Raw genomic sequence first — 115343 nt, 5'->3', positions numbered from 1 at the left:
GGATCGTGGATATGACGTTATCCTCCTGACAGAGTCGGGGGAAGACGCTGTCGAGGCGATCCGTAGGGTGGTTGATACTGATCTGGTTGATGGCATCATCATGATGGATGTCTGCCTCCATGACCAACGAGTTGAAGTTATTCGCTCCCTTGATGTTCCCGCTGTCATTATCGGCCTTCCCGAGGACTGCGAAGGAGTGGCTTGTGTTGACATGGATTTTGAGGCTGCGGCAAGGCTATGCGTCGAACGCCTTGCGCAGCTGGGGCATCGCTCAATTGGTCTGATCGGACATTCCGCAGCCTTGTATGAAAGGCGAATGGGGTTCGCCTGGCGATTTAGGCGTGAGTTTGCTGATTATGCTGACAGCCTGGGCATTAAAGCGATATTTGTTCCTACTGGCGGGGAAGATGCTCTTGCTCGTGCCTTCGCGGAATCTTCAGATCTGAGTGCGATCGTTCTTGATTGCAATGAATTTGAAGTAAATGCGGTGCTTGCAAGTGCTCGTGAGCTGGGTGTTGTTGAGACGATCGGGCAGTCCGGGGGGCTGTCGGTGCTCATGGCGTGCGCCTGCTTCGATACGAATAGATTTGTGGTTCCTCTTGATGAGGTTCCTTTGGATGCCACCCAGTCAGGGGTCAAAGCGGTTGAAATGATCCTTGCGTTGATGGAGGGGCAGGTTCCAAAGGTGGAACTCTACTCTCCAGAATATCGAGAGAGGGGGTCGGTTCAGTCCGCGTCTTCTGATGCGGTGTAATTCGAGGCTTTGATGGGTCAACTGTCAAGCCTGCTTGTTACGGTGCGGACGTCGTTGTTCGTACGCAGGATATGAGTTGACATCTTGAATCCGTTTTCTGTCCATGTGGAGAATCGTCGCGTAATCGAAGCGCTTCGATAATAGGTGTTTACTCATCTCCCCAACGCCCGGGATCCCGGGTACCACAACACATTGATTGGAGACAATCTCATGAAGAAATTCACGAGTGCTGTGGCCGTTACGGCTGCACTCGCCATGACCATGGGCATGGCTGCCTGCTCCGGCGGCTCTGATTCCGAGGCGAATTCTGCCGAAGGTAAGTCGCTCACCATCTGGGACTACGAGACCGATGACTCCGCAATGGGCAAAGCCTGGGCGAAAGCCATTGAGATCTTCAAAGAAGAACACCCCGGCGTTGAGGTCAAAACCGAAGAGCAGACCTTCGAACAGATCCAGAAGAATGCCAAAATCGTCCTGACTGGCGATTCAGTGCCCGACATCATGGAATACAACAAGGGCAACGCAACTGCTGGCCAACTCGCCTCCCAAGGGCTCATCACCGACCTCACCGACACGGCGAAAGAACGCGGCTGGGACAAATCCCTTCCCGCTTCGATTTCAGCAACCGCCCAATACACCGAAGATGGCCTGATGGGTTCAGGCTCGTGGTACGGCGTTCCCAACTACGGTGAATTTGTGTTCGTTTACTACAACCGACAGATGTTCGCCGATGCGGGACTGGAAATTCCCAAGACCCTCGACGAATTCATTGCCGTCATGGATGCCTTCAAAGCAAAGGGCATCACCCCGCTTGCTGAAGCGGGAGCCGAGTACCCGATGGGACAGCTTTGGTATAACCTGGTCCTGACCGGGGCTGATGACGAGTTCGTCCGTAACTACCAATTCTTCGACGCCGATGTTGACTGGACCGCCGATCCCATCGCTTCGGGTGCCAAGCTCTTCAAGAATTGGGTTGATGCAGGCTATATCTCCGCAGATTCCTCAGGCCTGGCAGCCGAAGATATGGGTACGAGCTTCATCGCAGGCAAATACCCGATGATGGTCTCGGGCTCTTGGTGGTTCGGGCGACTCAAGACTGAAATGGGTGACGGCTTCGGCCAGTTCCTCTTCCCCTCCAACTACGCACTCGGTTCCTCGGGCAACCTGTGGGTTGTTCCGGAAAATGCGAAGAATAAAGAGCTGGCTTACGACTTCATCGATATCACTCTGCGTCCCGAGGTTCAAAACATCCTTGGTGAGGAAGGCGGCCTGCCTGTAGTTGGCGGCACCGACTCGATCAGCGACCCCGAAACAAAGACTCTTACCGAGAACTTCCAGAGCCTTGCTGAGAAGGACGCCCTCGCGTACTACCCCGATTGGCCGGTTCCGGGCTTCTATGACCAGATTGTTTCCAATCTCCAGTCCATCATGAGCGGTTCGAAGTCCCCCGAAGACGCCATGACGACCCTCGGAAAGCTCTATTCGGAAGGCAAATCCGAACTGACGGGTGAGTAAACCCCAGGGCGGCGGCCCCTTGGGCCGCCGCCCACCACAACTCGACACGATCAGGAAAGGTGAGACATGGTCTATGCAACGACGCTAACGGAACGCAAAGCTGATCCACGGAGCAAGAGTGGAGAACGCCATAAAAAGAAGCGCAGTTCTATCGGCTATCTGCCATACCTCATCCCGGGAATGATTGGCTTCATCGTCGTCATTCTCATCCCCTTCGTCCTCAATCTCTACTACTCGTTGACGAAGTGGAAAGGAGGCATGTCGAAGATGAAGTTCGTCGGTCTGGAAAATTACCAGAACCTTCTTCACGACTCGGCATTCTGGCTTTCCTTCAAAAACTCTCTTTTCATGATCGTTGCTATGGTGATCGTTCCGACGCTCATCGGACTTCTCCTGGCCTCGGTACTTTTCGATTACATCGGTAAGCATTTCACCTCCGGAGTGGCCAGTTTCCTGCGCGCCACCTACTATCTGCCGCAGATCCTTCCAATCTCTGTTGCTGGAATCGTCTGGAACTGGATCCTTAACGCTGAAACAGGCGCGCTCAACTCACTCCTACGGTCGGCGGGCTTGACCGCCCCGCCGAACTGGCTTGGATCGACTTCTACGGCACTGCCCTCGGTCATGTTGGTCCTGATCTGGATCCAGATCGGCTATCCCACGGTTATCTTCATGTCGGCGCTTGAACGTGTTGACCCGGAACTGTACGAGGCTGCTGAACTCGATGGTGCTGGATGGTGGCAGCGCTTCAAAGCGATCACCATTCCGCAGATCAAACCCGAAACATTTGTCATCGTGTTGACCTGTACGGTTGCCGCACTCAAAGTATTTGCCCCTGTCTATGTCTTAACAAGGGGAGGACCGGAATCCTCGACCCTGGTTCCGTCGTACTACTCGTATCTCAACTTCTTCGATAAATCGAAAGTGGGCTACGGAGCGGCGATTGCTACGGTCCTTACACTGGTCATCGTCCTCATTGCCACCGTTATTCAGGTCCTTCAAAACCGTTCGGCTAAACGTGAGGAAAGGGGGTACTGACATGGCGCCTCAACAGAATGATCGATTCCACCGTGGATGGCAGCGATGGGTGATCCTCGCGCTATGCTCGGTCGTGGCCATCGCCATGATTTCGCCCATCCTCCTTATGCTGCTCAATGCATTTAAGTCTTCCACCGATTATTCGAGTGGTGGTCCCCTCGCCCTCCCGAACCATTTTCATACCGAGGGACTCCAGTACTTCTGGGAAAGGACTAACTTCCCGTTGAAAGTCTGGAACTCGGTGTGGACCTCCGGCCTCGTCGCACTCTTTGGTGTTGCCATTTCGCTGTTCAGCGCGTTTGCGATCGGTATCGGTAAGGTCAAAGGCAGTTCTTTCCTCATTGGAGTGTTTCTTCTGGCGAACATGCTCCCCCAGGAAGTTCTTGTATACCCGCTGTTTACGATGGCGCGAATCGTTGGCCTCAACGACAATCCCTGGTCGATCGTCATTATTTTTGCTGTCATCCAATCTGCTTTTGGAACGTACCTTTTAGCTTCTGTCCTAGGAACTTTCCCAAGGGCACTTCTTGAGGCTGCCCAAATCGATGGAGCCTCGCGATGGAGGATTCTGCGCTCCGTCGTCTTCCCTAATGTTCGTCCGACACTGGGCGTCCTTATGGTCTTCTTCTTCATCTGGACATGGAACGAGTTCTTTATTCCGATGGTCATGCTGACATCGAATACGAATCAGACAGTTCCGATTGCGCTCGCTTCGTTGCAGGGGGATCGCATGCTGGATGTCCCCACTTTGAACGCAGGGGCCCTTCTATCACTCATTCCGACTTTCCTCTTCTTCCTTTTCTTCCAAAGGACCTTGTCACGTGGAATCACTGCTGGCGCAGTGAAATAACGTGGCCGTACATCAAGGAGTGCATTTATGAAATTTTCTGATGGTTTTTGGCTTGATCGTCGCGGCTGGACCGTGGAACGGGCTCGACAGATGCGCGGCTTCGAGGTTGACTGCCACGTCCCTAAGATCTCTTTCCTCGCACCGATAAAAAATGTTGAAACGCGAGGAGACACGCTCAATACCGGGACTTTCGAAGTCGATGTCACGCCGGTTGCTGAGGGCGTCATTAAAGTGACCGTCGAACGATGGAAGGGGCGACGCACCCGTCGGCCTGCCATCAATCTCAATCTGCCGGCAGAATTCCCGTGCGGAGTTGAATCGCGGGAAGAGCATTTGCGTTTGAATGCCGGAAATCTGGCCATTGAGATGCCAGGTGAAGCCGGATGGGGATTCGAGGTTTCTTCGGGGGACAGAGCGGTGACCTCCTGCCCAACTAGGGGCATCGGCCATGCGATTTCTCCCGAGGGGAAACGCTATACGTACGTTCAGCTCCAAATGCATCCGGGTGAGCGGATCTACGGAATGGGTGAACGCTTTGGCGCTTTCGTTAAAAATGGTCAGAGCGTCGATATCTGGAACGAGGACGGCGGTACCTCATCCGAACAGGCATACAAGAACGTTCCCTTCTATATTTCTACAGCCGGATATGGCCTCCTTGTCCTCGATCAGGGCGATGTTTCGTTTGAAGTTGGATCGGAAGCAGTATCTCGAGTCCAGTTCTCTGTCTGTAGCGATCGGCTCGAGTACCTCCTGATCGATGGTCCCTCGCCTAAGGAAATTCTGCGTAGATACACAGCTCTGTCTGGTCGTCCGCCGAAGGTGCCAGCATGGTCCTACGGAACCTGGCTGACAACTTCTTTCACGACCAGCTACGACGAACGCACTGTCATGTCTTTCGTTGACGGCATGGCAGAGCGGGGACTGCCCCTGTCGTGTTTCCACTTCGATACTTTCTGGATGCGTGAATTCCACTGGTGTGACTTCGTGTGGGATCCGGTTGCTTTCCCTGATCCCGCGGGCTTCTTGTCACGGCTTAAAGAACGCGGATTACGGGTATGCGTATGGCTCAATCCGTACATTGCGCAGAAGTCTCACCTGTGGGATGAGGGAGCCGAGAAGGGGTACCTGCTGCGCACCCAGGATGGAGGAATCTGGCAGACAGACCTATGGCAAGCGGGGATGTCGCTCGTTGATTTCACAAATCCAGAAGCCGTCGAATGGTTCAAGGATCAGCTCCGCGCTCTCATTGATCTAGGTGTGGATTCCTTCAAAACTGATTTTGGTGAGCGGATCCCCGTTACCGGGATTGAATGGTTTGACGGTTCGGATCCAATCGCTATGCACAATGCCTACACCGGCCTCTATAACCGTGCGGCGTTCGAGGTTCTTGAAGAGAGGCTTGGCTACGGCGAGGCTACACTCTTTGCTCGATCAGCAACGATCGGTGGTCAGGCGATGCCGGTCCACTGGGGCGGCGACTGCGAATCGACCTTCCCTTCAATGGGGGAGACCTTGCGCGGTGGACTCTCTCTGGCGATGTCTGGCTTTGGATACTGGAGCCACGACATCGGCGGGTTCGAGGGAACTCCCGACCCAGCAGTGTTTAAGCGGTGGATTGCTTTCGGCTTCCTCGGCTCTCACTCGCGCTTCCACGGATCGAATTCCGTTCGCGTCCCTTGGGCCTTCGACGAGGAGGCCACCGACGTCACACGTGAATTCTCGAATTTGAAGATGCGATTGTTGCCCTACATCGGGGCTACTGCTCGAGAAGCAGTTGCCGAAGGAATCCCTGTAATGCGGCCGATGGTCCTCGAATTCCCTGAGGACCGGGCGGTATTCGACATTGATACGCAGTACATGCTTGGCTCCTCGTTACTCGTCGCCCCGGTATTCACCAGTAGCGGCGACGTCGATGTCTATCTTCCAGCCGGACGCTGGACTTCACTCCTGACTGGACAAACCGTAGAAGGTGGCAAGTGGATTCATGAGCTTCATGATTTCCACTCCCTCCCCCTTTACGTCCGCCAAAACTCTGTCCTGGCTGTGGGTGCCGTCAATGATCGTCCCGAATATGACTGGGCTGATGGAGTAGTTCTTAAAATGTTTGCTCTTCAGGATGGACATGATTCAACTGTTCTTGTACCAGCAGGTGATGCTGGGGTAGGTGCCGCTGACGCGCGTTTCCATGTTGTGCGCAGTGGTGGACAGATTCGTGTAACCACCGATTCGGATCGGCCGTGGTTGGTGGACATCGATGGGCATGTTTATCAGCCCAACACAGGTGAACGATTGCTGGAAATCCGTATCGATGAAGGAGCTAACGCATGACTGAGCAATCGATGACAGTGTTCCCCCAAGACTTTCTGTGGGGAACTGCTACCGCTGCTTATCAGATTGAGGGTGCAGCCAACGAGGCAGGACGAGGGGTATCGATCTGGGACGTCTTCTCACACACTCCTGGTCGGACTCTGGGAGGAGATACAGGTGACGTTGCCTGCGATCACTATCACCGCTGGAGGGAGGACATTGATGAACTCGAAAGGCTCGGTATCGGCGCCTACCGCTTCTCGGTCTCATGGCCTCGAATTCTGCCGGAGGGCAGAGGTGAAATAAACGAAGATGGCCTGGTTTTCTATGAGGGCATCATCGATGAGCTCATCTCGCGAGGAATTGAGCCAATTCTTACTCTTTATCACTGGGATCTTCCGCAGGCACTTGAGGATGAGGGGGGGTGGGCCTCACGTTCAACAGCTCTTGCCTTTGTCGATTACGCTCGGGTCCTTGCCCGCCGCTTCGGCTCGAAGGTATCGGTCTGGACAACGCTGAACGAACCTTGGTGCTCGGCATATCTTGGCTACGCTTCGGGTGTTCATGCTCCTGGTCGGCAGGAACCGGCGGCGGCTCTTGCTGCTGTCCACCATCTCAATCTTGCGCATGGACTTGCTGCCCGTGCTATCCGTGATGAGGTTGGCGACGCTGCGAAGATCTCAGTGACGCTTAACTTGCACGTAGTACGCGGCGATGATCCACAGTCTGCTCAGGATCTGCTGGCAGTTGAGCAAATTGAATCTCTTGCGAATGGGGCTTTCCTCGGTCCAATTCTTGAGGGTGAGTACCCGCGCATGCTTCTGGACATTACTGCTCCCCACTGCGACTGGTCCTTCGTTCTTGATGGAGATCTGGAGATTACTAGGACGAGGCTGGATGTCCTCGGGGTGAACTATTACAGCCCCGTTCTCGTGCGTGCGTGCGAACCGGGTATGGGAGCATCGGGTGCCGATGGGCATGGTAATTCGGCTGCCACACCATGGATCGGAGCGGATGGAGTGGAATTTGTGGCGCAGCCTGGCCCGTACACGGAGATGGGGTGGCCGGTGGATGCCACTGGACTGACTGAACTACTGGTGAGCCTGTCAAGGAAGTATGTCGATCTGCCGCTCATGGTGACCGAGAATGGAGCCGCCTACCCGGATCCTGATCGTGTCGATCCAAATGAGCAGCGAGTTCACGATCCTCAGAGAGTGCGTTATCTGCACGATCACATTAAGGCGGTCCGTATGGCAATAGAAGCGGGGGCTGATGTGCGCGGGTATTTTGCATGGTCGCTAATGGACAACTTTGAATGGGCCTACGGATATTCAAAGAGATTTGGGATCCTTCACGTCGACTATGACACCTTTGAGAGGACCTGGAAAGATTCCGCACACTGGTACTCAAAGCTGGCTAAAACTGGGGCTATCGCGAAGACCAATAACATCGACTGACGCATGTTCCGGCGGGTTGGTGTGTAGATCCGCCGGAACATACAGCCGAATAAATAATGTGGGTGCGACAAACAAATCAGTACCGGATTTTCTCATGCGTTCCATTCCGATCTTTCTGTGAAGCAGGTGGAGTATGTTCGTCTCAGAAGAGCCATTCAAAGGTCAAGTGCTAGGCCTGAACCATGACGACTGGTGGAAAGGCGCAGTGGTTTACCAGATCTACCCGCGTTCATTCCAAGACTCCAATGGTGATGGGTACGGCGACCTTGAAGGCATACGATCACGGCTGGACTATCTGCAGGAACTTGGTGTAGATGTCTTGTGGCTGTCGCCGATCTACCGTTCCCCGCAGGCAGACAATGGCTACGATATTTGTGACTATCAGGATATTGACCCTATTTTTGGAACCCTTGAGGACTTCGACAATTTAATACGCGACGTTCATGCCCGTGGGATGAAACTGATCATGGATTTGGTTGTCAATCACTCGTCGGATGAACACCCGTGGTTTATTGAATCGAGATCGTCAATAGACAACCCCAAACGAGACTGGTACTACTGGAGGCAGGCACGCCCTGATCTTCATGCCGGTACACCCGGTGCTGAACCGAATAATTGGGAATCTTTCTTCTCTGGCAGTGCCTGGGAATACGACGAAATAACGGGGGAATATTACCTCCACCTATTCCACAAAAAACAACCTGATCTCAACTGGGAAAATCCGGATGTCCGCCGGGCTATCTACACGATGATGAACTGGTGGCTGGATCGTGGGGTCGATGGGTTCCGTATGGACGTTATCAATTTCATCTCGAAGGATCCAGCGCTTCCCGATGGTCAGGTGTTACCCAAGCATCATTACGGAGATGGATTCCCCTTCTATAGTGAGGGCCCGCGGCTCCATGAGTTCCTCGCTGAAATGCACCGGGAGGTTTTCGATGGGCGTGGTGGAATAGAAAATGGGCGCGATGTTCCCATGACAGTAGGGGAAACTCCAGGTGTTCGCACAGACAACATCGTGTTATTCACGGATGCTGATCGACGTGAACTCGACATGGTGTTCCAATTTGCGCATGTTGACCTCGGTCTCGAAGAAGGGAAGTTCCGTGCGCGTCCTCTGAGACCCGGTGAGCTCGCGGATAGTCTCGATGAGTGGCAGCAAGCGCAGGCTGAACGCGGATGGAATTCTCTCTATCTCAATAATCATGACCAACCCCGCGCGGTCTCACGTTTCGGCGACGAATCTTTACGCTACGAATCAGCTACTGCGCTTGCGACTGTCCTCCACTTCCTGCGTGGTACCCCGTACATCTACCAGGGTGAAGAATTGGGGATGACAAATAGTGCTTTTTCCTCAATGGATGATTTCCGTGACGTTGAATCGCTGCGCTACTACAGAGAAGCGATCAAACGAGGCGAAGATGAAGACTCTGTTCTTCTTGGGCTGAGGGCGATGGGGCGAGATAATGCGCGGACCCCCGTGCAGTGGGAGGCAGATCTGCCCACAGCAGGATTTACTACAGGAATGCCTTGGATCAGCGTCAATCCGAACTGTGCTCAGATCAATGCAGCCGATCAGATTAACGACCCGTCATCGGTTTATTCGTACTACCGTCAGCTCATCAGGTTCCGTCATCATCTGCCTACCGTTGCCTTGGGCACATATGAACGTCTCGAATCCGATTCAGCGGAGGTCTACGCCTACAGACGTGCCTTCGCTGATTCACAGGTGGTAGTTGTAGCTAATCTTTCAAGTGTCTGCGTCAAACCGTCAATTTACCTTGAAGATACTGCCGGCCTATTGCAGATCCTTGGAAATATTGGTGTGGCTCATCAGTTTGATCAGATTCTGGAACCGTGGGAGGCCCGTGTATATGTTGGTCGGGGAGATCCGTCTACTGTTTAACAGCCGGCGTGACCCTGGCCGCATCGCGGTGATGGACTGAGGTGTTCGCCGTGGGCGCCCGGTAGGCTGGTACCTATTGCAGCAGGCCCCGACCTCGACCCTCCACGCGAAAAGCACCGGAAACATTGACGAGGGCGGGCCTCACCTGAACGTAAGGGGAATACCATGGCCGGAAACTCTGGACGCCGGGGCGCTGTGCGCAAGCCCGGTTCGAAGAAGGGTGCCCAGGTTGGGACCGGTGGGCATTCGCGTCGTCGCCTCGAAGGTAAGGGGCCGACCCCGAAAGCTGAGGATCGCACCTACCATCCGGCTCACAAGCGCAAGCTCGAACGTGAGCGTCGTGAAGCTCAGGAAGCTGCAATTGCGCGAGCACGAGCCAAGTCATCCATCAAGATCCCGGCTGGCCACGAGCTGATTGCTGGACGTAATCCGGTGGCTGAAGCTGTGCGCGCCGGCGTCCCTGTCGAGCGGGTTTTCGTGCTCGACAATGTCAAGGATGATCGTGTCGAAGAGGTGATCCGACGGGCTGCTGGAATGGGTGCTCCCGTGCTGGAGGTGACTCGCCGCGACTTGGATGTTGCTACGGACGGTGCTGTTCACCAGGGTGTGGCCGTCGAGGTGCGCGGCTACGAATACTACGAAGTCGAGGACCTGATCGCTGACTCCATGCAGCAGATTGGTGATCCTCTGCTGGTGGCTTTAGACCAGGTGACGGATCCGCACAATCTGGGTGCTGTGCTGCGGTCGACTGGGGCTTTTGGTGGCGACGGCATCATCATTCCTGAACGTCGGTCGGCTGGTGTGAATACGACGGCATGGAAGGTGTCGGCCGGTGCTGCGGCCCGTGTGCCCGTTGCTCGTGCGACAAACCTGGTTCGGGCTCTGCAAGAATGCAAGAAGGCAGGCTTCTTTGTTGTTGGCTTGGATGGTGGCGGGGATGCGCAACTGCGTGATCTGGAGCTGGCAAACGGTCCGCTCGTTGTGGTCACGGGCGCCGAGGGCGCTGGTTTGTCGCGACTGGTTCGTGAAACCTGCGATCAGATTGTGTCGATTCCAATTTCTAGCGGCGTCGAGTCGTTGAACGCGGCTGTTGCCACAGGGATTGCCCTATATGAGGTGGATTCGGTGCGTCGCGCGCGCCAGGAAGGGTGAGGTTTCTGAGTCTGACCCGCAGAATTAGACACAGTCGTTGGGCTGACCTGGCGTTGGATTTTGTGTATTGTCCCTCTGACCTGCGCAAATAGGATGTTGCTACTAGCAGGCATCAACCAGAGCCTGCGCGACTGTGTCTATTTTTGCGGGTTGTCTGATGCCAGGACTGAAGAATGCAGTTGCTTTCAGGCCAGAAACATCCTGCGCGACACAAAAACCGCGCAGAAATGAGCTTGGGGTTCGAAGCTTGGCGTAACCTCGACACGCATCGCCTTGTCGACGTTACGCCGCGTGACGACCGGGAATTTCAAAGAAAACACTGAAAACACTTGATTGTTACGCGACGTAATGTTCTTGAGTAGGCGGTGAAGGAGGTGAAGCCCGTGAACAGCTATCCCATTGAAGAATCCGAATTCTTCACCACAGGTGAGATTGCCAAAGCTTGTGGAGTGTCGGTGCGCACGGTCCAGTACTACGACGAGAAAAATTTGCTTCCGCCTGCGCAACGCTCGGCGGGCGGCCGACGCATGTATGCGCAGGCTGACGTTGAAAAGCTTCATACGATCTGTTTACTCAAGGATCTCGGTCTGAGCTTGCAAGTAATTGGCGATGTCGTCGAAAAACCTGAAGACACCCGCGTTTTACTATGCCTCTTGGAGGAACAAGAAAAAGTGCTTCTGCTTGAGGCAGAGGAGAATCGTCAAACTCTCGACCAGATTCACCGAATGATTATCCGCCTCAAGGATGGTGGGAAGGATGACGCGTTCACCGGCTCAGACATGAAAGAACACAGCAGTGTCAATGAGAACAGTGTCAACGAAGAGGCAACTATCAATTCCCCACCAGCCATTACCGGGATTTCTCCGACCTCGACGATACTTGCGAAACGATCGGTACTGAAGTCGATCAAACGCAAGATGCTGTTCGAGGGAGCCATCATCAGCCAGGTTTGGATCGTGACGATTTTGATCGGTTGGCAGACAGGAAATTGGCTTCCCCTGTTGTGCGCAATCCCGTTGGCGTTAGTGATTAGTGGTGAATTGGTGTGGGCCTACCATCGGGCCGCACGGTACGTGTGTGCCCATTGCCGCCAAGAGTTCCAGCCGAGATTCTGGGAGTTTAACCTGGCAAGTCACTCGCCCAAGGCTCGCAAACTCACCTGTCCTTCCTGCAAGACCAAGGACTGGTGTGTGGAGCGCAGCGTGGAGGTTGTTACTGCTTTTTCTTCTGCTTCCGCATCTGTTTCTTGAGAGGAATCAAGGTTTGTGGATGCAAGGGGTGACCTTTAGGAAGCCTGAGAGTGCGAACACCTTCAGGATTCGCGGTTAGTGCATTGCGTGAAGCAAAAGCTGCGGTGACCGTGTCAAATGCGGAGGCGGCGAATTCATCGGCGAAGGCTAGAGATGACGCGCCCTCCTTATCGACGAGGGCGCACAATACTTCGCAGCCCCCTGCAAGATCCGGTCGAGCGACGACCGCGACCCGGAGGAGGCCGTGCTGTCTGCGCATTGATGGGAACGCGGCTAACAGGGCTACTCCCAGGATGGGGGCCGCTTCGACCGCTAGATTAGCGGCAAAGGTCTTCGACGAACTGCCTTCCTGAAGGATGATGCCCTGCCAGCCGTCGACCCCAGCCCAGGCCTCGTCGAAATTCCAGTCCGATGGGATGAATCCTGTTTGTGCCAGGGCCGTTCCAGCTAGTGCAACAGCGTCGTTGCCGGTTAGTGATGATCGGAGGCGCAGGGCGGGGGAGATATTGGGCATTGCGTCTCCTTGGACGAGGTCGAGGCGTGGTCGTGAGAAAGTTCGTGGGCTGTAGTGGGGCTCAGGAGTAGGACTGTGACTGCGGTGGCGGGCTTGTTTTGATTCGGTGGTGGTGTTGTGGGTTGGGGGGGAGACAACACCGGGACTATTGCGTATGTTCCCGATTCTCTCATGCACAGGTGGGGTGAGATCGGGTCGGTAGCTCTTTCCTTTAGCAGCTTGGGCGTCCCTCGGCAGACTCTTGTGCGTCCCTCGGCGAAGTTTTGGGCGTCCTTCGCGGGAAAGATGGGCGTCCCTCGGGGGAGGTGGAAGGTCCTGCCCGACGAAGGATCTTCCCGCTAAACTTAGCCGATGTGCGGCCACCGTCGCGCGATTGTCAAACTCCGGGAGATACCAATGCCAGCCGTGATCGTGCTCGGCGCCCAGTGGGGCGACGAGGGCAAGGGCAAGGCCACCGACCAAATCGGCCAGCAAACCGACGTCGTCGTCAAGTTCAACGGCGGTAACAACGCCGGCCATACCGTCGTCATCGACGGAGAAAAGTACGCCCTCCACCTGCTCCCCGCAGGCATCCTGTCCAAGGGCGTCACCCCTATCATCGGTAACGGCGTCGTGATTGACATCGACGTTCTGTTCCAAGAGCTCGATGAGATGTCTTCGCGTGGCGTTGACGTTTCCAAGCTCAAGATTTCGTCCGAAGCCCACATCATCCCCAGCTACAACAAGCTGATGGACCAGGCCAACGAGAAGGCCCGCGGCAACAACCTCATCGGCACCACAGGCCGCGGCATTGGCCCGACTTACGCCGACAAGATGAACCGCATTGGCATTCGCGTCCAAGACCTTTTCGACCCGGAAACTCTGGGAGCCAAGGTTGCGGCGGCTCTCGCCCCTAAGAACGAGGTCTTCGCTTCGGTGGGCATGGCCGTCCTCGACCCGGACGTCATCACCGAAGAACTCCTGGCTCACGCCGACAAGATCCGCCCGATGGTCTGCGACGCGTCGCTGGAGGTTAACAATGCCCTTGATGAGGGCAAGACCGTCCTCTTCGAGGGCGGGCAGGCCACCATGCTCGACATTGACCACGGCACCTACCCCTTCGTGACCTCGTCGAATCCGACGGCTGGCGGCGCTCTGACAGGTTCCGGCGTGGGCCCGACTCGCATTGACCGGGTTGTGGGCGTATCCAAGGCGTACACGACTCGCGTGGGTGAAGGCCCGTTCCCCACCGAGTTGGACGACGAAGTTGGCGAGGCGCTGCGCCAAAAGGGCGGCGAATTTGGTGTGACAACTGGTCGAGCCCGCCGCACCGGCTGGTTCGACTCGGTGGTCATGCGCTACGCGACGCGCATTAACGGACTGACCGATATTTGCTTGACGAAGCTTGACGTGTTGTCGGGTTATCCGACGATTCCGGTGTGCGTTGCCTACGAGGTCGACGGCGTGCGCACTGACGAGATGCCTTTGGATCAAAAGGGTTTTGCCAACGCCGTGCCCGTCTATGAGGAGCTGCCCGGCTGGGAAGAAGACATCACGGGTTGCCGCACTTTTGAGGAACTGCCGGCGAACGCGCAGGCGTACATTCTGCGTCTTGAAGAATTGGCCAAGTGCCGTATCCAGTCCATTGGTGTGGGCGCGGGCCGCGAAGCCACGATCGTGCGTTACCCGCTGCTCGACCAGGCGTGAGCATAAAATGACAGGTGCCCAGATTCTTCCTCTTATCGACGAGGGCGAATTTGGGCACCCTGTTCTTTAAGTTGACGAGGACGGGCAGGACTGCTCCGATGAAGAAACGAAGTAGGAGCTTGGGCCAGTGACCCCACAGGGCTTTGGCAGAGTCAAGGATGATGCGCCCAACTGTTAGCGCGGACTCAGCGATGATGCCCATGTTGATCCTGCGCGAAGAGGGAAGTGAGGCACCGAGCCGAAAGCGCCTGTCGGCGCGAAGGCCGCTCGTAGCGGCAGAGTTTGGAGCCCGGGGCTTAGCGACTCGATGCTCAACCAGCATACGGGCCCTGAGCTGGAGTGCGCACCTCGAAGCGGATGCGAAAGCTCACGAAGTGCCGTTGTTTCTTTTCATTTTGGGTATTCGGGGGCCAGACCTTACCTAGCAAACGCTTTCTTGTGGGACGATGTGCCAGTGACAAGCCAAGAGCAGCCCCAACCCAACGAGCCACCCAGGCGACGCGCCGATATGCTAGCCCAATCGAAAAACTCCACTCGAGGGCGCAGCAGAACAACCGCTCGCAGTCGAGCTGGCGCACATGCGAGCGGCACCGCTCAGAGTGGGCGCCCGGCCTCGGACCCTATGGCTTTAGCGGAGCTCATTATCGACAAACTCACCACCCCAACCTCGGTGAGAGTTTCAGCGATTACGGTCCTGTTTTTGGCGATTTTTGCGACTGCGACGTGGTATTTGCCGGGCTCACAGTGGACTTTTGGGCCAGTGGTCGGCCTGGCTGCAATCTTGCTGGCCTTCGGTTGGCCCGCATTGACAGGAGTTCGGATCCGTCCCGCGACCCAAATCTGCATCGCAGTGTCGGGTATGGTGATCCCCTTTTCGGTCTCACGAGCTCATGATCTGTGGATTGCAACGGCGGCGCTAGGGCTAGCGATGGTTGCTGTCATCGTTTCAACGATTATGACCGCGTCGGCGCCCGAGTCTCACAACATTTATCCCGGACCAGACGGACAAGAGGGGCCAACTGTTGATTATCAGCCGGATAACAGGCTGTGGGCTTCGACCTCGTTGACGTCCTCCTTGGCCAGTTCGGTGACGGCGCTACTCATTGTTGCTGGCGGAGCGACCTGGTTGGCTCTTGATGCTATGGAACGCTGGTCGGTCACCGTGCCAATGGCATGCTTTGTTGTGGCAGTGGTGGTGTGGGGAGATCAGATTGGTCGAACTTTCCGAGCTCAGTCGGTGTCGGCTCTCATCAGTGCTGTTGTGGCGGGGCTCGTGGCAGCGGTCGTTGCTTGGAAGATTGGCTCGTCGGCAATGCTTCTGCCGGTCGTCTTGCCAGGGTTGGCGAGGTCGGTCGGGGAGCTGGCAGCAATTATTGTGTTGGGAATTTGCACGGGTGTTGCCGTTGCGTTGGCGATCATTGTTGTTGATGGGCTGTTGGGGGATCATGAGAATCGGCAGTCTCCTATTGGGGCGTTGAGTCGAGGCGCCGCAAAGTTCCTGGTTGCCGCTGTGCCCGTATATGCCATGATCCGCATCGGCGGCATCTGAACCCATAACTCTCGCGAGGGACGCCCAAAACTTCCGCGAGGGACGCCCAAGTTGTATCCGGAGGATGTGTCCGTATAGTCTCAACTAAGCGGAAGATGCATCCGTTTATGTTTGTAGTCAAGGAGCAGCCACATGAAAATCGGCATTATTGGAACCGGAAATATCGGTGGGACTCTCATCTCAGCGCTCTCCGCCCTCGGACATGACGTTACCGCAGCAAACTCACGCGGCCCCCAAGCCGTACCGGCGGAACTCCTCACGCACGGTGCTCACGCTGGCACCCCCGACGAAGCCTTCGCGGGCGCTGACCTCGTTATCCTGTCCATCCCCATGAACGTCCTGCCAAAGTACCGCCAGCTCGCCCAAAATATGAACGAGGACGCCACCCTCATCGACACCTCGAACTACTACCCGGGCCGCGACGGGCAAGACTTCATCCCCGACGGCACCGTAGAAAGCGAATGGGTACAAAACCAACTCGGCCGTCCCATCGTCAAAGTTTTCAACACCATCGGCCCGGTATCCCTTGCCAGTGGCGGCCGCGTCAACTGGACGGACGGAGTCATTGCTCTACCCGTGTCCGCCGACCGTCCCGAAGACATCCAGACAACATGCAACCTCGTCAAAGAACTCGGCTTCGATGCTCACCCCGCCGGTCCTATTTCGCAGTCATGGCGCCAGCAGCCAGGCAACCCGGCCTACGGCACAGACCTAACACTCAGCCAACTAGTGGACGCCCTCGCACAAGCAGACCCCGAAAGGGCGCCGCGGCTGCGTGACCTCTTTGTCGCGATTGCGGCTGAACGTATGAGCGGGAACAAAGGTGTCAATCCTCCAGCAAAGTGGGGGACAGAGCTTTCCAGACTGCTCTACATGGAATGAGCCAGATAAGCCGACGATCAGGCAGTAGATTCCCTGAATCAGTTTTCCTGCGGATCCGCTTTCCATCCGAGAGCAAAAAGCTCAAGGAAATGGTCCGACTCTCCTCCATGCTGAGCTGCCCAGGCTAAGCCAAGAGCAGCCAAATAAAGGTCGCGTCCCGTCACCTTGGGCTGGATGAGTCCGTCAGCGCGGGCAAGATCAATCAATTCATCCAAGCGTGCGATGACCTCATGGCATTGCATTGATAAGGGTGATTGGGGTGAATCAACCGCTCGCTGCAATGACCCCGTCAGCCCCTCATATGTGGTGAACCACCGCGCCAGGACAGCCAACCATTGATCCAACGCAGTGACTGCGTCGAGTCCGCTTCCAATCGAGCGGGGATCAATGTTTGGTGCGCTCATCCCCTGATCTTCGAGGACTGCGGCCACCAGGTCGTCGCGGGTGGAGAAGTTGCGGTACAAGGTTCCTGCGCCCACGCCCGCCTTGCGCGCAACAGCTTCCATAGAGAATCCGACCCCGTGTTCTTCGAGGGCGGCCGCGGCAGCGTCGAGCACCTTACGTCGATTTCGCGCGGCATCGGCTCGAAGCTTGCGGACCGGCCCGGGCGCATCCATGTTTGTCGATGAGGGGCTCATGAGGATGACCCTAGCGCGAACGAGGGTGTCGCTGGTGCGCGTGCACTCACGACTGATGAACTAACACGTCGTCGAGCTTGACGGCACCAGTGCGCAAAGCGATGAGGACCAAATGCACGCGATCTCGGGCTCCAGTTTTAGCCAGAAGATGCGAAACATGAGTCTTGATCGTCGTCATCGACACCCACAAACGATCGCATAACTCTTGGTTGGTCAATCCCAGTGCGATGAGCTGGAGGATTTCGACCTCGCGATCCGTGAGATCAGCCAAAAGCTGCTGGTCGCTTCGCGTCTTAAACGCCGGTGCAGACCTGGGCTCTAATGGGGCGCGTCCGTCCCAGACAACCGACTGCGACGGCTGACGTAGAGCGGTGAAAAGCCTCTTGGTTGGACTGGGGGAAATTACGGAATCGCCTCCCGCAACGGTACGAATCGCATCAACCAACGCAGCGGGTTCACTATTCTTCAATAAGAAACCGCTGGCGCCCGCCTCGATCGCTCCGATCACGTATCCATCCGTGTCAAAAGTCGTCAAAATGACGATGCGTGCGCTGACTCCAAGCTCAACGAGCCGTTGCGTCGTTTCGATTCCATCTAGCACAGGCATTTGAACGTCCAACAAGATCACGTCGACGGGCCGCTGGTGGACCTTATCAAGGGCCTCCTGGCCGTTGTCAGCCTGCCACACCACATCCATATCAGGTTGCGCGCCCAACAACATTGCCAGTCCCGCGGTCACCAAAGGTTCGTCGTCGACGAGGGCGACCCTAATCTTTTCCTTCGCCAGTGGAGTGGCTTCGTTGTTTGCACCGCTCACTTGCGGCCTCCACTCTCACGCTGCGCCGACTCGCCTGGGATCGTGGCCTCAACTCGCCAACTGCCATCTAAAACGCCCACATCAAAAATGCCACCAAGGGATTCCACGCGGCGTCTCATTGACTCAACCCCCATTCCTCTTCGAACTTGCAAGGAATCATCCACATCCGCATGGTCCGGCAACATTGAATTAGTGACGAGGACGTACGCTTGCCCGTCGATGCGAACCTGGACGTCAATGGGATGGTGTGGAGCATGAATGACAGCGTTGGTTAAAGACTCTTGAACCACTCGATAGATGCATTTTCCAACCTCGCTGCTGACAGAGTGGGTAATAGTCGCGCAAAAGGACACGGCTGCGCCGGCTGAACGCACTGATGATACGAGGGCGGGCAGATCGTCAACGACACCATGTGGGGAAGAATCGCCAGGAAACGCGTGTGCGTCAAGCACTGCTTCAGAGACTTCACTGTCCTCATTGCCCGTGTTGTTCTGGATCGCTTCGTCGTCCTCGTCAGAACGCAGAACATCGACGAGACTACGGACCTGTGCGATGGCATCTCTACTGGTCTTCCCAATGACTCCCAGTGCATCCTCGGCTGCTGAAGGATTCGACGCCAATACTGCTCTGGCTCCCTCCGCCTGCATCCCAATCACCGCTAAAGAATGGCCAAGAAGATCGTGAACTTCGCGAGCAATCCGTGTGCGCTCACCAGCTACCGCCAAACGGCGCAGTGTTTCTTGCTGGGCTGCGAGCATCTCCAGACGCTCAATGGTCTTTGCCCGCTGTTGACGGGATCTTCGCCTTAGCAAACCCGCCAAGGCAGATGCCAAAAGAAAAACCAAACTAATGGACACCAACACCGCAGCTCGGGCTGGTTCCATTGCCATGCCCGCGCCCACATAACCCACATAAACCACGCCGAAAGCTGTGCCAACAGCCAGGCATCCCAGCGCCACCCATGCAAGAGGGCGAGGCATGCGACTAGCAGCAGTTTCAGCTCCGACCAAAGCGCAGGCCACGATCAGTAAAGACAGCGAATCGTAGAAGAGAACGTGGACTAACCCACACACCCCAATGACGGCCACCGACACAGAAGGAACCACGCGCCGAAACATCACAGCCGCCACCGACACAACCACCAAAACCAGGAAAATGCCAGAAGCGCCCGCCGGACTACCACTGCCCAAGAATGCAGCTACCCCATCCTCAGAGGAATCAGGAGAGTTCCACAACGACGTGTATCCAATGAGGCCAGCAGCAAGAAAATCCTGCCAAGCAGGACGTGGCAGCTTCCGCACCCACGCGCTCATGCGCGAAAACACAGATGCGTATGGCTGCTGGTCAGCCGCAGTCTCGACCCTGGATCCGTTCATACCCCGAGCCTAATAACCCCCATAGGCATCTTCGTCCTACCACGGTATGAACCCAGCAAACATGCATCGCCTCAAAGTCACCCCACAGTCTGATGACTGGCTAGGCGCAAAAGGCAACGCTAGAAGTCATGACAACACAGACACATGAAAGCTGGGCCGTGCGAACCCAGGGCCTCACCAAAACCTTCAAAGGACGCACCGGTGCGCGCACCGTAGTTACCAACCTCGACCTCGCAATTCCAGCAGGCTGCGTCTACGGATTCCTCGGTCCCAATGGGTCAGGCAAATCCACCACCATGAAAATGCTGCTCGGACTCCTCGCACCCACGCGAGGCACCGTCGAACTGCTAGGGCTCCCACTCAACGCACGCAACCGTGCAACACTCATGGCCCGCACAGGATCACTCATCGAACAGCCGCCTGGATACGGCCACCTCACCGGAGCCGAAAATATGCGCCTCGTTGCCACGATGCTTGGGCTCGACAAAAGTGCCACCGACCGTGCTCTCGCCCTCGTACGAATGACCGAACACCAAAATCGCCTAGTTAAGACCTACTCGATGGGTATGAAACAGCGTCTTGGCATTGCGATGGCTTTGGCGCGCAGTCCACAGCTGCTCGTCCTCGACGAGCCTACCAATGGCCTCGATCCTGCAGGAATTGAAGAGATTCGCAGTCTGCTCATCGATCTAGCGGAGCAAGGAGTGACAGTCATGGTTTCAAGCCACTTGCTTGACGAGATCGACAAAATGGCATCGGTGCTTGGCATCTTGTCCGCAGGCCACATGGTCTTCCAAGGCAGCCGCAAGCAGCTCATGGAGCGATCCATACCTGACACCAAAATCGTGACACCACATCCCCAGGACGTACCAACACACATATTCGAAGGACTTGGGTTGGGTGCGGAACCTCAAACGACGCAGGTTCCCGCTCTCTCATCCCACCAAAAACAGCCTCAGTCGGCGGTGAGCGAGGAAGGCTCGCCCTCGTCAATCGTCTACACCCCCGACGGGCTGGTACTGTCCGGACTGACCCCTGACGATGTCGCTGAGATGATGCGCAGGCTTGTGCATGCTGGCATCGCCGTCCACGAGGTCAAACGCCAACCCCAAAGCCTTGAAGACGTATTCATCAACCTGACAGGCCAGGAAGGGGAGCTATGATGACCTCCTTCGCAACAGCCGTCTGCCTCGAAATAAAGAAAATGCGGCGCCTGTGGGTGTGGCCCATCGCCTTAGCTTTGGTGGGTGCTGGACTGGCTCTGTCGGCACCCTCGTCTCAGTCGACAGTCGCAAAAGCCGAAGATCCTTGGCCAAGCTTGCTCCTGGTGATCACACTGACAACAGCAATAATCTCGCCGATCCTCGTAGCCGTTCTTGCCTCGCGCCTCACCGAGGTCGAGCACGTAAGTGGAGGATGGACCATGTCTGCTGCGGCAGGCCTGGCACCGGGGCGTCTGTGTCGGGCCAAACTTGTGGCCCTCAGCTCCATCCTGATCCCCGTTGTGATACTGACGGTAGGAGTACCGATGCTGACACTTCACGCCCTTGGCCCCGCCGCTGAGCCGAATTTCAATGCATGGGGCGGTTATGCGCTGGCGCTTCTATGCATCGACCTCGTCGCCTGTGGGCTACACATCTTGGTTTCGGCGATAGTGGAGAACCAAATTGTTGGAATTGGTGTCGGATTCCTGGGCTCGTTTATCGCAGTGTTCTCGCTGCTATTACCGCCCTGGCTGGCACGACTCATTCCCTGGGGATACTGGGCGCTCATCACACCCGTCATGCAAGTAGGAGATCTGGACGCGGGGACCCAGGCCGTTGTTTACACAGATGTCGCATGGTGGTGGATCGCAGGGTTCTGCCTTCTAGGGATGGCGATCTTTGGGCTCGTCACTGCTCGTCTTAATCGTATTGAGAGGTGAAACACCATGTCTGTTCCAAACTCTGCTCCACTTGACGCATCTGCCTCAGCCTCTTCATCCCCTATTCATGCATCGATGCCTGGCGGCGCAGCGTCATCTCGTCAGAGCATCCAGAGTCATCACTGCCAAGGACTATCCCGTTCGCACGTTGCCACTCGACGTTCGAGCACGCCATTCTGGGCGCTCATGCGCGCCGAAACTCTGAAGTTGCGTCGCTCGTTGGTGTGGATCTTTGCTTTCCTGTTGCCGTTGCTGGCGGTCATCACAGGCAGCGTCAACTATCGGGGTAATCGTGAGGTCTTGACCGAAGGTTGGGACTCATATGCCAGCCAGGTGGGGATCTTCTACTCCCTCTTCTTCTTTTCTGTAGGCGTTGCTCTGATTTGTGCGGCCTCGTGGAGGCCTGAAAATCGGGGAACATCATGGAATGCAATGGCGACGCTACCCGCCAGCCCATCTTCGGTGGTGCTGGCAAAGACACTGGTATGTGTGCTGCCAGTAGCCGTCATGGAAATAGCCTTAGTTGTGCTGACATGGGCGAGCGGCTTTGTCGTATTGAGGCTTGACGGGGCTCCTCCTATGGAAATGGTTGTTTCTGGAGCTGTTGGTGTTGTTGCATCGTTGCCGTTGGTCGCCTTTCAATCCTTGCTGTCGATGAAGCTGCGATCCTTTGGTGGGCCGGTTGGTTTGGGCCTTGTGGCGACTTTCGTGGGCCTGGGAATATCGGCGAAGCTACCGGCGCTCGCGGGATTGTGGCCGCACTCCTTGGTAACGCGGGCGTTGGTTCTCGGATCTACAGCCGTGTCAGATGCTGGTGGATTGGATTGGCAGGGGATCGCACCGATCTTGGGTTGGACTGGTGCTTCAGCACTGTTGTGGTGGTCTTTGGCTGCTCTACTGGCGCGGCGTGGTTGAGGGTGTTCTACTAACGCCTGCGGCCGGCTGTAGCGGACCGTGAATCGCGAGGTTTATCGGTAGGCGCTGGGTCTGCTCGCTTCGGGCCCTCCTTTCAGGACTCATCCATACCCACCGTTACGCCGCCACGCCCACCGTTTTGCACCCGTGCCCACCGTTATGCGGCGACGCCGGTTCGTAGACGAGCAGGCGTCGGCGCGTAACGGTGGATCTCGGTGGGAGCCAGCGCCACGCCCGACGCAGCGAGGTCCGTGGAATGGTGAGCGGGAAGAACTTGTGCGTCCCTCGCGGAAGTTTTGTGCGTCCCTCGGCGAACTTATGGGCGTCCTTCGGCGAACTTTTGTGCGTCCCTCGCGGGGGTCGCTTAGGGTGGGGGCATGATGGTCATACCCGCAGATCTGCCCCCCGCCCTCGCTCCCGTCGCATGGATGCTCGGAACCTGGAAAGGATGGGGCATGCTCGCCGGCCAAGGCGAAGAAGCCGATACCGCAGTGGTCGAAGAAATCCGAAGCGAAATCTGCGGCGACCAGATGCGCCTAACCACCACCGTCTACACGGGAATCCCCGCTCCGGGCGCTGAAATCGATCCGACGTGGGACTCCGCCGAAGGCCTGAGCCAGATTGGGCGCGGCGAGCTCATCAGCGAAGAAACCCTGTACGTCTCAGTGCTGCCAGGTTCTGGCCACCTGCCGCCCCCCGGTGAATACGAGCCCCGAGAATTTACGGCCACTGGCGCCACCACCGACGGTTTAGGTGTGCTGTGGGCAGGCGTCGGCGTGGGCCCGCGCGTGCAAATGGTGTCCGACGCTGTGGCCCGTTCGGCCTCGGCGCGAAACATCACCCATCTGGGCCGCATGTTCGGCCTGGTCGCCGGTGAACTCATGTGGACTCAAGAAAAAACCCTTGAAGGCCAAGAAGCAGAAGTCGAGATTTCGGGTCGCCTCATGCGTACGCAGCAGGCCACCACTGAGTCGGGAGAAACCATCGAAGGCATTGACGCCGAAGCAGAGCAGGGCGGTTTCCTTGTCTGAGGATCGCTTACACGCAACCACCAATTCACACGATTTCACCGCGACGGAAGCCGATTTCGCCGACGCAACGCCTCAGCACTACGGCGATCCGATTGGCGAACAGTGGGCGCTAGAAGCCGGCCGCGGCCTCGTTGATCGCTCCGATATGGGGGTCGTGACCGTCAGCGGCCCCGACCGCCAGACGTGGCTGACCAACATCACCAGCCAGGTCATCACCGGAATGGTCCCGGGGGACTCTCGCGAATTACTCGTCCTGTCGCCTGAGGGGCGCATCGAGCATGCTGCCGGCGTCGTCGACGATGGGGACACCACCTGGCTCATTACCGAGGGCGACCACGCCCCTGGGTTGCGAGATTTCCTTGATTCCATGCGCTTCGCTTTGCGCGTAGAGGTCGAATTGCGCAAGGACATGACCGTGTTCGGTTCCGTTTCGCGGCGCACCTCGTCGACTTCCGAGGGCGACCAGCCCGCCGATTCGGCTGTCCAAGCAGGGGCTGCCTCGGATTTGGAGGAAAAACGGGCAGACCTTCCCGGATTGCGCCTGACTTGGAATGACCCGTGGCCAGGGGTAACCGAGGGCGGCACCCAATACTTCCAGGGACGCCACCCAGGCGAACGCTTCCAAATGAAGCTCCACATTGTTGATGCCAATGCCGCCAAAGAGTTTGCTGACGCATGGCTGGCAGCGGGGCAGGGCGGGAAGCGGCGCATGATGGCGGGAATGCTCGCCTGGGAGGCCGTCCGTATTGCCGCATGGCGGCCTCGCGTCGGAGTAGACACCGACGACCGTTCGATCCCAGCCGAATTGGATTGGCTGCGCACCGCTGTCCATATCGATAAGGGCTGCTACCGCGGTCAAGAATCCATTGCCCGCGTCCTGAACTTGGGGCGTCCCCCGCGCCGCCTCGTCTACTTACAGTTGGATGGTTTGCGCGCAGATTTGCCAGAACCTGGCCACAAGATCGAAGTTGCGGGAAGGGTGATGGGCGTTGTGACGTCGGTGGCTCGCCACGGTGATGAAGGGCCGATCGCCCTCGCCCTCGTTGCGCGCAATCTGCCCGCCGACCAGGTCCTCGATCTGGGCGGAGTAGCTGGCGCCCAAGAACTCATCATTCCCGTCGACGGCAAGTCCGCAGTGTCGCCCACCCAGCGTCCCGGGGCTGACCTCAACCGGGAATTGCGACGCAATGACGTCAAAGCTGCCGGTGGTCTTGGCGGCTTGGGGGCCCGCTGATGAGAGCCGTCATCCAGCGAGTCACTCGCGCCCAAGTGAGTGTCGAGGGCGAAGTTGTTGGCGCTATTGACCGCCCAGGGCTCATGGTGTTGCTTGGTGTCAAGCGCGGCGACGGAACCGAGCAGGTTGCAACTGTCGCCCGAAAAATCGCCGAACTACGACTATTTGAGGGCGAGGCCAGCGTGGAAGATGTGGGTGCGCCCGTCCTCGTCGTCTCTCAATTCACGCTATATGGCGACACTCGCAAGGGCAGGCGGCCGTCGTGGTTGCACGCAGCTCCCGGGGCCGAGGCCGAACCCCTCGTTGACGCGGTGGTGGCTGATTTACGAGGCCGCGGCATCGAGGTTGCAACTGGACGCTTCGGCGCCATGATGCAGGTGGAGCTTGTCAACGACGGGCCGTTCACGGTGATTGTCGAGGCTTAATGCCAGCGTAACTTGTGTGCCGGTACGGTGTCGCTTAGTTGGTATAGCCGATACGCTAAAGCTGAATTTCAAGGGGTAGGTCCGAAAGCCAAAGGATATTTTCCGCATGAGCAGCACGGTCAATGAACGGATCGATATCGATTTAGACGAGTTGACTCAACAGGCGCAGATGCTCAGTCAGGCGGCAGCAGACTTTTCTTCGACTGTGGCGCCAGCAGATGAGGGACCGAGCACAGATGCTTCGCACCATTGCAGAGCTTGTGGAGAGTTCGTCAAACATGTACACCGCGTTAGATCGTCAGTGCGGGGAAAGCCTGGGAGGTTAGTAACGGCTGATCCCTCACGCCCTGGGCGAACTAACGCGCGCAGGCGGCAGACCTGCCCCTAGGGTTAATCCCAGTGAGATGGCTCGAACCGGTCAACTGTCCGGGGGAGAGGCCATCAGTGATGGGAGAGCATTCATGTTCGAACGGTTTACCGACCGGGCACGCCGAGTCGTCGTCCTCGCACAGGACGAAGCGCGCGGCCTCAAGCACAACTACATCGGCACAGAGCACCTGCTTCTCGGTCTGATTACCGAGGGCGAGGGCGTGGCCGCCAAAGCCCTGGAAACCATGAATATTAAGGGCGACGAGGTGCGCGCAAGCGTCACCGAAATCATTGGTGCTGGCGAGAAGCCGGTGGAAGGGCACATCCCCTTTACGCCGCGCGCCAAGCGCGTGTTCGAACTGTCGCTGCGTGAAGCCCTTCAGCTTGGACATAACTACATTGGCACCGAGCACCTGCTGCTTGGCCTACTCAAAGAGGGCGAGGGTGTGGCAGCCCAGGTCCTGACCAAGCAGGGTGCAGATCTGGCGCAAGTGCGTCAGACCGTCATCCAGATGCTGTCGGGTTACCAGCGCGGCGATGAAGAGGGACGCGAGTCTGTGGGCGCCGGTGTTGGAGGCCCGGGAGGTCCGGAGCGTTCCAACTCTGCGATTCTTGAGCAATTTGGCCGCAACCTCACCCAGGCTGCGCGCGAAAATAAGCTCGACCCGGTGATTGGGCGTCGCACCGAAATGGAGCGCGTCATGCAGGTTCTGTCGCGTCGCACCAAGAACAATCCGGTGCTCATTGGCGAACCTGGTGTGGGTAAGACCGCCGTCGTGGAGGGCCTCGCTCAGGCCATCGTCCACGGTGACGTCCCCGAGACCATTAAGGATCGTCAGATTTACAGCCTCGACATGGGGTCGCTGGTGGCTGGTTCGCGCTACCGCGGCGACTTCGAAGAGCGCCTGAAGAAGGTCCTCAAAGAGATCCGCACTCGCGGCGACATCATCTTGTTCATTGATGAGATCCACACGCTGGTCGGAGCGGGAGCCGCTGAGGGTTCGATTGATGCCGCTCAGATGCTCAAGCCCATGCTGGCTCGCGGCGAACTCCAAACCATTGGTGCGACCACGAATGACGAGTACCGCAAGTACATCGAAAAGGATGCGGCGCTCGAACGCCGTTTCCAGCCTGTGAAGGTTGATGAGCCCAGCGTCGATGAGGCCATTGAGATCCTCAAGGGTCTGCGTGACCGCTACGAGGCCCACCACCGCGTCATCATCACTGACGAGGCCATTAAAGCGTCGGCAGAGTTGGCGGACCGCTACATTTCGGATCGTTTCTTGCCAGACAAGGCCATCGACCTGATGGACGAGGCCGGCGCCCGCTTGCGTATTCGCCGCATGACTGCCCCGCCTGAGCTGCGCGAGTTGGATGAAAAGATCGCCGAGGTGCGCCGCAATAAAGAGTCGGCCATTGACGACCAGGACTTTGAGAAGGCTGCGGCTTTGCGCGATGAAGAGTCGAAGCTGGGCGAGGAACGCAAGGCTAAGGAAGCTGCCTGGAAGGGCGGCGAAAGCGACGAGATTGCTGAGGTGACGGACGAGGAAATCGCCGAGGTTCTGGCAATGTCCACCGGCATCCCCGTTTTCAAGCTCACGCAGACGGAAACAACGAAGCTTCTGGCCATGGAAGACGAGTTGCATAAGCGTGTCATCGGCCAAGATGAGGCCGTCAAGGCCCTGTCGCAGTCGATTCGACGCACACGTTCAGGCTTGAAGGACCCGAACCGTCCCGGTGGCTCCTTCATCTTCGCTGGCCCCACCGGTGTGGGTAAGACGGAGTTGGCGAAGGCGTTGGCCGAGTTCCTCTTCGGCGACGAGGATGCCCTCATTCAACTCGATATGTCTGAGTTCTCTGAGAAGCACACGGCCTCGCGCCTCTTCGGTGCCCCTCCCGGCTACGTGGGTTACGACGAGGGCGGCCAGCTCACCGAGAAGGTTCGCCGCAAGCCCTTCTCAGTTGTTCTCTTCGACGAGGTTGAGAAGGCTCACCCGGATATCTTCAATTCGCTGCTGCAGATCCTGGAAGAAGGTCGCTTGACCGATTCGCAGGGCCGCAAGGTGGACTTTAAGAACACCGTGATCATCATGACGACGAACCTGGGTACGCGTGACATTAACAAGGGTGTGCTCACGGGCTTCCAGTCGGCTGAGAACATGACGCACGACTACTCGCGTATGAAAGCCAAGGTCGCTGAAGAACTCAAGCAGCACTTCCGCCCTGAGTTCCTCAACCGTGTGGATGACACGATTGTGTTCCCGCCGCTCGATAAGCAGCAGATTAAGCAGATTGTTGATCTCATGGTTGCCAAGCTGGCTAAGCGCATGGAGGCTCAGGAGATGCACCTGCAGCTCACCGACGAGGCGCGTGACCTGCTGGCTGATCTTGGTTTCGACCCCGTTTTGGGTGCCCGCCCGTTGCGTCGCGCAATCCAGCGCGAGATCGAGGATGCTTTGTCCGAGCGAATCCTCTTCGGAGAGATTGTCGCCGGCCAGGTTGTGACTGTGGGTGTCGAGGGCGAGGGCCCGGACCGTAAGTTCACCTTCAACGGCCAGTAACCTTTTCCGCCGAGAGCAGACTTTATGGTCCAAAAACCGGATTTTTCGACCATAAAGTCTGCTCTCGGCGCGAGGGGGAGGGAGTGTGAGCGTGCGGTTCATCCCAAGACATGAAGACCCCTCCCTTTTATAGGGGCAGGCGTGTCAGAATATTGTCCGATAATCATCTGTCGGGACAAGCAATGGGGTGCCTATGGCTTCTCGCGCCGCATCACGCCGTCGCCGAAACCTGCTTAAACGCAGTCCGGCGATTGTCGTTCTCGTATTTGCGATGGTTGTTTCGCTTTTAGCCATCATTCACCGCGGCGTCGAAACCACCGAAGTCAATGTTGATGACGGCGGTATTTGGGTCACCAACGAAGCTAAACTCATGGTCGGGCACATGAACTACGACGCCCGAGTCCTCGACGGCGCATTCATCACCGAGTCCACCAATTTTGACATTGGGCAGGCAGGCGACACCGTCACCTTCTCCGACTTCACTTCCCGTTCCCTGGCTCCCGTTGACGTCGCCAATGTTGCTTTAGGTGCTGCCACTTCGTTGCCCGAGGGTGCCTCTGCCATGCAAGGCGGTACTTCCCTCGGAGTCATCGATCCGACCCAGGGAAACTTGTGGATGGCTGATGCGACAGCCCCGTCCTCGACCTCGTACACGGAAGAAACATCACTGGCCACCGGACTGGATGCCGGAGCAGTGGCCACATCCACCACGGGTAATGTCTACGCTCTGTCAGCTGTTGCCGGCGAATTACTCAGCGTTCAACGTTCCGGTCAAGTCATTGACACGGCAACAACGACGGTGTCTGGTTTGTCGCCAGCTGCCGACTTAACATTGACCGTTGTGGGCGATCAGCCCGTTGGTCTCGATTCCAAATCGAATACATTGGTTTTGCCCGACGGCAAACTCTACGACCTCATGGAGCAGGGCATCGGTTCGGGAGCCGTCCTTCAGTTGCCAGGCCCAAACTGGGATCGGGTCCTCTTGTCCACGACCACCGCTTTGTTTGCTGTTCCTTTAGATGGAGGTCCGGCCCAGGTACTAGGCGCAGTACGCGATGATGTCGTTGGAAATGCGGCTGCTCCCGTACGTCACAACGGATGTAGTTATGGGGCGTGGGCTGTATCAGGCGCATACTTGCGGGTCTGTGACGACTCGACCCTCGATCAGTCGCAGATCGTTGGAAGCCTGCAGGGCGCAGGTGAGATCACGTTTAGAACCAACCGGACTCGTATTGTTCTCAACGACACTGGCAACGGATCGGTGTGGTTGCCCGACGAAAACATGGTCCTCATGGACAACTGGGACGAGGTCGAAAAGGACCTTGTCAAGAACAAGGTTGAAGAAGAAACCCCGGAAATCAACGAGGAAATCGCCGACCCAGAGCGGCACGAAAAGAACAGCCCGCCAGAAGCCGTTGACGACGACTTTGGTATTCGCCCCGGCCGTTCCACAACCCTTCCCGTCCTGCAAAACGACTCAGATCCCGATGGTGATGTGCTGACCGCACGCGTCCTTGAGACACCTGAGTTTGGCAGAGTTGTCCGTACCCGCGGGGGACGAGCCCTACAGATCACTGATGTTTCCGACGAACAGACGGGAACAACGACCTTCACCTACGAAGTCACTGACGGTGAAGCAGCCGACACAGCCACGGTGACACTGACTGTTCATCCTTGGTCGGTTAATGAAGGCCCCCAGCAGCTGCGTAATCCCGTGATCAAACTTGGTGCTGAAGCGCAGATTGAATACAACATTCTGACAGACTGGATCGACCCTGACGGTGACCAGATTTATCTGGCCAACGCGGTTGCTCCAGATGGTTTGTCCATTCAGTATTCCGAAGACGGAACGGTCTCGGTCAAGGACTTGGGATTGGGTGCGGGCACCAAAACCATTGAAGTACTGGTCTCTGACGGCCAGGAAACAACCAGCGGAGTTTTGACCGTCAATGTTCAAGAACCAGGGAGCATTCCCCCTGTAGCTAACGCCGACTTTTATGTGGCGCGAGTAGGGGAGCCCTTGGTGTTGGATCCGCTGACCAATGACACGGATGCCAATGGTGACGCCTTGTCGCTGGTTGCGGTGTCCGTTGCGCCAGTCACCACCACCCTGACGCCCGACCTGAATCTGGGCACCATCACTTTCGTTGGAACAGCTCCAGGGTCCTACCAATTCACCTACACGGTCACAGATGGTCCGTCGACCGCGTTGGGTGTCATTCGCGTCGACGTTGTTGCTGCTCAAGAGAAAGCAACTCCTATTGCCGAGGACGATCTGGCAGTTTTGCCCGCAGGCGGATCGACTCTGGTCGCCCCCTTGGCAAATGATTCTGATCCCGCTGGTGGAGTGCTTGTTGTCCAAAGCGTCGAGGTGCCGGACTCCTTGGGTTTGCAGGTGACGCTCATTGATCGCCACCTGCTGAGGATTACTGCTCCGGCTGGCTTAGAACACTCGGTGGCTTTCACTTATACCGTGTCAAATGGGCAAGACACTGCAAAGGCCCAGGTGACCGTTGTTCCCACGAAGTCCCAGGACATTAATCAGGTTCCCGAGGTCAATCCTGACGCAGTAAAGGTCAGGGTCGGGGATATTGGTTCAGTGGCTGTATTGGCCAATGATCGATCCCCTGCAGGCTTACCTCTATCAGTCCTCCCTACTGTCGAGGACAATACGAATCGACCTGAGTTGGGCAAAGCCTTCGTTACCGGCAACCTTGTGCGCCTCGAAGCTGGAGATGCCCCCGGCATCAAAGTGGTCACCTATACGGTGCGTGATTCAGCGGGAAATAAGGCTTCTTCGACGGTGACATTTGAGGTGATTGCCGATTCTGAAACGAACTCTGCTCCGCAACCTAAAGCTTTGACCGCTTGGGCTGTCACCTCAGAAATGACCAGAATTCCAGTTCCGCTCAATGGGATTGACCCAGACGGTGATTCGGTCACCCTGATCGGTATCGAACAGTCACCCACCAAAGGCACTGTTGAATTGGGTACTGACTGGCTCGAATACACACCGGCCAAGGAGTCGGCAGGCACAGATGTTTTTACCTACATTGTTGAGGATCGAAAAGGTAAACAAGCAACTGCCCGTGTGCGCGTTGGTATCGCGCCTCCTGCCACAGGTAACCAGGATCCTATTGCGGTTGACGACCTGATTACGATTCGCTCCAATAGGGAAGTGTCGGTGGGCATCCTCGTCAACGATATTGACGCCGACGGTGACGTCATTTCTTTGGTGGAAGATTCGTTAGTGCCCAGCGTCGAGGGGCTGGGGGAGCGCATCACCGGCCAGACGATCACTTTTAAGTCACCCAAGCAAGAAGGCGACTACTCGATTGCTTATGACATCACCGATGGGCACGGCGGTTTTGCCACGGGCACCCTGGTTATCCACGTCAAAGAGGACGCGCCGCTGCAACCACCTATCGCGCGCGATGACGTTGTTGCTGTTTCCGAATTGCCTGAAGGCACAGGCAAAGTGCGAGTTCCTGTTACAGCTAATGATGACGACCCCGACGGCGTCGTTGCCGATCTGCAAGTCTCGACGGATTCTCCGCTTGCCTCCGTTGACGGCCAGGATCTACTGATCACTCCATCGGCTGGGCGCGCCCATGTCGTTTACACGATCACCGATAAGGACGGTTTGAGTGCCTCTGCTGTCGTCTTCGTCCCCGGCATTGACCGGACGCGACCGATGATTGATGAGACTCGCGTTCCCCTTGAGGTCAGAGCAGGTGAAGACGTCACGGTTGACATTAAGGACTTTGTCTTGGTGCGTGCGGGTCGAACAGCGCACATCGTCGATGAGTCCACCCTGAAAGGCTCAGTTGGCATTGACCAGGGAATGACACTCGAGGGCGATCACACGATCAAGTTCCATGTGTCGAAAGACTATGTTGGCAAGAGCTCTATATCGTTCGAGGCCCGCGATGGACTGGCTGATGACGATTCGGCCTTATCAGCCGTCTTGACCATTCCTCTCAAGGTTAAGTCGGTGACCAATCACCCGCCGACGCTCACGCCAACGGCGATTAAGGTTGCTGCCGGAGACGATCCGGTTCTTTACGACTTGTCACTGATGGTTCATGACCCCGATGATGGTGACCCAACGACCTTTGCATACGAACTCATTAAGAGTCCCACGGGTGCGACAGTGTCCCTTAAAGATCACACGCTGTCGGTTCAAGCGGCTATTGGTCAACCGCAGGGGGATTTGGATCCAATCACCGTTTCCGTTGACGATGGGTCGGGCCCAGTTCAGGCCCAGATTCCTGTCAAGGTAGTCTCTTCGACGGCTCCATTGCCGCGGGCAACCGATATTGAAATCACGACGGCGAATGCTGGGAAACCTGTGGTTGTTGATCTCACGCCCGCTCTGTTCAATCCCTTCAAGGAGACCAGACTTCGTATTCACTCGGTTCAATTCCAAGTGGGTGCCGGGACTTTGGATCCGGATTCAAATAGCTATCGCTTGACGATTACGCCCCAAGCCGGAACCACTGGCTCGATGGTGGTGACCTACAAGGTTGCTGATGCCACTGAAGATCCGGCGCGTAATGTTCAGGGCAGGGTTGTCCTCGTAGTGCGTGATCGTCCTGAGCCTCCTTCTGCTGTTAAAGCGTCCGTGATGGGTGCCGGAAGAGCCATGGTGACCTTTACTCCCGGTGCTAACAACGGGGCGGAAATTGATTTCTACGAGGTCACGAATGTGGTGACGGGTCAGATCACCAGATGTGAGATCACTGCCTGCCAGATTTCGGGTCTGACGAATGGTGTGGAGCACGCTTTCAGTGTTCGCGCACACAATGATGTTGATTTTTCTGACTCCTCTCAAGTTTCGAATAGAGAACTCGTCGATGCTGTGCCGGGGAAGATGCCGACCCCCACGATTGAGGCTGCAGATCGTCAGCTCCAGATTTCTTGGATTCCTCCCGAAAATGAAGGGTCTGCGATCCAGCGTTACACAGTGTCCATTGCTGGAGCGGGTGGCGTCAGGACGATTGACGTTACAGGTACGAGCACTGTGGTTTCTGATTTGACCAATGGACAGTCCTACACGGTGAGCATTGTTGCTCACAATGGTGCCAAGCAGCCGTCGCAAAGCTCTGATGGAGCAGTGGGCACGCCCTATGGAACCCCGGATACGCCATGGATCACTAGCACTGTTGTCACCGAATCTAGTTCCGACGGGGAAACGGCAACGCTTGAAGTGTCATGGGATCGTGGTACTCCCCAGGATGCCGAATGGGGATCAACAACAATCACTATTGGTTCAGTGACGCAGACAGTTGGCCCGAATGACACGAAAGCCGTTCTTAAGGGCATTTCCCCGGAACTTGAACACACTGTGTCGGTTCAGACATCAAATGCGCGTGGCGTCAAGTCCCAGGTGGGCACATCAACCGTTCGAGTTTCAACGATTCCTTTTGCACCCAAAGCTAATGGACTGGCCTTGCGGCCCACGGGTAAGAAAGGCGAACTGAAGGTGGTGGGCCTTGAGAAGTCGCCTGGACGCGGTTACTCGCAAGGTGAACTGACATTGCGCTATTCGGTGGCCGGCGAAGGATGTAGTGCGTCAAGCCCTGAGTTCCCCGCATCATCTGGCGTCATTAATTCCGGAGACAATGCGCCAATCTCATATGACTTCTGCCAGACCGGCATGTCTTCGTTAGGCCAACCATCGGCATCTGAAGTTGTTACGGCGCCAGCTGTGGCTGCCGAGTCCGTACCCAATGCGCCAGGGTTGTCTGCCACGCCAACATCAACCACACAGGTCAAGGTTGAGTGGACCGTAGAAGAGGCAAGCCCGGCTGTCTCACAGGCCGTTTTGACAGCGAATGGTACTGCCATCAAAGTCGACTACAAGGCCGGTTCTCACCTTGTCACTGACCTTGATCCAGGTAAGGACCATTCCTTCGTCCTCGAGATTGAAAATAAGTGGGGGAAGGTCAAATCTAACCAAGCAACGGCCAGCACCACCATGGACATCCAGGTCGTTTGGAGCAATTCTTGCGGTGCAGATGTCCTCCCGCGGGTGCAATCGCCTGCTGACGAGGACGACGCGCAGTCGGGCGTGGTCCAAGAACCCGAACCATGCTTCACTTTCTCTCTCAGACCCGTTGGCTGGACGAATAATGCAAAACCAATGTCGTGCGTCGTCACTTCCGATGTTGATAATTCGACTCGAAAGACGGTGTATATCAGAGGTAAGGATGATGTTCTCACGGGGATTAGAACCCTGATGGGAAGCCAGGCAGAACTTGAAGGACTGTGGGCGCGTCGCCCCGGACTCGTGCAATGCTCGAATTGACCAGTAAGGATTCAGGACTGAAATGACCATCAGCATTGAAGACACAACCCGATTCGCTCAGACTTTCGCTGGTCTGGTCGACGGCATTGCCGTGGCAGTCCTCGACAAGGAAACAACGATTCGGCTCGCACTGACGACGATGTTTGCCGGTGGTCACCTGCTTCTCGAGGACGCGCCAGGCACCGGAAAAACAGCGCTAGCCCGCGCCATGTCCAAGGTCATTGACTCCAAGACTGCGCGTATCCAGTTCACCCCAGATCTGCTGCCGTCGGATATCACCGGCGTCAATATGTATGACCAAAAGACCGCAGACTGGTCGTTCCACGGGGGCCCAATCTTTGCTGAGATCGTGTTGGCTGATGAGATTAACCGTGCCTCGCCGAAAACCCAGTCGGCCCTGCTGGAAGTAATGGAAGAAGCACAGGTGACCGTAGACGGTGTACGTCACCCGGCGCCCCAGCCTTTCATGGTGATTGCAACCCAGAACCCGATTGAACAGGCCGGCACCTATCCGTTGCCCGAAGCTCAGCTCGACCGTTTCTTAATGAAGACCTCAATCGGATACCCCTCTCGCGCTGCGATGATTGACGTGTTGGCAGGAGCTGCCGCGCCCGACCGTTCCAAGCTGGTTCGGCCCCTGCTCAAAGCCGACCAGGTGGTGCGCTTGGCTGAATTGGCGGCCCAGAACCACACGGATCGCGCTGTTCTTGACTACATTGCCGCACTCGCCGAGGCAACCCGCCAGGATGAGTCTTCCACCTTGGGCGTCTCCACCCGAGGAGCTATCGGAATGGCCCGCTGCGCCAGAGTTTGGGCGGCTGCCCAGGGGCGAAACTTCGTTCTGCCCGACGACGTCAAAGCCCTTGCTGTCCCCGTGTGGGCCCACAGAATCGTCGTCGATCCGGATGCTGCTTTCTCCGGCGCAACCGCTGAAGGTGTCATTAATCGTGCGCTGACCACCGTTCCGGCCCCGGCGGTGGGTGCCTGAATCCTGTGCCTGTACGTAACCTGATCCGAAGAGCCCGCGATAAGGTCGCAGGCTTTGCCCGTATCCCTATTGTTGGCTTCTGCCTGGGGTGGCTGCGAACCGTGACGCGCACGGGATGGGCGGTGTTTGTTTGTGCCCTGATCGCAATGTGGTTGGCGTCAACGTGGGGGTGGGTCGAGGCCTTCGTCATTGCCATTATTTGTGGGGTCATCCTGATATTTGCTCTCATTTTGGTCATTTGGCCGACCCCTCACCGCATTGAGATTCGCCTCCCGCAAGAGCGCATTGTTGCAGGGCAAACAGCCATCGGCGGTATTACGGTGACGAATATGCGCAACCGGCCTGCGGGTACGGGAGTCATCGAGCTTCCCATTGGTCAGGGAGCAGGGCAATTCATTGTGCCGCCCTTGGCGCCCCAGGCCCAATGGGAAGAGGTCTTTTCGGTGGTGACACGGCGACGTGGCCTTATCGCGGTGGGACCGGCACGCTCGGTGCGTGCCGATGGGCTGGGTTTGCTGCGGCGCGTGCGCGTGTGGGACAAGCCCGACATTTTGCGTGTCCATCCGCGTACCGTTCGCATTCCTTTTGATGCCACTGGATTTCAGGTCGATGTCGAGGGCGTGACGACAGCGAAACTGTCGTCGTCGGACGTATCTTTTCATGCGTTGCGTGACTATGAGCCGGGTGACGACAGACGTAATGTGCACTGGACATCTACCGCTCGGCTTGGAAGGTTAATTGTTCGCCAATTTGAGGAGACTCGCCGTTCCCACCATCTGATCGTCGTCGATACCGGCGTCCAGAAGTGGCCGCGCGAAGCCTTCGAAACGGCAATCTCTGTAGGGGCGTCTCTAGCGTTGGCGGGCTTGGGCTCATCGCGCACAGTGTCGATGAGTACCTCATCAGCTTGGGTGTCGACAAGTTCTCCGATACGTATGCTCGACGACCTAACCGAGGTCGAATCCCAAGACAATGCTGACGTTGAAGCACGAGTTCGACACTGTTTGCAAGAACGTGGAGGAGTGTCGGCCCTGACGGTGATTGTCAGCCCTGAAACCACGGATGAAACGGCAGCTCGAATTACGACATCCTCAAGCGCTGACATCTCTACGATCGTCATTCGAGTCCGGCCAGGAGCCTCAAGGCGTCGTCGCCGCCTCACTTCGGGGGTTCTGCTGGATTGCCCCAGCCTCGATGATCTTCCGCGCCTTATAGCTGGAGGCGCATTGTCATGACGATTCCCTCCCCACCTAACAGAAGGCGTAGCGCACACGATTCGACTCCCATGAGTGCAACAATGCGTGGGCGCCGACGAGGCCGACTCCCGCAGTGGTCGCTGCTCGTCGTTGCGCTGCTCTTCGTTGGGCCAATTTTGACCCACGAACCCATTTTTGGAGACCTCTCAGGCGCATTTGCTGCGGCGGCAGGGGTGCTGGTGGGCTTACTCATCGCGGCCGCCTCAACGCGGTGGCGTTGGGATGTGCTGTCCACCTTAGCTGCGGTTTTGGGAGCCCACTTGTTCCTGGGAGGGGCCATCGCTCTTCCGACCACCACCATATTCCGGGTGGTCCCCAGCGCAGATACTCTTCAGACGCTGGTCCTGGGGTCGGTCCAGGCGTGGAAAGATCTGCTCACTATTACGCCGCCTGCCTCCTCGTATGTGGGTCCCGCCTTGGTTCCATGGATCAGTGGCTTGGTGGCTGCCACTTTAGCGGGCTTGGCGACCGCCCGTTGGGGCCGAGCCATTGTCGGCACGATCCCAATTATTGTCATGGGCATCATTGGCGTAGCCTTTGGTGAATCTGGAACACGCCCCAGCGTCTGGCCTGTGGTTTTGTGGTGGGTCATGGTCCTACTGTGGTGGGCCGGTGCAGCTCAACGACGCAGGATCGATGCCGGAGAAGACATTATTGTCGGTAGGGGAGCTACCGTCACTGCGACAGATGCTGCAGCCTCGTCGACGACGGGACGTTCACGCAGTGCCGTTAACGTTGGGCGCCGAGCTGTGTCCGCCCTCGTCATGGCCGCCCTCGGAGCCGGAATAGCACTGCCCGCAACGATCCAATGGGGCCCGTGGAATTCGCGTATCGTAGCCCGCGACCTGGTTGAACCTCCCCTTGAAGTCCGCGACTATCCTTCGCCCCTTGCGGCGTACCGTCACTACACGACGGATTTGGAGAAGAAAAAACTCCTGTCCATTAAAGGCTTGCCTGAGAGTAGTCGAGTCCGAGTGGCAGTAATGGACTCCTACGACGGCACCACTTTTGGCATGAGTGAAGCCGAAACTTATCCCGATTCCGGCTACCGTCCCGTGGGCTCACGATTGCCAGAGCAAGTCGTTTCCGATGGGGCTAAACCCGCGGAGATGACGATTGAGACTTCCGGGATCATTGGCCCGTGGGTGCCTCTGATAGGTACCGCGCACAGTGTTGTTTTCACCGGTGAGAATGCTGATGCCCAGCAGGACGGCCTACACGCTGATCTGTGGTCGGATACTGCCTTGACGACGGGGCCGACCTCGGCCATGTCATACACGGTCAACTCCTACGTGGAGCCGAATCTTTCCGATGGCCAGCTCAACGACGTCAAGATTGTGGATTTCCATGGTCGAGACTCCAACGTGCCTGACACTATTGCCGAAGCCGCCACAGCAATCTCAGCGAAAGAACAGTCGCCGCTGGCTAAAGCTCGTGCCATCGAACGTCACTTAGCGGATCACGGCTTCTATTCGAATGAGGACACAGCCCAGTCCAGGCCCGGACACCGCGCTGATCGTCTGGCTCGCATGCTCGAAGCTGAACAACTCATTGGCGACGATGAACAATATTCGGCGCTTATGGCCCTCATGCTCCACTCATTGGGGATGAACGCGCGAGTTGTCATGGGATTCCGCTCACCAGACACCGGCGCCGGCAGCGAGGCAATCTTTTATGGCAGCGACATGCAAGTGTGGGTCGAAGTGGAGTTTGAGGGGATCGGATGGGGAGTTTTTGACCCCACGCCGCCTCGTGACCAGAAACCGCAGACGGATATCCCCGAACCCCGATCAGTACCAAGACCTCAGGTGCTTCAACCGCCTGAACCACCAGAAGAACCAGTGGAACTGCCGCCGACCACATCCGACAAAGACTCCAAGTCGGAGGATGATCAGCGCTCGCAAATTCCTTGGGGGATCATCGCCGGGGTTTCGGTCAGCATCCTGGTTGTTATTTCTCCCATACTGGCGATCCTTGCGCTGAAGGCCCTTCGCCGACGTGGTCGGCGCAAAGCCGATGATTCGCGCCTCGCCCTCGTTGGCTCTTGGGATGAGGTCGTAGACCTAGCCACCGATGCCGGAATCGATATTGACGCCCACAAGACCCGCCAAGAAACGGCGTGGGAGTTAGCGTCCGTGTGGGGCTCGCCGTCCTCGTCGCCAGCCAACGAAGCTGACGCAGCTCAGCAACCCCAAGGTCACACTGCAATCCCGGGTTGGACCCTTTTTGCTGAAGAAGTTCCAACCGCGGTGGCAATCGCGAGGAGAGCTGATGTCGCTAACTTCGCTGATGGGCAAGCATCACGTGAAGAATCTGAACTCGCGTGGAAAGACGTTGACGCTTTGCGGGCTGAACTTCGGTTAGGGGCTCGTCCTCTCACGAGGATCCGGCGAGCCCTTTCACTCAAGTCGCTCCTTCGTCGTCGCCGCTTGCGTAGTCAGCGCCAATGCCTCGCCCGAGAAGCAAAAACAAACCCAGTGAATAAAGATGCTGCAGTGGCATCTTCACGTTTGCGCCGCTGCGATAGGAGGAAAAGACAATGACACCGACTCCTACAGCGGCGATTTTAAGGGGCCCGGATCTTCCTGGCTTTGAATGGGTGCGCCCACTGGGTGCTGGAGGTTTTGCCGATGTCCACCTGTACCACCAACTACTGCCCTCGCGTGACGTGGCAATTAAAGTTGTCCGGTCAGGAAATGATGAACGGGGCCTAGCCGAGCTCAAACGCGAGGCCGACGCAATGACAGCGATTGCCGGTCACCCTGCGATCGTTCAGCTCTACGGTGCGGGTGCCACCGAGGATGGTCGCGCCTACCTTGTCATGGAATACTGCCCGGTCGCCGATGTTGGCGAACAGGTTCGGGCGCGCCCAATGTCTATTGATCAAACCCTTGACATCATGATCCAAATTAGCGGCGGTGTCGAAATGCTCCACCGCGCGGGAATCGTCCACAGGGATGTCAAGCCCGCCAACCTGATGTTGGATTCCTACGGTCGCCCGGTTTTGTCCGACTTTGGTGTCGCTTCCCCAATCGGTGCCCTGGAGGAAGGTTTCCTCGATGGGTTTTCTGTTTTGTGGGCTCCCCCAGAACAGCAGGATCAACGGACCCACGTTCACCCCACCCAGGATGTGTGGGCGCTGGCCGCTACGACGTGGACTTTGCTGTCTGGTCGAAGTCCTTTCGAAGACCCCTTCGGTGACAACGCTCCGGTATCTATTGCGGCCCGAGTCCGGTCAGGACGAATCCGAGGCCTTGGGCGCGCCGACGCTCCTGCACAGTTGGAGAAGGTCCTGGAGCATGCGATGCAGGTCGATGTGCATAGACGTACTGCGTCGGCAGCAGAATTTGGTAGGGCTCTTCAAGGCATCCAACGTTTAATGGGTAGACCTGTGACCCGCCTCGAAATTAGGGACTCCCAGCCTGCTACCGGTCCAACCCTTCCTTCTGCTCCTTCGTCCCTTGGTGGTGCGGCCGCTACGGATATGCCCCATATGGGTGGAGGAGTCGACGTGGATCAGGGCACACGCATGCGTTCCATGCCTTCGGTGGACGCTGACCGAACACGGTTGCGAGCTCCAAGTTTTGACTTTGATTCTGCGGTTGAGGCCCATGCGGACTCGTGGAACGAACCTCGTTCTCAAACTACGGGTCGTAGGGTTGTTTCGGCTCAAGGCGAAGACTCAGCTTCGCGTGGCATCTCTGCCTGGAGCATCATCGCCCTCGTTGTCCTAGCTGCGGTCATTATCGCTGGACTGGTTGTTGCCATGCTTACCGGCGGAGGACGCCAGATCGCTCCGCCCCAGGATAAGGGGAACAACGGCGGGCAGGTTGATGACCCAGTTGATGCACCCCCAGCCCCCGTATCATCCCTTGAAGGTGCCGTTGTGGATGGCAAGGTGACATGGACGTGGCTGGCCGCTGAGCAGGCTCAGTCAGGTGGACAGTCAGACCAGGGCTTCCACAAGGCCCAAACTGATCACTTCTTATACACGGCGACACGTCCAGGAGAAGACCCGGTACTCAATAATATTCGTGCCAATACGGTGACGATTGTGGCGGTTCCGGGGGAAAACTGTCTGGAAGTCATTGCTGTCAGCGACCGAGGACGTCAATCCATCCCCGTGAGTCAATGCATCACCGTTGATTGAGTCAGCGGTTCTTGCCTGCTGCCGCTGATCGGCGTTGACGGATCCACGACGCCAAGATAATTCCCGCGACTGCTGCGGCCCCCGCGCCGGTGATTGCGAAGATCACTTGTCGTTTTGCGCCAGTGCGGTCAACGGTGGGTTCAGGTCGGACCATCAGGGGTTCTGCGATTTTGGAGGGAGCTGGAAACTTCGGATTTTCTGGGCCGAGGGTTTTCCCGTCGTTCGTAAAATTCAGGGCGTCGTAGGGTGCGATGATTCCCCAGCCGAGGCGATTCGACTTTTGTGCGGCGTTGGGGCGCAGCGCGGTGGCTAGGATCCGATATTCCCATTCTTGAGGGGTTTCCGAAGGATAGGTAGAGGCGATGAGCGCGGCCAGTGCGGCTGCGTATCCCGTGGCGTACGAGGTCGTGGGGCTATCTGCAGCCAGGATGCAGTCACCGTAGCTTTTGTAGGTTGTTAATACATTGGAACCCGGGGCAGCTACTTCAATATGTTCCCCTGTAACGACACTGTCACTGGGGAGTCCGTTGACATCAACGGCGGTCACCGAGAGGACTTGCGGGTATGCAGCCGGATACCGAAGCGTATTCGCATCCCCCTGGTTTTGGCCCGAGGCGTTGCCCGCGGAGGCGACGACCAAAGCTCCTTTGTCTGTCGCGTAGCGTACCGCCTCTTCAAGTTCGGGCAGGGTCGAGGTCGAAGAAGCTGGGACTGCGATCACTACTGCCCCTTGGTCTGCTGCCCATCGGATGCCTTCGGCGGTGACCCGAGAATCGGGGCCTTTCCCAGCCTTTATAGCTTCAGAAGTGCTATTTTCATAGACCCGAACTGGCAGGATTCGAGATGCTGGCGCCATTCCGACAACGCCGGAACCTTCGACCTGTCTGGCTGAGATTTGACCTGCCACAGCTGTTCCATGTCCAGAAAGGTCAGTGCGCCCATCGGTTTGTCCGACGAAATCTTTACCTTCGAGGACAACTCCGCCAGCGAAATGAGGATTCGAAGCGTCCACACCTGAATCAACTACGGCCACGAGGACGCCGCCCTGTGAAAGCTGCCAAGCATCGTTCATTCCCAGTTGCGAAATGAAAGAAGGGCTCTGTGCTACCAGAGTGTCTTCGTTGAAGTTCTCTACGCACGGATCGTCGGTGACCGAAGTGGGTTGCTCATCTGCATGTGTTGGCATGGGGGCCAGTACAACCCCCATGAGTGCCAGGATCCCAGCCAGTCGAGTTGCGTACCCCAGCCGACGCATCATTGGGCTCCAACGGTTTTCCATACAGAATCAGCGGTCATGTCCTCACCGGGTTCAACGAGCTTTGTCCACGCCGATGGAATGAGGACAACATCATCTGACGTCCACGACAGGCGTGCGATCGCATCCGATGGATTGTCGCCTAAGCTGTGGGCGCGCCCGATATCCGAGATGAACATCGTGGCTCCGAAACTGCCGCCCGAAGAAGCTCGAACTAAAGCTCCCGAACCGCCTCGCACGGTCACTTGTGCGCTGGATTGGGCAGGCGGCGTAGGTGAAGTAGATTCTTGTGAGTGAGCGTGAATATTTTTAGTCGCAGCGGCAACGCTCATCGACATCAAGTCGGTTCCTGCTCCGGAATCTGAAAAAGCGAGGCTTGCGCAGGGAGCGGACTCCGTGTCGACAACTTTTTCGACGTCGACCAGGGCTGGCCAATCAGCCGGCCCAAAAGAACCGTCATCGTCAAGGTTTTGGATGTCAGCAATCGATGCTGTCAGCGGGTTTCCGGCTTTACGGTAAGCGACGGAGAGCTCATACATCTGGCGTGCCACCGACGATAGAGATGCAATCCGACCGTTGCCAGTCACAATGTACGCACGAGTTGGCGCCTGGGCGTCAGATTCATCGCGTACTTCAATAATGGTGCCGATACGTGAAGACGCCAGGGCGTCGGGCATATTCTTCACGGGTATTCCCGCGTCATCAATTGAGAGTGCAGCAAGGTCGGACCCTTTTGAGAAAAGGTCAAGCCACGCCGCGTCAACGTTGATTGGCGCTACTTGGTCAAGCCCTAAAGCTCGGGCAGGCCCCAGTGTGCCGGTGGTATCAAGCAGGTAGCGTGTCCCTCCTGTCACGAGGTATTGCCGTTCGTTATTTGTTACGAGGGCGACCTGCGCAGGTGATGCGCCCTCGGGAATCCCAGCAACCCACGTGTGGACGCCGGTTGGCAGGGCGCATGATAACCATTTCTCGGAGGCCAAATCCGCGGCCGCAGGGACGTCGTCGGGGATGCCGGTAATTCCCACCTGAGATCCCCGGGGGATTCCTTCGATAGTGGATACGGCCACGGAACTGGTTTTATACGAACCTGGTTCGGACAGGAGCTTCGCGGAGGTGATGTTGGTGACTGGACGTAACGTCGCGTCAATACTGTAGTAGCGCGCTCCTGTGGACTTAACGACGACCATTGTGGAGTTTTGCCAGTCTTTGGGCAAAGTGGGAGAGAAACGACCCATGACTGCGGCGACGATGAGAATGACGGCTGCGATGACGCCGCCGATGAGAAGGGGACGCAAATTGTTGGGCGTCTCAATTTCCCTGCCCCCGGGAGTGCCCGACGAAAAGGCTGTAACCAGCCTGCGTCTGTTGTATCGCTGAGCCTCGAGGATGTCCTTATTCGATGCCATCAGAGGATCCCCCACACAAGAGTTGTCAGAGGCAAGATGGCGAGCAGAACGAGGATGCTTGCGGCATTGGCGGCTCGCGTGAGCCAGGGACGTATGCGCGAATTCACTACGTTGACTGCCAGCAGGCTCGCAGCCACTGCCAGTGCTGCAACGACAATGCCAGGAACCAAGTGAGGCAGACTCAGGGCAGCTCCGCTGGTGGCCCAGATAAATAAGAGCATGCCGGTGATGACACCAACTAATACTTCGAGCCGGGACCTCAGAGAACGCGTCGTCAACATGAGGGCAGCGCCCGCGCACGCGAGGAGGCAGATTGCTTCAGTGGAGCCGATGAGCATGGGAGCAAGGAAACACATGGCAAGAGATATGCCAGTTTTTAGTGAGATCACGAAGATGTGAGAGTTTGAGATCTTGCCTTCGACATGCTCAATATCTACTGGAGACATTGACGAGGGGCCAGTGACGTGAACTGGTAGCTGCGCTAAAGCAAACCAGGGTACTGATAGCGAGACAATGAGTAGTAGAGCCAAAGCCGTAGCAGCGACTCCTTCGACGGGCAGGCCCGTGTAAGCACCCATCACTCCCATGATGACCATTGTGAGTCCGAGGACAAGGGGAGCTCCCATGGTTGCTCTGAGTCTGGCCGGTAGGACAAAGAATCCTGCGGTGGCGATGAGGGCCCCGATTCCTCCCGCCAGCCACGTCAGAGGTTTCCACCCTCCTCCAACGAGACTAAAACCTGCGGCCATCATCAATACGGGGGCTGTGGCCAGTAGCGAAATGGCTCCCGCGTAGGAAGGAATCTTGGCGACCACCGCTGATACTGCCGTGACAAGTGCGGCACCGACTACTCCAATGGCCACGGTGATGTAACCATGCTCAGGTCCCATTCCCATCAGAACTGCGGCAACTAAAACGAGTGCGGCAGCTGCATGTGACGATAACTGAAGCGAATGAGCGGGAGTCCACTCGTCCGATGTCTTCTCTACGCTGGATCCGACGGCTTCAACGAGGTCGTCGTAGCGCAGGTCGCGCGCGGACTGCCCGATTGGTTCTAGAGTGAGGACTGCGCCGGCCTTGACATTCTGGTCGGGAAGGGTTTTTGACTGGTCGAGCTTTCGGCCGTCGGAGGTAACAACCGCAAAGCCTGCGGATACAGTGCGCGGATCCATGCGGCCAAGAGCATCGACCATGCCGGGGACAGCCTCGGCCAGTGAAACAGATTGTGGCAGCGACATGTCAACGGTTTCGCCGCCGTACGTTACCGATATCGGCATGAGAGCGGCGCTTGGCCTCGTCGTCGTAGACATCAGGTCCTCCGAATCCTGTGCACAGTGCAGACCGCACTGCTCCTAGATTAGTGGTTCTCCTGTATCAAATCTGACCATGTTTAATGGACGGGCATAGACGTAGATGGTTCCCTCGCTTAAAGTGGGGTGTGTCAAGTGCAATGGAGGTCAAGAGCCTTCGTGGCAAACCCCATTATGGAGGACAAAATGGCAGGTCAGATTTCTGCAGCCGAGGGTGCAATCCTCAAGGGAGCTGATACCGTTTCAGCAACCCGCGACGATCTCAAGGCGCGTATTAGCAATGTTGAGAGCCAGATGGCCGCAATCGGCGGCAACTGGACTGGCCCCGCAGCTACCGCATTCCACTCACTGATGCTCCGGTGGAACGAAGAAGCCAGCAAAGTCACCAATGCTCTTGTTCAGTTCGAAGACAACCTGCGCTCCGCGCAGCGCGACTACGACGTTGCTGACCAAGAGCAGGAAAGCACTTTCGCCAACCTCGCCAGCCGTCTGGGCTGAACGCGCAGCAGAATAGGAAGAACCATGGATCTCAAGGTGAACTACGGAGCGCTCAGCACAGCCTCCTCCGATCTCAACGCCGGCGCCACCGCCATCCAGTCTGCTCTGGACAACATGGATGCTGAACTCCAGCAGCTGCGTTCCAACTGGGAAGGCGACGCCCAGCAGGCATACCTCGTTGCGAAGCAGCAGTGGACCGAGGGCATGACCGGCATGCGTAATGTGCTCGCTCAGATTTCGACCCTGGTTGAGTCGGCTAACCAGTCCTACAACTCGACTGACACCTCTAACGCAGCTCGCTTCCAGTGATCTGGTAGAGCCCAGGCTCTGAAATATTTGCAGGCGGGCCCCTCATTCGTAAAGGATGAGGGGCCCGCGCTTGTGTTAGTGCTGGTGATCTCTTTCAGTGTTGATCGGTGTTCGCGGTAATTGTCAAAGTTCGTTCTCCCATTATTAGAACGGTTCCAATGGGGATGGAGCGTCTCTGGCCTCGGGGGAGTTCAACAACCGTCCCATCCGGGGTGCGCGCGCTGGTGCCGTTCGCAGAAAAAGCATCCTCGACCCAAACACCTGAACGGGTGGGGCCCAGTCGCAAGTGGGTGCGCGACAGTGAGCGAGTGGAGTCTGCGATGGTAACTAGCCGGGAGTTGGGATCATTGGATTTAGGGGCTCTGCCGAGAACGAGCAATGAGTCGACACGTTCTTGCTCCCCTGAGTCCATGACCGCCCATACGTTGCGAGATGCTGCTTTGGGAGCAGAGGTGTGAGCTGGTGTGGGTGGAGCAGGTTCTGGAAGAGTCGGAGCAGCTGCGGTAGGTGGAGACGGGGCTGGATGAGCTTGAGCCGGAGCAGCCGGGGTAGGCGGAGTTACTGTGGCGACAGCGGGGTGGGCCTGCGGCGCTGGAGCCGGTTCAGGAAGAGTGGGCGTGGCTGGAGGCTGACGTTTTTGCGCGGCGTACTGCGGTGCTACCGGCTGGTAGGTAGCTCCAGTAGTCAGAGGTTGAGTTGGGGATCCGTGAATAGCTGGCGGAGTCGTTGAGCTAGGTGTACTAAGTGGTGAGCCAATCTTGGCTGAGTCAACCGCGGCGAAACCGCTAGGAGCCAGAGGGGTCGCATTACTATTTGGTGTCGAAATACTGGCGTATCCGGTTCCTGCGCGTTCATATCCAGAACCGGAGTGATAGACCGGTTGAGTCAGATCCACAATCTGGGTGCCAGTGGCACGTTCAATCCACCCGCGCCCGTTTTTACCCGTCAATGTTGAGGCAACTAGACCGATAAGTGTGACTGCCATGATGCCGCTGAGGATGGTGTGGATCGAAGCTTTTGCTAGTCCTGGAGTCTGAGTCGAATTGTCAAGCAAGATGGCTGTCTTGAGGGCGGCTGCTCCCAAGCTGCGCCCAGTGATCGAAATTGCTACCGCGGCAACGATGAGCAGCTGCAACGCTGTTAGCGCCACGAGGACAACAGAGGGACGCAGTATCCATATGAGGCCGCAGGCCGCAGCTACTATCACCAAGTCGATTGCAGGAGCACCCAAACGTTTACTTGGGCTTGCCGGACCAAAAGCCTGAGGGTCTGAGGATTGCGGTGCGGATTGGTCTGCCAGGGTTGGCTGTGCGAGGGGTCCGGTCATGATGCCACCTGTCGAATGAAATCAAAGGCCCCCGTTGCGTATACGGCGATGGGGAGGATGAATATGAGGCTGAAAGCCTCAAGAATATCGAGGATGCGTCCTGTTAAAGCGGCGGGCCCTTTCCGGCTGGTGATGACGACGGCTGACAGGCTGATCAAGCCTGTGCTTAAGAGAATGGCAACTGTCAGTGGCACGCCGATTGTTGTGATCACAGGCGGGGAAGTCAGTGCGCCAATTCCTATGGCCACCGCTGCGATACGAGGAAGAATACGTGAACTCACGTCACGTTGGCCTCTCCCGCAGATCAAGAGTGCCACGCAGGACAGGACAAGCACCGCCAAAGCAGCCCGACCTTTCCACGTCTGCGAATCCATCATCTGGCAGACCGATGGTATGCAGGTCAGGATGACTACTGTCAATGCGATCAAAATCGTCTGGGTGCGGCTGGTGGCTTCGTCCATTGTCCTTAAGACTCGTGGCATCGTAATTTTCGAGGGCGGATGCGGAGTCGGACCTCGCAATGATCCAGCGGTTGTCGCCACCAGAGGCATATCGAGCAACTGCGTTTCGGGAATACGAAGGGCCAGCGTTGGAGCAAGAGAGATGCTCAGGACGCACACTGCTAGGAATATAGGTGATAGGTCTGCGAATTCAATTTCCAGGAGAGCGCGGATCGTTGATACGGCAACAATGACCGCCCAGATCCAAGAGAGCGTTGAGGCCACCACAAAGCCGTAGATGTTCCACGCAACAATGGAGCCGATGAGTGCCCACCAGAAAGTGGCTAGGGGCGCCGCAACAGTGGCGAATTCGGAAGTTGGAGGGATAATGGCCAGAGCGGTTAGGCCAAAAAGCAGTGATAAGGAGATCACCAGCCACGGCATTTGGCGCACTCTCTTAATGGTGATAGCCCAGACGCATACGAGCGCACAGACTAAACCAGTGGCCCATCGCAGCGGTCCTGGAGGAGCCCACGAAGTGAAGAAAGGGGCGACAAGTACGGCGCCCTCGGCAATGATTAAAGCTGTCAGAAGGACGATTCCAGACAGAACCCGTCGCATCCATGGGAAAGCGTTACGGTGTGCAGCTTGAGAAGCAATTCGACGCGATTCCTTGCGTCCTGACAAGGCGATGATGCTTCCCGAGGGTAGGTCTCGCCCGATGACAGCTCCGGCGGCTACTGCGCGTCCGTTGGGTGTCGTTAGATTGATTGCCCCTTGACTGAGGTCGACTTCGATCATGGCCATGAGGCCGGCAACTGTTGTTCCTTCTGGAACGGTGTAGTCGTGTGGACCGGAGCCATCGATGATGGTCGTGCAGGCGAGCAGCTGTGTCACGGTGTGTGCCCTCCTGTCAATACTGAAGATGACTTGAAACAGTGTCCAATTATCGTGCGGATGTTTCTGAGCGTATCCGCTATACGACGATAGTATGAAGTGCCCTCGCGGGGCGTTTGCATCCACCAGTAGGGGAGGACGAATGGCACGAATCGGTGCGAACGAGGTCGATCGGACCAGTGCGCCGGAACTGCCCTCTGGGCAGATCCCGCTGCAAGCTCCCCCTGACCAGGCAGAACCCGCGGGAATGGGGTCGATTCTGGCCACCGTGATCCCCATGATGGGTTCGATGGGTGTCATGGTGTTTATGGCGATGTCCCAGGGACAAAACACTCGCATGCTGCTCATGGCAGGAGCCATGGTTATCGCCATGCTATCCATGGTTGCCTTCAATATTTACCGCCAAGTTTCGGGACACCGTTCCAAGGTCAATAGCCTGCGCCGTGAATACCTGGCTTACCTGTCGGAGATGCGCCAAACTGTCCGCGCCGTCGCCTCACGCCAACGCACCTACATTAACTGGCATCTCCCCGACCCCAACGCCCTCGTCCTCGTCACTGCCGAAGCCACGCGCCTGTGGGAACGCGAAGTTGGTTCTGGAGATCTACTCAATGTGCGTCTGGGCTCATCCACTCAAGACTTAGCGATGGAGTTGGTTGAACCGGAGTTGCCGCCCCTAGCTAACCCCGATGTTGTCTGCCATTCAGCGATGTCGCGGTTCTTGGCCGCTCATTCAACGGTTGATGACATGCCTTTTGGTGTCATGGCGGGGGAATTTAGCCATATCGAGGTGTGTGGCGATCTTGAGCAGGCTCGCGCCCAAACCCGGGCGATGATGTCGCACCTGGCCACCTTCGTTGCTCCCACTGCCTTGAAGATCGCGGTACTGACGACTCCCGATCGCCTCGATCAATGGGAGTGGGTCAAGTGGTTGCCTCATGCCCGCTCACCGGAGATTTCGGACGCTCTTGGTCCGGCGCGAATGGTGACAACCGATCCGGTGGAACTCACAGACCTATTGGGCGAGGAGATCTCAACTCGTCCGGCCTTCCGTGTTCGTGACGAAGCTTCGCCGTGGCCCCATCTGCTGTTGATCTGTGACGGCCGAGTTCCCCCTGCTAATAGCCGATTGGGTTCCATCGAGGGAACCATTGGCGTCACCGTTGTCACCCCCACTGATAGCTGGGGCCCCATGACATCGCGGTCGACTCTTCGCCTGATCATTCACCCTGCGGCTTCGGCCCAGGAAACCGGTGTGATGGAAGTGATCCTCATGGACCGCAATCCCATTGTCTCAGTCGCCGACGTCATGGGTATTGCCCAAGCTGAAGCGGTTGCGCGCCGAATGACTCGCTATTCAGAAGAGGAACGTCCCGAGGCCGAATCGCCGGTGGGACGGTCCGATCCCAAGCGCCAGCAGGACCTCATGGAATTGCTGGGAACAGGCGATATTCGCGACTTCAACCCCGATCAGCAGTGGGTGAGGCGAGAAGGGCGGGAAAGACTGCGCGTCCCCTTCGGCGTGACACCAGAAGGCATCCCAGTTCTCATTGATATTAAAGAATCTGCCCAGCAGGGTATGGGCCCGCACGGCCTACTCATTGGCGCAACCGGTTCGGGTAAGTCCGAGGTGCTACGCACCATCGTTTTGGCGATGGCATTGACTCACTCACCCGAGCAACTCAACTTCGTCCTTGTTGACTTCAAAGGCGGCGCAACCTTCGCAGGCATGTCGGAACTGCCTCACGTGTCAGCCATGATTTCCAACCTCGAGTCCGAGCTGTCTTTGGTTGACCGTATGCAAGACGCTCTGCGTGGTGAGATGGTGCGTCGTCAGGAACTCCTGCGCGAGGCCGGCAACTACGCCAACGTGTCGGACTACGAGGCCGATCGCATCGCCGGTAAACATCAGGGGCAACCACTCCCCGCGCTTTTCATCATCCTTGATGAGTTCTCTGAACTTTTGACCGCCAAGCCCGAGTTCATTGATCTCTTCGTGGCTGTCGGACGTTTGGGCCGATCAATGTCGATCCACCTTCTGCTTGCTTCCCAGCGCCTTGAAGCTGGCCGTCTTAAAGGCTTGGATTCGCACCTGTCATACCGCATCGGTCTGCGGACCTTCTCGGCTTCAGAATCGCGTGAGGTCCTAGGTGTCACGGATGCGTATGAGTTGCCGTCATTCCCGGGCGTGGGTTATCTCAAGCCGGGTACGGACCAAATGATCCGTTTCCGTGCGTCCTATGTTGCTGCCCCTCCGGCTCCCAGGAAGTCGAATCCGAATCGGGTGGCGAATGCGGGTTCGAATACGCAAGCGATTAAGGTTCTTCCTTTCACTGCAGCTCCCGTGCTTCAGCGAGATGAAGCGCCGGTTGAGGACGTGCAGGTCGGCTCCGTGGTTTTGCCGGGAGACGCCCAATGGGCGGATATGACACAGATGGATATTGCTGTCGCACAGATGGCAGGTAAGGGAACGCCAGCCCACCAGGTGTGGCTACCGCCTTTGGATGTGCCCGACACATTGGATTCGCTTATGCCTGATCTGGCTGTCGATCCACGTCTCGGATACGTTTCCCCGACTTGGCGGGCACGAGGGCGTCTACGGATCCCACTGGGTATCGTCGACCTGCCCTTGGAACAGCGCCGCGATGTCCTCGAGTTTGATTTCTCCGGTGCCAACGGGCACATGGCGGTGGTCGGTGGGCCTTTGACGGGTAAGTCAACGGCTCTGCGTTCCATCGTCATGGCGCTGTCGCTGACCCACACTGCACAAGAGGTCCAGTTCTATGTCATGGACTTCGGTGGCGGAACCTTCACTCCTTTCGAGGGTGCCGCCCACGTTGCGGGTGTGGCTACCAGGGATGATCGGGAGCGAATTGACCGGATGCTCGCCGAGCTCGAGGGCATTATTGCTGACCGTGAAAAGTATTTCCGCCAGAACCGTATTGATTCGATTGACACGTACCGCCAGGGACGAGCCCAGGGACGTTTCGACGACGGCTACGGCGACGTGTTCTTGATTGTCGATGGTTGGGGAACCCTCAAGTCAGACTTTGATGGATTGGATTTGCGGCTCCAACAAATGCTTGGCCGCGCGCTGACTTTCGGTGTCCACCTCATTACTTCTGCAACCCGCTGGATGGACTTCCGACAACAGGTCCGCGACATCATTGGTTCGAAGCTGGAATTACGTCTGGGTGACTCAGCTGATTCGCAGATCGACCGTAAAGTCCAAGCCTCTATTCCTGAGGAAAGGCCGGGCCGAGGTATCGACGCAGACTCCCATCACGTCCTCGTCGCATTGCCCCGTGCTGACGCTGACCGCGATCCTTTGACCTTGTCTGAAGGTGTCCAAACGACCCTCGACAAGATTCGTTCGGCACTACCGGCTGGCCCTGGACCCAAGTTGCGACTGTTGCCGTCCAAAGTCACGATCGACGAACTTGTGTCGTTGCCGATTGAAAATCTGGGTCCAAGTACCGCTCAACCACTCATCCTCGGTGTGGAAGAAACCCGTTTGGGGCCGCTTGTTTTCAATCCCAGGGGCGAATCGCACCTGTACCTATTTGGCGACTCAAAGTCCGGCAAGACCACTTTCTTGCGTTCCGTTGCCAAAGAAATCATGCGCACCCAGTCCGCGAAGGAAGCTCAGCTTTTCGTTGTCGACCTGCGCCGTAGCCTCCTCGGCGAGATCCCCGAAGAGTATTTGGCTGGGTATATGACTACCAAGGGCGAGGCCGAACAGCAGCTACGCGACCTGGCCGGGTACTTACAGACCCGCATGCCCGGTGACCAAGTCACCACAGATCAGTTGCGTAACCGGTCCTGGTGGACGGGCGCCGAAGCGTGGGTCCTCATTGATGACTACGACTTGGTAGCGACCAACTCTGGTAATCCCGTGGCCGCGCTGCAGCCGTTGATGGCACAAGCTCAGGATATTGGCCTGCACATCATTATTGCCCGACGCATGGGTGGTGCCTCGCGTGCAGCGTACGAACCCGTGTTGCAGTCCATGAATGAGCTTGGGGTGACGGGCATCCTGCTATCAGGTAGCCCAGACGAGGGCACCGTTATTGGCCGTATTAAACCGGTCAAGTCCATTCCGGGTCGAGCCCAAGTGGTGTCGCGCGATGCCGGACAGTTGCGTGCTCACCTGCTGTGGACGGAGCCTTCCTCGTGACGTGGAATTGGGACGGATCATCTTGTTCGGAATCTGCTATTTCGCCTAGCCTTGGATTAGCTCAATAACAAGGGAGAAAGACGTGCCTTCATCACGTTTCATGCGTCTACTTGCACCTATTGCGGTCGGCGCAGCCATTGCGTCTGGGATTGCGGGCTGCGGCGGGGGTAATTCGGGGCAGTCGGGCGCACAAAGTACGGCTTTGTCTGCCGAAGCCAAAGCTATCGACGCCCTTAAATACATTGGGGATGGTCTCAAGGCCGACTACATTAAAAAGGTTGACGCCGCCTCTACCCAAGAATCTAAGGACGCTATCGTCGAAGAGGCGACCCGTATTAGTGATGTCGTTGGCACGCCGATGGCTCCCATTGATTTGATCGGTGACATGGGCAAGTCCCAGTTCATGTTGAACGAGGACGGCACAGTTACGGCCACACATGAGGTCTTCCACGCGATGATGTCCAATGCCACTCATTGGAGGGTGGGGGATCGAACCATGGATCTGTGCACGGATGAATCCTGTGAGTTCTACTCGTCCTGGGACATTACATACAGCCCCAATGAAGGCGTGCCACCCCATTACAGGTTCACCATTAACACGAATGGTGTTGAGCCTGACGATGCGGAAAACTACCGCGATCTGCTCATTAAAGAATGACCGCTGCGGCAGTGTTTCATCCGTGCTGAGCGCCCGTCCCACCACCGATTGCTAGTAAAGGAGGTCCCGTGGATCTGTCACGGCTCGGTTCCGTCCTGCTGACCCGCTGGGGCGCTGCCACCGACGTGGGCCCTGTGCGTTCAAGCAACGAGGATTCCTGGTTGGCCTCCCCACCCCTATTTGCCGTTGCTGATGGTATGGGAGGCCATGTTGGTGGCGCGCTGGCCTCATCGACGGCGGTTCGCACTTTGGAGTCGCGTCTGAGTGCTGATGCGCTGGGTGGGCGACGCGCGGACCTGGCTGACCTGGACGCGGGGGTGCAGGCTGCGGCCAGCGCCGTTGCTGGACTTTCTGATCCCGCGGATCCAAATGCGGCTCCCGGGACAACTTTGACGGGCGCCATCGCTTTGGACACCGAGGAAGGTCCCTTCTGGTTGACTTTCAACATTGGAGATTCGCGGACATACATTGTCGGTGGTAGGTCGATCCGCCAGGTGACACGCGACCATTCGGCGGTCCAAGAGGCACGGGACATCGCTGAAGTCACCGGCCAGGAGTTGGCTTTCCCGCCGTCGAATGTGGTCACTCGTGCGCTGGGTGCGGGCATGGCTGCCCTACCGCAGGCGGACTACAACCTCGTCCCTTTATTCCAAGGGGACTACGCGGTGATCTGTTCCGATGGGGTCCATGGGGTCTTGGGCGATGATCAGATCCATCGGATTGTTGATGTGGGCGGGGAGCCTCAGCAGATTGCCAACGAGCTGGTTGATGCTGCGATTACTTTTGGAACCCGAGACAATACGACTGCCGTTGTTGTTCACGCTTCAAGGGCGTCGCGAGTGGGTGATGATCTGAATGTTCATTCTCGCTTCATTCAGGCAGTGCGACCGGCTTCAACGACTACTGCTCGTCGAGTGGCAATTCATCAAGAGGAGGACTGATGCTCCAGATTGGGCGTTTTTCATGTCGGGGTGACGGCGCCGTGATGGTGTCGGGTCCGGTGGGTATGGCGTTTGTTTGCCTGCCTTTAGCTGAGGAAGCTGCTGCGATTGTTTGGGGGCGCGGCGATATTGGTGCATGGCTAGGACAGCGGGTCCACAGCGGTGACGCGGTGGTTCTCTTCGACGTTTCTGGCCCACAGCCGTATCTGACTGCTTTGGGTGGTGTAACTGTCGAGGGCGTGCCAGCTAACGGTGGCGAAAAAATGTCGTGGACAACCGACATTTGGGCCTGGCCCGTCAACCCAGCAGAATGGCAGGTGCTTGAGGCAACTCTCGGTCGCCCCGGCGAGGACGGGTGGAGTGTCTCGGCCCAGGATCGTGTGCGCGCTGGGCAGGTGCGTATTGGTCGAGGATTCGACGAGGTCGAACACTTTGATTCGGCAGATGTTGATGTTCCTGTCGTACAACCGGCCACCGTGTTCCAAGAGTCCGTCGATGAACCTGAACGTTCTGGGCAGGCCACTGTCATTGATCCGGAACCACTTGTTGCTCCTGCGCAGGCTCCTGTAGTTCAACCGGTCTTCGCTCCTGAACCGCAGCAGGCGTCGCAGCCGCCCGTGTTTGCAGGTCCCGAGACTGAGAGTGTTGAAGTTCCTGGCGATAGTGGTGGTTTCTTGTGGGCTCCTGAGCCTGGTCCTGTCGTTGATCCAGAACCAGAGCCTTTGGTTCCTGTGAATGCCTTCCAGGCGCCACTGAATGCGCCCTCGTCAGCCGTGGAAGAAGATCCTGCACCACTTGTGCCGGATTTTGGGTCGGTCAATGCTGGGCTGCCAGCCCAGCAGGTTAATCCGGAAGCTTTTGAAGAGACGATGACCCCTGAGATGTTTGCTCAGATGAATGCGGCCAATGATGCTGAGGCGACAATCTTGCGTCGAGTGGAAGGCGGCGTGGCAGCTGGACCTACCGCGTTCCTTCTCTATGGAGGGACCGCACCAATTGAGGTAGTGCGAGATGTTGTTATTGGGCGTGATCCTGATGAACGTGCGATCAGTGGGCGGCCTGCGGCGACTGTTTTGCGGGTGTTGAGTCCGGCTACGGAAATTTCTCGGTCTCATTGTGCAGTAATGGCAACTGCTCCGGGATCGTGGTCTCTTATGGACATGGGGTCAGCTAACGGTACGCTGCTGCGGCATGCAGATGGCAGCTTCCAAGAGGTGTCCCCAATGGTGATGGTGCCCCTGTCTGATGGTGATCTGATCGACGTGGGTGAGGGGACGACAATCGAATTCAGGATCCGCTGATCAGATTTTCTCATTTTGCCCGTGCTACTCAGCGTTTATGCCACTCACCGACTGATGTCTGGTTTTAGCGGTCCGCGTGATACCGGGGCGATGTGCCGTAGAAGGTGTTCGCCGGATTGTTCTTGACAATGGTGGTATTCGTGCCGCGATAGATGTAATCCGGATCGAGTGAAGGCGGCTCAAGCACCCCGGCTACATAGTCGTTGTAGAAGTCTTCCTTAGGAGCCCACTCGGGATTCTTGTTCATCAAGGGATTCTCGTCGGGCAGTGTGGTGGGGTCTTGGGTGATGAGCCCCCCAAGGTTGGCCAAACCGTATCCGTAGCGTGGATCCCATTCAACTCCGTCGTCGCGCACAGCGGTTTTCACCAGTGACTGAATTAATTGACGATTCGTTGCGTTGGGCCACTGTTCTTTCGCCAGTGCAAGGTATCCGGAGACGATCGCAGTAGCTGCAGATGTGCCAGATGATTCCTCAATCGTATTGGTGGAGTAGCTGCGAAGTTTTATAGGACCGCCCATGGCGGCCACTGTTGTTCCTTTGCCGTAGTTCGAATAGTCGGCAATTGTCCCACTGAAGTCTGTGGCCGCGACACCGACAGTCAGGTTGGCAGAGGCAAAACTTCTTTCATCATCTTCTTTGCTGTCATTGCCCATGCCGCCAACGAAGATGGCGCCATTGCGGTCACCTCGAGTGAGCAGAACATCGGAACTAATACGAGTTTCTCCGATCACGGAGAAGGAAATAATATCGGCGCCATCGTCGAGAGCCATTTTTGCTGCCTTGTCTAGTCCCAGGCCGCAGGTTGGATCTTCCTTAATATCTGCGTCTTCAATCGCAAGAGCGTAATTGATGATTTTTACACCGGGCGCAATTCCATAGTTCTTAGATGCGAGGAGCGAAGCCATTGCCGTTGCGTGGGTTCGTGATTCATCCGAAGGCGTGAAGGGACAGGGCGTGACGACCGTAATGTCAGCGCCTTCAAGTTCAGGAGCTGAGGTATCGACCATGCCGTCAATGACCGCGACAGTGACACCTTTGCCTGTCAAGCCGATGTCTTCGCGATTATTGAGGTTCAGGATTTCGACGTAGGGCTGAGTTGTAATGGCGTCTTCAGCATGTACGGGCGACGCAGCGAGGAATCCGAGGAATACGGTTGCTGCGCCGAGGCCAACGAGGGCTCGAAGCCTTCTATTCACCACTGGTTATTCTCCGTTGTGTTAATCGGGGCAAGGTCTGTGGCTTTGCCTTCCTGAAGGGAATAAGAGTCAGCGGTTGTGGTGACAGCCTCGTCCTCGATGCGGGTCACTTCGTAGCCGACAAGTCCGTGACTGCGTTTTCGATCCTTTTGATCTTTGGCACCAGTCCCAGCGTGAGGTGCAGCAGCGCCAGCTCGACCTGCAGAGGATCCTGCCCCCGTTGCGGTTCGAGGGGCTCCAGCCGAGCCGGTGCGGGTCACTCCTGCCCGGCTCGTACCACTACCCGTGGCTCTACCGGTGTTTTGTGTCGCTGAAGCAGCCCCCGAATTCATCATGCCTCTGGACATGCCTTGCGACATGGCCTGAGATGTCTGAGCAGAGGCATTTGAGACTAAACCTGTTCCTCCTACTGTCGAAGTCAGTGTGGAACCTCCGGCAGTAGAAGTGACTAGAGATGATACGCCTGAAACTGTGCCACGCATGGCAGTAGCCGTAGCGCCGATGCCGATCATTCCGCCCACGGCGGCCGCTGAACCGCCTCGCGAAGATGCGGAGCCTTCCCCGTTGATTGACGCATGATGATCACCGTTCTTGAGCCATTCAGAAGTCGAGCGGTTTCGCTGCAACATTTCTAGTGTTTTGGGATCTCGAGGCAAGTATCCCTCGGTGGGGCCGTCCGGAGTCATCCTACGGTTGATGGGAGTGTTGAGCAGGTCGCGATGTGCCAACTGGGCAGGGTCATTGATCGGATTGCTGGCGGAACCGGGCTGACCAGCGGCAGGACGTTTCCACAGTGGGGCGACCGTTCCAGTCAGTTGCGACGTTGCCTTGGTCGTAATGACGGCGCCTCCCGCCGTCGCCGACTTGAGTGCAGCGGCACTGAAGGAAGCCGACGAGGCAACGGAACTAGCGTTGGCTGCGGTTGCTGAGAAGCTTCCACTACGGGTACCTGTGTATTGGTCGCCCTGGCCAGGGTCAGGAAGAGGGGTGGGCAGAACACCACGGTCGCCCCAGCTCAATTCGTCCTTGTGGCTTGCGACGGCTTCGTTCATTTCAGCAAGGATCTGTTTTGCGACTTCGTCGCGTTTCTCAATTGATTGTTGTCGCAGCATCTGAGCGTAGGCTCTGCCCGTATAGGAGACGCCGTCGATTTCAATGCGGTCTTCGTGAGCATAAATGTTGAACTCCTCTGAAGACATTAAAATGCCTTCAGCTTCACTTTCCCGCCGGCGGCGTGCGGTAGCCATAGCTTCACGGGCGCGATTGTGAATAGCTGAATTATGTTCAAGCTCTGCCTTGAGTTTTCCAAGCTTGGAGTTGTAGTCGCGGACCCATTCGCTAATGACAGAGGCAAGCTGACCTGACATCGTGGCTGACTCGAGGAAGGTTGACAGGGCAGTCTCGCAGTCGGAGATTGACTGCTTGATCTTTTCCACCGACGAATTTTCATTTGAATCGTCGGTTGTCAGACTGTCAAGTTTGAGGAGTCGGCTGTACTCACCGCTCATGAGGGCCTCCGTGGTGCAGGGGAGATAGATTGAGGTTGAGGGGGCGCCTATTCGGCGCTGTGAGCAGGCATCCCAGTAGAGCCGTATCCGCCGGATGCAACACTTTCTCGAGTTGCAACTGGGATCTCAATTGGACCCTGCCGGTCGCCGGGGGCAGTTGTATTCTCAGGAACCGGAGACTGGTTTTGTGCTCCGGGTACGGGGCTCTGCCCGTTGTTTTTCGTTTGCTGTTCAGGCAGGTTGCTTCGCTCGTCAATCGTCTTCTGGTCGACGGATTCTCGGCCGTACGGTTCCACAGGTGCTTGTGGTTGCTGCTCGAGATCTGTGGAAACCTTAGTGACTGCTTCGCTGATATCTGTCTCATTGTTCTCGACAGCTATAGCGGTTTGGCGTACTGACTCAATGAAAGAATCCAACTGGTCACGCATAGTGGCCATCTCTGTTTCGAGGTAGGACAGATATCGCGTGTACTCGGGTGAAAAAGATGATGGACCGGCTTCGACTCCCCATTTGCGTGGGTTCTGATCGATGATCACCAGCGTGGATTCGGTGGTGGCCTCGGCGACCTTGGGGGTTCCCTCAGAGGCCAGAGTGTTCGAAGCTGAGGTGACGCTCTCTGTATCGATTGTGCTTTCAGAACTCATGCGTTTCCTTTACAGCGGGGCCGATGTAGTGAATTCTAAATGATCGGTCAGTGTTGGGGAAGCTATGGAGCTGAGTGGGCACTCATGAGGTGTATCGCTTTGTCTGCTTGTCTACGGAAAATGTACCAGCACGCTCATTTCAAGAGGGCGCCAGAACACTCTGTAGCTACTTCTTGTCCTAGGTGATACCTAGGAGACGTTCCGTAGAACGTATTCGTTGGTCTATTTTTTACGGCGGACGTATCGGTTCCTCGGTAAATGTAGTCAGCATCGAGCGCTGGTGGGTCCAAGACACCGTCGATGTAGTCATTGTAGTAATCAACAGCTGGAGCCCAGTCTTCCCTCTTTTGCAGCAGGGGATTCTCATCAGGCAAACCGGTGGGATCCTCAGTGAGTAAGCCTCCCAGGTTTGCTAGCCCATAGCCGTACCACTGGTCCCATTCTTGATCGTCGCCGCGAAGAGCAGTCGACACCAGAGATTGCAGTAGCTGGCGGTTGGTTGCTTCGGGCCACTTTTCCATCGCTAAGGCTAGATATCCGGTAACAAGGGGGGGAGCCAGAGAAGTCCCTGATGCTTGGGTGATGGTTCCTGTCGCGTAGTCGCGAACGTTTGTGGGGCCCCGTAAGCAACGACGGTTACTCCCTTCCCATAATTGGAATAGGGGGCGATGGCGCCGTCATGGTCCACGGCTCCAACACCGACAGTTAGGTTTGCGGATGCGAAACTCCGCCCGTCGTCTTCTTTACCGTCGTTGCCTGTACCTCCGACGAAGATCACACCGTTGCGGTCGCCCCGAGTTAATTCTGGTCCAGACCCCATGCGGGTCTCTCCCATAGCTGAGTACGAGATGATGTCTACACCGTCATTCAGAGCTTGGAGTGTTGCTTGCGCAATTGTGCCCACACAGTCCGGATCAGTTGAAACGTCCTCGTCTGCGATAGGTACTGCGTAGTTAATGATCTTGGCTCCGGGAGCAATGCCGTAGTCGGGGGAGACGAGGAGGGAGGCCATCGATGTCCCGTGACCTAAAGATCGTGGGGAAGGAGTGAAAGGGCAGGGATAGACCGTGGTGATGTCAGCTCCTTGGAGTTCTGGGGCTGATGTGTCGACAACTCCGTCAACCAACGCGATCGTTACACCCTTACCCGACACCCCATAATTGCTGAGCTCCTTGAGATTGAGCAGCTCAACGTACGGCTGTGTCGTGATCTTGTCCTCAGCTCCGGCGGGGCGCGCGATCAGAAGCCCGGTGAATCCGACCGCGCAGGCCGCTACAGCGGCTATTGCTTGTCGTCGACGAACAGTCATGGTGAACCACCTTCACGTTGAAGCACGGGCATCCATAGTGTTCATTCTAATGGCATAAACTTCGGTCAGTTTGGGCTGCCGCCCAATCTTAGGGTCCGTAAGCAACCCCCCATCCGTGGCAGTGTCGTAGGTCAGGCTGTGTGGGTGGCTTCGGTTGATTTCCCCGGATTGCCCGCGTTGTTTGTTGTGTGGGGGTTATTGGGGTTGTGTCCATTCGATGGTGTCTAGGACGAGGGCGATGTCTGTGGGGATTTGTGGTGAGGTCGAGGTCGAAGTTGCGGTGATTTCCCAGAGGCCGTCGGGACGCCCAATAGTCCAGGTCCAGCGGCGAACAGGAGCTGTTGATGTACCGTCACTGTAGTGGTCGATGTAGGTGTAGCCGTAGGCGGGAGAGCCGCCGATAGTGCGGGTGGGTAGTGTTTCAACGTCACTGTAGTCCTTGTAGTTTTCCGCGCCTCTTTGATCGGATTTTGCCCATTCGGCTACGTCAACGATGGTGGGATCATCGCCGTAGAACGAAAAATAGTCCCGAAGGAATGCTTTCGGCCACCGCCGTGCAGACACGGCGTTGTGGTAGACGTAGTCTTGGGGGTCGGAGGAGACGGCGTAGGGGACTGGTTGGCCGCCGTTTCTGACGATGTGCCAGTCTTGGGGTACTTTTGAGGTGACGGTGGAGGCTTCGTCTTGGGTGACTGTCACGGTTGTTGGGGCAGACATTGGGGGTTCTTCCTGTAGGGAGCATCCGCTCAACGGCATCACAATGAATACACACAGCATCAACAAGCCTGTATGAAAAGCTTTCAACCCTCTCACCGCTTACCTCCGTTTCAACTGGTCTGTTTCTCCCCTTGTGCATTTCAAAGTTGTATATCTACTGCAGGTTTTGTTTGCGGGGGGGGGTTATTGGGTTTCGATCCATTCGATGGTGTCTAGGACGAGGGCGATGTCTGTGGGGATTTGTGGTGAGGTCGAGGTCGAAGTTGCGGTGATTTCCCAGAGGCCATCAGGCCGTCCGACGCTCCACACCCAGACGCGAATAGGACTTTGAGGTGAGTGGTCAACGTAGGTGTAGCCGTGGGCAGGTGAGCCGCCAATGGCGCGCTCAGGCAAAGCCTCAACATCGCTGTAATCCTTGTACTCTTCAGCTCGTCGTTGGTCCAATGCGGACCATTCGGCTATATCAACGGTTGTTGGGTCGTCTCCGTAGATTGCGAGAATCTCTCGAAGAGAATCTTGCGACCACCATCTGGCAGACACGGCGTCGTGGGATAAGAAGTCTTCGGTATGAGAGGACACTGCGTACGGCACGGGTGCGCCGCCGCTTCTGAGTATGTGCCAGTCTTGCGGAACCTTAGACGTCACGGTTGATGCATCATCTTGGGTAACGGTCACGATTGTTGGGGTAGACATGGGCTTTTCTTCCGGTAAGGAACATCCGTTCAGTGGCAGCAGGATCACGGAACACAGAATTGGCAAGATCAGTCTGGGGGTGATTTTCAATCGTCTACCCCTCACTTGTTCCAGATAATTCGCGCATCTGCATGAGCTTTACGTGCGACAGTCACCGATGTTTCGACATGATTCGACGCTTCGGCATAATCGGTTGAGGCTCCTTGGCGAGATATGTAATCTCTGAAAGCGCTTTGTTGATCGACTGTCATTTCGTGGTACGGAATGATGTTTCCATCGGCGTCGGTAAATTGCCGTCTCGCATTTAAATTCTGTGAATACTCAGTAGGGGATTGAGCTGCGGTCGAGAAATCGCCCTCAGTGCTGATTGCCTGGTAGAGGCTATCTTTCATGAATTCCTGCACCATTGTTTCCGCGCTCACGTGTGCAGCATCATTGTTGTTATCCGTAGATAGAAAATGCTCAAGGACGTGGGCGGTGGCCCCGTCGCGTCCTTGGTTTGCAAAGTAACTGGTGAGATCTTTAACGCTGCCTTCAAGTCCTTCGGACACCACCCCACCAACTGGTATTGCTCCGACTCCAAGCTTGATTAGGCTTTGCCAACGTTCGTTGCGGGCATTCAGGGCGTCAAGAGCTTGTTTGGTGGCGTCTTCGGGAGAGGTGAATAGGGCTTCCATCGCCGACGACCAGCGATCGGTCACTGTATTAATCGATAGGGTTGGATCAGTTCCAGCCACAGCAGCCTCAAGATCCTCAAGGTATGCCCCCTGGGCTGCCATAGCCAAGTTCTCATATGCTGGTGCGCGCCCAGCGACGTAGAAGTCATCGCTTTGATCATCAGGTGTTCCATTGTTGTTGACTTCTGGAGAGTCGAACCCAAGATCGGTGAAGAACCCGTTCGCCCCTAGCAGTCTTTGCCGCATGTCAAAATCGAAGGTGATTGAGTGATTGTCAATCGCTCCACCTGTAATTCCATTGGCAGTTCCAGCCTCATCAAAGGCCATCGCAAGACCATCAATATGGTCAGCCAGAATCAGGCCAGCCCACGAACGCAAATTCTTGTTGTGATACCCAAATACGTCCTGACCATCAACCTTGTCACTGTCAAAAAACAACGCCTGATCATAATTCACATCAAGAGCATCTTGGTATCCAAACATGAAATTCGCTGCAATGCTCGTCGCCCTAGCATCACGATCCTGCCACTGAAGCCGCTGTTCCTCCGAATCAAACCCACCATCTGGATAAGGCTCCGCATTCGACGCCTGGTCAAGAACCCGACCAAATTGCTCTCCACCATCCTGGAATCCAAAATAGTCACCAAATACCGAACCCGTGCGCCACCCCGTCAAATACCGAGTCATATTCATCGGCTTGTCGGCGTCAGTAATTTCACGGTCGTGATCAATATCCATGCCCGCCGGTGTATCGGAGTCCAGGAATGTCTGGACGGCGTCAAGCCTGGCACGGTCGGCCGTAACCAGAGCCGGATCAGCCGTCGACAAGTCCAGATTCCCGGGTCGATCCATGAGCATATACATCGAATGCATAGGATCCCAAGTCTTTTGGTCCATGCCAAAGAAATAATTGACATCACGAAAGCCCGGGTGAGAAACCCAATCCAACTGCTGCGAATCCCACAACACCAGATCCTCAGCCACAGATAAGCCAGATCCGTTTGGTGTAAAGAAGGCAGGCCCCAAAGCAAGATTTGGATTCTTCGTTCCTGCCTCTCCAAGAATCTGCGAAATAAGTTCATAGCCCGGTATGTCCGGGCGGCTGTAGTTGTAGGCAGTCGGCGAAAGCTCTCTCATATCGTAGTCTGTCCGACCAGCAGTTTTAATTTCCTCGACAAAAGCTGAAGTGCGATCAGAGAGCGGCTGGCCGTTCCCTGTCATCAATCCAGCTCGCACAGCTTCGAGTCCGGCTTGCTTCTGTGCGTAGGCCCCATCGGTATTTAAACCGCCGGTTGCCAGGACTAGTGTGGTTCCTAGCGAGCGCAAGACATCTTCGCGCATCTCAGGTTTCTCAACAAAAGATGTCGCCACTCTGAACCCGAATTGAACCATTTCGTCGGCTGAGAGAATCTCAGCTAGGGCGTTTGCGACGTACGGATCGTTAAGTAGCTCGCCGTAGGTGTTGTAGAACTCTTCGAGTTCTTCAGGAGTTAAATCTTGATCCCGCATTCTCGTGGCCATTCGGGGAGCAACCTGTTGTGCGTGTTCCCACTCAGCTTGGCCGTCAATGACAGGGATGTCATCAAATAGGGAGGCCCCAACTTGAGCTCGAGATGAGGTTTTGCCTTCATCGACTACCGAGTTTTGTGCCGCGACCACAGCCTTCGCTGCATCTTGCGCTTGACCGTCGAGGTTTTCCATAGCGGTCTTGTAGCGTTGTAGGACCTTGTCGATAGCGCTTGTGCGGACGTTAGCGATATTTTCAGCGCGACGGTCGTACTCGTATTGATTCATCGGTGAATCAGTAGTGCGTAGGCGTTCTTCTTCGTCGTTCAGGTCGGCGATGCTTTGCTCATACTTGTGCTCGGCTGCCCTGTAATCTTCCCAGAGGCGTGGAACTGTCGTGTCGATTGCGAGGCCGACATCCGTGCCCCATTGCCTGATTGCTTTGACAGCGGGAGCAAAGCTCTCAGAAAGCTCGCGTGCATGTTGGCCGAGTTTGAGGATCGAATCTGTATAGGCATCGGCAGCCTCACCAATCCACCCCGGAACCTCTCCCGTTTGATGGCTGGCGACCTGGGTGGATGAGATCGCACGTGTGACCCTGTCCAACTCATCGGCGAATTCGTTTGCAGCGTTACGAATGTCAGGGGGTAGTGGCATTTCATCTTCTGCGCCCATTGTCAGCCTCCCATCCTCGCCGCAAGAGCTTCAATATTGTCGATATGTTGATATTCGGCTGAATCGAAGTCGCTAATAGCTTCTTCCTGGCCTGAACCCAGAACCGAACAAGCGTCGGAATACTCGAGGATCACCCAGCGCATTGTTTGCCCGTAATCGGCTAACGAGTTACGCAACGCAACTACCCCAGTATTGGACCCTGCAGGCAGTTCTTGGGCGACGCTGTAGGGGCTGGGTAAATTGGTCATATAACTGCCAATTTTGGCGAAGGTGTCGGCGTCTTCCCAATCCTTTTTCGCGCTGACGCCAACTGCGTCCCTATCGAATTCGATGTTGGCTGCCATGTCGCCTCCTTCGATGTACGTTGTGCGCAGTTCGGCCCTAACCGAATGGTAATTTAGATCGTTTCTCTTGACTATCCGCACATTTTCGAAGTTCTTTTGTTTGTGACGTGGGATAAGGAAAAGGAATGGGAACTAATGGACTGTTGACAATCGACAACTTATTGAAAGTGACCAAGGTCCCTCATTCTGTGTACAGTTGCGCCGTAGCGATATCCGCAGATCCGCCGTCGGTCGATCAGGCCCGGCGACGCCGAAACGACAACGGAAGTTGAGGACCGACGATGGTCAAATACGTGTACGACTTCTCCGAGGGTGACAAGTCCATGAAGGACCTCCTCGGAGGAAAGGGAGCCAACCTCGCAGAAATGACGAAACTTGGCCTGCCCGTTCCCCCTGGATTCACCATCACCACAGAAGCCTGCCGCGCGTATCTCAAAGACTCTGCAGTTCCTGAATCTCTGGCCACCGAGGTCACCACGGCACTGCGCCGCGTCGAAGACACCATGGAACGCCACCTCGGCGACCCCTACAACCCGCTGCTCGTCTCAGTGCGCTCCGGCGCCAAATTCTCCATGCCAGGCATGATGGAAACTGTCCTCAACATCGGCCTCAATGACGAATCCGTCCTCGGTCTGGCTAAGATTTCCGGCAACGAACGTTTCGCCTGGGACTCCTACCGCCGACTCATTCAAATGTTCGGCAAGACCGTCCTCGATATCGAGGGCGACCTCTTCTCCAATGCCCTCGATTCCCTCAAAGAATCCCGCGGCATCACGGCCGACACTGACCTGACGGCAGAAGACCTCAAGGGGCTGGTTGCCACCTTCAAGAAAATCGTGTCCGAACAAAAGGGCATGGACTTCCCCCAGGATCCTCGCGCACAGATGGACATGGCCATCGAGGCCGTGTTCCGCTCCTGGAACACCGAACGCGCCCGCATCTACCGCCGCCGCGAACGCATCCCCCACGACCTGGGCACAGCAGTCAACGTCTGCACCATGGTGTTCGGCAATATGGGTGAAGGTTCAGGCACCGGCGTGTGCTTCACCCGCGACCCCTCCTCGGGCCACTCCGGCGTCTACGGCGACTACCTTGAGAACGCCCAGGGTGAAGACGTCGTCGCAGGTATCCGCAACACGCTCGCGCTGGCCGACCTCGAATCCATCGACAAAGCCTCCTACGACGAGCTGCGCGGCATCATGCGTAAGCTCGAAACCCACTACCGCGACATGTGTGACATTGAGTTCACTATCGAGCGCGGCAAGCTTTGGATGCTCCAGACCCGCGTGGGTAAGCGCACCGCCGCCGCCGCATTCCGTATCGCCACCCAGCTGGTTGACGAAAAGCTCATCACCCGAGACGAGGCCCTCGACCGCGTCACAGGCGAACAACTCACCCAACTGATGTTCCCGCAATTCGACGCAGGTGCAGAAAAGGAACTCATTGCCCGCGGCATGGCCGCATCCCCCGGCGCTGCAGTTGGGCGCATCGTCTTCGACAACGCCCAGGCCGAGGCCGCCGCCGCTGAAGGCGTCAAATGCGTCCTCGTTCGCCGCGAAACCAACCCTGACGACCTGCCCGGCATGGTTGCCGCCGAGGGTGTGCTGACTGCGCGCGGCGGCAAGACCTCGCACGCCGCCGTCGTTGCCCGAGGCATGGGCAAGACCTGTGTCTGTGGCGCTGAAGCTCTCAATATTGATGCCGAAGCAGGCACCGTCACCATCGGTGAGCGCGTGCTCACCGGCCAGGACATCATCGCCATTGACGGCCAAACCGGTGAGATCTTCATCGGCGAGGTCGCTGTGACCGATTCTCCCGTCACCACCTACCTAGCCAAGGGCTTGGAAGCCGGCCTCATTGCAGCCGGTTCGGACGAAGGCACGCAGGAACTGGTGGCCGCAGTCGATAAGATCTTGACCCATGCCGACAAGGTTCGCCGCCTCAAAGTCCGCGCAAACGCTGACACCCCGGTGGATTCGCGCCGCGCCATCGAATTCGGTGCGGAAGGCATCGGCCTGTGCCGCACCGAGCACATGTTCCTGGGTGCTCGCCGCCCCCTCGTTGAACGCGCAATCCTGTCCGAGGCCGGGTCGGCCGAACGCCAAGCTGCTTTCGATGAACTTGAGAAACTCCAGAAGCAGGACTTCTTGGAGATGCTCGAAGTCATGGACGGCAAAGCCATGACGGTGCGCCTCATCGACCCGCCGCTGCATGAGTTCATGCCGGCGCTGTCCGAACTGGAGATCAAGGTTGCTGTTGCTAAGGCAACGGGCGAAGTGGATCCCGAGGACGAGCGCATGCTGGTTGAGGTACGTCGTTTCCACGAGCAGAACCCCATGCTGGGTCTGCGTGGCGTGCGCCTAGGCATCTACCTGCCCGGCCTGTTTGCCCTCCAGATGCGCGCCCTGTGTGAAGCTGCCGCTGAGCTGGTGTCGCGTGGACTGACCCCGCGCCCAGAAATTATGGTTCCGTTGGTTGGTTCCGTGCGAGAACTGCAGCTGATCCGCGAAGAGGGCGAAGCCATCATTGCTGAGGTCGCAGCAGCCAAGGGAGTTGACCTGTCCGGCGTCACCATCGGCGCAATGATCGAGCTTCCCCGCGCAGCCATGACAGCTGAAGACCTGGCTGAGGAAGCCGACTTCTTCAGCTTCGGCACCAACGACCTGACGCAGACCGTGTGGGGCTTCTCGCGCGACGACGTCGAGGGCGTGTTCTTCCCGCATTACATCGAGGCAGGCATCTTCGGGGTGTCTCCCTTCGAGTCGATCGACGTTCACGGTGTCGGCACAGTAGTGTCCGAGGGCGTGCGTCGCGCACGTTCAACCAAGCCGGACATCAAGCTGGGTGTGTGTGGTGAGCACGGCGGCGATCCGCTGTCGATCCACTTCTTCCACAAGGTTGGTCTGGACTACGTGTCCTGCTCGCCGTTCCGCGTTCCCGTTGCCCGCCTGGAAGCAGGCCGCGCGGTAGTGGCAGAAGAATTGGAAAACTGACTTCTCTGATGAGCTAATACGTCGCCCCGTTCCCTTAATAAGGAATGGGGCGACGTGCTTTTATAAGGTTGAGCGAAGGTATAGGACGTAGGTCCGCCTAATTGTGTATAGAGGCCTCTTATATTCGCGCATGTGACTCTTTCGCAATTCCCTATCAACGAACGTGGACGAATCCTCGGCGTCAACGTTGACTCCACCTATCAGCTACGTCTACACGAACTAGGCCTACGCACAGGCGCCGAGTTCTACCTAGTGAACCGGGCAGCTTTTGGAGGTGTCGTCATCAACATTGCTGGCGCACGAATCGCAGTTGATACAGGATCCGCCCGCTCAATTATCGTGGAGGCCCTCGCATGAGCTGCCCCAAATGCGCCCCAGCGCCAGCCCCCGTCGCCATTCAAACTGACGTAGAACCAACCATCGTTCTAGTTGGAAACCCCAACGTCGGTAAATCCACGCTCTTCAACCAACTCACCGGAGCACACCAAGCAGTAGTCAACGCCCCCGGTACCACCGTTGAGGTCATGTCCGGCACCTGGAAAGCCCTCGGCGCTCGAATCCTCGACCTACCCGGAACATACTCTCTCGTCGCCCGGTCACAAGACGAACAAGTCGTCGTCGACACCTTAGCGGGAGCCCCCGGATCCTTCACCGACCCAGCCCGCGGACGCAGCGTCGACCTCGCCTTCGTCGTCCTCGACGCGACAGCAATGACACGCTCCCTCTACCTCCTCGGCCAAGTCGCGCGCACAGGACGCCCCGTTGCCGGTGTCGTCACACTCTGCGACATTGTCGAACACGAGGGAGCAAGCGTCGACGTCGCATCCTTATCCGCCACACTAGGTATTCCCATCCTCGCAATCGACCCACGCACCTCGTCTGGCATTGACGGGCTCGCCGACGTCGTATCCGTTGCTCTGAGGACTCGCCCGCGCGTGGCCGGCATCGACCCAGATCCGGGTGCTCCCGGCTACAACCAGGTTGCAGCTGCCGCAGCGGGCACCGCCACGCGTAAAGTCTTGGACGACGGCACTGTTGACTGTGGATGCGGCAACGGCTACGAATGTGCCATGCGTGAACCTGCTCCCGATTCCACCGCGGCCGCAGCTAAGCGCCTCACCGAACGCGAAGCCGATCCTATGGACGACGCCAAAGACCTATTCACCTGGGTTGACAGCGTCGAAACCACAGCCTTTGGAGCCCGTGCCGATCAAGCCAAGATGAGCCGATCGGACAAAATCGACCGAATCCTGCTGCACCCAGTGGTCGGAATTCCCGTGTTCTTCGCCCTGATGTGGTTCCTGTTCAAGATCGCCGGCGAATGGGTTGGCCCCGTCCAGGACCTCTTCGACTCCTTCTTCACCTCCGAGGATGAGGGCGCAGTATCGGTTGCCAACGGAATCAATGCCATTTTGCAGTTCTTTGGATGGGAAGAAACATGGCTGCAGGGCCTGCTGGTTGGCGGCTTGAGCACAGGCTTGGGCGTTGTCGCCTCCTTCCTGCCGCTCATGTTCGTCATCTTCCTCATGATTTCAATCCTGGAAGACTCTGGCTATATGGCCAGAGCTGCGTTCCTGGGCGACCGAGTCATGCGCGCCATCGGCTTGGACGGACGCGTCATCATGCCGCTCATCATGGGATTTGGTTGCAACCTGCCATCCCTTGCAGCAACCCGCACCCTTCCCAGTGCGCGACAAAGACTCGTCACGACCCTCATCACCCCCTACACATCGTGCGCCGCACGCCTGACGATCTACCTCATGATTGCGCGAATCTTCTTCCCACAGCACACGGGAACCATCGTCTTCACGCTGTACGTACTTTCGCTGGTTCTTGTTGTTGTGGGTGCGTTGATTCTCAAACCCTTCATCACCAAGGATGAGGCGCAAGCTCCTCTCATGCTGATCCTGCCGGCCTACCAGAAGCCAAGGGTCATCGTCACCTTGAAAAACACATGGATGCGAGCCTGGGCATTCGTCACCGGAGCCGGCAAAATCATCGTGGTCATGACCCTGGTTGTCTGGCTCATGTCTGCCATCCCCGTAACCTCCGGCCATTCTTTCGCTGACGAAGACCTCGCAATGGAAGACTCCCTCTACGGCAGCACAGCACAAGCCCTGGTTCCCGTGTTCGCTCCCACAGGCTTTGGCGAATGGCACATGACCGGCGCACTCATGACTGGCTTCGTCGCCAAGGAAACAGTCATCTCTTCCATCGTCACTTCATATAACCTCGACCCCGAGGTGGATGGCGGCGACGCTGAAGATGGTGGTGACGATCTTGGATCATTGCCCGAACTGGTCACCGCGTCCTTCGAGAAATCCGCGGGGGATGCCGCACCAGTCGCTGCTTTCGCTTTCCTAGTGTTTGTCTTGGCCTACACCCCGTGTTTGGCAACCGTTGCTGAACAGGCACGTCAGATTGGTGGAAAAAAGACCGCTATTGCGGTGGTCGTCCAATTGGTTGCCGCATGGGTCATATCGGTAGCGATCTTCCAGATCGGCCGGTTGTTCTGGTGAAACTGGAGCTTTTACCCCGTAGCCTGCGGCCTTCAAGCTCGCAGGCTACGGGCGCATCCCAAGGAAGCACGCCTTCCCTCGTCGTGGATGCTGCCGCGGGTACGAATCCGCTGCGCCCTACTGGTGCGCGCCAAAGGCTCTACCTGGCGCTCATGCGAGGAGCAACCCCCAACGCGGCCGCAGCCGAAGCAGGAATTTCCCAAGCGCTAGCCGACATCATCATCGACGAGTTCTCCCGCCAGGGGTTGCTTGACCGTGCTGAAAGCCTGTGTTCATCTGGTTTGGGCGCATGCTCAGGCGGAGATGGCGACGACGTGCGAATCCACTGCGCAGGATGCCCGCTGATTCCGATGAAAATTACCCGGATTGCGTCGTGACTGCAAAACAGATCTTAGAATCCGTTCCGCCAAAGCCTCGCTGCTAAATCACATTACCCATTCAACAGCGTCGCCAAATGCACTCCGCCGCGATCAGCCAGCGTCTGAGCCTGCGTTCGGCACGAGAAGCCATCCGCCAGATACACCGCATCAGGGTGAGCATCGAGGGCGGGAAGTAACTCATTTTCAGCCACGGCCACACTCATCTCGTAATGACCCTTTTCCATGCCGTAGTTTCCTGCCAGGCCACAGCAACCACTCAAACGCGTAACGGTGGCACCCAAAGATTTCAGGAGCTCCTCGTCAGCGTCCCAGCCCATGACCGAATAGTGGTGGCAGTGAGGCTGAGCCACAATCTCCACACCCGTCAGATCAGGCAGGTGGCGGCTGGCGGCGGGAACTTCACCCAGGATCTCAGCCAAGGTTCGAGTCGATTGTGAAATCAACGTCGAACGAGGATCATCAGGCAGCAAATCCAACAGGTCATCACGCAAAACAGCCGTACACGACGGCTCGACTCCCACAATCGGAATGCCGTTGGCAGCAAAAGGAGCGAAAGCGTCCAGAACCTGCGTCAGATGCTTCTTGGCTCCCGTCAACTGTCCGGTAGTGATCCACGTCAGCCCACAACACACATCCGAGGCGACGATGGGTGCAAAACCGTTGGCCTCCAAAACCGACACGATAGAACGCGCGCCCTGGTCATCTAACGCCTGGCTGAAAGAATCTGCCCACACCACGATGTACCGGCGTCCCTGCGGGTCTGTAGGAGAAGCCGGGGCGTCGCTGCGCTGCAACCCCTGTTTGCGCGCCCACCGGCTAAATGTCCCCGATTGCAGGTGAACCATTGGGCGGCGCGTATCCAAACCAATCATGCCGAAAGCCAAAGACCTGATGGCTTTCACACCCAAGACAGCGTTACCAATGGCAGCAACACCAGGAATCTTAGCTGTCAGGCGCGTAATCCTCGGCAACCACCCCAAGGTGTAATGAGTCAAAGGACGAATCTTGCCCCGGTAACGACGGAACAACACCTCAGATCGATAGCGGGCCATATCGACACCTGCCGGACAATCTGACGAGCAGGCTTTACATGCCAAACACAGGTCCAGGACTTCAAGAACCTCCGGCGAATCAATCGCGCCGATCAACTGCCCGTTGGCCGCATCCTGCAAGGTGCGGGCGCGCCCTCGTGTGACGTCCTTTTCGTCCTTGCTGGCCCGCCACGTCGGACACATGAATGTCCCCGACACACTGGCCCGGCACTTACCCACGCCCGTGCAGCGGTGAACCGCGGCAGCAAAATCCCCGTGATCCTCGCGGAATGCGAAACCCCCGTCAGCTGGGAGCGAGCGGGAAGCAGGGCGTCGTAAGAAATGATCGACGAGGTCAATGCCAGGCTGAGGGTCTTGGCTACTGGTAGCAGTCTCAGCTTGGCGAACAGCCTGACGTTTAGTGGCCTCGTGCGGCGACATGGGGGCTGTGAGGACTCCAGGATTGAGCAGATTCTCCGGATCAAACAACCCTTTGACCTGGGCAAATAGGTCAAGCATGTCCGGCGAATACATGAAGCGCAACAACTCGCCACGAGCCCTACCATCACCGTGCTCTCCAGACACCGACCCGCCATGAGATGCACACACTGTGGCCGCGCGCTCAAGGAAACGGCGGGTGTGGGCGACGCCCTCGTCAGTATCGATGGGGAAGTCGAGGCGGATGTGGACGCACCCATCTCCGAAATGGCCGTAGAGCAGGCCGTCAATGCCAAACTCTTCCATGAGCGCGGTGAAATCACGCAGATAATTGCCCAGATTCTGCGGGGGAACAGCCGCGTCTTCAAAACCCGGCCACGCCTGCTCATTACCCGCACCAGTCGCAGGATCAAAGGGGGTGCGGCCGCCTAAACCAGCACCGTCAGCGCGGATTCGCCACAGGCGGGCAGCATCCTCGCCCGGCGGGTACACGGCGACAGCATCAGTATGGGCGGCCTCGGCCAGTGCGTAGGCGCGTGCCAGAGAATCTTCGGGTGAATCCCCGCCGACCTCGCACATGAGCCACCCTTCACCCGCGGGAAGCTCGGGCACCGCGCCTGGCCCATTGTGGTGGCGAACAACGTCCACAAGCCGACGGTCCAAGCCTTCAACTGCAAGAGGGGAGTGGGCGAGCAAAGTGGGAACGTCGTCGGCCACGGCAATCATGTCCGAATATCCCAGGGCCACGAGGACGGGCGCAGTCGGCAGAGGAACCAGACGCACCGTAACCGACAGAATCGTCACCAACGTGCCTTCGGTTCCCACCAGCATGGCCGCAAGATTCCGGTGCTTTTCCGGGGTGAGATGCTCCAGGGAATAACCCGAAACTTGACGGCCAAAGGAACCAAGTTCAGTTCGGATGAGCGCAAGGTGAGAATCAATGAGGCCGGCCAAACCGGAAACTTCAGGCAGCCGCGCATCGTGGCGGGTTGAAGCAGTGAATCGTCTGCCGGTGCCGTCGATGCAATCCAGGGAGACGATGTTATCCGAGGTGCGCCCCCAAGCGGTCGCATGAGGTCCGCAGGCGTTATTGCCAATCATCCCTGCGATGGTGGCCCGGTTCTGACTTGACGGATCGGGACCGAAACGCAGCCCGTATTCTTTCGCTGCTTCTTGCAGGGTTGATTCAATGCAGCCCGGTTCGACAACCGCAGTCATCTCTTCGGCATTGATGGACAGGACGCGGTTGAGGTGGCGAGTGAACTCAATAATGATGCCGGGGCCAATAGCATTGCCTGAGCACGAGGTGCCACCGCCTCGCGTGGTGACGGGAATCTGGTGCCTGCGGCACAGATCCAACGTCGTGACAACGTCGTCAACGCTGCGAGGGAACACGACTGCCAGGGGAGGGATGCGATACAAGCCAGCATCGGTGGAATAGCGCGAACGCGTGCCAATATCGCTATCAACTTCCCCTTCGATCGCTTGGATCAGAGAATCAAGGAAGGTAGCGACGCGCGCGTCATTGCGAGGGTCCGAGGGCGCGTCCGCCTGAAGAGTCTGCGTGCCGTTGGCAGGGTTGGGATCAGCGGGCGTGGCCGACCGTGATCGCATGTTGGCGTTGATGAGGTCGGCGTTGCTCATAGCTTCGATTCTGGCATGTGACCGGAGGCAAAGTTGGATCAATCAAAGTGCGGACGCTTAGCTGAACGCAGGTGTCGCCTGCGCCCAGGCAAAGATCGAATGCCGGCGGCGGAAGTTTATTCTTCTAGGACTTCGACGGTGAGGTTAGTGAAGGCGGAGTCGGTGTCGCGGTTGGGGTGGAATTGGTCGGGCTGGGTGGTTGTTCCGTCGGAGGGGCGGCATCCTGAAGCGTAAGAAATACTCATCCCTTGGTGATCAGGTACGAGGGTGACGGAGACGTAGCCGCCGTTTTGGGTGTCTTTCCAGGTGAGGTTGACATTGTCGTTTGGTTTTGATGATCTGGCTTGGCTTGGAACTGTCAGTCCTGCGGGGACGAGGTGTTTGTCCGCTAGCCGGATGACAGTGTCTTCATCAACGATTGGTAGACGATACGACCGGCTGTCGATTACCCATCCGTCCACATCGAGGCGTCCACACCCTCCTAGCCCTGGATCGTCGTAGTATCGGACTAGCCCTCCGTTGTGTTTGGCGAGGTCTGCAACGAAGGCGGTGATTAATGGTTCTGTGATGGTTTGGTAGTCTTCGATTGTTTGGCGCTGCTCAAAATCAATCTCTCCATCTGAACTCCACAAACCCACTTTGTCCTCCTTAAATGCACAGCCGCCAAGAACAGATAAGACGAGCCCTGCAGCGACAGTGAGAGTACCTATGCGCAAGGCTTTCATCGTCGACCTCCTACCACTTTGGAAATGTCATACAGAGTCTGCGTGTCATCATCCAAGTATGTTGAATGATTCCTAAAAGGATCGAACCCAAAGTCTTGATAATTAGCAGACCCTGTTGCGTCATTGGAGAGGTGTTCTACACCCTCCAACCTCATGGGGTTTATACCAAACGCAGCGTCAGGCCCCACACCCTGGACCCAATCACCTTCGGGAACTCCGGAAACGAATACACTCCCCTGATCAATCGCATACTCACTCACTGACTGCACACCTGAGCCCGGTGAGCCGAACATAATGAAATCGTCCACAACATCGGCATCCATCTGCGACATCGCAAAACCTGATGTTGTTGACCCATAGGAATGTCCTAGGAGGGTCAGATGCGGATCTGTCCCACTGGTAGTTCGTGAAGCATTCATGCCTTCCAAGAATGGAGTGAGAGAATTCGCTCCTGCATGAGCTTTTTGAGTCATCGCCGCCGATAATACTGACTGAGGTGCGTCGTAGCCTAGCCAGGCTATCGTCCCGACGTCGCTTCTCGAGACGCCGTATATGTTGTCCGCTGTTGCTTTGCGTAGTCGAACCATGTCGGTGGTGTATGCCGCCAAAGAATCAGTGACATTTGTTGTCATTCCCGGAACGAAAGTTGCGACATGCTTCGCGGAATCAACATCGCCCACGGCTACAGCAGCCTTGAGGCGCTCACCAGATGTCCCGTCCAAAACAAGCAGCGACAGAGGATCGCTGCTCTTAGAAAGCGTGAGCGTAGATTCCACAGTCCGAAGCTCAGTCAAACGTTCCTCCGCCTTCAACCACGCGTCGTAATACGATTTCATCTGCTCAGACGACAATTCAAAATCTTTCGAGATCTCATCCCACTTTGTTTTCGCTGCATCATATTCACGTTGAGCATCATCAATCATGCCGGGTAAGCGTTTGCGATTCGCCGCATCACGCACTGCGGCGGGCAAACCGTCAGTGTTTCCAAGCAACTCCCAATTGAACGGATCAGCCATGAGCGCCTTCTGGTCTGCAACGTCGAGCGCCGCCCACCACATTGCGACCTCGGTGGTTGACCAAGACGAATCCGGACGATCATCCAAACCAGGGCTGGTAGACAAATGAGTCTCCGTGGACACATAGGTGCCATTGGCTACAGCCTTCAAACGGGCGTTATACGCCGAATCTACGGAAGTAGCTTCGGCGATAGCGTCTGCAACAGCGTGCGTTAAGGCGTAATACTTCGACGCCAAGTTCGCATTGTGCTGCTGATCCCGACCGTAAACCCGGATACTGAACCATCCGCTTGAATCGAAAAACCGCCCTCTGCAGCTAGCCCCTGAGCTTTTGCCACCAAAGCCTCAACATTGGAAACACCATCACTGGCCGCAGCGGTAGCCATCATGAGTTCTGACAGCTCATTAACCCTGGCATCCAACTCCACGATGAGTTCACGCAACTGAGCCTTCATCGCATCAACAGTTTCGCCCTCAGACTGAATCGCATTAAGAGCGCGTTGAGTGTCCAAAGCAGCATCAAGAGCTTTCTGACGTTCGCTGAGCAGGGATTGAGACGCGGTAGCGAGCCCAGAATTCTCCCACGTGACAATGTCACCCCACTGTGCCATGACTAACCGAGCCTTCTAATGAGATATGCCGAGACCGGAGTCGAAACAGGCGCGACCGAAGAACCCGAACCAGAAGTGGAAGAGGAATCCAAACCGACAGCATGAAAACGGGAGGATGCTGCATCCTCGTTCGAGGAAAACATCTGGATCGACGCCGTGACATTGGCGGAGAATCGCGACAATTCTTTCGCAACAGACGATAGAGAACTGTCCACGGTCGAAGCAGCCTGCATTGCTGTTGAAGCCGACAAAGAATTCCTCATCGACATCGCGACCTGGCTGAGGATGGAGTCAATGTCAATGGCATCCAAATCCTCGGAAACCGCGCGGGCCGACGCGGACAGTACTTCCAAGTCTCCTGCGACGATGTCAATGTCGGCCATAGATGCCCCCGTGCTCCTCGCTAACTTCTCCGCCCAACGGCGCGCCCCCGCTTGCGGAAACCCTAACAAAATCATCTAAACGCCGTGGCTCAATACCATAGCGATCCTCCTGTGGGATAATGGGCGCGCATGTGCACAGCGCAAAAAGGGGAGGTGAGCCGATGGCTCTGTTCGAGTTCGAGGACGGTCACCTCATCCCAGCGCAATTCGGCTACCCGGTTTCCGACGGCATCACCCCCGACCTCGTCGATGCAATTTGTAGTCAGGCCCTCGAAATCGTTTCTCGCCCACTTTTCCCAATTACGTGGCGGGACATGTCGCGCAGCGCCGAAGACGACGGAACTCCGCGGCTGACTGCCCTTGACTCGACCGGCCAGGTTGTCTCCCTTGAAGTCGTGTCCCACCTCGACTCTGAAACGCTTATTGCGTCATTGTCGCGCTTAGCTGAAACGGCCGCACTGTCGTGGTCTGATTTGGCTGCGGAATATCCCTCCGGGGTGGAAGGCTTCAAAACCGGGTGGATCCAGTTCCGCGATTCCATGCCTCCAGCGTCTGGACCCGGCCCCCGCCTCGTCATGGTCGTAGGCTCCATCGATCCGCAAGTACGCCCAGCTCTTGACGTGCTGGCCAGCTCTGGCGTTGAGGTTCACGAGATGAACCTCCGCCAAATGTCGAATGGGCGCAAATTCCTCGAAGTGCAGGCAGTTGGACCGCGCCTGTACAGTCATGCTCCGCAGGTGGTGCTCGGCCAATCCGGGCAGATGCCTCAGATTACTTCGGTCGATATTGACGATGACGAGGCCGCACCCGAGTCGCCGGTTGAGATCGCTGCTAAAGACCAGGCTGAACCCGTTTCTCAAACTCAAACTGACGTGACGAGCGAGCAGGACGGCGAATCTGCGAAGGCTTCGCAGACCGGCGTTGCTGCTGACTGGCAGGAAAGCGACGCTGAAACGGACACGCCAGAATCGTCGGCACAATCGACCGATGCAACGGCTGCCGCTTTCGACATTGCCGGATACTCCGCTGCTGATGCCCCCGAAGAGTCGCCGCAGGTGAGCGCTGCTCGACAAGCCGGTGTTCCCGTCTTGGAACGCAATGAAGAAGGAATCCGCGCCCTCGGACAGATCATTGGCGAGGAAGTGCCGCTGGTTGCTCACTCAGATCTGGGTCTTCCCGAGGATGTATTCCTGACTGCCGACGGGCTGATTCGTGCGACCGGGGTGGAGTTTTCAACTCCCGAAGAATTCATGGATTTCGTTGGATACGGCGCGCTTGACGGTTGGGCGGAGCTGCGATTGGCCGACAGGCAGGGCCCAACTTTGGCTGAATCCCTCAATGAGGTCAATGTGGAAATCGTCCGCGAGTACGAGGGCGTTCCCCGGCACACCGGCCGAGGTCGCCACGGCGCCTAACCCCGCGAGGGACGCCCAAAACTTCCGCGAGGGACGCACAACCGGAAGTATGAGCGCGCGGACCCGCCGTGAGCGTGCCGCTCCAGTCACATCCTGCTTCACACCGAAGCGCACAACCACCGATCCATAAAGGAATACACAGCCTCACGCACATCCGGATCGGACAAGAACAAATCATGTTTGCCTGGAAAACGCGCAATCGTCACAAAATCGCCCAAATTCGCAGACCTCTCCGCATTCACGCGCACATCCAACACCGTGTCAGACGAAAAAGCCCGCTCATCCCACGCCTCGTCCAAGTACGACGACGTGGACATCATCGACAAAACAGGGCACTCCAAATGCACCCGCTTCTCAACGATTTCATGGCCCAGCATGATCGCATCCAACCACTTCGCGGGAACCGGATAGGACTCAGGCCTCTTCCACTCACGCGCAAAATCCCAGCCGACGACAGCCGGATCGTCCTCGTACCCCTTGAGGCGCTTGGGGAGGGAGAAACCAGAGCCCGCCCACCCATCGGTGGTGGACCGCCCATAGGTGCCAGGCCCGCCTGAACTCATAATTTCGAGCATCGGGTTGCGCGCGGCAATGCGGCCAATCACTGGTTGCATTGCTTCGCGCAAGCTCGCCAGAGTCTGCATTTCAAGCCAAGCAGAATTTAAGACGAGGGCGCGCACGGCTCCCGGGTGGCGGTGAGCCCACAGGGTTGCGATCAACCCGCCGGTCGAATGGCCGACGAGGACGAGTGGGAGTTTGCCTTGCTCGCTGCGGATGATCTCTAGCGCTTCGCCGATTTCCTCGTCGTAAACCGTCAAGTCATCGACGTACCCGATTGACTGCCAGGGACGCAAAGAACGCCCGTATTTTCGCAAGTCGAGGGCGTAGAAGGTGGCACCGGCCAAGGCGAGGCGGCGGGCTGCCTCGGTCTGGAAGAAGTAGTCGTTGCGCCCGTGAATGTACAGGACGATGAATCTGGGGAAACCCGTGGCTTCGGTGGGGGCAAGTGGATCTTTATGCGGCCGGTATTTGATGAGGGTGGCGACATTGTCACCCTCAGCATCGGGGAGTAACTCGATGGTTCGGGACTGGAAAGCCTGCCCGAGCAGATCTTCGCGCCACTCGCCCAATGGTGGCGGGCCGACCTTGCCCCACGGAGCCATGACATCGATAGTGGACATGGCTCCAGGGTAGATCGGCCCAGCCTCTGCGGCTATCGTCCCCTTTTGTCGAGAACAGACCTTATGGTCGTTTTTCGCGTGAAAATCAGTGATTTTTGCGCATAAAGTCTGCTCTCGGCGGAGAGGGGGATCGGGGGCGAGGGGGCTCGGCAGAGAGGCAAACCTACCGGCGACCCTGATTCTCACCTACCCGAAGGCGCGGATTGGGCCGCGGCTTCCAAGGATGAAGGACAGTGGCGCTAACGCAGCCAAAAACACCAGACTGGCAATGAACATGCCGAGCATCATGCCTTCAACTACATAGAACACCGCTGTGATCACTAGGCACATGAACACGGCTGCGCACACGATTGTCAAGAGCAGCCCGGGCAGCCAGTGGAAACGGAAGCTGTGTCCAATGGCGCGGCTCGCGCCGATTGCCCCCAACCAGAAAAGCCAGGCAGCAAACAAATGCAAGACAACCTCGGCAGGTGTGTTCTTCAGCCCGCCCAGCGCTGTTTCTAATGTGGCTGGGGTGCTCAAGCCTGGTGACGGTATCCGTGGCCCGAAGAACATTAGCAGCGCCCACCCCACGGTTGCTCCAGCCATGTGGATCAGCGACACACACCAGCCGACCAGATTCTGACCTTTTAAACCTGTACCGGACAAAGTGCCCACTGGAGTTGTCATCGTTGCTTGGACGAACCCATCAATAAGGAAAATAATGAACCAGGCAAACACCCAATTGGTGAGGGCCACGCCCAGTTCCGCAAACATCTTGACTTCGCCTGACTTTACGACGCTGATCGTCACCGGTATCAGGATGTTGACTACTTGAATGCCCAATGCGATCGCCCAGTAATGCCAGCTGTGACGAAGGTCGAGCTTGATGAGCGGCCACAAAGAGGCACGCAAACTCGACGGGGTGGGGTGCGCTGCCGGGGAAGTTGACGAGGGCGACGAGGCCGGGCGGCCAGGAACAGAGGAAAGGTTGGCGGTAGTCGACATGTCACTTCTCCTCAATGAGAGATACGAAAGCGTCTTGGAATGACAGGGATTGGATCTCGACGCCTGCAGCGGTCAAGGCTTGCATGGTCGTTGGTTGAATATTCGACACTCTGATTTCGGCTAGGCGCCCCAACGGGCGCTCACTGTGAATCTGAGCCACGGGATCGCCCTCGACAAGCGAGCGAATCCGCGCAGGATCGCCCACCAGCGCAACCGTCGATGAGCGCAACTCTTCGGCGGTTGTCGAAGCGATGATTTCGCCCTCGGAAAGGACAATGACATTCTCGATGAGGTTCTCCAGCTCGGATACTAGGTGGCTGGCGATGACGAATGCCCGGGGTTTCCCAGCTTCTTTGGCTTCCACGCTGGTTTGGATGATTTCTTCTGCCAGGGCCAGGCGCGTCGGCACGTCGAGGTTGCCGGTGGGTTCATCGAGCAGCGTCAGTGGCGCCCCCGATGCCAGTGCTAGAGCGGTCATGAACAGGGAGCGTTCCCCTTGAGACCGCTTGGCGAGGTTGCCGCGCAGCTTAATGTTGAAGCGGCGGGTGACTCGGTCGAAAGTTTCATCGCTCCAGGTGGGACGGGCCTGCGCCTGGCGGATAGTTGGTTTGGCTAACAGATTCGAGAACTCTTTGGTGTCGGTCGAATACAGTGCGAGGGCGGGCAAGTCTTCGCGGGTGAAGCGCTGGCCGAAGGCTTCTATGATCCCCGCCTGGGGTTCGAGGAAGCCGGCCATGGCTTTGAAGAAAGTTGTCTTACCCGAACCGTTGGGGCCGATGACGCCGGTGATAGAGCCGTCGGAAAAATCGGCGCTAATGTTATTGATTGCGGGCTTTTTCGTGCGCGGATAGGTGTGTGTGAGGGAGTTGATGTGGATCATCATTCGCTCCTAGGAGTCATTTCGGCGGCGAGGGCCGCGATCTGGTTGATGAGAGCTTCGGGCGCGATGCCGAGGGCGAGGCCTTGGCGCGCGACGGGGGAAAATGTGTCGTCGATGAAACTGGCTGATTGGGCTGCGACGAGGCGCTCGCGGGCTCCGTTGGCGACGAACATGCCGATGCCGCGGCGTTTGACGATGAGGCCGTCGTCGACGAGTTGTGTGAAGGCTTTGGCGGCGGTGGCTGGATTGATGCGGTAGGTCGTGGCGTATTGGGTGGTCGACATGATTTGGTCTCCGTCGAGGAGGGCCTCGATGAGGATTTGATGTCGAATGTCGTTGGCGATCTGGACGTAGATCGGGGTGGTGGAGTCGAGTTCCATGAAAACACCTCCTTACTGGTTCTTTACATGATTAATGAACCATAGAAGTGGTGAAGGTGTCAAGAGGTGATGGTCGGGTCATTAGTGTCGCGAATCAAGGATGTGCAGGACATGTGCGTCCTTCGGGGAACTTTTGGGCGTCCCTCGAGGGACAGATGTGCGTCCTTCGCGCTAGTTTTGGGTGTCCCTCGGGGCGAAGACGGAGGCGCGCGAACCGATCCGCTGATTGAGGAACTCATCAATCAAGGCAATGAGCTGATCCGACTCGATCAGGAAACCGTCATGGCCGTGGTCCGAATGAATCTCCCTGTAATACGCGCCAGAAATCCCATCGGCCATCTGCCAAACCTGCTCGGGGAAGAAGAGGCGATCCGAATCCACAGCGACCACCAGCGTCTTTGCCGTGACCCTAGCCAACGCCTCGCGCTGGCCTCCGCGGTCACGCCCGACATCGTGACTGAGCAAGGATCGACACAAAGTCACATAGGACCCCGCATCAAAACGGCGCACGATCTTCTCGCCGTGATAGTCCAAATACGACTCAACCGCCAAACGGCCCCCGTGCAACGGGTCCTCCTCGCGCTGGGGGAGCCGACCAAAACGAGCATCTAACTCGCTGGGCGAGCGATAGGTCGTGTGGGCGATCTGCCTGGCTAAAGCCAATCCGGCCGTTGGCCCGACCTCGCCCTCGTAATAGTCGCCGCCCTTCCAATTTGGATCCAGCTCAATCGCACGGATCTGAGTGTGACTCCACGCCGCCTGGTCTGCGGTGGTCTGAGCTCCCGAAGCCACAACAATCAGACGTTCAACGCGCTCCGGATAACTCACCGCCCACTCAATCGCCCGATGCCCACCCAAGGAAGCGCCCACGATTAGCGACCACGTCTGGATGCCCAGCAGGTCCGCTAAACGAGATTCCGCAAGTACCTGGTCGCGCGTAGACACCACGGGGAAGCGCGACCCCCACGGCTTCCCATCGGGAGCGGGCGACGCCGGTCCAGTTGACCCCTGGCAGCCTCCCAAAACATTCGCGGCCACGACAAAATATCGGTCAGTGTCAATAACTTTGCCGGGCCCGACGATCTGCTCCCACCACCCGGGGGTCGGTTGGCCTGGGCTTGCCGGTCCAAAGACGTGGGCGTCTCCGGTGAGTGCGTGGAGGATCAAGACCGCATTGGACTTTGCTTCGTCCAACTCGCCCCACGTCTCATACGCCAAGGTGGCGCCGGGAAGTACAGAGTCGTTTTCCAAGCGCAGGGAACCCAAATCGGCGAATTGGCGTTCAGCAACCGGGTCGCCGGGGTGCCAGCCGCCTGAAACGGGTGCGGGCGGCAGTTGCGTACGAGACATGGGATGAGCCTAACGTCAGGAGCGGACGAGGACGAGCGTGGGGTGCTGGCTGGCAACGAAGTTGGGCGGCCGTGCGCATGGGGAACGAGGCCGCGCTGTCGCACGGGGCAACGAGGCCGGCCCCGCACGCAGATCAGGCGTCTGTGGCCCTAGCCTTCGCAGCCGCCGCGAACCCAAGCTCCAGGTCGGCGAGGATGTCCTTGATGTTTTCAATACCAATTGACAGGCGCACGGTGCCCGGTTCGATATTGATGTGGCGCAACTCGTCCTCGGTGAGCTGAGAGTGCGTGGTCGACGCAGGGTGAATCACCAGGGACTTTGCGTCGCCGATATTGGCCACGGTTGGCAGTAGCTCCAGGCCGTTGGCGAAGGCGCGTCCGGCATCGTACCCGCCTTTGATGACGAAGGACAGGAGGCCGCCAGCGCCGCGCGGCGCGTACTTGAGCTGGAGTGCGTGGTGGGGCGAGGACTCCAGTCCCGCATAGTTCACGGATTCAACTTGCGGGTGAGCTTCGAGGTGCTGGGCGACGGCCAGGGCGTTGTCGACGTGGCGCTCGACGCGCAGGGACAGCGTCTCAATTCCCTGTTCAATGAGGAAAGCATTAAATGGCGACGTGACGGCGCCCAAGTCGCGGTTGACCAGAGTCTGTACGCGCAGTAAGAAAGCCAGGTTGGCTCCCAGGGCCCCGTCCTTGCCGAAGGTCTCGCCAAAGACGATGCCGTGGTAGGAGGCTTCCGGTTCATTGAATTGGGGGAAGCGTTGCGGCTGAGTCGTGTAGTCGAAGTTTCCTGAATCTACGATCACGCCGGCGATAGAGGTTCCGTGTCCGCCCAGGTATTTTGTGGCCGAGTGGACGACGATGTCCGCTCCCCACTCGATGGGCCGAATGAGGTACGGCGTTGCCACCGTGTTGTCAATGATCAGCGGAACACCAACCTCGTGGGCGGCTACGGCGATGGTTTCAATATCGAAAATATCGCCCTGCGGGTTCGGGATGGATTCGCCAAAATACGCGACGGTCTTGTCGTCGGTCAGGTCCTTCCACTGTCGAGCGTTGAGCGGATCGTCGACGAAACGGGCTTCAATTCCCAGTCGTGACAGGGTGTTGCGCAAGAGGGTGACGGAGCCGCCATAAAGGGAGGGCGAGGCGACGATGTTGTTGCCTGCCGAACCCAGGGCGAGAATGGTCAGGGCTGCTGCGGACTGACCCGACGAGACGAGCAGGCCGCCGACCCCATTTTCGAGGGCCGCGACGCGAGCGCCGACCGCGTCGGTCGTCGGGTTGGTCAGGCGCGTGTAAATCGGGCCGAGCTCGTTGAGAGCAAAGCGGGCGGCAGCCTGTTCAGCATTTTCGAAGGCGTAGGAAGAGGTCTGGTAGATCGGCAGCGACGTGGCGCCGGTTTGAGGATCTTGATCCCAGGCGGAGTGGATCTGCTTGGTTTCAAAAGACCAGTTGGCTTCGTTGGTGTAAGTCATGGGGTGCTCCTTGGACATTAGGGGGAAGGTCTGGGAGCGGGTGAACGCCCTGGTGGACAAGGGTCCTGGCAAATATGTCGATGTGTGGCCGGTGGCGTCTCCCGCGGGGATGGGTGCTGGGGCGCGACTACGCGGCAGGGCTGACGCGTAGTCAGCTTGGCATTCGACGGAACATGACTCCGAGATTAGAGGCAGGCGAAGTTGGCTGCTAGTTGTCCCACAGTCCGGACTTTTGTGAAAGAGGAACGAGGGCGAGGTCGATCCGGCCTTTTGTGAAAGAAGGGTGAGGTTGGTCCGAACTTTTACGAAAGAACAACGAGGGCGAGGCTGATCGCGACCGCGTAAGGTGTGACCCCCGCTGAAGGCTATGACTTTCTAAGCCTTGAGGCTCGCTCGGGCCTGTGGCGGGAGATTGGCGAAAACCACGCTTCATGGTGCATATGTTGCGGTTGTGACTAATTTGAAAGTTGTGATGTTTGTGAATAACTGTGAATCTTGTTGCGTGTGATGCTTAGGATGTTCTACCCTCAACACGATGCGTACCCTCGCTGGTGCGCTGCAGAAATAATCCCGACGACAGGTGAATCAGTGACCACGACTCCAACGCGATGGACCCGGCTGCGCACCCGCATGGCCGCAGTTGTCATCATCGCCACAGCAGCACTGACCCTTCCTCAGCTCGCCCAAGCAGCTCCTTCAGAAGATGAGATTGCCCGGGCTCAAGCTGCCGAGGAAGCAGCCAAGCTCTCCGTCGCCGAGATTGAAGTAAGGCTTGCAGCAGTCACAGCCAACGCTCGTAAAGCGGTTGAAGACGCGCAGATCGCTGCCGAAGAACTCAACGCAGCCAACATCGCCCTAGGCGAAGCCACCGCCACCGCGGACAAGGCGCAAAAGGACGCAGACAAAGCACGCGCCGAATTCGAACAGGGCAAGAGGGAAATCGCCCAAGTAGCTCAGACCGCCTACCGCGAAGGCGCGTCCTCGCTGGATTCGCTGGCTCCCTACCTCGATGCAGATGGCCTGCGCACAGTCGAAACTAAACAGACCACCATCAACAACTTCTCCGCAGCCGCGGACACCAAGATGCAAAAGGTGGCCGCCCTCGAACAAGTCGCTGATGTCATGCAAGGCGCCGCTGACTCCGCACTCGCTGAGCAAGAGAAGGCAACCGCGGAAGTTGCTGAGCGCACCAATGCCGCACAAGCTGCAGCCGACCAGGCCGTCCAGCTGCAGGCAAGCACCGAGATTCAGCGCCAGGCTTATATTGAAGAGCTCGCGCAAAAGCAAAACACCACAGTTGAACTGATCCAGCAGCGCGAAGCAGCCCTTGCTGCCCAACGTGCAGCAGCCGAAGAAGCAGCAGCTAAAGCTGCCGCGGAAGAAGCTGCACGTCAAGCTCAAGCCGAAGCTGCCGCCGCAGCTCAGCGTGCTCAAGAAGAGGCTCAACGACGTGCTGCAGCAGCCGAGGCAGCCGCAGCCCAGCAAGCGGCAAACGCAGCTGCCCAACAGGCAGCCGCACGACGCGCTGCCGACCAGGCCGCCGCAGCGCAGGCCGCAGCCGCTGCAGCGCAGGCCGCAGCTTCGAACAATGCGCCTAGCTCGTCAGGTGGCGCAGGAACCGCCATCGCAGCAGCTAAGTCCTACCTGGGTGTTCCCTACGTGTGGGGCGGCGAATCCTACGGCGGCGTCGACTGTTCTGGTCTGACCATGCTTGCCTGGCGTCAAGCTGGTGTTTCCTTGCCTCACTACTCCAAGTCCCAGTACAACTATGGGACTAAGGTTTCGCTGAGCAATATCCAGCCCGGTGACTTGATCTTCTGGTCCTCGAACGGATCGCAGTCTGGTATCTACCACGTTGCTATCGCGCTTGGCAACGGGCAGATGATTGAGGCTCCGACTTTCGGGATGACAGTGCGAATCACGTCGATCTACGGCTGGGGAAGTCTCATGCCTTACGGCGTGCGTCTCTGACACGCGTTGCACAGAATCCGGACCACATCTCGCCCGCTCACCGATATCGCTTTGCGAATCGGTTCGAAACCCACCGTTCTGTGTTGAAACCCACTAATACGTCGACGCCGGTTCGTGCACGAACCGGCGTCGACGTATAACAGTGGATCTGGGTGAAAGCGGCGGGTGTTGGCACTTATTGGGTGCGAACCACCTGTCGGGTCAGTGCTCGCCGCGAGCCTGGGCTTCCTTCAAACGCTGATAGGAACGCTGAATCTCTTCCTCAGCGGCTTGACGTCCCACCCAGTGCGAACCCTCAACCGACTTGCCGGGCTCCAAGTCCTTGTAGATCTCGAAGAAGTGCTGAATTTCCAGGCGATGGAACTCGGAAACATCATCAATCTCGGTGCGCCATGAAGCCCTCTGATCCGAGGCGGGAACGCACAAAACCTTGTCGTCGCCACCCGCTTCGTCCTTCATGCGGAACATGCCCAGTGCGCGACAACGGATCACACAACCGGGGAAGGTCGGTTCCTCCAAAAGAACGAGGGCATCCAACGGATCGCCGTCCTCACCTAGGGTGTCGTCAATAAAGCCATAGTCATCTGGATAGCGGGTGGACGTGAACAGCATTCGGTCCAGGCGGATCCGTCCGGTCTTGTGGTCGATCTCGTACTTGTTTCGATTTCCCTTGGGAATCTCGATGGTGACGTCGAACTCCACGCTGTGCTCCTTGCATGTTTGCCGCGCGCTGCACGGGTGTCGGATCGATAGGTCTGCTCCTACGCCACTAGAGTTGTTGTGCAACGTGACATCCATGAAGGGACATCCATGCGGCGAAGGACTATGGCTGCGATTGTAGGCGCTTGTGCGGCCTGCCTCGCGCTAGGCGGGTATGTCGTGGCAGATGTTCAAGACCGCGTTCTGGGACTACTCACTACGTCCCCGCAGCTTCAAGCCGCCGGCCCGCCACAGATGACACCCCAATCTGGGCTTGCGCTTCCAACGATTACTGCTGTCGAGGGTACTCCCGTGGAGCCCCGATCCGTTCAAAACTTGTGGGCATCGGTTGAAAGTGCCGCTCAAGACGGCGAATGGAAATCATGGGGCATGGTCATTGACGCCTCCACCGGCGAAGTTCTGCTCGACGCGCAGGGCACCAGCGTTCACACTCCCGCCTCCATTACAAAGGTTGTTACAGCCTTCACCGCTCTTTCCCAACTCAATGGGTCGGACACACTGACCACTGGGACGAAACTCTCAGGAACCACCGTGTACCTGTGGAGTGAAGGAGACTTACTGCTTTCCGCCGGAACCGGCGACAAAGAACAGGTTTCAGGACATGCGGGACTGGCCGACTTGGCCGCCGACACGGCAGCGCAGCTGAGAGAACGTCAGATCGGCTCTGTGACGATCAACTGGCCCACCAACCCCTTCGCAGGCGACGCGCATCTTCCTGCCTGGACCGAGCAGGGCACAGCAAGATTCGAAGGCCAGGTGTCCGCGATGGCCATCGATGCTGGTCGAACAAGCCCGGGTGCATACTCTTTCTCGTCAACTCCTGCAGCCGATGCTGCCCAGGCGTTCGCTCAAGCACTTGCTGAACAAGGTATTGAAGTAACGATGGGCAGCCAAACGGATGCCCCCGAAGATGCAGAGCCCCTCGCCTCAGTGGAGTCGGCCACCGTCGCTCAACAAGTCAGGTGGATGCTCCACGAGTCTGACAACACCCTCGCCGACCAATATTGCAGGCTTGCGGCAGATGCCGCTCGAGTGGAAACCTCCTACGCTGGCGCGGTCTCAACCGTCAGAGCCACCCTCGAATCCGCAGGAATCCCCACGGACGGCATGTCTTTGGGGGACTGTTCCGGCCTGTCTGAAGACGATCGGTTGAGCCCCGAAACTCTGGTTCAAACGATCCGTGTTTCCATGACTGATCACAACAACGACGCGGATGAATTGATCCGTTCACTGCCGTGGGCAGGACTGCAAGGCTCGATGGCATCTCGCTTAGACGAGGGCGCTGGAGCCGCCAATGTTCAGGCGAAAACGGGTTCTTTGTCGATGGTTGCATCCTTATCGGGCGTCGTGTCTACGTCTTCGGGTCGCCTGCTGATTTTTGCGATTGGTAACGAAGATGTTCCCGATGACGCGGCTGCTTTGACCAGGCCCCACCTCGACAACTTTGTGGAAGGGCTGGCCAACCTATGATCGAACTTCCCGTCACAGCTACAGACATCGCGCGATTCGTCGCCGCGTGGACACCGCCAGGGCCTGACTGCGCGCCAACCGCGGCCTCGGGTATTGTCACGCGACTGCGCAAGGCCGTGGTCTGGGCCGATGAGCAGGCGCGCGAATTGTCTGCTCCCGTTGGAATGAGTGGCGCCATCGAGGAGGTCGCCCAACGCCCCACCCTCATTGTCGAACGCGGCGGAGCAATCGTGGCTTGTGGGCGAGTCTTCGACCAGGTGCTGGATGTGCGCACCCCCAGGTCTTTGGTCGCACAAGGCGTTGCGATGGGAACTTTGATCCGCCAGGCCACGGGCTTGTGGGATCCGATTCGGCGTCAGCGGCTACTCATTGCCCCCAATGTTCTTGCTGCAGCTGGCCGCTACGGCCTCGACCAGAAGGACTGGTGCAAGTGGGTGGCCCTGCGGACAGGACTGCGCGCATCCTTGTTTGTTCAGGCCCCTTTCCTCGTTGAACAGATCCGCAGGCTCACCGTTTCTCACAATGACGATGATCTCCTAGCACTCGTGTTGCTCATTGATGCGTTGCCGTTGGCTCAGATGCAGGCATTGACTCCCACCGATTTGGCGTCGATTAGGTGGCTGCGCAACCACCGTGCTGGCTCTGGTGGAGCATCCGTGTTCCGTGCTTTTGCGACCGCTGGCCTACCGGTTGCCCGGATGGACATTGTCCAGGCACAGGCGGAAGCTTTCGCCAGTTTTGTCGTTGACGAACAGGCTGTGGTGGATCTGCTAGCTCAGCCTGCGCATTTGCCCTCTGTCGCAGAGCTGGCTACGCCTGACGAGTGGCTGGCTCGTGTGCGCTAATGAGGGTCACGAGGGCGAAGCCCTTCCGGTTCGTGGGACTTTCAAGGGGCACGAGGACGACAGCCTCGACCCGCAGCTGAGCACTGCGAAGGCCACAGAATTGTCCACGGCCTCCCAACTGGTTGGCCCTAACCCCACTGGGGCACTCGGCCGCGTATCTCTGGCAGTGCGCGCCGCCCTCGAACCCCTGCGAGCCCAGCCGCCGAAAGTCGTGTTCGTTGGGTTGTCCGGGGGAGCTGACTCTTTGGCGCTGACCCTTGCGGCCGCCGATATTTGTAGCCGATGGGGTATCCGGTTAGAAACCATCACCGTCAACCACGGTCTAAGACCCGAGTCTTTCGATGAGGCTGTTCGCGCCAGTGAAACTGCGCAAGCCCTGGGAGTGGGCGGACAGGTGACCACAGTGGACGTGGCTGCAAACCCCGGGGGCGAAGGCCCAGAGGCCGCGGCCCGAACAGCACGCCTCGACGCCCTGCGGACCTACGCACGCTTTGAGGGAGGCGCAGACCAGGCTCCAGTCCTGCTTGGCCACACCATGGATGATCAGGCTGAAACCGTTTTGCTACGCCTAGCCCGCGGGTCGGGCGCAGGTTCGCTGCGCGCTATTGATGCAGACACCGTTGATGACTTCGGGGTGCGATGGATCAGACCGCTACTGAGGGTACGCCGCGAAGACACCCGTGAGGCGTGCCGCCAAGCAGGACTGACCTGGGTGGATGATCCCACCAACCAACCCGACGGCCCATGGAGGGCAGCAGACGGGTCAGCCCTGCGGCGTGCGGCGGTGCGCGCCTATGCCCTCCCGGCGCTAGCGCAAGCCTTGGGCGTAGACCCGGTGCCCGCCCTCGTACGAACAGCCCAGCTTGCCCAAGCTGACGACGAAGCCCTCAATCAGTGGGCATGCACAGCGTGGAAGGACAGCGTCATCATCCACCGCAAAACTGGCCCCGCACCGGCGATAGCCGAATCAGTCGAAGCCAGTGTCGAGGCGCTCGCGGCACTGCCCGAAGCCGTGGCCACGCGCGTGTTGCATCGTATGGCTATTGAGGCTGGAGCCCGACCCGGCGACCTTTCTGCCGGACATATCAATGCGATGTTTCGCCTGGTCAACAAGTGGCATGGACAAGGACGTGTTGCCCTTCCCGGAGCTGTGGCAAACCGTGCGGGCCGAGGTCGCGGTCAAGCCAAAATTGAGGTGAGAAAGATTCGCTGACAGTGAGATTGTCGGTCTGCGTCGCAGTTGGACGTGCGCATGTGGCACGCTAGGACAGTTAATACCCTCGCGTGCGGGGAACTGAAGGAAGAGAAGAGGGGCGCGTGGACGCGACTGACATGGGAGAAGACCTCAAAGAGGTTCTTGTTTCCGCCGAAGACCTGGATCGTCGGCTCGAAGAGATCGCCGCTGAAATTGACCGCGACTACGCGGGCAAAGAAATCCTGCTTGTTGGTGTTTTACGCGGAGCCGTCATGGTCATGGCAGACCTATCGCGCAAACTCCACACCCCCCTCCAGATGGACTGGATGGCCGTGTCATCCTACGGTTCGGGCACCCAATCCACGGGCGTCGTCAAAATCCTCAAAGACCTTGACCAAGATGTGTCGGGCCGTGACGTGCTCATTGTCGAAGACATTATTGACTCGGGACTGACACTGTCCTGGCTGCGTTCCAACCTCCTGAGCAGGGGAGCTGCTTCGGTTGAAATCGCGACCGCCCTGCGCAAACCCAAATCCGTCAAGATTGAAGTTCCCGTCAAATATGTGGGCTTTGAGATCCCGGACGAGTTTGTCGTCGGCTACGGCCTGGACTACGACGAAAAATACCGCCACCTGCCGTTCATTGGCACCCTCGCGCCCCACGTTTACGCCAACTGAGGCCGGGCAAATATAGCTCTGAAAGAGTCGGAAGAAGGACATTCGTGACTGAGAACGTCAAGAAGCGCCGAGTCAATTGGGCGTGGGTTGTCATCCCGCTCCTCGTCCTCATGGTGGGCGGCTGGTTCCTGTGGCAAACCTTCCAGCCACGCGCCGTTGACACTTCGGAGGGCCTGGAGATTCTCAAGGGAGACACGGTTGAACGGGTTGTCCTCAACGAAGGCACTCAGCAGGTCAACCTGACCCTCAATAAGTCCTACACGCACAAGTCCACAGGGGTTGGCGATTCGACTCGCGAGCTTGGTAAGTCCGTGTACTTCACGTACTCCTACGCTCAGACCGAAGACATCCTCAGTAGCGTCGAGAAGGTTGATCCGAAGAAGGGCTGGAACGCTATCCGCCCGCAGGCTTCGTTCCTGTCGACGATCTTCCAAATGTTCTTCCCCCTGCTGCTACTGCTGGTGGCCTTCTGGTTCATTATGGGCCGCGTCGGTGGCGGCAGAATGATGGGAGGATTTGGCCAATCCAAAGCCAAAGAGTTCAACCAGGAACGCCCGGATGTCACTTTTGCTGACGTTGCTGGCGAGGACGAGGCCGTCGAAGAGCTCGAAGAAATCCGCGAGTTTTTGGCGGCGCCGGAAAAGTTCCACAAGGTTGGTGCGCGCATCCCTCGAGGCGTCCTGCTGTATGGCCCTCCTGGAACGGGTAAGACGCTGTTGGCTAAGGCTGTTGCCGGTGAAGCCCACGCCCCGTTCTTCTCCATTTCCGGTTCGGAGTTCATGGAGCTGTACGTAGGCGTTGGTGCCTCGCGTGTGCGTGACCTTTTTGAGCGAGCCAAAAAGAATTCACCTGCCATCATCTTTGTCGACGAGATTGACGCCGTGGGTCGCCACCGCGGTTCGGGTATTGGCGGCGGCAATGATGAACGCGAACAGACCCTCAACCAGCTCCTCGTCGAGATGGACGGCTTCGATGATCGCGCCAACGTCATTTTGATTGCCGCGACGAACCGACCCGACATCCTCGATCCCGCGTTGCTGCGTCCCGGGCGCTTCGACCGACAGATCGCCGTGGAAGCTCCCGACTTGAAGGGGCGCGAAGCGATCCTCAAGGTTCATGCCTCAGGCAAACCAATGACTCAGGATGTGGACCTGCGCCAGATTGCTAAGCGCACCCCCGGTTTCACGGGTGCAGACTTGGCGAATGTGCTCAACGAGGCTGCGCTGCTGACGGCCCGCTCGAATGCTGACCTGATTGATAATCGCGCGGTGGATGAGGCCATTGACCGCGTGATCGCTGGTCCGCAGAAGCGCACGCGCGTCATGAACGACCACGACAAGGCAGTCACCGCTTACCACGAGGCTGGCCACGCTTTAGCGGCCGCCGCCCTGCGCTACACCGACCCGGTGACGAAGGTGACGATCCTTCCGCGAGGACGCGCCCTGGGCTACACGATGGTGATGCCCGTGGAGGACCGCTACTCCAAGACACGTAACCAGCTACTGGACGACCTCGTCTACGCGATGGGCGGACGCGTCGCCGAAGAACTGGTGTTCCGCGATCCGTCGACCGGTCCGGCCAATGATATTCAACAGGCCACCAAGACGGCCCGCGCCATGGTCACCGACTACGGCATGTCTGACCGCATTGGCATGGTCAAGCTGGGGACGACTGACACCGAAGCCTTTGGTCACGGATCAGGCCAGCCCCAGGGTGGTGGCGTGTCTGGCGAGACGGCCGCCATCATTGATGCGGAGGTCCGCAAGCTCCTTGACGATGCGATGCGTGAAGCCTGGGAGATCCTCTCGCGCAACCGACACATCCTTGACACCTTGGCTTCCCGCCTCCTTGAGGAAGAAACCCTGGACGAAGCTCAACTTGCGGAAATTTTTGCTGACATCCACAAGCAGGATGAGCGGCCCGTTTGGAACTACGCGTCCGACGCAGCTGTCCCCGGCACCGTCATGGGAAACCCTGTAGGCACATCGAATGAGCCCCCCACGGCTCCGCCCGCAGACCTAGGTGAGGATGCTGTCCAAGCTCCCTCGGAGGACAACTCATGAACTATGACGCTCAAGGAGTTGAGAAAGCGTCACGCGACCTGCTCATCGCCATTGGTGAGGATCCGGATCGCGAAGGTCTGTCCGGTACCCCCGATCGTATGGCCCGCGCCTGGAAAGAACTCCTATCAGGGTTGGATGAGGACCCGCGTGAGTACCTGCGCACCCAATTCCATGCTGGCACCGACGAGCTGGTCCTGGTTCGAGATATTCAATTCCATTCGGTGTGCGAACACCACCTGCTGCCCTTCTACGGGCGCGCGCACGTGGGCTACATTCCCCGCGGCGGTGTGGTGACTGGATTGTCGAAGCTTGCTCGAGTCGTTGAAGGATATGCGCGGCGCCCCCAGGTTCAAGAGCGTTTAACCGCCCAGATCGCTGATGCCATTGACGAGGTCCTCAATCCTCAGGGTGTCACCGTTGTCCTCGAAGCTGAGCACATGTGCATGTCGATGCGCGGGGTCAGCAAGCCAGGATCGTCCACCGTGACGTCTGCTCTTCGCGGCATCATGAATGACGGCACCACTCGCGCCGAAATGATGGCTCTGGTGCTGGGAGGACGTCGCTGACGTGATGATCCCTCAGCCGCTCATGCCCTCAGGTTTGACTCTGCCCGAATTGCTAGGTTCAGCGCTTCGGGATCGTCAGGGCCGCCCTCGTACAGCGGTTATGGGAATCCTTAACGTCACGCCCGACTCCTTTTCTGACGGAGGACGCTGGTCAACCACCGACGCCGCTGTTGCCCACGCAATGGACATGGCGGGCCAGGGAGCTGCGATCATCGACATTGGCGGAGAATCCACGCGCCCCGGTTCAACGCGGATCGACGAGGACGAGGAATGGCGTCGCATTGGTCCTGTTATTGATGCTCTGGTTGCCAAGGGGATTGTTGTTTCGGTCGATACCTTGCATGCGGCGACGGCTCGGCGCGCGGGCGAATCTGGCGCGTCGATCATTAACGATGTATCCGGTGGCATGTGGGATGAAGGAATGAACGAGGCCGTGGCCGAGTCCGGCTGCGCATACGTCATCCAGCATTATCGGGCCTTACCTGGAATGCCTGGTGAATCTTTCGACTACGGCGACGATGTGGTGGGCACCCTTCTGGAACGCATGAGGGTCCAGGTTGATGCGGCACTGGAAGCTGGGGTGAAGCGCGAGTCAATCATTATTGACCCGGGCTTAGGTTTTTCGTTGAACCCAACCCAGTGCTGGACGATTGTTGAGCAGATGGATCGTTTGAACTCCTTGGGCTTCCCAGTGCTTATCGGAGCGTCGCGCAAGCGTTTCATTGCTGAGACCGGCGAAGATAGAGACCTTGTCACTGCGAGGATTTCTGCGCAGTGTGCGAGCCAGGGAATGTGGGCCGTGAGGGTTCACAATGTGGCAGGTAATGCGCGTGCAATTGTGGACACAATGGAACAGGGTGGTGAGGACTGAGCGTGGGCAAACGGCTTGATGTCATCACGCTGCGCGGTTTAACGGCGGACGGCGTGCACGGGGTTCTACGCGAAGAACAGACTTCGAAGCAGCCTTTCTGCGTTGACGTGTCCATGTGGCTGGATGCCTCGCTTGCAGCGGCCACCGACGACATTAATGACACCGTGTCCTACGCGCAGGTTGCTGACGAGGTTGTTGAGATTCTGACGGGCCGTTCTGTCCGGCTTATTGAGACTCTGGCTCACACCATTGCTGATCGCTTGATGGAGCATCGCCACACCGTGGGCGTGGAGGTCACGGTTCATAAACCGAAAGCGCCGATCAGCCAGGTGTTTGCTGACGTTTCTGTGACTGTGCGACGAGGCGTTATCGGCGATCAGCCTCGTGTCGAGGACGAGGCCCTCTGCCTATCTCACAAGAGCGCGGCGACTGAAGACATCTTTGACGTGCCAGCCAGAATTGGCGAAAGCGAGTCTGCATCCACCGAGGGGGACAACCCCCATGCGCCTCAATCTTTAGTGCCTGACACCGAATCCAAGCCGGTGGAAGATCCGCAGCCTGAAGAACGCTGCGCGGTCCTCGCCCTTGGGGGCAATGTTGGTGATGTGCCATCGACTTTGATGCAGGCAGTGTCACTACTGATTGAAACTTCGGGCATCAGAGTTGATGAGGTCTCGCCGCTGCTGCGCACCCGACCGGTGCTTGCGGCTGGCCAAGATGCTCAAGATGACTACTGGAATAGCGTTGTCCTCATTCGCACGACGCTGAGCCCCGAGGAACTTCTGGGGTTGACCAGCCAGATTGAACACTCCCTTGGCCGCGTCCGCGACGAACGCTGGGGTCCGCGCACCATCGACATTGACATCATTCAAATTGAGGGCGTGGTCAGTGACGAGCCGTCGCTGACATTGCCTCATCCTCGTGTTCGCCAACGTGCCTTCGTCCTGGCTCCCTGGATGATGGCAGATCCTGATGCTGTCCTTGAAGGCAAAGGCAAGGTTGGCGATCTGCTGCAGTTGACTCCTGACCGTGACGGAATCATCGATGCGGTTGCCGATTGGTTAGAAGACCCTGAAACAGTGGTCGCTGAATCGGATGAATATCTGGCCAGCCAGCAACACGAGGCCGACGCGGATGCCTGCGTTGAAGATTCTTCTACTGAAGAACTGGCCGCTGATGAGGCTGATGTTGCCGAAGCTGATACGGCCGCGCAAACTCTCTCGTCTCAGCCTGTTAGCGGTCCGAGCCGCCTCGACCTCGTGCCAGAAGCCTCTAAGACTGGGCTTGCGCCCGTTGACGATGGCTCGGATATTGTCTGGCGCAAACTCTGGAGCAAGTGGGCGGCAACACCTGCGGTGTCTGATTCGCAGACCGAACCAGTCGGCGACACTGAAAAGCCGGAGCTCGAGCCTTCCGATGGGGTAGATAAGACGCACGCGGTCACTGATAACGACGCCCAATCCTTCAGCACTGATAACGACGTCGAAATGTCGATCCCCCAGGACCTCGCTCCCAATTCCCCTGGGAATCAGGACTCCCACGGGGACCTGGATTCTCTTGAGACCGAGGCTTCCCCTGAAGGTGAGAACTCGGATGAAGCCCAGGCGGCGCCTCGTCCTCGCTGGTTGCCACTGAACATCGACACCACGCAAAGCCAAGCAGCTTTGGCAACTGCAGGTGAAACAACACCGGCGCCCGTGCATCGAGCAGATATTCCCGAACGCCTACTCACCGCCCCGCAATGGGAATCCATTACCGGCTCTGGCACCCACGGAACCAAACATAATCCTGCCGCTTCCACGCCGAATCGATCCGAGGGTCGCAGTCAGCGGTCGCCTCGCTTACCGCAGTGGAACTTCTCGAGGTCCTCGGTCCGAATTGTTGACGAGGTCGCTCCCAGCTCGTCGGCTACGTCGCTGATACCTGCGGCACCGTCCGATGTTTCGGTTGAGCACGGCAAGAATGACACTCACGAATCACTGACTCCGCGCCGCTCCATTCTGGATCCTCAGCTGCCCGAAGGCACTCCCATCGGGCCGCTGAACGACGACGAAATCACCTCGACCGGAATCCTGCGTAAAGCAGTCATTCGTCCGACCACCACCGGTCAGCTGCCTATTACAAAGAATTCAGATTCAACGCCATGAAGCCGATCTCGCTGCTTGGCTTGGCCGGAATCGGAGTCGCGACAGGAGCGATCTCGGCGGTAGTGACTTTCATGATGATCACTGTCGGCGGGTCGCCTGTCATCATTACGCCGTTCCTCGCAGTTCTCATGCTGTGTATCGCTGGAACGCTGTGGTGGGCAGGGCTTCATGTGCGCCGTTTCCGCTCCGATAAGGACACGTGGATGACAGCCCTTGCCGCGGCCCGCGTTGCTGCTGCGGCTCGGGCCTCCTGTGCAGTGGGAGCTCTGATGTGTGGGGGGCTTCTTGGCATCGCTGTGGCTTGTCTAATGCGCATGGATGCCGCAGCGATGCTGCAAAACGCTTTAGCTGCAGGTTTAGCGGCCGTGGCAGCGGGTGTGCTGACCTCGGTGGGTGTGGTCGTGGAACGTTGGTGCACTCTCGAACCCGACGACGATCAAGACGCCGGCGGTCAGACCCCTACGGCCTCGCCGGCTTAAAGGGCGTGCGCATGAGTCAGTGGCCGCACTTAGACTGAACCTGCTGCATGCAGCGTGCCCTCTTTTACCACTTTTACCCTGGACGGTAGTTTCTAAGAATGCCCACCAAGAAGTCCGCTCCTCGACGCCCGCAGAAGAACCTTTGGCCCCGACGCATCATTACCGGCACGGGTCTTGTGCTGATCATCGCGTTGATCGTGTGGCTGATCTGGTCCATCGTTGCCGCCCTTTTTGGTTCCAACGCCGACGAGGCCGCGCCCTCGTCGGCAGGGGAGTTTGGCACGCAGTCGGCTGTAGTCAGTCCTCAGTCTGGCCCGCGCCAGGACTCGTCCGGATATGAACTTGAGAGCAGTGAGGAATTGACGCGAGACGGCATTCTTGACGATGCGACCGGCCAGGTGCGCCAACCCGAATGTCTTCAAGCGGACCTGTCTTATTCGTCGAGTGCGATTAATGGCTTGGTTGGTAGCGAACAGAGTTTTAACGTGACGGTTCATAACAGTGGCAAGACAGCCTGTTTGACCACGTTAGAAAGTCTGAATCTGAGCGTTCGTACCGGCGATCAACTGGTCTATGACTCGGCTCAGTGCACCGATCAACTTGCGTGGAAGTCCAAGAAATTGCTTTTGAGCCCAGGGCGTGAATGGTCGGGTTCGATCGCGTGGGACGGCAAAGTCTATGAGGACGGATGCTCCACGCCCGACGGTGGAGCTCCCAACGCAGAGGCTGGAACCTACCGGGGGCAACTGGTGGTTAAGTCGGTGATGACAGGCGAGGAAATGGTCTTCGTCATCGATGAGCCAGCCCCTGAGGAATAGCCAGGCGCTGGGCGTTCTAGTTAGCGGCTCACCACCCGACGATGCCGTTGGCTGCCATCTGTTCCTGGTGCTTGAGATTCTCGAAGATCAGCTTGGCGCGATACGGCCCGATGCCCTCGATTGCTTGAAGCTCATCCACGGTTGCATTGCGCAGCTCCGTTAACGACGCCCAATGTGCGGAGACCTCTTTAATGACGCTCCACGGCAAATGGGGGACTAGTGAGAGAGCTCGGAAGCCGCGCGGCTGGATGTCACGGTCCAGGTCAGCGACTTCGAATACGTTAAGTCCCATGACGTTGGCGATCGCTGACAAGTCAACAATCTTTTCTCCCGACAATTCTGATAGCTGCAACTCCGCCTTAGCGACATCAGCTGTTTGTTGCACGTAGTCACGCAACACCAAGGCTCTTTCGGACGCGGACCCGCGGATGAGGTCATCGACTTGCAGAGCTAGGAGGCGTCCCTCGGAACCGAGTTCTTCCAAGTAACCGTTGATTTCTGAAGTGATGCGGCGAATCATTTCCATACGCTGCATCACGGTGGCGACGTCACGTACGGTTGCTGAATCGCGAATTTCCAACACAGTGAGAGTCTGCAAAACTTCATCAAGGCGTTGGCTGTAACGATCCAGGGTATCCACAGCCAAGTTGGCGCGAGACAGCAGGGCCTCGGGTTCTTCGACGAGGCGGTGGTGAGTTCCCACGTAGACCGAAATCATCCGCATGGAGGCAGATAGGGACAGGACCGGCAGGTGAGTCTGCCGGGCTGTGCGTTGGGCCGTGCGATGACGCATTCCCGATTCGTCCGTGGGAATGGTGGGGTCGGGCAAAAGTTGGACATTGGCTTTACGAATTCGCCAATTTTCAATGTCGAGGACGACGGCACCGTCCATTTTGCACAGTTCACGCAGACGAGACGCTGTGAAAGGAACGTCCAGGTCGAAGCCGCCTGAGCACAGCTCCTCAACTTCGGGGGTGTATCCCAGCACAATGAGCGCACCCGTGTGAGAACGTTGAATACGTTCAAGCCCCTCACGCAGCGCCGTTCCGGGGGCTACGGCCTGGAGGGCTTCGCGCAGTGTCGCCTCATCGGTGGTCATCGTTGGTCTCTCTCCTGAAAAAACCCGCTGAACAATTTCGAGTTTACGGCAGAGCGACGCGCATCGCTGTGTCCAGGTTCGAGACGGTGAACACGTTAATACCGTCCACGCCTTTTAATTCTTCGGAACCTTGAGCAGGAACGATCGCATGAGTGAAACCCAAGCGAGCAGCTTCCATCAGACGTCGCTGAATTCCAGTGCAAGCACGAACCTCGCCGGTTAAACCAATCTCTCCCATTGCCACCATTGATGAGCGAGGTGCCCGCCCTTTCAAAGCCGACAGGATCGAAATAGCCATCGCCAGGTCTACGGCAGGCTCCGAGGTTTTGGCACCCCCAACGGTGGACACATACACGTCTAAATCAGAACAATCCGCGCCCAAACGTGCCTGTAAAACTGCCAGCAACATGGAGACTCGCGAATGATCGACACCCGACGTGGTGCGGCGAGCAGACCCGCCTCCCGAAGGGGCGACAAGTGCCTGAATTTCGGTGGGCATGGGGCGACGCCCCTCCAAAGAAACAGTCACGCAGGACCCCGGAACATCCTTAGAAGTCTGGGAAAGGAACAGTCCAGATGGGTCGGCTAAGCCTCGAATGCCCGAATCCATCAGTTCAAAACACCCCACCTCATCTGTGGGACCGTAACGATTCTTCACTGCCCGCAGCAGCCGCAGACGGGCGTGGCGCTCGCCCTCGAACTGACAGACAGCATCAACCAGGTGCTCTAAAACGCGCGGACCAGCAATCCCACCGTCCTTGGTGACATGACCAACCAAGAGGACCGGCAAGTTGCGCTCCTTGGCAATGCGGATGAGGCCTGCTGCCACGGCGCGCACCTGGGCGACACCGCCAGCCCCGCCCTCGACTTGAGCCGACTGGACGGTCTGCACCGAATCAACAATCAACAACGAGGGCGAGGCGGTCTCCACATGCCCCAAGATCGTGCCTAAGTCATTGTCATCAGCCAACAGTAGGTTGTCATCAACCGCACCAATACGTTCAGCGCGAGACTTCACCTGAGACGAGGACTCTTCGCCGGTGACGTATAGGACCGGACCGCCAAGGTCTGACTCGCGTGCCTGACGGGCTGCCCGGGCAGCCACGTCCAAAAGCAGCGTCGACTTGCCCACCCCGGGCTCACCAGCCAATAGGACTACTGCGCCCGGCACAATGCCGCCACCGAGAACCCTGTCAAGTTCGCCGACACCCGTTGGTCTGGACTGAGCCTGGCCAGCATCCACTTGCGCAATAGGGACAGCGGCCTGGCGCGGCTGGACGGCTGTTGGCATCCCATGGGATGAAGACGACGATCCGCCCTCGTCCATTGATCCCCATGCCTGGCATTCGCGGCACTGCCCCACCCACTTGGGATTAGTCCAGCCGCATTCAGTGCACCGATAAACCGTCTTATCCTTCGCCATGACTTAACCGTATCGGTGCCCACCCGCATCTGCGTACGCCGGGCGCTAAAACCCGGTCACCAAGTGCCAGGATCAACTAAAGAATCAATCTGAGTACCTACAGCGCGATATTCCACAGCGCGCGGAGGCATCGACATGGGATCAACGCTGGGATCTTTCGGAGCATTGCGGTAGCGGTACCTTAGACCGTCCTCGCCAATGATGTACGGGAACAGAGAGGGCTTATCGAATAGGGAAGCGCGAGTATGTGCCTGCACGAGGCGCCCCATCGCAGCAGGCATTTCAACCCGAGTTCCGCTGCGTTCTGCATTGATTACACGACCGTGACCAGGAAACATGATGTCAGCCGCCCGAGGGTCCGGAGCAACTGCGCTGATGACACCGGTTGTAGGATCGACATCCACCGGAAAGACAGCGCCCGCTCGATCTACCAAAAAATCCCTGACCCAGTTGGGAGTCCTGGCAACATTCGGTTTGATGTCCGCAACAGGGAAAGGAAGAGGGGAAAGGCTTGGACCTGTGAGTTTTTGATCGACCCGCACGTGGTCAAGTTCGTTCAGTGTCGTTTCTGCATGAAAGCCGCCAATTTCATCACCAGACCATTCGTCAGGATTGATCTTCGGTGTCCAGCCGTCAGTCGAAACAACACCCACCAGCCATTCACCCGAAGAACTCGGACGCATCGACTGGACCGTTACGTCAACATCATTGAAAACAGCCTGCGTCGTCATGAAAAGGTTGTTGAGTCGACTTCTGTCGACCAGTACCCACGCGCCTTCGGGACACACTCCAGACTGCTCCGCTTGATTAGCTAGCCGCAACCTTAAGACTCTGCGGTCTGACGCCACTACCATTGAACGACGGGCATCGAGATCCTGAACAGGTACCCATCCTTTGACGTCAACGAAGTGATGGTGCCATGCAATGCCATCCGCTTCATCCTTTGCGTTGAACATCTGATGAAACGAGGACAAGGTGGCGAGCTCGGTGACAAAAGGACTTTTGATTCTCAGCCACGACCAGTCTCCTGCCTCTGTGATCTCTAGTCGAGCGAGTTGAGTTCGTGAACCATCGGGATGGAGTTGGGCAATCGTTGCTCCAGGCAGCAAGTGGAGCGGCTTATGGGATCGGTACCACGAGGTGAAAGACGTTGTTGATGTGGGGTTTGCGTTCCTGGTTTTGACAAAGACTTCACGAGGAAGAGTGACAAGATCAGAGTCATCGTCAACATCAAACTGCAGAATCAACATTGACCCATCGGGATTGCTTAAGTCAACGTCAACACCAGAAGCATCCTTCCACAGGCCAGCTACCTGTCTACGTAAGGACGCAGGATTCGGGGTTGGGCCTAAATGGTCAGCCCGTAAGAAGACTCCTTGAACATGATGAGGAAGGAAGCCGGAAATCGTTCGTCCTACTAAATAAGCTGAAGCTCGTGTAGCCGTCAGAATCTGAACGAACCGTGGTGGAGCGATCGGCATGCCAAAGTGGGGTTCTTCGGGCAGAACTCGGCCTGCCAGACGTTGAAGCCGATCCAGCAATGTCATTGACTGGGATCCCCTTGTTTAAGAAGGTTTTGAGCATGCTGAGAATTCTTCCTGGACTCTAAATACAGCCCGACGGCAAATACCAGGATTGGTGGGGCCAGCACCAGTAGGAAGAACGTTCTGTACACGGTGCGCGAAGCGAGCGTTGGAGACATATTCGCTAGGAAGACAAGCCCGAGGACAATCCCGAGAACCAGAGCGAGAAAAGTCAGCAGACCAAGCCAAGGAAATTTCTTCTTCTTGGTAGTGGGTTGGTGGTTTTGCGAGGGAGGAAGCGAAGAATCCATTCTCAAGTCCTCGGGATAATGCGGTCGGATAAGTCCATGACGGACTCGCGGGCAAGACTTCTCAACGGCGAATCAGGGCCGTCTGAAATTAAGAGGTCGTGATCGTTGCTGCCGACCACTACGACGTTTTCTCCATCGATCAGGTGGCCACTGGTTGCAACCTCAACCCGCCGCGGATTCAAGGGAGCTAAATCGACAAGTGTGTGACGGCGGTCGATTCGTGAGATTCCACCGTTACCCGGATACATGATATTTGCCGACCGGAAGTCGGGCACCAGCGCCATTGTGCTGTCCACGTCAACAACAGCGGTGATATAGCCCGAATCCACCATCAGGTATTCGGAAGCCCAGAGGCTGGTTCCCGCTGACGTTACCGGGTCTGGTGAAGCCTCGATTTGAGCGTCGCTCACGATAGGAATTTCCACAGGTACGTCTCTGAAATCGGTGAGAATGTCCCAGGGTACTTCAGCGTGGAAACCCGAGTACTGATCGCCCCAGAATCCATGCTGAGCCATGGTTGGGTACGGTCGCCCAACCCATGTGACTCCGGCGATCGTTCCCTGCGGAGTTGGAGTAGCGTACACAACTGTGACTGGTAAGCCGCCAAAATTTGCCATGGTTGTCATCCATAGCCTGCGAACATGCGAGCCTTGAACGATAGCCCAACCAGCATCTGGCGATCCGCCAGACATCAAAATACCTGAGGGGCCGACGACTCCCGGAAGCGCAGTGCGCAGGCGAACGGTGCGTTCATCTGAACCCAGGATGAGAACATGTTCGGGGCCCAAAGCTGCGGCCGGAGTCCACCCGCCAGTGTTAACGAATAGGCGATGAAGAGCGGAACTCTGGTCTGGACTGGCAATGGAATTGCCATCCATGTCAATCCAGCGCCGTTCCCCCGTGCCCACGATCGACAGTGAGGCGACGGGAGAAAGTGCGCCGTTGGAATCAACTTCACTAATGACAGCGCCGGGCAGCATCTCCAATGGAGAGAGCAGAATATATTCGCGCACGAGGGCGTCGCCCGTGGATGCCGCAACGCCAGTGCCGAGCCAGGGTTCAGCGAATCGTTCTGGCGTAATCCCACGCTCTTCATCAGCGGTGGAAGGGCTCATGAGGGCCAGAGAATCGTCATCAAGCTCAAAATCGATAACCCAGAAAGAATCTGAGGGCATTTGGGTAGGAGCATTATCGATGCCGGGGTGATCCGGTCGCACCAACGCCCATAACTCTTGTGGAGTCGCCTGCCAGGTGTCGCGCCGGTGATGGACAAAACCTTGGATCGCTGTGTAGCTAAAGCCACCTACGCATCTGTTCGACCGGTATAGATCGACACGATCTGGATTGAGTACTTGCCTCAGAGGAATGGAGCCCATGAAACGAGCCTAAACCTTGCCTCGGTTGAACCGATGTCCCGGTGAAAAATTGCTCGACACTCGAACGGTATTGCCTCACTAAGTAACCAATCGGTAAGGTCGTTTCCATGTCAGAACTCTGGGGTGATGATCCGGAACAAATGCGTCAAAAAATCAGGGAACAAGTCGCGCAAGCTGAACAGAGAGCAGAGGCTGCGCAGCGATTTTCTTCGATGATTGACAACGCCCGTGCAACGGGAACGGATCGGCGCCGTGAAGTATCTGTCGAAGTTGATGCTGCTGGACGCTTGATATCGCTCAAATTGACCGAGGCTGTTTTGCAGTACAACCCTGCCGGTGTCGAAGCTGCAATTATGGAGGCCTACGGGCAAGCTTCCCGAACGATGGCAGAAAAAGTCTCGCAGCAGACGGTAGAAACCTTCGGTCAGGGCACGGCCACAACCAAAGAATTGCTAACGACCTTCAAGGCAAACCTTGAGAGTCTTGGAAGGTAGTTGCGATGAGCAACGGATTTGAAATCTCGACTTCTGGTCTGAGAAGTCATGCGACTGAGATTAGAACTGCAGCGTCTGAGATCGATTCAGCTAGGGTAACGGCAGACTCCACCACAGGCATGGTGTCTGGTGGAGCTTTCGGATTGATGTTTATGTGGATGGCGCCCCTTGTTCAAGGGCGAATCGATACTTTGGCAACGCAAATCAGCGATTTTGTAAATGCCGAACGTAACGTGTCCGATCAACTCATCGAGACTGCAGACTCTTTCGAAGAGACTGAAACGCAGCTCAAGCAAACTATCGAATCGGTGATTGCGGAGCTTGGCTCATGAGCGGCCCAGAAGTTGTCGGGTCTATCGATACCACGACGTGGAGTTCAGGACTTGGAGCGATCGAGGATCTCCATGGCCTTGCATCTGATTTTTCATCAGGCTCGTGGATATCTGGAGGGCTTAACACGGTGGCACTGGTCGGTGACACCGTCGGTTTCTTCATGGATCCGCTTGGCACGATTATTTCTTGGGGCGCATCATGGTTGCTCGACCATCTTGAGCCGCTCAAAGGCTGGTTGAACGACCTGACTGGAGACGCAGCTGAAGTCCGTGGAATTGGCGCGACCTGGGGTAATATCGGAAATTACCTCGACCAATGCGCCACTCAGATTGCTGACAAAGTTGTAGCCGCTACCGCGAAGATGAGTGGTATGACTGTTGAACAATACCGGGCTGCTCAGAAACTACTCACCGACGGCCTCGTCGCACTCGGTGGTGCTGCATCAGGATTCGGATCGGCGGTGTCTGTTGCAGCCGAACTAGTCCAGATCGTTCACGACCTAGTCCGCGATGCGCTTGGAGAGATTATAGGAACTCTTGGATCGGCGATCATTGAGGCCGTCGCTTCGCTCGGCGTGCTCGTCCCTAAGGTCATCTGCGATGTTTCCCGCAGGGTGGCCACATGGGGTGCCACCATGGGCAAGAAAATTGACGACCTGATCTCATCCTTCGAAGCTCTCAAGAAACTGCTCAACAAACTCGATGAGATTCTGGCGGGGTTCAAGTCGGCGTTGCGCCAGAAATTCCCCAGGATTTCAAGAGGTGTCGACTTTGTCCAAGCCGGCAAGAAGCGTTTTGATGAAATTCTCGAGAATGTCGGTGCAGCAGCTGGTCATAAGGCTGGTACCAAGTATCTCGATGCGAAGGAAGCCGCTGGTAACTTCTACGCGGATGCAAAAGATCTGGGCTCTAGGGTCTATCAAAGTGTCTCTCATGATGCTGGCCTCTTATGGAACAACATCAGGTATCAGGATCTTCGAGCTCAAGCACTCGAACAAGTACGCATATTCCAGGACCAGAAGTCGGGACTCGACCAACTCTCAGAAGCCTTATCTGGGTCGAATAAAGAGAAGATTCTACAAGCTTGCGGTCTTGAAGACCTCTCAGTTGAACAGGCCAAAGCGTTACTCCATAGTCACTTTGAAGACCTATCTCCACAACACCAACGCGCTGTTCTAGCTTTAAACCCGCATCTTCAGGGAGAAGGAGACTGGCGCGTCAAGGCCGTCCTGGGACGCGACTTCGATATGTCCAGTTTCTATTCGGCGGAAACTGGGACGGTAAGTCTGCGCGGTTTCTCAACTGCCCCTGGACATCATTGGGATCCAACGCCAGGAACGCCTACCGACATATACACAAATATGGGATTGCGCTACGCAGATCAATCTGGGACAGGTTACAACCCCTTCCCGAATGCTCACGAAAGAGCGTACTCACTCCACGTAGAGATTGATGGAGGAGCAAACACATCCTCTAGTTTGACTTATGGACCTCCAATCCATCCCGATGCTGGCGCTATTTCTGATGTTCAGGCACCAAATTCTCATCCTCGCGCGCCAGGAAGTGCTCCCGGTGTTAGCGGATACCGCGATCCTTACACTGGCACAGGCGTCACGGGGGGTGTCGATAAGATCCACTCGGAATGGGAAGGCGTAAGACAACCAGGAGCGCAATATCCTAATACCGTTCCAGGAACCAGGGGATTTATTACCGAGCATATGCCGAATGGAAAATGGAAGGTTCACTCTGTCTTCGATCCAGTGTCTGGCAGGATGATTCCTTTCCTATTTTGATGAGTAAAGTGACCGTCTAGGACTCTAGGGTTCGAGTAGGTCCACCAGGGCTGCGCGGAGCTTCGAAGAATCACTCATGATTCTTGAGATGTCACTACCTGCGGGTAGCTGCGTGATCCGAGTTCGGCCTTCGCTTGGGCCGATTCCCACGACGCGTGCATAGACCTCATCAACTTGTGAACGAGGCATATTGGCTTGGCAGGTGTCTCGAGTCCTGTGATACGAAAAACCCCAGGCATCCATCTCTGCTGAGCAAGGTTCGTCGGCTTTCGTCATTGAACCATCTGGCATTTGAACTTGGAAAGTTTGCGGGAGTACGCAGTATTGATCCGGATTGAAAGATTCTGCGCAGAAGGCGCGTTTCCCTTTTCGTACGATTAAGTGAACCCAGCATGCTGCCGCCAAATCAGGATGCGGACCTACGGGAGCTGGACGGGCGTCCGGGTGGATGATTCTGGCAGAAAGAGGGCGAAGCGTTCCATCCTGGCACAGACCCCAGGGCAAGCTTGAGGCGACGGTGTGAGGTATGCGCGGTGACCCCACCACTGATTCGATCCACGAGGACGAGTCCGGCCCCCAACCGGGCAGCGTACCGTGCCGAGTTGCCTGGGCGGCGCGCGCTGACGCGAGCAGAGGCTCCCATGACCGTCGAAAGATCAAAGCATTGGCCTGTAGTCCGGCTTCCACCTCCATCTGGGGAGAGTTATCGATCCCCAAGGCGCGTAGGAGCCAGGTCCAATTCGAATCCAGGTTACTCCACGGATTGTCAGGCTCAACACTGATTGTGGGTCTACACATGGCCCAAGGGTTGCCAGTCGTTACACGAATGCGAGCAGCTGAAATCCTGGGGAAAATTCCCTGCCGAGACGCTTTGATAACAAGGGGCGTGGGGACTGAAGTCTGTTGAATCGGTAATCCTAACGATGCACATTCCGAAGTTGATAATGTACGCGCAGCTCCAGCCCAATCCTCTAAAGGCCAGATCGTCCAGGTGCTTGATTCTGGTGAAGCTCCCTTGTGGAAAGAGGCCACTAACCATGTTTTGTCGATGAGGACAGCCGTGGTCAACACTGCGGCTTGGATCGCTTGCATTGGCATGAAGACCTCGTCGCTCAGCACCCGATCGCCCGCATGAGTTTTTGGCCACGGGAGGGCGGCAACGGAATGGTCATCCAATACTGCTACGAAGCAAGAACCTGGAGGAAAGGAGGCTTGGTTGAAGATGGACGGGATGGGGAAAGCCAAAGCTGAGGCGTGCCGAGGCCTGCCCCAGCGCAGACGGTGGAATATAGATCTCATGAATCACCTACAATCTTCTGTTAACCCGTCCTCACCAGATCCAGGTGAGCTCAATGCTTCAACGAGTCTATCTGTGCCGGTCAGGTAACAGCACTGGACTCTGGAAAGGGCTCACGACTGAAAGGCGCTCGAGTGCGCCAATCGTGGAACCGTTATTCCCTTACTGTCTTCGTGCGGCTAGGCCAGTTCGTCCTCGTCCTCGTCATCAAGTTCTGGATCGTATGGGACAGGCCTGTGAGAATACAAAACAGCTCCAGTAACAAACACCAATGCCGGTGGTGCTAGTGCGATCACAAAAGGCGTGCGATGTTGTATCCGACGGTGGGCATCGGGCGGCAGATTCATCGCGAAGCGCACAGCCAAAACGATGCCAATAATGAACGCTAGCGCCGTGAGTACGAGCGTCCAACGAAAGAAATTCGATGTCTTAGCGGGCTTGCTGGGGTCGGATGATTCAGGCATATGTGCGGGTGCTTTCCCAAGCAGACGGAAGCGAAGGGCTTAGCGCCATTATCTCCCCTTCAATAGCGCTGTGTTGGAAGATGGGATCAGCGTTGCTGAGCTCGATAGACATCGGGGCTCGGCAATGAGTGAGCTCTGGGCGAAACTACCTCAGCGTGGTCGCTGAAATACGGGATCACGCCTGGGCTGCCACCTGTCGCAAAGCTGATCTCACTAAATCTGGGTGAGCAAAAAGCTCCGACAAATCCGCCCCTAGCGGCAACGGAACAATGCAGGCATGACCCTGCCATGGGCCAACCCCAATGAAAGACGCGTGAACAGTTAACCCGCTGTCACGCTCAACTAACGCATCCCGAGCGCCATCGCGTCCCCACGACGCAATACCCCAACTGCGTGCCTCCTCGTTAGATAGCGCAGCGAACGAATCCGCTGCATGCGCATCAATCGAGGCCGGGTCCAACTGCGGGTACACATTGTAGAAACGCTTCGAAGCAGCTTCACACACAAGAGTTTTACTGTCCGGTCGAGTGACCGCCAGATGCACTTTCACTGCACAGACCACCTCCGAAGAAAAGGCGACATCCTCGTCCGTGATATACCCGGCTGCGCCTTTCGACAACGGCTGATACGAGCCGTCGCAATTCAACACCCACACACAAGGGATCCTCACGTCACTGTCTGCAAAAGGTTGAATTTTGCTCATAGGATGCCATTCGCCAGACAAACCCCAATCTGGAATGTGCTTGGAAGGATCAGGCTGGAAATCGCGCGGAGGAATCGTCTTCGTCCACTCGCCGCGGACATAAAGATGGTTCACATCCACCGAGGGCGAGGGCGCTTGCAACGCCTGGTTGGGCGTAAAACCAAGAAGAGGCAAAACCTCATGCCAGCGTTCAAAAAATCTGCCCACGGACGCGAAGCGTCGACCTCGACCCAAGGATGTGAGGCCGCCCAAGGCTCTCCGACAACCAGCCGAATGCGAGCTCAGTCAATAGTCAAACCGTCACAAGCAGCAGGCCGGGCGATGTCGAGGGATGCGAAGAAAGGCTGCGATTCGCCAGGAGATGGCACATCAAAACCCAACTCCTGCCACGCTTGACTGGCCAGTGCCTGCGCAGGACCAACCCAATCTTCAAGCGGCCACACCCTCCAACTTGCTACCCGTCCTCGCAAATCAGCCGGGCCGGGAGAAGCCTTAAGCCACGTCTGACCAACCCTGACAGCCGCCGTCAACGCCACATAGCGGTCTCCAGGCACCCCTGGAAGGTGGCGTCGTTGCGTGACGGTGTTGGCCAAGGCTCAACAACACACGAACCGTCATGAGAAACACGGACCCACAAAGAACCCGGAACAAAAGTTGCCTGATCAAAAATCCGAGGAACAGGAGCCCTCAAAACCGTGCCGTGGCTCTTGAAAAAGTCCCAAAATCCCATTGATGAATCCCGTCAGATTTAAGGGCGATTCGCGAAATACTCAAGCAACTTTGCATCACCCGACACAATGATCACGTCCTCGGGGTGAATACGAGTCGTCGAATCTGCGTATTCGAAACGCTTCTGAGGACGTTGAACAGCCAAAACATTCACGCCATAACGCCCACGCAAATCCAACTCTGCAAGGGTAAAACCACTGACCTCTTTGGGCGGGCGCAGCTTCATAATGGCAAAGCCATCTTTCTCCATCTCGATGTAGTCAACCATGCGGCCACCGACCAAGTGGGCGGTCCGCTGACCCGCATCAAATTCCGGATAAATCACGTGGTGGGCGCCGATACGCCGCAAAATCCTGCCATGCTCACGCGACGTTGCCTTCGCCCAAATTGACTTGATCCCCAAATCCACCAGGTTTGCGGTGATGAGAACCGACGCCTCCAAAGACGAACCGACACCAACAACAGCCGCCCGGAACTCGCGAGCCCCCAACTGTTCCAAAGCCTCAATTGAGGTTGTATCTGCCTCAACCAGAGGGAAACGACCCGCAAAAGACTGGACGCGCGCAGGATTCTTCTCAACGGCCAAGATCTCATACCCAAGCTTGTCCAAAGTCACCGCCACCGCGGCGCCAAAACGCCCCAAACCAATGACCAGGGTTCCCGACGCGAGATCCTTCTCTTCAGCTGCCATACGCCTATTGTTCCACGATCCACGCTCATACCCGGGCCGGTCGTCAGAAGTGAACGCGCGCCCTCGTTCGTTACACGCTTACCAGATGCCCCGCCCTTGGACCGGTAAACGCAAGTGGGGCCGCCCTCGGCAATCATGCGAGGACGGTCAGCCGATGATCGGACGTTCCTCCGGCATACGAATCACGCGAGAACGCTCTCGCAAGGCCAACGCAGCCGCAATGGTCATCGTGCCCGTGCGACCAAAGAACATCAACAACGCCAAAATATACTTCGCAGCATCAGGCAAAGTCGGAGTAATTCCAGTTGACAAACCAACCGTTGCGAAGGCCGAAATTGTCTCGAACAAAATGACGTCCAACGAATAATTCGTCAACGACAGCAACACCACAACCGACACCGCGACCATTGCCAAACCCAGCAACGATACGGCAACAGCCAGGCGTACCACCGACGGGGGGATACGCCGCCCGAAAGTCTCAATATCCTGGTCTCCGCGCGCCTCAGCAACCACGGCCAACACCAACACCGCGAAAGTCGTCACCTTCACGCCGCCAGCCGTTGACGCCGAACCTCCGCCGATCATCATCAAAATGTCCTGCACAAAATGCGTCTGCGGGCGCATGACACCCACATCCACCGCCGACAAGCCCGACGAACGCGAATTCACGCCAGCAAGCAAAGCGTTCAAAATCTTCGATGGCGTGTCCAGCTCACCTAAAGTCTCCGGATTCGTCCACTCAGTCAACGCCAACATGATCGAGCCGACGAACATCAAAATGATGTAAACCGACAAGGTCAGCTTCGTGTGCAATGCCCAGCGAGCCGGCGTACGCCAACGGGCCGCCAAATCCTGAATAACGGGGAAACCCAGGGCGCCCACCATCGTTCCCAGGATGATCGGCATCAACATCCACCAGTCATTGACATGCGGCGCCAACCCGCCGACAACAATGACAAACCCGGCGTTATTAAACACCGAGATCGACATGAAAATCGACTCCCAAATTGCCTTCCCCAACGGCTCGCCCATCGTCAGGAAACGCGGCAAAAACACCAGGAACAAAACAAACTCGGCCGTCAGCGACGTTGCGATGACCGCCTTAATGAGGTTGGTGATCTGGCCCATCGAATCAGAACCAGTTTCCTGGACTGCCAGCATTCGCTGGGTCAGGCCCAAGTGGCGTGAGACAGCGAACCCCAGGATCGACGCCAAAGTCATGACACCCAGGCCGCCGATCATGATGCCTAAAGCAATGACTGCCTGACCAAAAGGAGTCCAATAGGTTGCGGTGTCCACCGTGGTTAGGCCAGTGACGCACACCGCCGAAACAGCGGTGAAGAGCGTATCCACGAAGGGGCTTTCACTCTTCATATTCGTTGCTATTGGCAGGCTCAAAAGCGCAGTGATGAGCACGATGATTGCAGCAAATACCCCCAGCGCGAGGCGCGCCGGCGAATAGCGGGCCTGGCGCACAATCCAACCGCGCATCCGATCAAGACGCGAACTACCCAGCACCACCTGCGCGTCCTCGTTAGACGTTGCGACGGGACGGACCACTGGGCTCGGGGTCGGATTGGCAACGAACTCGTCGGGATTGACCGGCTGGCTCGCGGTCTTGCCCGAGGCGATCAGTTCGCGGGCGTTGGGGCGCGAATGGCGCGAGGAGCTAGAGCGCGGTGAGGAGCCGGATCGGGCAGAGAACGGTAAATGGTCGGAGGCCCCGGAGCGGCGCTTTGGCCTGAAGTCCATGTACCGCATCCTTTCGCGCAGTCCTCTTTTTTGATGGCGGGTGTTGATCGTGCCGCGGTGTACGTGGCGCTGCGGCCTTTTACGATATGTGCAACGTTGCCGCGTTTGCGGTGTTTCTAGTATTGATTGTGCTCGTTCATGGTAGGGGAGGAGCGGCCAATTCGACACTATTGAGATCATTCAGCGAACTTGCAGTTTAATGGTGTCCTGGCAGTAGTATGTGTGTGAGGCCATCAAAGCATTGGACGCAGGGTTCCGAACGCCTCACCACGAGTTTTTCTGGGAGTCGTCGATGAACCAACAGGCAACACCCCGTTTTATGACGGTTGCTGAAGTGGCGGACATCATGCGCGTCTCCAAAATGACGGTCTACCGCCTTATTCACAGTGGTGAAATGCCTGCGATTCGTGTCGGTAAGAGCTTCCGAGTTCCAGAGGCGGCAGTGTCGCAGATGCTCGGAATGGGTATTGCTGATCACACCGATGTTAAGGCTGCCGGTTCTAACGGGTAGGATGATCGGCGTTATGCCCGTCGGGGCATGAGACTTCAATAGCGGTAGTACCTCTGCCGCCACGGATTCAACAGCGAGGGAGGAACCCCATGGGCTCCGTTATCAAGAAGCGCCGCAAGCGTATGGCGAAGAAGAAGCACCGCAAACTGCTGCGCAAGACGCGTCACCAGCGTCGTAACAAGAAGTGACCTTCACGGGGCCCGGCGAGAACGTCGGGCCCCGAATTTTTAAGCTGTCGCGGTTAACCCGCAGAATTAGACACAGTCGTGCTGCTGCAGCGCCAAGGACAAATTGTCAATTGTTGATATTCCAACGATTTCCCTAACCAGCTGTGAGTAGCCGATCAGGGACTGTGTCTGTTTTGCGGGTGGACATGGTCTTCATGCCACACTTGATCTATGGAAACGACCACCATCCACGTCATGCGTCACGGAGAAGTCGATAATCCTGATGGCATTCTCTACGGCAGGCTCCCCGGATTTGGATTGACTGACCTCGGACATGCCATGGCGCAGCGAGCAGCTGATCACCTGGTATCCAGCCAAGCCGACATTGCGCGAGTCGTTGCCTCACCGCTCAAGCGTGCCCGCCAGACCGCTGCTCCGACCGCGAGAGCATACGGTCTTGATGTGGAATGCGATCCCAGACTGATCGAGGCCGGCAACGTTTTTGAAGGCCAGCCTGTGAACTCTGACCGTTCGCTGTTGCTCAAGCCTAGCGTTTGGAAGTACTACATCGATCCGGTTAAACCGTCCTGGGGGGAGCCCTATGTCGATATTGCCTCAAGGATGCGTGCCGCGGTATCGGGTGTCCTTCGGCAGGTGCGCGGTCGGGAAGCCCTGGTTGTCTCACACCAAAACCCGATCACCACTTTGACGCGCTTCGCCCGCAGGCAAGGATTGGCGCACGCTCCCTGGTCGCGGCATTGCTCACTGGGGTCAATTACCTCGTTCACCTTCACTGGAAACACACTCGTAGAGATTACCTACGAAGAGCCTGCTGCTGATCTTGTTGCCCAGGCAGCTGACATGACTCCGGGAGACTCCCAGGCCGCACTCAAACGGTGAGGTGCGCCCAGCGCTTTGAGTGGCTGGCATGCTGTGTGGTTGTCTCGGTGAAGAAAATCGTCCGTACCATGGTGTGCACGCATGAGAGGCGAGGCAAGAACGGTCGCGGTTGGGACCGTTTTCTGGGGCATTCTCGCCACCAGCCGAGGCCGTCTCAGTTTGGCGTGTTGCTGTTAGAACCGTTTTCGGAGGCATCGTCGCCTGAATCGTCAAATACATCTGTTTCGTTGGTGTCATCTGCTCTAGCTGCGCCCGAGCCATCGGGCAGGCAGTCTTCGAATTCAGGATCCTGAGTGTCGTCCTCTAGGTTCTGCTCGTCCTCGCCAAAGAACTCTTGAACTGATGACGCTTCTACTGTCTGGGAGTCTTTGCGCGCTTCTTCTTCGCGCCTTTTTCGTTGAAGGTCGCGTTCGAGCTTGAACAAGAAATCTGGGTCGTCGTCGGGAGCTACTGGTGTTTGTGAGGCTGGGCGATTTGGCCGACGAAAGAGTCCGCCTCCCGTTGCTGCAGAGCCGTTTTCTTCTGCTCGCGCGATGATCTTCAGAACGATCCATGCAATCGAGCCCAGGGAATACATAGGGATTGTCAGGATGATCATGAGCATCCACATCTGCCGGTTGAGGCGCGCAGGGGTGTCTTCCTCGGAGGTGCGCAGCCAGTCGGCAATTGCGTACACGGTAACCGCTATCCAGACGAGGGCGAGGAGGATTCGAAGCACGCACGGAGTCTATGGCTTTTAGCTGTGAAAGTCGCGGGCAGAGCCGGAGTCTGCTGACGCTGTGCAATATGTGCGTCCTTCGCGGGAAAGATGTGCGTCCCTCGCGGGGTGGGGAGAGGGATGGGCGCTGTGAAGGGAATAGCTCAGGACGCGACGAGGGCGAGTGCCGCCAGCGCCGACCACACCAACGTGTAAAGCCCCGTGTCGCGCAGCGCTGGAATCAACGATTTGCCAGTAGCACCGGACAACACCGGATAGAGCGGACGCATAACCAGCACCAGGCAGACAACCCCGTATCCCCACGCTGTCCAGGTCGCCCCAGCTACCCAAGCCAACACCATGAGAGCGGGGACAGATACCAGCAAACACGCCGCGAATACTGCACGCGAAGCCTTTTCCCCCAACCGCACTGCGACCGTGCGTTTGCCGGCCACCGTGTCGGTGGGAATGTCGCGAATGTTATTGGCCATCAACAGCGCCACAGACATCAAACCCAAAGCCGAAGCACTCAACCACAACCACCAAGGAGCCGACTGTACTTGCGTCCACGTCGTTCCCACGCAGGCCAACAATCCGAAGAACACGAACACCAGCAGCTCAGAAAGCCCAATGCCCATGTATCCGTAAGGGTTCTTCCCGCCCGTGTAAAACCACGCGGCAATAACAGCGGCGACTCCAGCAACGGCCAACACCCATTGGCCAGACACCCACAGTAAAGCCAAGCCGGCAATCCCAGCCAGCGTGAAACAACTCAGAGCGGCTGCCAAGACGCTACGCGGTGAAGCCAAACCGCCGCCCGTCAAACGTGCGGGCCCCTGCCTATTCGCATCTGTGCCGCGAATCCCGTCGGAGTAATCGTTGGAGTAGTTGACTCCGATCTGCAGGGCGAGGGCCACAACCAACGCCAGCCCAGCCCGCGCCCAGTTAAAACTATCGAGCTCATAGGCAGCCGCCGAACCGACGATGACCGGCGCGCAGGCTGCCGGAAGAGTTCGCAGGCGCGCGCCCTCGACCCAGTCGGAAAAGCTGGCCATTGTCCCCTCCTGCATCTCTAGCCTGCTGCGCCTTACTCAAACTTGAGCAGGCTCGCGCGAACCACCAGGCATGGTTGCGACTCAGAGCTAACCTCTTAGCGCCACCAGTCTCGAATTGTCCCGCGCGCGGCCTCGGCGAGCTCCATGGTA

General features: G+C 57.3%; 94 protein-coding genes and 1 pseudogene (2 of these 95 running past the window's edge). 52 read left to right on the top strand and 43 right to left on the bottom strand.

Annotated elements, in window-relative coordinates:
* The 9 genes from G439_RS0107895 to G439_RS0107855 form a co-directional block, all read left to right on the top strand.
* On the top strand, positions 1-754 hold the 3' portion of the coding sequence (locus tag G439_RS0107895) for a LacI family DNA-binding transcriptional regulator (protein WP_022868641.1). It extends 266 nt beyond the left edge of the window; the window shows 754 of its 1020 coding nt (coding positions 267-1020); its start codon lies off the left edge, out of view; it ends in the stop codon at positions 752-754.
* 210 nt (positions 755-964) lie between these two features.
* Positions 965-2269 carry an ABC transporter substrate-binding protein gene (locus G439_RS0107890; protein WP_022868640.1) on the top strand — a complete coding sequence of 435 codons (1305 nt, stop codon included), beginning with the start codon at positions 965-967 and terminating at the stop codon, positions 2267-2269.
* 66 nt (positions 2270-2335) lie between these two features.
* Positions 2336-3307, top strand: a complete 972-nt coding sequence (locus G439_RS0107885; RefSeq protein WP_022868639.1) for a carbohydrate ABC transporter permease — start codon at positions 2336-2338, stop codon at positions 3305-3307.
* A 1-nt stretch (position 3308) separates the two neighbouring features.
* On the top strand, positions 3309-4157 hold the full coding sequence (locus tag G439_RS0107880) for a carbohydrate ABC transporter permease (RefSeq protein WP_022868638.1): 849 nt from the start codon (positions 3309-3311) through the stop codon (positions 4155-4157).
* 27 nt (positions 4158-4184) lie between these two features.
* Complete coding sequence (gene yicI / locus G439_RS11590; protein WP_022868637.1) at positions 4185-6485, top strand: alpha-xylosidase; 2301 nt, start codon at positions 4185-4187, stop codon at positions 6483-6485.
* Positions 6482-7921 carry a GH1 family beta-glucosidase gene (locus G439_RS0107870; RefSeq protein WP_022868636.1) on the top strand — a complete coding sequence of 480 codons (1440 nt, stop codon included), beginning with the start codon at positions 6482-6484 and terminating at the stop codon, positions 7919-7921. Before yicI ends, G439_RS0107870 begins: the two co-directional genes overlap by 4 nt.
* A gap of 133 nt (positions 7922-8054) precedes the next feature.
* Entirely contained in the window at positions 8055-9827 is a 1773-nt protein-coding gene (locus tag G439_RS0107865; RefSeq protein ID WP_022868635.1) for an alpha-glucosidase, read from the top strand.
* 165 nt (positions 9828-9992) lie between these two features.
* Positions 9993-10979 carry a 23S rRNA (guanosine(2251)-2'-O)-methyltransferase RlmB gene (gene rlmB / locus G439_RS0107860; RefSeq protein ID WP_022868634.1) on the top strand — a complete coding sequence of 329 codons (987 nt, stop codon included), beginning with the start codon at positions 9993-9995 and terminating at the stop codon, positions 10977-10979.
* A gap of 383 nt (positions 10980-11362) precedes the next feature.
* The gene (locus tag G439_RS0107855; RefSeq protein ID WP_022868633.1) at positions 11363-12229 is read left to right on the top strand and encodes a MerR family transcriptional regulator; all 867 of its coding nucleotides are present in this window, start codon (positions 11363-11365) and stop codon (positions 12227-12229) included.
* Here the strand turns inward: G439_RS0107855 and G439_RS0107850 are convergent.
* Positions 12192-12743 carry a hypothetical protein gene (locus tag G439_RS0107850; RefSeq protein ID WP_022868632.1) on the bottom strand — a complete coding sequence of 184 codons (552 nt, stop codon included), beginning with the start codon at positions 12741-12743 and terminating at the stop codon, positions 12192-12194. The genes G439_RS0107855 and G439_RS0107850 overlap by 38 nt on opposite strands.
* 396 nt (positions 12744-13139) lie before the next feature.
* On the opposite strand from G439_RS0107850, the gene G439_RS0107845 reads away from it, so the two are divergent.
* From G439_RS0107845 to G439_RS0107830, 3 genes are all read left to right on the top strand, one after another.
* Positions 13140-14429: an adenylosuccinate synthase gene (locus G439_RS0107845; RefSeq protein ID WP_022868631.1), complete on the top strand. Its 1290-nt coding sequence runs from the start codon at positions 13140-13142 to the stop codon at positions 14427-14429.
* A gap of 622 nt (positions 14430-15051) precedes the next feature.
* A complete protein-coding gene (locus tag G439_RS12790; RefSeq protein ID WP_243442568.1) occupies positions 15052-15978 on the top strand; it encodes a hypothetical protein in 927 nt (308 codons plus the stop codon).
* A 132-nt stretch (positions 15979-16110) separates the two neighbouring features.
* Positions 16111-16860, top strand: a complete 750-nt coding sequence (locus G439_RS0107830) for an NADPH-dependent F420 reductase (protein ID WP_022868628.1) — start codon at positions 16111-16113, stop codon at positions 16858-16860.
* A gap of 38 nt (positions 16861-16898) precedes the next feature.
* On the opposite strand, the gene G439_RS11585 is transcribed toward G439_RS0107830, so the two are convergent.
* The 3 genes from G439_RS11585 to G439_RS0107815 form a co-directional block, all read right to left on the bottom strand.
* Positions 16899-17498, bottom strand: coding sequence for a TetR/AcrR family transcriptional regulator (locus tag G439_RS11585; RefSeq protein WP_083940829.1), 600 nt, complete (start codon positions 17496-17498; stop codon positions 16899-16901).
* Positions 17499-17544: 46 nt separating this feature from the next.
* Positions 17545-18219, bottom strand: coding sequence for a response regulator (locus G439_RS0107820; protein WP_083940834.1), 675 nt, complete (start codon positions 18217-18219; stop codon positions 17545-17547).
* Positions 18220-18311: 92 nt separating this feature from the next.
* On the bottom strand, positions 18312-19691 hold the full coding sequence (locus G439_RS0107815; protein ID WP_022868625.1) for a sensor histidine kinase: 1380 nt from the start codon (positions 19689-19691) through the stop codon (positions 18312-18314).
* Positions 19692-19819: 128 nt separating this feature from the next.
* Here G439_RS0107815 and G439_RS0107810 point away from each other — a divergent pair, with 128 nt between their 5' ends.
* From G439_RS0107810 to G439_RS0107755, 12 genes are all read left to right on the top strand, one after another.
* Positions 19820-20854, top strand: coding sequence for an ABC transporter ATP-binding protein (locus G439_RS0107810; protein ID WP_026459523.1), 1035 nt, complete (start codon positions 19820-19822; stop codon positions 20852-20854).
* The gene (locus tag G439_RS0107805; RefSeq protein WP_022868623.1) at positions 20851-21615 is read left to right on the top strand and encodes an ABC-2 family transporter permease; all 765 of its coding nucleotides are present in this window, start codon (positions 20851-20853) and stop codon (positions 21613-21615) included. Before G439_RS0107810 ends, G439_RS0107805 begins: the two co-directional genes overlap by 4 nt.
* Before the next feature lie 6 nt (positions 21616-21621).
* On the top strand, positions 21622-22530 hold the full coding sequence (locus G439_RS11580; protein ID WP_022868622.1) for an ABC transporter permease: 909 nt from the start codon (positions 21622-21624) through the stop codon (positions 22528-22530).
* A gap of 377 nt (positions 22531-22907) precedes the next feature.
* Positions 22908-23561: a heme-binding beta-barrel domain-containing protein gene (locus tag G439_RS0107795; RefSeq protein ID WP_026459522.1), complete on the top strand. Its 654-nt coding sequence runs from the start codon at positions 22908-22910 to the stop codon at positions 23559-23561.
* Positions 23554-24795 carry a CAF17-like 4Fe-4S cluster assembly/insertion protein YgfZ gene (gene ygfZ, locus G439_RS11575; RefSeq protein WP_022868620.1) on the top strand — a complete coding sequence of 414 codons (1242 nt, stop codon included), beginning with the start codon at positions 23554-23556 and terminating at the stop codon, positions 24793-24795. The genes G439_RS0107795 and ygfZ overlap by 8 nt, the downstream gene beginning before the upstream one ends.
* Positions 24795-25220 carry a D-aminoacyl-tRNA deacylase gene (gene dtd / locus G439_RS0107785; protein WP_022868619.1) on the top strand — a complete coding sequence of 142 codons (426 nt, stop codon included), beginning with the start codon at positions 24795-24797 and terminating at the stop codon, positions 25218-25220. Before ygfZ ends, dtd begins: the two co-directional genes overlap by 1 nt.
* Positions 25221-25681: 461 nt before the next feature.
* Positions 25682-28150 carry an ATP-dependent Clp protease ATP-binding subunit gene (locus G439_RS0107780; RefSeq protein WP_026459521.1) on the top strand — a complete coding sequence of 823 codons (2469 nt, stop codon included), beginning with the start codon at positions 25682-25684 and terminating at the stop codon, positions 28148-28150.
* Between the two features lie 193 nt (positions 28151-28343).
* Entirely contained in the window at positions 28344-34460 is a 6117-nt protein-coding gene (locus G439_RS0107775) for an Ig-like domain-containing protein (protein ID WP_022868617.1), read from the top strand.
* A gap of 22 nt (positions 34461-34482) precedes the next feature.
* Positions 34483-35448, top strand: coding sequence for an AAA family ATPase (locus G439_RS0107770; RefSeq protein WP_022868616.1), 966 nt, complete (start codon positions 34483-34485; stop codon positions 35446-35448).
* Between the two features lie 5 nt (positions 35449-35453).
* Entirely contained in the window at positions 35454-36683 is a 1230-nt protein-coding gene (locus tag G439_RS0107765; RefSeq protein ID WP_022868615.1) for a DUF58 domain-containing protein, read from the top strand.
* Positions 36680-39247 carry a transglutaminase TgpA family protein gene (locus G439_RS11570; RefSeq protein ID WP_243442567.1) on the top strand — a complete coding sequence of 856 codons (2568 nt, stop codon included), beginning with the start codon at positions 36680-36682 and terminating at the stop codon, positions 39245-39247. Before G439_RS0107765 ends, G439_RS11570 begins: the two co-directional genes overlap by 4 nt.
* Complete coding sequence (locus G439_RS0107755; RefSeq protein ID WP_022868613.1) at positions 39244-40854, top strand: serine/threonine-protein kinase; 1611 nt, start codon at positions 39244-39246, stop codon at positions 40852-40854. Before G439_RS11570 ends, G439_RS0107755 begins: the two co-directional genes overlap by 4 nt.
* Position 40855: 1 nt before the next feature.
* Here G439_RS0107755 and G439_RS11565 read toward each other — a convergent pair whose 3' ends face one another.
* From G439_RS11565 to eccD, 3 genes are all read right to left on the bottom strand, one after another.
* The gene (locus G439_RS11565) at positions 40856-42040 is read right to left on the bottom strand and encodes a S8 family serine peptidase (protein WP_165544531.1); all 1185 of its coding nucleotides are present in this window, start codon (positions 42038-42040) and stop codon (positions 40856-40858) included.
* Positions 42041-42108: 68 nt separating this feature from the next.
* Positions 42109-43515, bottom strand: a complete 1407-nt coding sequence (eccB, locus tag G439_RS0107745) for a type VII secretion protein EccB (protein WP_026459519.1) — start codon at positions 43513-43515, stop codon at positions 42109-42111.
* On the bottom strand, positions 43515-44825 hold the full coding sequence (eccD, locus tag G439_RS0107740; protein WP_083940827.1) for a type VII secretion integral membrane protein EccD: 1311 nt from the start codon (positions 44823-44825) through the stop codon (positions 43515-43517). The genes eccB and eccD overlap by 1 nt, the downstream gene beginning before the upstream one ends.
* Before the next feature lie 159 nt (positions 44826-44984).
* On the opposite strand from eccD, the gene G439_RS0107735 reads away from it, so the two are divergent.
* Positions 44985-45323, top strand: a complete 339-nt coding sequence (locus G439_RS0107735) for a WXG100 family type VII secretion target (protein WP_131333592.1) — start codon at positions 44985-44987, stop codon at positions 45321-45323.
* A 24-nt stretch (positions 45324-45347) separates the two neighbouring features.
* A complete protein-coding gene (locus tag G439_RS0107730) occupies positions 45348-45632 on the top strand; it encodes a WXG100 family type VII secretion target (protein ID WP_022868610.1) in 285 nt (94 codons plus the stop codon).
* 94 nt (positions 45633-45726) lie between these two features.
* Here G439_RS0107730 and G439_RS0107725 read toward each other — a convergent pair whose 3' ends face one another.
* Positions 45727-46959: an RDD family protein gene (locus tag G439_RS0107725; RefSeq protein ID WP_022868609.1), complete on the bottom strand. Its 1233-nt coding sequence runs from the start codon at positions 46957-46959 to the stop codon at positions 45727-45729.
* Positions 46956-48296 (bottom strand): hypothetical protein, encoded by a 1341-nt coding sequence (locus G439_RS0107720; RefSeq protein WP_022868608.1) that lies wholly within the window; start codon positions 48294-48296, stop codon positions 46956-46958. Before G439_RS0107720 ends, G439_RS0107725 begins: the two co-directional genes overlap by 4 nt.
* Positions 48297-48438: 142 nt before the next feature.
* Here G439_RS0107720 and G439_RS0107715 point away from each other — a divergent pair, with 142 nt between their 5' ends.
* The 4 genes from G439_RS0107715 (at position 48439) to G439_RS0107700 (ending at position 55373) form a co-directional block, all read left to right on the top strand.
* Complete coding sequence (locus tag G439_RS0107715; RefSeq protein ID WP_022868607.1) at positions 48439-52473, top strand: type VII secretion protein EccC; 4035 nt, start codon at positions 48439-48441, stop codon at positions 52471-52473.
* A gap of 82 nt (positions 52474-52555) precedes the next feature.
* The gene (locus G439_RS11560; RefSeq protein ID WP_022868606.1) at positions 52556-53131 is read left to right on the top strand and encodes a hypothetical protein; all 576 of its coding nucleotides are present in this window, start codon (positions 52556-52558) and stop codon (positions 53129-53131) included.
* 68 nt (positions 53132-53199) lie between these two features.
* The gene (locus tag G439_RS0107705) at positions 53200-54072 is read left to right on the top strand and encodes a PP2C family protein-serine/threonine phosphatase (RefSeq protein WP_022868605.1); all 873 of its coding nucleotides are present in this window, start codon (positions 53200-53202) and stop codon (positions 54070-54072) included.
* Positions 54072-55373, top strand: a complete 1302-nt coding sequence (locus tag G439_RS0107700) for an FHA domain-containing protein (protein WP_022868604.1) — start codon at positions 54072-54074, stop codon at positions 55371-55373. Before G439_RS0107705 ends, G439_RS0107700 begins: the two co-directional genes overlap by 1 nt.
* A gap of 64 nt (positions 55374-55437) precedes the next feature.
* On the opposite strand, the gene G439_RS0107695 is transcribed toward G439_RS0107700, so the two are convergent.
* The 8 genes and pseudogenes from G439_RS0107695 to G439_RS0107660 form a co-directional block, all read right to left on the bottom strand.
* Complete coding sequence (locus G439_RS0107695; protein ID WP_131333590.1) at positions 55438-56571, bottom strand: S8 family peptidase; 1134 nt, start codon at positions 56569-56571, stop codon at positions 55438-55440.
* On the bottom strand, positions 56568-58079 hold the full coding sequence (locus tag G439_RS0107690) for a TrbL/VirB6 family protein (RefSeq protein ID WP_022868602.1): 1512 nt from the start codon (positions 58077-58079) through the stop codon (positions 56568-56570). The genes G439_RS0107695 and G439_RS0107690 overlap by 4 nt, the downstream gene beginning before the upstream one ends.
* Positions 58080-58126: 47 nt before the next feature.
* Entirely contained in the window at positions 58127-58723 is a 597-nt protein-coding gene (locus G439_RS0107685; protein ID WP_022868601.1) for a hypothetical protein, read from the bottom strand.
* A gap of 134 nt (positions 58724-58857) precedes the next feature.
* A pseudogene (locus tag G439_RS11555) lies at positions 58858-60032 on the bottom strand (S8 family peptidase).
* A 195-nt stretch (positions 60033-60227) separates the two neighbouring features.
* Entirely contained in the window at positions 60228-60749 is a 522-nt protein-coding gene (locus tag G439_RS0107675; protein WP_022868600.1) for a hypothetical protein, read from the bottom strand.
* 183 nt (positions 60750-60932) lie between these two features.
* On the bottom strand, positions 60933-61442 hold the full coding sequence (locus G439_RS0107670; RefSeq protein ID WP_022868599.1) for a hypothetical protein: 510 nt from the start codon (positions 61440-61442) through the stop codon (positions 60933-60935).
* 101 nt (positions 61443-61543) lie between these two features.
* Positions 61544-64300, bottom strand: coding sequence for a hypothetical protein (locus tag G439_RS0107665; RefSeq protein ID WP_022868598.1), 2757 nt, complete (start codon positions 64298-64300; stop codon positions 61544-61546).
* Positions 64301-64302: 2 nt separating this feature from the next.
* Entirely contained in the window at positions 64303-64644 is a 342-nt protein-coding gene (locus G439_RS0107660; protein ID WP_022868597.1) for a hypothetical protein, read from the bottom strand.
* A gap of 281 nt (positions 64645-64925) precedes the next feature.
* On the opposite strand from G439_RS0107660, the gene ppdK reads away from it, so the two are divergent.
* The 4 genes from ppdK to G439_RS12785 all read left to right on the top strand — a co-directional run bounded on the left by ppdK (position 64926) and on the right by G439_RS12785 (position 70533).
* The gene (gene ppdK, locus G439_RS0107655; protein WP_022868596.1) at positions 64926-67637 is read left to right on the top strand and encodes a pyruvate, phosphate dikinase; all 2712 of its coding nucleotides are present in this window, start codon (positions 64926-64928) and stop codon (positions 67635-67637) included.
* A 132-nt stretch (positions 67638-67769) separates the two neighbouring features.
* Positions 67770-67994, top strand: a complete 225-nt coding sequence (locus tag G439_RS0107650) for a FeoA family protein (RefSeq protein WP_022868595.1) — start codon at positions 67770-67772, stop codon at positions 67992-67994.
* Positions 67991-70156 carry a ferrous iron transport protein B gene (gene feoB, locus G439_RS0107645; protein ID WP_022868594.1) on the top strand — a complete coding sequence of 722 codons (2166 nt, stop codon included), beginning with the start codon at positions 67991-67993 and terminating at the stop codon, positions 70154-70156. Before G439_RS0107650 ends, feoB begins: the two co-directional genes overlap by 4 nt.
* Entirely contained in the window at positions 70153-70533 is a 381-nt protein-coding gene (locus tag G439_RS12785) for a hypothetical protein (RefSeq protein WP_243442566.1), read from the top strand. Before feoB ends, G439_RS12785 begins: the two co-directional genes overlap by 4 nt.
* Before the next feature lie 53 nt (positions 70534-70586).
* Here G439_RS12785 and G439_RS0107635 read toward each other — a convergent pair whose 3' ends face one another.
* The 5 genes from G439_RS0107635 to G439_RS0107615 form a co-directional block, all read right to left on the bottom strand.
* On the bottom strand, positions 70587-73649 hold the full coding sequence (locus tag G439_RS0107635) for an FAD-binding and (Fe-S)-binding domain-containing protein (protein WP_022868592.1): 3063 nt from the start codon (positions 73647-73649) through the stop codon (positions 70587-70589).
* A 116-nt stretch (positions 73650-73765) separates the two neighbouring features.
* Positions 73766-74374, bottom strand: a complete 609-nt coding sequence (locus tag G439_RS0107630; protein ID WP_022868591.1) for a DUF4853 domain-containing protein — start codon at positions 74372-74374, stop codon at positions 73766-73768.
* Positions 74371-75627 carry an alpha/beta hydrolase gene (locus tag G439_RS11550; RefSeq protein ID WP_131333586.1) on the bottom strand — a complete coding sequence of 419 codons (1257 nt, stop codon included), beginning with the start codon at positions 75625-75627 and terminating at the stop codon, positions 74371-74373. Before G439_RS11550 ends, G439_RS0107630 begins: the two co-directional genes overlap by 4 nt.
* A complete protein-coding gene (locus G439_RS0107620; RefSeq protein WP_026459510.1) occupies positions 75603-76001 on the bottom strand; it encodes a hypothetical protein in 399 nt (132 codons plus the stop codon). The genes G439_RS11550 and G439_RS0107620 overlap by 25 nt, the downstream gene beginning before the upstream one ends.
* A gap of 2 nt (positions 76002-76003) precedes the next feature.
* Complete coding sequence (locus G439_RS0107615) at positions 76004-76384, bottom strand: hypothetical protein (protein WP_022868590.1); 381 nt, start codon at positions 76382-76384, stop codon at positions 76004-76006.
* A 161-nt stretch (positions 76385-76545) separates the two neighbouring features.
* On the opposite strand from G439_RS0107615, the gene G439_RS0107610 reads away from it, so the two are divergent.
* Positions 76546-77799: a hypothetical protein gene (locus G439_RS0107610; protein WP_022868589.1), complete on the top strand. Its 1254-nt coding sequence runs from the start codon at positions 76546-76548 to the stop codon at positions 77797-77799.
* A gap of 98 nt (positions 77800-77897) precedes the next feature.
* On the opposite strand, the gene G439_RS0107605 is transcribed toward G439_RS0107610, so the two are convergent.
* From G439_RS0107605 to G439_RS0107580, 6 genes are all read right to left on the bottom strand, one after another.
* Positions 77898-78980 (bottom strand): alpha/beta hydrolase, encoded by a 1083-nt coding sequence (locus tag G439_RS0107605; protein WP_022868588.1) that lies wholly within the window; start codon positions 78978-78980, stop codon positions 77898-77900.
* Positions 78981-79166: 186 nt separating this feature from the next.
* Complete coding sequence (locus G439_RS0107600) at positions 79167-79967, bottom strand: hypothetical protein (protein ID WP_022868587.1); 801 nt, start codon at positions 79965-79967, stop codon at positions 79167-79169.
* Between the two features lies 1 nt (position 79968).
* Positions 79969-80847 carry an ATP-binding cassette domain-containing protein gene (locus G439_RS0107595; RefSeq protein WP_022868586.1) on the bottom strand — a complete coding sequence of 293 codons (879 nt, stop codon included), beginning with the start codon at positions 80845-80847 and terminating at the stop codon, positions 79969-79971.
* Positions 80847-81227 (bottom strand): GntR family transcriptional regulator, encoded by a 381-nt coding sequence (locus G439_RS0107590; protein WP_022868585.1) that lies wholly within the window; start codon positions 81225-81227, stop codon positions 80847-80849. The genes G439_RS0107595 and G439_RS0107590 overlap by 1 nt, the downstream gene beginning before the upstream one ends.
* 171 nt (positions 81228-81398) lie before the next feature.
* Positions 81399-82577: a homoserine O-acetyltransferase MetX gene (metX, locus tag G439_RS0107585; protein WP_022868584.1), complete on the bottom strand. Its 1179-nt coding sequence runs from the start codon at positions 82575-82577 to the stop codon at positions 81399-81401.
* A gap of 133 nt (positions 82578-82710) precedes the next feature.
* A complete protein-coding gene (locus G439_RS0107580) occupies positions 82711-84054 on the bottom strand; it encodes an O-acetylhomoserine aminocarboxypropyltransferase/cysteine synthase family protein (protein WP_022868583.1) in 1344 nt (447 codons plus the stop codon).
* A gap of 630 nt (positions 84055-84684) precedes the next feature.
* On the opposite strand from G439_RS0107580, the gene G439_RS0107575 reads away from it, so the two are divergent.
* Complete coding sequence (locus G439_RS0107575) at positions 84685-86025, top strand: C40 family peptidase (protein WP_026459509.1); 1341 nt, start codon at positions 84685-84687, stop codon at positions 86023-86025.
* A 201-nt stretch (positions 86026-86226) separates the two neighbouring features.
* Here G439_RS0107575 and G439_RS0107570 read toward each other — a convergent pair whose 3' ends face one another.
* Positions 86227-86727, bottom strand: a complete 501-nt coding sequence (locus G439_RS0107570) for an inorganic diphosphatase (RefSeq protein ID WP_022868581.1) — start codon at positions 86725-86727, stop codon at positions 86227-86229.
* Between the two features lie 123 nt (positions 86728-86850).
* Here G439_RS0107570 and dacB point away from each other — a divergent pair, with 123 nt between their 5' ends.
* The 10 genes from dacB (at position 86851) to G439_RS11540 (ending at position 97876) form a co-directional block, all read left to right on the top strand.
* Complete coding sequence (dacB, locus tag G439_RS0107565) at positions 86851-88215, top strand: D-alanyl-D-alanine carboxypeptidase/D-alanyl-D-alanine endopeptidase (RefSeq protein WP_022868580.1); 1365 nt, start codon at positions 86851-86853, stop codon at positions 88213-88215.
* A complete protein-coding gene (locus G439_RS0107560; RefSeq protein ID WP_022868579.1) occupies positions 88212-89060 on the top strand; it encodes a hypothetical protein in 849 nt (282 codons plus the stop codon). Before dacB ends, G439_RS0107560 begins: the two co-directional genes overlap by 4 nt.
* Entirely contained in the window at positions 89050-90273 is a 1224-nt protein-coding gene (gene tilS, locus G439_RS0107555; protein WP_022868578.1) for a tRNA lysidine(34) synthetase TilS, read from the top strand. The genes G439_RS0107560 and tilS overlap by 11 nt, the downstream gene beginning before the upstream one ends.
* A 104-nt stretch (positions 90274-90377) precedes the next feature.
* On the top strand, positions 90378-90932 hold the full coding sequence (gene hpt / locus G439_RS0107550) for a hypoxanthine phosphoribosyltransferase (RefSeq protein ID WP_022868577.1): 555 nt from the start codon (positions 90378-90380) through the stop codon (positions 90930-90932).
* A 110-nt stretch (positions 90933-91042) separates the two neighbouring features.
* Entirely contained in the window at positions 91043-92995 is a 1953-nt protein-coding gene (ftsH, locus tag G439_RS0107545) for an ATP-dependent zinc metalloprotease FtsH (protein ID WP_424133832.1), read from the top strand.
* Positions 92992-93561 carry a GTP cyclohydrolase I FolE gene (folE, locus tag G439_RS0107540; protein ID WP_022868575.1) on the top strand — a complete coding sequence of 190 codons (570 nt, stop codon included), beginning with the start codon at positions 92992-92994 and terminating at the stop codon, positions 93559-93561. The genes ftsH and folE overlap by 4 nt, the downstream gene beginning before the upstream one ends.
* A gap of 4 nt (positions 93562-93565) precedes the next feature.
* On the top strand, positions 93566-94432 hold the full coding sequence (gene folP, locus G439_RS0107535) for a dihydropteroate synthase (RefSeq protein WP_022868574.1): 867 nt from the start codon (positions 93566-93568) through the stop codon (positions 94430-94432).
* Positions 94433-94434: 2 nt separating this feature from the next.
* Positions 94435-96579: a 2-amino-4-hydroxy-6-hydroxymethyldihydropteridine diphosphokinase gene (gene folK / locus G439_RS12210; RefSeq protein WP_022868573.1), complete on the top strand. Its 2145-nt coding sequence runs from the start codon at positions 94435-94437 to the stop codon at positions 96577-96579.
* Positions 96576-97058, top strand: coding sequence for a DUF3180 family protein (locus G439_RS0107525; RefSeq protein ID WP_022868572.1), 483 nt, complete (start codon positions 96576-96578; stop codon positions 97056-97058). The genes folK and G439_RS0107525 overlap by 4 nt, the downstream gene beginning before the upstream one ends.
* A gap of 98 nt (positions 97059-97156) precedes the next feature.
* A complete protein-coding gene (locus G439_RS11540; RefSeq protein WP_022868571.1) occupies positions 97157-97876 on the top strand; it encodes a hypothetical protein in 720 nt (239 codons plus the stop codon).
* 28 nt (positions 97877-97904) lie between these two features.
* On the opposite strand, the gene disA is transcribed toward G439_RS11540, so the two are convergent.
* From disA to G439_RS0107495, 5 genes are read right to left on the bottom strand one after another with little or no spacing between them, the layout of a single operon-like run.
* Positions 97905-98975, bottom strand: a complete 1071-nt coding sequence (gene disA / locus G439_RS0107515) for a DNA integrity scanning diadenylate cyclase DisA (protein ID WP_022868570.1) — start codon at positions 98973-98975, stop codon at positions 97905-97907.
* A 43-nt stretch (positions 98976-99018) separates the two neighbouring features.
* Complete coding sequence (radA, locus tag G439_RS0107510; RefSeq protein ID WP_022868569.1) at positions 99019-100398, bottom strand: DNA repair protein RadA; 1380 nt, start codon at positions 100396-100398, stop codon at positions 99019-99021.
* Between the two features lie 56 nt (positions 100399-100454).
* Positions 100455-101945, bottom strand: a complete 1491-nt coding sequence (locus G439_RS0107505; protein WP_022868568.1) for a hypothetical protein — start codon at positions 101943-101945, stop codon at positions 100455-100457.
* Positions 101942-102232 (bottom strand): hypothetical protein, encoded by a 291-nt coding sequence (locus G439_RS0107500; RefSeq protein WP_022868567.1) that lies wholly within the window; start codon positions 102230-102232, stop codon positions 101942-101944. The genes G439_RS0107505 and G439_RS0107500 overlap by 4 nt, the downstream gene beginning before the upstream one ends.
* A 2-nt stretch (positions 102233-102234) precedes the next feature.
* The gene (locus G439_RS0107495; RefSeq protein WP_131333584.1) at positions 102235-103608 is read right to left on the bottom strand and encodes a hypothetical protein; all 1374 of its coding nucleotides are present in this window, start codon (positions 103606-103608) and stop codon (positions 102235-102237) included.
* A gap of 107 nt (positions 103609-103715) precedes the next feature.
* On the opposite strand from G439_RS0107495, the gene G439_RS0107490 reads away from it, so the two are divergent.
* Genes G439_RS0107490 through G439_RS12205 form a run of 3 tightly spaced genes read left to right on the top strand, consistent with a single transcriptional unit; the run spans position 103716 to position 106227 of the window.
* The gene (locus G439_RS0107490) at positions 103716-104102 is read left to right on the top strand and encodes a YbaB/EbfC family nucleoid-associated protein (RefSeq protein WP_022868565.1); all 387 of its coding nucleotides are present in this window, start codon (positions 103716-103718) and stop codon (positions 104100-104102) included.
* A 5-nt stretch (positions 104103-104107) separates the two neighbouring features.
* Positions 104108-104434: a type VII secretion target gene (locus tag G439_RS0107485; protein WP_022868564.1), complete on the top strand. Its 327-nt coding sequence runs from the start codon at positions 104108-104110 to the stop codon at positions 104432-104434.
* The gene (locus tag G439_RS12205) at positions 104431-106227 is read left to right on the top strand and encodes a prevent-host-death protein (protein WP_022868563.1); all 1797 of its coding nucleotides are present in this window, start codon (positions 104431-104433) and stop codon (positions 106225-106227) included. The genes G439_RS0107485 and G439_RS12205 overlap by 4 nt, the downstream gene beginning before the upstream one ends.
* Positions 106228-106251: 24 nt before the next feature.
* Here the strand turns inward: G439_RS12205 and G439_RS0107475 are convergent, their stop codons facing one another.
* The 6 genes from G439_RS0107475 to G439_RS0107445 all read right to left on the bottom strand — a co-directional run bounded on the left by G439_RS0107475 (position 106252) and on the right by G439_RS0107445 (position 111863).
* Positions 106252-107526, bottom strand: coding sequence for a hypothetical protein (locus tag G439_RS0107475; protein WP_131333582.1), 1275 nt, complete (start codon positions 107524-107526; stop codon positions 106252-106254).
* A gap of 177 nt (positions 107527-107703) precedes the next feature.
* Entirely contained in the window at positions 107704-107988 is a 285-nt protein-coding gene (locus G439_RS0107470) for a hypothetical protein (RefSeq protein ID WP_022868561.1), read from the bottom strand.
* A gap of 175 nt (positions 107989-108163) precedes the next feature.
* Positions 108164-108898 carry a hypothetical protein gene (locus G439_RS0107465; protein ID WP_022868560.1) on the bottom strand — a complete coding sequence of 245 codons (735 nt, stop codon included), beginning with the start codon at positions 108896-108898 and terminating at the stop codon, positions 108164-108166.
* 74 nt (positions 108899-108972) lie between these two features.
* The gene (locus G439_RS0107460; RefSeq protein WP_131333580.1) at positions 108973-109284 is read right to left on the bottom strand and encodes a hypothetical protein; all 312 of its coding nucleotides are present in this window, start codon (positions 109282-109284) and stop codon (positions 108973-108975) included.
* Positions 109285-109439: 155 nt separating this feature from the next.
* Complete coding sequence (locus G439_RS0107450) at positions 109440-110111, bottom strand: potassium channel family protein (RefSeq protein WP_022868557.1); 672 nt, start codon at positions 110109-110111, stop codon at positions 109440-109442.
* Between the two features lie 147 nt (positions 110112-110258).
* Positions 110259-111863 carry a TrkH family potassium uptake protein gene (locus tag G439_RS0107445; RefSeq protein WP_022868556.1) on the bottom strand — a complete coding sequence of 535 codons (1605 nt, stop codon included), beginning with the start codon at positions 111861-111863 and terminating at the stop codon, positions 110259-110261.
* Positions 111864-112155: 292 nt separating this feature from the next.
* On the opposite strand from G439_RS0107445, the gene G439_RS0107440 reads away from it, so the two are divergent.
* The 3 genes from G439_RS0107440 (at position 112156) to G439_RS0107430 (ending at position 113441) form a co-directional block, all read left to right on the top strand.
* Complete coding sequence (locus G439_RS0107440) at positions 112156-112374, top strand: helix-turn-helix domain-containing protein (RefSeq protein WP_026459503.1); 219 nt, start codon at positions 112156-112158, stop codon at positions 112372-112374.
* 89 nt (positions 112375-112463) lie between these two features.
* Positions 112464-112562: a 30S ribosomal protein bS22 gene (locus tag G439_RS12410; RefSeq protein ID WP_003792170.1), complete on the top strand. Its 99-nt coding sequence runs from the start codon at positions 112464-112466 to the stop codon at positions 112560-112562.
* A gap of 210 nt (positions 112563-112772) precedes the next feature.
* Complete coding sequence (locus tag G439_RS0107430) at positions 112773-113441, top strand: histidine phosphatase family protein (RefSeq protein WP_022868554.1); 669 nt, start codon at positions 112773-112775, stop codon at positions 113439-113441.
* Between the two features lie 154 nt (positions 113442-113595).
* Here G439_RS0107430 and G439_RS12880 read toward each other — a convergent pair whose 3' ends face one another.
* From G439_RS12880 to G439_RS0107415, 3 genes are all read right to left on the bottom strand, one after another.
* Positions 113596-114159: a phospholipase gene (locus tag G439_RS12880; protein WP_022868553.1), complete on the bottom strand. Its 564-nt coding sequence runs from the start codon at positions 114157-114159 to the stop codon at positions 113596-113598.
* Between the two features lie 143 nt (positions 114160-114302).
* Positions 114303-115193, bottom strand: a complete 891-nt coding sequence (locus tag G439_RS0107420) for a 1,4-dihydroxy-2-naphthoate polyprenyltransferase (protein WP_022868552.1) — start codon at positions 115191-115193, stop codon at positions 114303-114305.
* 95 nt (positions 115194-115288) lie between these two features.
* On the bottom strand, positions 115289-115343 hold the 3' end of the coding sequence (locus G439_RS0107415; RefSeq protein ID WP_022868551.1) for an AMP-binding protein. Its footprint extends 1265 nt past the window's final position; only the last 55 of its 1320 coding nucleotides appear in the window; its start codon lies beyond the right edge, outside the window; the stop codon is at positions 115289-115291.

This window comes from Schaalia vaccimaxillae DSM 15804, assembly GCF_000420425.1.
Taxonomy (GTDB): domain Bacteria; phylum Actinomycetota; class Actinomycetes; order Actinomycetales; family Actinomycetaceae; genus Pauljensenia; species Pauljensenia vaccimaxillae.
Note: the sequence above shows the minus strand (reverse complement) of the source record. Positions and strands in the feature narration are given on the sequence as shown.

Excerpts from the sequence above, each read along its gene's own strand:
- G439_RS11585 (WP_083940829.1), bottom strand. The coding sequence starts at position 17,498 with ATGAGCCCCTCATCGACAAACATGGATGCGCCCGGGCCGGTCCGCAAG.
- G439_RS12205 (WP_022868563.1), top strand. The coding sequence starts at position 104,431 with ATGAGCGGCCCAGAAGTTGTCGGGTCTATCGATACCACGACGTGGAGT.
- G439_RS0107670 (WP_022868599.1), bottom strand. The coding sequence starts at position 61,442 with ATGTCTACCCCAACAATCGTGACCGTTACCCAAGATGATGCATCAACC.
- dacB (WP_022868580.1), top strand. The coding sequence starts at position 86,851 with ATGGCTGCGATTGTAGGCGCTTGTGCGGCCTGCCTCGCGCTAGGCGGG.
- G439_RS0107690 (WP_022868602.1), bottom strand. The coding sequence starts at position 58,079 with ATGAGCGGTGAGTACAGCCGACTCCTCAAACTTGACAGTCTGACAACC.
- G439_RS0107610 (WP_022868589.1), top strand. The coding sequence starts at position 76,546 with ATGGCTCTGTTCGAGTTCGAGGACGGTCACCTCATCCCAGCGCAATTC.
- G439_RS11580 (WP_022868622.1), top strand. The coding sequence starts at position 21,622 with ATGTCTGTTCCAAACTCTGCTCCACTTGACGCATCTGCCTCAGCCTCT.
- G439_RS0107430 (WP_022868554.1), top strand. The coding sequence starts at position 112,773 with ATGGAAACGACCACCATCCACGTCATGCGTCACGGAGAAGTCGATAAT.
- G439_RS0107815 (WP_022868625.1), bottom strand. The coding sequence starts at position 19,691 with ATGAACGGATCCAGGGTCGAGACTGCGGCTGACCAGCAGCCATACGCA.
- G439_RS0107675 (WP_022868600.1), bottom strand. The coding sequence starts at position 60,749 with ATGTCTGCCCCAACAACCGTGACAGTCACCCAAGACGAAGCCTCCACC.
- radA (WP_022868569.1), bottom strand. The coding sequence starts at position 100,398 with ATGGCGAAGGATAAGACGGTTTATCGGTGCACTGAATGCGGCTGGACT.
- G439_RS0107635 (WP_022868592.1), bottom strand. The coding sequence starts at position 73,649 with ATGAGCAACGCCGACCTCATCAACGCCAACATGCGATCACGGTCGGCC.
- G439_RS0107470 (WP_022868561.1), bottom strand. The coding sequence starts at position 107,988 with ATGCCTGAATCATCCGACCCCAGCAAGCCCGCTAAGACATCGAATTTC.
- G439_RS0107595 (WP_022868586.1), bottom strand. The coding sequence starts at position 80,847 with ATGATCCACATCAACTCCCTCACACACACCTATCCGCGCACGAAAAAG.
- G439_RS0107830 (WP_022868628.1), top strand. The coding sequence starts at position 16,111 with ATGAAAATCGGCATTATTGGAACCGGAAATATCGGTGGGACTCTCATC.
- G439_RS0107420 (WP_022868552.1), bottom strand. The coding sequence starts at position 115,193 with ATGGCCAGCTTTTCCGACTGGGTCGAGGGCGCGCGCCTGCGAACTCTT.
- G439_RS0107845 (WP_022868631.1), top strand. The coding sequence starts at position 13,140 with ATGCCAGCCGTGATCGTGCTCGGCGCCCAGTGGGGCGACGAGGGCAAG.
- G439_RS0107890 (WP_022868640.1), top strand. The coding sequence starts at position 965 with ATGAAGAAATTCACGAGTGCTGTGGCCGTTACGGCTGCACTCGCCATG.
- G439_RS0107715 (WP_022868607.1), top strand. The coding sequence starts at position 48,439 with ATGGCACGAATCGGTGCGAACGAGGTCGATCGGACCAGTGCGCCGGAA.
- G439_RS0107730 (WP_022868610.1), top strand. The coding sequence starts at position 45,348 with ATGGATCTCAAGGTGAACTACGGAGCGCTCAGCACAGCCTCCTCCGAT.
- metX (WP_022868584.1), bottom strand. The coding sequence starts at position 82,577 with ATGTCTCGTACGCAACTGCCGCCCGCACCCGTTTCAGGCGGCTGGCAC.
- G439_RS0107660 (WP_022868597.1), bottom strand. The coding sequence starts at position 64,644 with ATGGCAGCCAACATCGAATTCGATAGGGACGCAGTTGGCGTCAGCGCG.
- G439_RS0107580 (WP_022868583.1), bottom strand. The coding sequence starts at position 84,054 with ATGACTTACACCAACGAAGCCAACTGGTCTTTTGAAACCAAGCAGATC.
- G439_RS11565 (WP_165544531.1), bottom strand. The coding sequence starts at position 42,040 with ATGCCAACACATGCAGATGAGCAACCCACTTCGGTCACCGACGATCCG.
- eccB (WP_026459519.1), bottom strand. The coding sequence starts at position 43,515 with ATGGCATCGAATAAGGACATCCTCGAGGCTCAGCGATACAACAGACGC.
- G439_RS0107700 (WP_022868604.1), top strand. The coding sequence starts at position 54,072 with ATGCTCCAGATTGGGCGTTTTTCATGTCGGGGTGACGGCGCCGTGATG.
- G439_RS0107865 (WP_022868635.1), top strand. The coding sequence starts at position 8,055 with ATGTTCGTCTCAGAAGAGCCATTCAAAGGTCAAGTGCTAGGCCTGAAC.
- G439_RS0107600 (WP_022868587.1), bottom strand. The coding sequence starts at position 79,967 with ATGTCGACTACCGCCAACCTTTCCTCTGTTCCTGGCCGCCCGGCCTCG.
- G439_RS0107490 (WP_022868565.1), top strand. The coding sequence starts at position 103,716 with ATGTCAGAACTCTGGGGTGATGATCCGGAACAAATGCGTCAAAAAATC.
- G439_RS0107725 (WP_022868609.1), bottom strand. The coding sequence starts at position 46,959 with ATGACCGGACCCCTCGCACAGCCAACCCTGGCAGACCAATCCGCACCG.
- yicI (WP_022868637.1), top strand. The coding sequence starts at position 4,185 with ATGAAATTTTCTGATGGTTTTTGGCTTGATCGTCGCGGCTGGACCGTG.
- G439_RS0107665 (WP_022868598.1), bottom strand. The coding sequence starts at position 64,300 with ATGGGCGCAGAAGATGAAATGCCACTACCCCCTGACATTCGTAACGCT.
- G439_RS0107805 (WP_022868623.1), top strand. The coding sequence starts at position 20,851 with ATGATGACCTCCTTCGCAACAGCCGTCTGCCTCGAAATAAAGAAAATG.
- G439_RS0107885 (WP_022868639.1), top strand. The coding sequence starts at position 2,336 with ATGGTCTATGCAACGACGCTAACGGAACGCAAAGCTGATCCACGGAGC.
- G439_RS0107615 (WP_022868590.1), bottom strand. The coding sequence starts at position 76,384 with ATGGCCGACATTGACATCGTCGCAGGAGACTTGGAAGTACTGTCCGCG.
- ppdK (WP_022868596.1), top strand. The coding sequence starts at position 64,926 with ATGGTCAAATACGTGTACGACTTCTCCGAGGGTGACAAGTCCATGAAG.
- disA (WP_022868570.1), bottom strand. The coding sequence starts at position 98,975 with ATGACCACCGATGAGGCGACACTGCGCGAAGCCCTCCAGGCCGTAGCC.
- G439_RS0107605 (WP_022868588.1), bottom strand. The coding sequence starts at position 78,980 with ATGTCCACTATCGATGTCATGGCTCCGTGGGGCAAGGTCGGCCCGCCA.
- G439_RS0107560 (WP_022868579.1), top strand. The coding sequence starts at position 88,212 with ATGATCGAACTTCCCGTCACAGCTACAGACATCGCGCGATTCGTCGCC.
- G439_RS0107850 (WP_022868632.1), bottom strand. The coding sequence starts at position 12,743 with ATGCCCAATATCTCCCCCGCCCTGCGCCTCCGATCATCACTAACCGGC.
- G439_RS0107575 (WP_026459509.1), top strand. The coding sequence starts at position 84,685 with ATGGCCGCAGTTGTCATCATCGCCACAGCAGCACTGACCCTTCCTCAG.
- G439_RS0107780 (WP_026459521.1), top strand. The coding sequence starts at position 25,682 with ATGTTCGAACGGTTTACCGACCGGGCACGCCGAGTCGTCGTCCTCGCA.
- ftsH (WP_424133832.1), top strand. The coding sequence starts at position 91,043 with ATGGTGGGCGGCTGGTTCCTGTGGCAAACCTTCCAGCCACGCGCCGTT.
- G439_RS0107880 (WP_022868638.1), top strand. The coding sequence starts at position 3,309 with ATGGCGCCTCAACAGAATGATCGATTCCACCGTGGATGGCAGCGATGG.
- G439_RS11570 (WP_243442567.1), top strand. The coding sequence starts at position 36,680 with ATGACGATTCCCTCCCCACCTAACAGAAGGCGTAGCGCACACGATTCG.
- G439_RS0107495 (WP_131333584.1), bottom strand. The coding sequence starts at position 103,608 with ATGGGCTCCATTCCTCTGAGGCAAGTACTCAATCCAGATCGTGTCGAT.
- G439_RS0107475 (WP_131333582.1), bottom strand. The coding sequence starts at position 107,526 with ATGAGATCTATATTCCACCGTCTGCGCTGGGGCAGGCCTCGGCACGCC.
- G439_RS0107525 (WP_022868572.1), top strand. The coding sequence starts at position 96,576 with ATGAAGCCGATCTCGCTGCTTGGCTTGGCCGGAATCGGAGTCGCGACA.
- G439_RS0107505 (WP_022868568.1), bottom strand. The coding sequence starts at position 101,945 with ATGACATTGCTGGATCGGCTTCAACGTCTGGCAGGCCGAGTTCTGCCC.
- G439_RS11540 (WP_022868571.1), top strand. The coding sequence starts at position 97,157 with ATGCCCACCAAGAAGTCCGCTCCTCGACGCCCGCAGAAGAACCTTTGG.
- G439_RS0107685 (WP_022868601.1), bottom strand. The coding sequence starts at position 58,723 with ATGAGTTCTGAAAGCACAATCGATACAGAGAGCGTCACCTCAGCTTCG.
- folP (WP_022868574.1), top strand. The coding sequence starts at position 93,566 with ATGATCCCTCAGCCGCTCATGCCCTCAGGTTTGACTCTGCCCGAATTG.
- G439_RS0107820 (WP_083940834.1), bottom strand. The coding sequence starts at position 18,219 with ATGTTGTTGGGCGCGCAACCTGATATGGATGTGGTGTGGCAGGCTGAC.
- feoB (WP_022868594.1), top strand. The coding sequence starts at position 67,991 with ATGAGCTGCCCCAAATGCGCCCCAGCGCCAGCCCCCGTCGCCATTCAA.
- dtd (WP_022868619.1), top strand. The coding sequence starts at position 24,795 with ATGAGAGCCGTCATCCAGCGAGTCACTCGCGCCCAAGTGAGTGTCGAG.
- G439_RS0107620 (WP_026459510.1), bottom strand. The coding sequence starts at position 76,001 with ATGGCACAGTGGGGTGACATTGTCACGTGGGAGAATTCTGGGCTCGCT.
- G439_RS0107440 (WP_026459503.1), top strand. The coding sequence starts at position 112,156 with ATGAACCAACAGGCAACACCCCGTTTTATGACGGTTGCTGAAGTGGCG.
- G439_RS12790 (WP_243442568.1), top strand. The coding sequence starts at position 15,052 with ATGGCTTTAGCGGAGCTCATTATCGACAAACTCACCACCCCAACCTCG.
- G439_RS0107485 (WP_022868564.1), top strand. The coding sequence starts at position 104,108 with ATGAGCAACGGATTTGAAATCTCGACTTCTGGTCTGAGAAGTCATGCG.
- G439_RS0107770 (WP_022868616.1), top strand. The coding sequence starts at position 34,483 with ATGACCATCAGCATTGAAGACACAACCCGATTCGCTCAGACTTTCGCT.
- G439_RS0107590 (WP_022868585.1), bottom strand. The coding sequence starts at position 81,227 with ATGGAACTCGACTCCACCACCCCGATCTACGTCCAGATCGCCAACGAC.
- eccD (WP_083940827.1), bottom strand. The coding sequence starts at position 44,825 with ATGTCTACGACGACGAGGCCAAGCGCCGCTCTCATGCCGATATCGGTA.
- folE (WP_022868575.1), top strand. The coding sequence starts at position 92,992 with ATGAACTATGACGCTCAAGGAGTTGAGAAAGCGTCACGCGACCTGCTC.
- rlmB (WP_022868634.1), top strand. The coding sequence starts at position 9,993 with ATGGCCGGAAACTCTGGACGCCGGGGCGCTGTGCGCAAGCCCGGTTCG.
- G439_RS12410 (WP_003792170.1), top strand. The coding sequence starts at position 112,464 with ATGGGCTCCGTTATCAAGAAGCGCCGCAAGCGTATGGCGAAGAAGAAG.
- G439_RS0107870 (WP_022868636.1), top strand. The coding sequence starts at position 6,482 with ATGACTGAGCAATCGATGACAGTGTTCCCCCAAGACTTTCTGTGGGGA.
- G439_RS0107755 (WP_022868613.1), top strand. The coding sequence starts at position 39,244 with ATGACACCGACTCCTACAGCGGCGATTTTAAGGGGCCCGGATCTTCCT.
- G439_RS0107630 (WP_022868591.1), bottom strand. The coding sequence starts at position 74,374 with ATGAAAGCCTTGCGCATAGGTACTCTCACTGTCGCTGCAGGGCTCGTC.
- G439_RS0107795 (WP_026459522.1), top strand. The coding sequence starts at position 22,908 with ATGATGGTCATACCCGCAGATCTGCCCCCCGCCCTCGCTCCCGTCGCA.
- G439_RS0107810 (WP_026459523.1), top strand. The coding sequence starts at position 19,820 with ATGACAACACAGACACATGAAAGCTGGGCCGTGCGAACCCAGGGCCTC.
- G439_RS0107445 (WP_022868556.1), bottom strand. The coding sequence starts at position 111,863 with ATGGACTTCAGGCCAAAGCGCCGCTCCGGGGCCTCCGACCATTTACCG.
- G439_RS0107500 (WP_022868567.1), bottom strand. The coding sequence starts at position 102,232 with ATGGATTCTTCGCTTCCTCCCTCGCAAAACCACCAACCCACTACCAAG.
- G439_RS0107450 (WP_022868557.1), bottom strand. The coding sequence starts at position 110,111 with ATGGCAGCTGAAGAGAAGGATCTCGCGTCGGGAACCCTGGTCATTGGT.
- G439_RS0107775 (WP_022868617.1), top strand. The coding sequence starts at position 28,344 with ATGGCTTCTCGCGCCGCATCACGCCGTCGCCGAAACCTGCTTAAACGC.